Genomic DNA, 115,343 nt, shown 5'->3' on the forward strand with positions numbered 1-115,343 from the left:
TTGCGTCTGGAAGATCGGGCACAGTTGTTCTCGATTCTGTGGGGCGAGCAAGCCGAGCTAAGCGAGCTGTACATAGGCCTGGCTAAAGTGCTGCAAGCGCTGGGCCATCCCAGCAAGGTCTATGCACCGCTGACCGCCTTGATCCGTCGCGAAGGCGATGGTTTTGTGCAGCAAGACAGCATCATGAACGTGGATGTGCTCGAATCGCTGGGCAGCCCCACCGAGAAAAGCCTGAGCGTCTTGCCGGTGCGTGAGCAGGACGGCCAGCCAGTGATTGCCTCCCAGGCGGTGGAAGTGCCTTTGGCCCACCTGGCAGCGCTAACCGTTGAGCTGACCTTCCCCCTGATTGGCGAAACCCAAGCCGGTGGCGTAGACAAGGTGGATCTGCTGGACTTCCCCGGTTACCGCGGTCGTCTGAATATCCGTTCCGTGCAGGATGCCGGTGCGGCGTCGGAAAGCAGTGGTGGCAACCCCGCCTCGCAACTGATTCTGCGCGGCAAGGTGGCCTATCTGTTCGAGCGCTATACCGACCAGCAGGAAATGAATGGCCTGGTCATGTGTACCGCTTCGGACAAGCAAAGCGATGTGAAGGATGTTGAACCCGTGCTGACGCGCTGGGTCCATCGCACCCAAGGGGCCACGCCGCAGGAACGTCAGAGCCGTAAAGTGGGCCTGATGTGGGCCATCACCATGTTCGACAAGCGTATTGGTGCTTCCCTGATTCAGGATGATGCCCAGGTGCGCGATAGCTGGGACGGCTTGATGAAGATGAGCTTCAAAGAGCGTTTCGGCCATTGTGAATGGCTGCAGCAATGGCGTCCTGACGAGCCATTCTCCAACACCTTCCTGGTGCGCAAGCCGGGCATGCCTACCCCCTTTATCGATCTGGACACAGAAAGTCGGGAGCTGTCGATTACCGCATCCGTGGCCGAGAAAATGGGTCGCATGCGCGGCAGCTTTATTGAAAACCCCTCGCTGGCACAGCAATTGAGCGATCCGGCTCAAGCCTGGGATGCCATGCTGGCCCTGAATGACGGTGGCATGCAGCGCTTGCGCGCGTATGTGGCCCAGATCGGTGGCCTGGATTTCAAGCTGATGCGTCTGCAAGAGCAGTTCCGCAGCCTGCACGACACCTTGGTCAAGAAGTCCCTGCATTCCTGGTACAGCCAGGATGGCGATCAACAGTCTGTGGTCAAGGAAGCGCTGGCTAAACAGTTCCGTCAGGAATTGCCTGCTTACCGTGCCATTGTGGGCGAACTGCTGGCTGCCTTGCACATCCCGCAAGACACCTTGCGTGACTTGTTCCTGAGTCTGGGTTCCAGTAAGTCCGAGCCGGATGAGCCGGGCGTCTTGACCCAGGAGCAGCCATTCGAGCAGCAGTATGCCGATCTGGTCTACCGCAGTTGGGTCAGCCAGTTGCGCGAATTACCCGCCAGCCGTACCAACCAGAACGTATTGCGCATGCCGGTGGATCTGCTCTCCAGCCTGGTCGAGGAGCTGATTGTGGCGTCGGACCGCTGGGCCTTGCAGGACAAGTTGCTGGCCGTGCTGACCAAGCGCCGTCAAAGCGGCGTGCGCCGCGAGCGACTGGCTGACCGTCAGGTTTGCAATGTGGCCATGACGATCAGCGAGTTCGTGACCTGGTTCTACCTGAAAGGCGGCAGCGAGGATGTCTTCAAGAATCCTAAAGCCTTTGGGGCGGATGGCATGCCTGCTTTGCCTGCTCAGCCGCAAGACCACGGTTTGATCTTTTTTGAACAATGGCTGGCCGCTTTGGCCCATACCACCTTGAATAACGCTGGTTATGAAGGTGGCCGTGAACTGAGCCTGGAACAGAATCAGGCTTTGGGACGCATTTTGGAATGTTTTACCGATAAGAGCGTGGCATGAAATTAAGATTTAGTTTGCAGGCTTTGGAGCCCGCCGTTCCTGGCCGTGCTCGTCTGTATGTGCGTGATCTGGATGATGAACTGGACCTGGGCGAATACGCTATTGCCATTCAGCGCAGCCAGAACAGCTATTACCTGCACTCGGCTCAAAGCTGGGATGCGTCTTTGCGCTGGTTGCCGCAACAAGGCTGGACCGAGCACGAAGAGGGCATCGCCGTTCTGTTGAACGCGGATATTGTGGATTCGCTGCTGGCCAATGCCAGCGATGCGTATCAAATTACCTTGGCCGAGGCGAGCGGTGAAGAACTGGGCAGAAGCCCATTGAAGCTGGACAAGGCCATTCTGCCCTCCACGGCAGGGGGGAATGCCCAGGCCATGGAATTGACCATGCCTGTGGCTGCGGTTCCTGAACCGCCTGCTCCCGAGCCCGTTCCTGAAACGCCACCCGTGGTTGAAGTAGCAGAACCTGTGCCTGAGCCCGAACCCGTCAAGGTAGAAGCACCCGCCCCCAAAGTAGAGGCAATTGCTCCTGCCCCCGTGGCTCCTCCGGCCAAAAAGGGCGGCATGGGTAAATGGATTGTCTTGATCGTCCTCTTGCTGATTCTGGCCGGTGCCGCAGGCTATTGGTTCTACAGCCAATCCGCCAAGGACGATAGCCCGGCCGTGCCGGAGGCACCGGAGGTCAAGCCTGCTGTCGTGGAGACGGACAACTGCACGAGGGATAAGCTGGCAGACCGTCCCGGCCTGCAATTCGTGCAAGAGTGCGTCAAGGAAACCAAGACGTCCGAGCAATGGCTGGCCGTGATTGAAGAAGCCAAAAAGGCCGAGCAATGTGATGTGGCCCAGCGCTTGTACGTGAACAAGGCACAGTCCGGTGATGTGAAAATTGCCATGGCCTACGCCCGTGAATACGACCCTAAAGATCACCAGGCACAGGCTTGCTTTAGCAAACCTAACCCCGCGACAGCCGCGTACTGGTACGAAACGGTCTTGCTGTCTGAGCCAGACAATGCGCAAGCCAAGGCCCGCTTCCAGGAGTTGAGTCAATGATGATGCGTCCACTTGTTCGATTGAGTTTGCTGAGCGCGCTCCTTTTGGGCGCAAGTCAGGCCCAGGCGGCCGCTCCCTTGCTGCAAGAGGGCAAGAAGACGCTGTATCAGCGCGTGTTGACCACACCGTCCTGCCGTCTGTTTTCCTCGGAAACGGATCAGCAGGGCAAACCGGTTCCGGCCTTTAGCCGCTTTTATATTTATCAGCGTAATGGGCAGGGCGGGGCAGAGCGTGTGCAGGTAGGCCCGGATAGTCAGGGCAAGACTGTAGGCTGGCTGGACAAGGCCTGCACGGTGGACTGGAAAATGCAGTTGACCCTGGCCTTTACCAACCCGGCCAACCGTGACCGCATGCTGTTTTTCCAGGAACGCAGCTTGCTGGAAAAAGTGCTGGATACACCCGACCCCGCAACCCTGGTTGCTCCTATTCGCCAGTCCCTGCGTAAAGATTCGCAGGCAGAAGGCGTGCTGGCGCAAGAGCCGGAGTACTTTGTGGATGTGCAGGAGCAGTTTTACCTTTTGCCCGTCTTGAGCGGCGAAGAGGTCATGACTGAAAACGGCTTCCGTACCCGTTTGCTGAATGTGGCTTCGGTCACCAAACACACGGCGGACCAGAAAGAGCCAGAAGCCGCCAAAAAAGAAGCGGAACCCGCCCAGGATCAGGATGCCGCCCAACGCACATCCCAGATCAAAGGCTTTAGTGCGGCGGTCGTCTTTGTGATCGACTCCACCATTTCCATGGACCCGTATATCGACCGCACCCGCGAGGCTGTGCGCAAGGTCTATACCAAGGTGGAAGAGCAAGGCCTGTCCGATCAGGTCAAGTTTGGCTTGATCGCGTTCCGCTCCAATATGGAAGCTGCCCCCGGTATTGAGTACTTGACCCATGTGTATGCGGACCCCAACTCCGTGACCAGCAGCAAGGACTTTCTGGACAAAGTTGCTGACCTGAAACAGGCCAAAGTCTCGACCGTGGCGTATGACGAAGATGCTTACGCCGGTGTGCTGGAAGCGCTGGACAAGGTGAACTGGAATAATTTTGGTGCACGCTATGTCGTCCTGATCACCGATGCCGGTGCGCTGGAAGGCAGCAACAAGTATTCCTCCACCGGTCTGGACGCCCCGCAACTGCGTATCGAAGCGGCCAAGCCCGGTGTCGCTATCTACACACTGCATCTGAAAACCCCTTCGGGCAAAAACAACCACGCCAAGGCGGAAGATCAGTACCGCGAGCTGTCCACATACAGCGGCACGCAGACGTCCTTGTACTACCCCGTCAATGCGGGCGATGTGAATCAGTTTGGCAAGATGGTCGATAGCCTGGCGACCGCCATTACAGAGCAGGTCAAAGTCGCGTATCAAGGCGGTGATGCCATTGGCAGCGCCGCGCGTGCTACAGAAACGGGCGACACCACCACTGATCAGATGATGTCCGATGCCGAGTTGATCGGCCACGCCATGCGTCTGGCCTATCTGGGCAAAACCTCCGGCACCACTGCGCCTGAGGTGTTCCATGCCTGGATCAGCGACCGCGATCTGGTACGCCAGAACATCCCCACCACGGATGTACGTGTCTTGCTGACCAAAGCGCAACTGAGCGATTTGAGTGATGTGGTCAAACAGATTCTGGATGCTGCCAACGAAGGCATGATCTCGCCCACCGATATGTTCAACCGCTTGCGTTCCGTAGCGGCTGCGATGGGGGCGGACCCCAGCACCCTGAAGCAAGAAAAGGGCACCAAGCTGGCCGAACTGGGCTTGATGAGTGAGTACCTGGAAGACCTGCCTTACCAAAGCGCCGTGTTGACTCTGGACGAAGATACCTGGGCCAGTTGGGATGCCTTGAGCCAGGAAAAATTCATTCGAGACCTGAGCACCAAGCTGCGTCATTACGAGCGCTATAACGCCGACGCGGATCGTTGGGTGTCCCTGGCTGAAGGCGCGGATGCGCGTGATGACGTCTATCCCGTGCCTTTGGAGATGATGCCCTGACATGCTCCGCATCAAGCAGCTAGAGGTATCCCGGGGGCAAGGCCCCCACGCTTTTCGCGTGCAACTGCCCGAGCTTGCTCTGGATGCAGGCCAGATTGTGGCCGTCACGGGCGTCAGTGGCTGCGGCAAAAGCACGTTGCTGGAAACCTTGGGGCTGCTGCTGCGCCCTAGTCAGGCACAGGTTTTTAGCTTGGGTAAAGAGGCTCAGGATATCAATGCCTTGTACGCCAGCGGGCGCGAGTCCGAACTCGCACGCTGGCGGGCCAGAAACCTGGGCTTTGTGCTGCAAAATGGCGGCTTGCTGCCGTATTTGTCGGTATGGGAAAACATGGTTTTACCCCGCCGACTACTGGGCTTGCCTGTCAAGGCCGATCATCTGGATGCAGCTATTGCTAGCTTGAAGCTGGAGCGCTTGCTGAACCTGTATCCTGCCGCCTTATCCATTGGCGAGCGCCAGCGCGTGGCCTTTTCACGTGCCATTGCCCATGCTCCCGGTTTGGTGTTGGCAGATGAACCCACCGCCGCCCTGGACCCTGAAACCGCCCATAAGGTATTCCAGTTGTTTTTCAGTTTGGCCAAAGAATTGAATTTGGCGGTTTTGCTGGTCTCGCATGATTGGGACAGTTTGGGCGAATTTGCCATTCCCCGCCTGCAAGCCAAGTTGTCGCCGGGCTTGAGTATCTTTGTCCCCGAGGCCACGGCACCATGCTTGTAAACGTCTTTCGCCTGGCCTGGGCCGACCTGCGCTTTGACTGGCGTATTTCCTTTTGCATGGTCGCGGCCATGGTGGCGGTGGTCGCTCCCTTGCTGCTGCTGTTTGGCCTGAAGCACGGTGTGGTCACCCAGTTGCAGCAAGAACTGCTGCAGGACCCCCGTAATCTGGAAGTGAAGATGTTGAGTAGCGGCAGCTTCGACCAGGCTTGGTTGGATACGCTGCGCCAGACTCCTGGTGTGGGCTATGCCATTGGCATGACCCGCTCCCTGAATACCCAGGCGGATCTGCGCCTGGACCGTCGTCGTTTTCTGGAAAACGTAGAAGTGCTGGCCAGCGCACAGGGCGATCCTTTGCTGCAAAACCAGGCTCGCGACTTGGCACTTGACGAAATCATCGTCACCCAGGAAGCGGCCCGCAGGCTCGGCTGGACACTGGGCGAACCGCTGCATTTACGCCTTAGTCGTCGTTTGGATGGGCGGCTGGAGTATGGCGATAAAGCCATGAAGGTGGTCGATGTATTGGCGGAGCATCGCTATTCCCGCCCGGCTGTTTTTGTGGCCCCGGAAACCTTGCTGGCGCTGGAGTACGCGCGTGATGGTTTTCAGATCCCCGATTTCTCCCTGACGACAGGCACTCCGCTGGCGGCCGACATGCCCGTGCTCTACGCCCGCGCCCGTGTCTATGCCAGCTCGATTGAGCAGGTTGGACAAGTGGCCAAAGGGCTGGAGCAACAGAACATTCCTGTTGCCAGCCGCTATGCCGACATTGAAAACGTACGCGCCATTAACCGCGTGCTAAGCCTGATCTTTGGTGTGATCGCTTTGACGGCCATTGTGGGCTGCGCGGCCTCCCTGGGCGGCGCATTTCTGGCGAATGTGGACCGCAAGCGTAAAGATCTGGCCGTCCTTCGCTTGCTGGGTTTTGATGGCAGTGGCGTCGTGCGCTACGTGCTGATTCAGGCCGTCATGCTGAGCCTGATCGCCTACGCCTTGGGATTGGGCCTGTATGGCCTGGGCAGTACCTTATTCAATCAACTACTGGTGGGAGATGGTCTCCAGACTGACTTTGTGTGCCGTATCACCGTGGCCCATGCCTTGTACGCCTTATTGATGGTGGCAGGCCTGGCGTGCGTGGTGGCGGCCATCGGAGCCTGGCGGGCCGTTCGGGTTCAACCTGCGGAGAGTTTGCGTGAAATTTAAACCATTGTTCGGTGCAGCCAGTTTGCTGCTGGGTGTCAGTGCCGTGGCGCAGGCCGCGCCCTGGGACGAGAAGTACTACAACCCCAAGCCTGCCGAGGGCGATGTGGTCCTGCCCATGCCTTGCGAAGGCTCCATGGTGTTTCGTCGTGTGGCAGTGCCGGTAGCCGGCCCCCTGGACGATATGCGTGTGGTGGTTGGTCAGGAAGCGGAAGAATGGGGCTATATCGAACACAAGCGTCCCGAGTTCATCGCAGGCAGCTTTACCGATAGCAAAGCCGGTTCGTCACGCTATTACTTGATGGCCAAGTACGAACTGAACAAATTGCAGTATCAGGCCATGACCGAGGCTACCTGCCCGACGCCTAAAAACACCCTGGTCGTACCGCAAACCGACATCAGTTGGATGGATGCGGTGCATTTCTCTGACCTGTACAACCAATGGCTGCGCGAGAACGCCGCCGACAAGCTGCCCAAAGAAGACGGCTTGGCAGGCTTTGTGCGTTTGCCCACTGAAATTGAATGGGAATACGCGGCGCGTGGCGGCTCGGCCCTGTCCTCGGCGGAGTTCCGTGATGTGCGCTACCCCATGCCTGAAGGCATGAACGAATACGAGTGGTATGCCGGTTCGCAGTCCTCTAACGGGGCTGTGCAGTTGATGGGACGCCTGAAAGCCAACCCGCTGGGCCTGCATGACATGCTGGGCAATGTGGACGAGATCATTCTGGAGTCCTTCCGCCTGAACAAGCTGGATCGCCAACACGGTCAGGCCGGTGGCTTTGTGGTGCGGGGTGGCAACTTCCTGTCCAAGCCCGAAGCGCTGCGTTCCTCGGCTCGCAAGGAACTGCCTTACTACGGTCCCAAAGGCCCAACCCAATCCAAGACCACTGGCATGCGTCTGGCCCTGGTCTCGATTGCCTTGACCTCGCGCGAGCGTGTGCAGGCGATTGAAAAAAGCTGGCAGGCACTGGGGACCGAGCAAGGTGCCGTCAACCCCAATGCACCGACGGAAGAGTCGGCAGTGCAACGCTTGAACTCCTTGGCTAACACCCTGGAGGACGACACCCTGAAAGCTCAGTTGAAGCAATTGGAAGGGGACTTGCGGGCCGCCAATCTGCGTCAGGAAGAAATGCGCGATCAAGCCATTCGCGCCAACCTGGAGTTGGGTTCTTTCCTGTGCACCAAGCTGAAAGACGATGTCTTGTTTGTCGAGCTGCTGCACCGCAATTACGACGCCTTGTGCGAAGCCGGAACGGACGATAAACAGTGTGCCAGCCGCAAGCTGAAACTGGATGAACAAGAAGACCGTGTCACGAAACTGGCGCGCTATTATGCGAGTAATTTAATTGACGCCTCGTCTTTGTACGGGCTGACCTTGCTGGAAAAACAGGTGCCGATAGAGCGCCAGATGATGGAGCAAAACAAGAGCCTGAGCGCCCTGAAACCCTATTTGGAAGTGCATTGGAAAAATCAGAAGGATTATCTGAAAACAGATTCCATTGATATCAATGCCTGGAAAAATAGTTGTAAATCGACCCCCAACTCGTAAAGAGCGAGTCAATAAAAATAGACGTACTTCAAATGGAAGAGGAAGTTATGCAACACGTGCGCCGTTTTACCCCTAGAACTTTGCTGGGCAGCCTGATGCTGGGTGTCGCTTTGCTCTCGGGTTGTGCCAGTACGGGTAGTAGCTTGCTGGGCGGAGCCCAGGCCGATGACCGTCTGACCAGTGGTCAGGATGCGAAATTCTTCAGCCGTTCGGGCTTTCAGGCCTGCGCCGGTGCGGCAGCGGTGGGTGTGCTGGCGTGCATGCTGTCGAACTCCAGTAACAAGGCGGCTTGCGCCATTATTGCGGGTGTGGCTGCTTGCGGTGTGGCTATGGGTACGAACTACTACCTTGACCAGCGCCGTTCGGAATACGCCAACACCACGGATCGTCTGGCGGCCATGAAGGCGGATGTGGAAGCGGATACCGCCAATATCATTGAGCGTACCAATACGGCCCAGCAAGTGATTGCTGACGATAAGCGGCAGATTGCCGATATCGAAAAGCAGATGAAAGACAAGACGATGGAGAAAAAGCAGGCTGAGAAGCAATTGGCCCGTATCGATAAAAATATCGATGTTCTTAATCGTGATCTGAAAAACATGAACGAGAAGGTCGCGCTGTACCGTGACGTGGCTGATGCCGAGCGTAAAGACGGTGGCAAGAAATCCGAAGTCCAGCGCCTGGACCGCCAGATCGACCAGATGAATGTAAAAGTGGCCGTGCTGCAAAAAGAAGTAGACGACCTGTATTCCATGCGTTCCGCCGTAACTTTGGGTTAAAGAGCTTCTTATGCGAGTATTTCTGCGTTGGACCCCCTTGGCCGCCAGCCTCTTGCTGGCCGGTTGTGCCACCACCATGAGCGAGTGCGATCCGTCTGATCGGGACGCCGGTTTCTTCACCAAAATCAGTTGCGACACGTCCGGTGCGTATCGCCAGCATATTGATGCAGGCGAGCAGGGCTTGTTAAGTGCCCAGGAAGCAAATGCGCTGTTTCATCAGGTCTATAAAGATATTCAGACCCAGCAGAGCCTGAGCAAAGCCAGCCTGGCCCAACAGCGTCAGGCCCAGACGGCATTGAATCGCTCCATGGGGCAGTTGGTGCGCAGCTTGCAGGCCAGCAAAGGCAAAGAAGCCGGTTTGCAAAACCAGCTCAAGGACCTGGATAAAGGCCTGAAGGACGTGAACCGCTCCACGGAAGACAATAGCCCGGCTGCCGTCGCCCAGAAGCAGCAGCAATTGCAGAAGCTGCAAAAAGACGTCAGCCGCCTGCAATCCAGTTTGGGTTACGACGAGTAAGCCTATGCAGCGCGTCATTCTTGATTCGGTTGGACCATCCTCTGCCTATCAGCAGCACCAGCATGCGCTGAACCTGCTCAAACGCCAGGATGAACCTTTAACGCATCTGTTTTCCACCTATCAGGCTGATGGTTCGGACACCACAGCCTGGTGGACGGGCATGCAGGGTCAGGCGGTGCCCAAGAGCAGTTTGTCGGCGGCACAGCAACAGGCGCTGGATGCGCGTTACCAGCAATCGCTGGATCGGATCGAGGCCTTGAGCCGTCAGTTGGAGCAGCAGGGGGCGACGCAAGATGCGCAAGCCCTGCAAGCCTTGCTGAAAGACGTCTCGGCTCAAGGTGCTGTTTACAGTGTTAGCGGCAAGCCCTTGCTGGTGATGAGCGAGAATCCGGCTCTATCGCCCGAACCCTTGTTTGCCGCGTATCAGAAACGGGTGGCACCGCCCACCCCACCCCCAGTCGTACCGGCTGCGGCTGCGGTGGGAGCAGGGACTGCGGCGACGACCGTGGCCGCCTCCAAAGGTCGTACGTGGCTATGGTTCTTGTTGGCCGCTTTGCTGGCTTTATTGCTGGCGCTGCTCTTGTCCTGGTGGTTCAAGTGGCCTCCAGGTTGGTGGGACAAGGAGGTGGTGCCGGTAGAGCCGCCCGCCGTGGTCAAGCATGATCCTGTGGTGGAAGAGCCTGTTGTCCCTCCAGCGCCGCCCCCTGAAGAGCCGGTGGTGCCTGTTCCTGAACCGGAACCCGAGCCAGTCAAAGTAGAGCCTGTGCCCGAGCCCGTGGTGGAAGAGCCGCCTGCGCCACCTCCTGCCCCGGAGCCACCGCCCAAGCCCGAGCCACCACCGAAACCTAAACCCGAGCCCAAACCTGAACCCAAACCGGGCCCGAAGGTGTCGTCCGACCCTAACTTTGTGTGCGCTCAGGACGAAAAGGGCGAAGTGCTCAAGCCCGAGGTCTACATCATTTTTGATTCCTCCATGTCCATGTTGCTGAGCGTCAATGCCAAGATCGAGGACGAGGAGTGGTTCTTCAGCCAGGACCTGGACGATATGGGTTCCTGGAGTGATTACGCGACCCAACGTGCTCAAACCCTGTTCCAGGGCACGTCGCGCATCAATGCGGCACGCAGTGCTTTCTCCAGCATGGTCGACAGCTTGCCCTCCGGGCAGGATCTGCACTTGGTAACCTTCGCACAACAGTGTGCCGCGCCTAATTATCAGGGCCGCTTTACGACAGCACAGCGTGGGCGCTTGAAGAGCCTGATTCAGAATATCGAGGCTAAAGACAGTACTAACTTGGTGCAGTCCCTGAATCTGGCCGCTAGCCGGGTGGACGGCGTGAACCGGGATGCCTTGATCGTCTTGTTCGTGGATGGCAATGACGGTTGCGACCAGGATATTTGCGCTGTGTCGCGCAGTATTGCCCGCGCCAAGCCACGTCTGCGTATCAATGTGGTGGATATCACCGGCCAGGGTCTGTCGGCCTGCGCGGCGACGGCAACCGGCGGCGTCACATTGGCTCCGAAGCAGTCTGGTCAGATTGCCAAAGCGCTGCGCGACGCTACAACAGACTTTGTGAAGCGCGCCGAGCAGGCCTGCAAATAAACACTGTTTGATGGTGTGCCGTGATCAGCCTGGGTTCGCCCAGGCTGATTCGTTTCTGGACAGGCAGAAAAAGACAGGGCCACAATAAGGGCCTGGTGACTATGTGTGAACTTGCCAAGAGGGCTGAGGTTTGGAATTGTTTTCCCCGAGACTTGGCTCCGCACTATTCAATACCGCTTTTGCGCTGAACTACGCATAGACTGTGGAAATGTCTACATCATCCTCTCGCCCTGATTCGCCCGAACGCCGTCTGCGTCGCATGAAGCGCAGTGCATTGGCGTTACTGGTGCTGACTATCTGCCTGTTCCTGCTCAGCCACGCCATGATGCGGCAGGGCGAGGCTGCTCCCATCGCTGCATTCTGGCCCTGGCTGCGGGCCTTTAGTGAAGCAGCCACGGTGGGCGCTCTGGCCGACTGGTTTGCCGTGGTCGCCTTGTTCCGTCATCCATTGGGCCTGCCGTTTCCACATACTGCGATTATTCCCAACAAGAAAAACAGCCTGGGTGAAAGCCTGGGTGTCTTTGTGCGTGACCACTTTCTGGATTCGGCCATGTTGCTGGAAAAACTGCGTAGCCTGGACCCGGCGGCGCGCTTGGGGCAATGGTTGTCGAAGCCCGAGCAAAGCGAACGTGTCAGCCGCGCTTTGCAAACCGCCATGGGTGAAGCACTGCGTTTGCTGGACGAACGTAGCGTCAAACAAGCCTTGACGGACGGCGTGCGCGGCTACTTGATGCGGGTGGATATGGCCGGCTCCAGCTCCCAGATTCTGGGGCTGCTGACGCGCAATGCCCGACATCAGCGCCTGCTGGATGAGGTCTTGCAGCAACTGGGGGGCTATCTGTCCAACGAGGCGGTTAAACAGCGTGTGGCTGATGTGCTGGTGCGCTACGCCCAGCGCGAATGGCCCAAGCTTCTGGCCATGGTGGGTGTGGTCACTTCTGTGGATGAATTGTCGGGCAAGATGGCCGACCGTCTGGCACGCGCCTTGGTGGACGAGGTGCAAACCATTTTGAGTGAACCCGAGCACCCCTTGCGCAAGGACTACGAACAGTGGGTGCAAGACTATATACAGCGCCTGGGCCAGGACCCGGATTTGATGGAACAGGTAGAGGCCATCAAGCAGCGCTTCTTGCACCATAAAGATGTGGGCGAATACATAGACGGGATCTGGACGGATGTGATGCGCGTTGTGCGCAGTGATCTGGCCAAAGAGGATTCTTCTGTGGCGGCGCATCTGCGCCAAGTCGCGCAGGATCTGGCTACACGCTTGAATACAGATGCGACGCTGCGTGAAACCTTGAACGAACACATGCTGTCTGCCGCCGCAGGCCTAGCCGAGCAATTGCGCGAAGGGGCCAAGGAGCACATCTCCCGCACTGTACGCCAATGGGACGACAGGCAGTTGGTGCGCGAGCTGGAGTTGAGTGTAGGCACCGATTTGCAGTACATACGCTTTAACGGCACCGTGGTGGGCGGTCTGGTGGGGGTAGGCCTGCACGCCATCGTGTTATCAGGTCTGGTCTGAAAGGATAAGCAGACCGGAGTTTTGTGAGTGCCTTAGCTGTGCTTGGCAAACGTGGCATGGAGTCTCTGATCAGAATTAGCTGAATCCACTGCCTTGCCGAATGAGAAATATGAGAGGGCGGGGCAGCGAGACTTTCAGCTCTCTGCCCCCAATGCTTTTCTATCAGGCAACTTTCAGCAAGGGGACTGGCTCTTGGGTGGCGTTCGGATCAGGTACATAAGTAGAGCGGCCTGTCACCCCCGTATTCAGAAGCTGGATCGATAGTTTCAGCTCTTGGGCCTGACGGCTCAGTTCATGCACTGTCACGCCTAAGTTACGGGCCAGATCAGCATTGTCATTGGTATCGCTGTCCATGGTGGAGACGGCATCGTTGATCTGCGCCAAACCGCTGGCCTGTTCATTGGAGGCTGTGGAGATTTCGCTGATCAGATGTGTTACGTCCGAGACGGATTGCATGATCTCGTCCATGGTGGAACCGGCTCGCTTGGCGTGATGGGCGCCGGTTGCCATGCGTTTGAGGGAATCTTCCACCAGGTTCTTGATTTCCCCGGCGGCCTGCGCACTTTTCTGCGCCAGACTGCGGACTTCACCGGCCACCACCGCAAAACCCTTGCCAGCCTCACCCGCACGGGCTGATTCCACCGCAGCATTCAGCGCCAGAATATTTGTCTGAAAAGCCAGACCCTCAATAATCGACACAATATCGCCAATGCGCTCGGAGCTATTGTGGATGTCCTGCATGGTGCTGACCATGTCCTGCACCACCTCGCCGCCCCGGCGCGCTGTAGACAGGCTTTGGTCGGCCAGTTGATTCGCCAGCCTGGCGTTATCCGCGGTTTGCTGCACATTCATGGTCAATTGCTCCATATTGGCCGCGGTGCGTTGCAAGGAGCCGGACTGGGCGGCCGTGCGGTTGGACAATTGCCGGTTGCCGTCCTCAATCTGGGTGGACACATCCAAGGAGGCCTGAATGCCCTGATGGACGTCGCGGGCCAGGCTAAGCAGGCTCTTGCGCATCATGTCCATGTAGAAATACAGTTGCGCAATTTCCTGGCTGCGGGTGTGTTGCGGGTTCAGATCAATCAAGAGATTGCCAGTCGCAATTTGCTGGGCGATATGGGTGGCGCTGTGCAGCGGCTGCATCATGCGTTGGGTCACAATCCAGCCATAGGCCAAGGTGGCCAGGCTGACCACTCCCAAGGAGGCGAGCCCGGCGATCAGATAGGTGCCGGATGCGCCGCTGCCCAGTAGCAAACCTGCGCTTAAGGCGGCCAAAGAGCCAGTCAGGAAACCAAAGCGCAGCAGGCTGGCACGCAGGCTGCGGTTCAAGGGTTGGAGCAGGGTGCTCAGGGCAGAGCGCCAGCCCCGGGCTTGCAACTGGCCTTCATGCAGACGAAAGCCGCGTAAACCTTGTTGCTGAATGGAGTGGTACAGGTATTCTGCTTCTTTAATTTCTTTGGGCTGAGCGCGGACCCGTACGGAGGCATAGCCATTGACGCGGCCGTTTTCGATCAAGGGAATAACGCGGGCCTTGACCCAGTAAAAGCCGCCGTCTTTGCGGCGGTTCTTGATCAGCCCCGACCAGGATCGTTGTTGCTTGAGGGTCTGCCATAAATCCTGAAAAATGACCGCAGGCATATGGGGATGGCGCACGATATTGTGGGCGGCCCCGATCAGCTCATCATGGCTGTAGCCACTAACCTCGATAAAGACCGGATTGGCATAGATGATGCGTCCCTTCAGGTCTGTTTTGGAGATTAAATAGGTTTTTTCGGGTACCTGTGTTTCATGAGACGTAATGGCTTGATTTTCACGCATGATCTGGCCCTGTTAAAGACGTAGGCGGAAAAGGACAGATCATTATGTTGCATATCGACTCAATTTTGTTACTTAGTATTTGTATTAGAGTCTAAATGTGTCATTGAGATGACAGCCAAAACCTGGGATCTACACGCATGCTTCCTGTGATCTACTGGCTTGATTTTATTATTGATTATTTTTTTCAAGCGTTCCGGGTATCAAGAGCGACCCCAGATTTATTGTTTTGTCTAGCTGTCAGTTGTGTCAGGGTCAGCAGAGCGGCTGCCGACCCTGATTTTATGGTTTAGCGGCGAATCGCTTCCAGACGGGCGTTCGCTGTTTTGGCACTTTGAGCCTGAAAAGGCTGTGTGTTCTGGTAGGACAGCACCTGCATGGTGGGCGCCTTGCTAAGCTGTGCCAATGCGGGAGCGCTATGGGCTGCGTCGACAGAGCCTGTGTTCAGCGCCTTGATAGCATCAGCCAGCTCGGAGGCTTCCGAGGCCAGGTCACTCATCGTGTTGCCCAGATCCTGTACCAGTGCTGCGTTCTGCTGGGTGACGCCATCCATCTTGGCCATGGCTTCGTTAATCTGATCCAGGCCGCTGGCTTGCTCGATCGAAGCGGTCGAGATCTCACCAATAATATCCGTCACGCGTTTAACCGAATCCACGACTTCGCCCATGGTGTCGCCCGCGCGTGCGGCTTGCTCGGCACCCACCGCCATACGGCTCACCGACGCATCAATCAGGTTCTTGATCTCACCTGCGGCTTGCGAACTCTTTTGGGCCAGACTGCGCACTTCCCCAGCCACCACTGCAAAGCCACGGCCTGCTTCGCCCGCACGAGCCGATTCCACCGCCGCGTTCAGCGCCAGAATATTGGTCTGGAAGGCAATGCCTTCAATGACGGTGACGATATCGCCAATGCGACGTGAACTGTCGTGGATGCCTTGCATGGTCTGCACCACTTCATTCACCACGGCGCCGCCACGCTGGGCAATCTGCATGCTGGCATCGGCCAGTTGGCTGGCCTGGTTGGCGTTGTCAGCGTTCTGGCGCACGGTCACAGTCAACTCTTCCATGCTGGCCGCGGTTTCCTGCAAGGAGGCCGCCTGATCTTCGGTACGCGAAGCCAGATTGGTATTGTTCACCTCCAGAATACGGGCTGCGTGAATAGAGGCATCAATCCCGCTGCGGGCATCGCTGGCAATCCCCACCAGACTCTTGCGCATCAAATCCAGGCAGAAGTAGAGCTGGCCGATTTCCGAATTGCTCTCGCTGGAATTGGTATCAATATCCAGTTGCAGGTTCCCGGTGGCGATTTGCTGGGCAATCAGGGAGGCCTGATCCAGGGGGCGAATCACGCGTTGGGCAATTAACCAGCCATAGCCCATCATCACTGCGCTGGCCAGACACAAGGCACCTGTCAGCCACAGTCCAGAGCCTTGGGGGACACCGCCTGTCAGGGCGAAGTACAGGGCCGTGCCGGTCGTGGCCAGGGCCAGCGTACCCATGCGAAACAGGCTAGCGCGCAAGGAGTTGCTAAAGGGACGACGCAACTGGCTCAAGGCTTTGCGCCAGCCCGTGGGGACGGCACGGCCTTCATGCAGACGCACCCCTTTGGCGCGACCTTCATTAATCGCGTTGTACAGGCTCTCGGCCTCGTCGATCTGCTCCTGGCTGGGTTTGACGCGGACCGAGGCATACCCGGCTACGGTGCCATTTTCATAAATAGGTACCGCCATGGCATAGACCCAGTAAAAACCACCATCCTTGCGGCGGTTTTTGACCACACCCATCCAGGGGCGCTTGCTTTGCAAGGTGTCCCAAAAGTCCTGGAAAGCCTCGGGTGGCATGTCGGGGTGACGAACCAGGTTGTGAGCTTTACCGACCAGCTCTTCACGAGTAAAACCACTGATCGCAATAAAGGCCGCGTTCGCGTAGGTGATCCGGCCTTTCAAATCGGTTTTTGAAATAAGGTACTGATCGGCCCGGACACGAACCTCGTCCTGGGTAATGGGGAAATTCTTACGCATTCATCATCCTGGAGGAGAACAACAAAGGGGACGCGGGGGCCATCAAGCCCGCATGGGCCATGCAAAAAACGGCATTGGCTTCTGTCTGTCCGTGTTCGACCTGAATTGTCAGAAACCTTCTATTTTTGCGAATGGCGGAGCAGAACAAAGCGTGAAACTGTTGACTGATCCGGCCTCTGACTGAGCGCTTGCTTGTCATTTATGGCAAACACATACAGTTCAAACGCTTAACGGCAGCCGGAGGAATTTCTTTAGGCTTAGATGTTCATGGGTCATAATTTGATCATCTGAAAATAGTGATCCGACTGTATTTCCGCGTCGGGCTGTTCCAGCCAGCCGAAGCGGGCAGGGCCTCGCTTATAATCCGCCAGACGCGCGCTGGCGCGATTCAGAAGGAGAATATGTGATCGATACGCAGGAACCTGTAGTCAGTGCTGAACTGGTGGCCGTTTTGGTGGCCGTCAGCGATGGCGAACCCCGAGTCTTGACCACGGATGCGGGCCAAGCCTTGCCCGCCGGGCCGTTTCAGCACACGCACCGCTCTTTGCAAACGGGGCTGCGCGATTGGGTGGAAACCCAGACCCATCACCCGGTGGGCTATGTGGAGCAGCTCTATACCTTTGCGGATCGGGATCGGTTTGACGCGCAGGGAACGCGTATTGTGTCGGTCAGCTATGTGGGCCTGACGCGCGAAGTGGGCCAACCCGATGTGGCCCAGGTGATCTGGCAGGACTGCTACCGCTATTTCCCGTGGGAAGACAGGCGGGATGGCGCACCCCCTATTATTCAGGACACCATCGTGCCCGCGCTGCTGAACTGGTGCGAACAGGATGAATCCTTGCGCGCCTTGCGCCGTCAGCGTGTCAATTACAGCTTTGGTCTGGAAGGCGCGATCTGGAACGAGGATTTTGTCTTGCAGCGCTACGAGCTGCTGTACGAAGCGGGTTTGTTGCCCGAGTCCTGTCGCCGTCGTCAGCGAGAACAGCAAGAGCTGGGTAAACATTACGAGCTGGGTCTGGGCATGCGCCACGACCACCGCCGTATTCTGGCGACGGGCTTGGCGCGTCTGCGCGCCAAAATCAAATACCGCCCCGTGGTGTTTGAACTGATGCCGCCGGAGTTCACCTTGTTGCAATTGCAGCAGGCCGTCGAAGCCCTGGCAGGGCGGGGGCTGCATAAACAGAACTTTCGCCGTTTGATCGAACAGCAAGCCCTGGTTGAAGAAACCGGCGCCATGAGCGTAGGCGGATCAGGCCGACCCGCCAAGCTGTTTCGCTTCCGTGGTGATGTCTTGTTTGAACGGGCGATCTCGGGCAGTAAATTACCGCTGGCGAAACAAGCACGCTAAAAACCGGGCCTATGGCTTGACAGTGCTTATGCTCAGGAATAGCATAAATGCACCGTGCCATTAGGCCTTATTTTTAGCGATTTAAATACTCATAATGAGCATAATTAATGCCCCCGAGCCGACAGCGCAAGCTGCAGAGACAACGGCCCACCGTATTCCTTCCTTGCCCGACGTCATTCTTGAACCCCTGGTGCGCGCCACCTTGCAAGAAGACCTGGGCCGTGCCGGTGATTTGACGACGGACTCCATCGTTCCCGCCGCAGCGCGCACACAAATGCGTCTGGTGGCCCGAGAAGCAGGGGTGTTGGCGGGTCTGGATCTGGCTCGTCTGGCCTTTACCTTGCTGGACCCCACGCTGCGCTTTGAAGCGCAACTGCAAGATGGCGATGACCTGATTCCCGGTGCGCAGATCGCGGTCATTAGTGGTTCGGCTCGTTCCATGCTGACGGCAGAGCGCTGTGCCTTGAACTTCCTGGGGCATTTAAGCGGCGTGGCATCGGCAACCGCTTCCATCGCCCGTGCGATCGCACCTTATGGCACTAAAGTTACCTGCACCCGTAAAACCATGCCCGGTCTGCGCGCCGTGCAGAAATACGCGGTTCGAGTCGGGGGCGGCAGCAATCATCGTTTTGGTCTGGATGACGCGGTACTGATCAAAGATAACCACATCGCTGTTGCCGGGGGCGTTAAAGCCGCGGTAGAAGCAGCCCGTGCCTATATCGGCCATCTGGTTTGCATCGAGGTGGAAGTCGATACCCTGGAGCAACTGGATGAAGTGCTGGAACTGGGTGTGGACAGCATTCTTCTGGACAATATGGACACCGCTACCTTGACCGAGGCCGTGGCCCGTGTCGCAGGCCGTGCCAAAACAGAAGCCTCTGGCCGTATCACGCCCGAAACGGCCGTCGCCATTGCTCGTTGCGGCGTAGACCGGATCGCAGTGGGCTGGATTACGCACAGCGCCCGTGTGCTGGATATTGGTCTGGATGCTTGAGTAGATAAACGTGTTTGCTGTGATGGCGGGTTTTCAGGTGGGTAAGCGGGCGGCAGCCGCCGCCTTGCTGGGCATGGTAGCGCTGGGCCTGAGCAGTCAGGCGGCGCAGGCAAGGGACGAGGTGGCCGATCAGGCCGTCAAGTACCCAGTCAAACCCATTACCGTGATCGTTACCTTTCCGCCAGGCGGCGGAACAGACTTGCTGGCCCGCAAACTGGGCCCAAGACTGGAAAAAGCCTTGGGCCAGCCCGTCATCATCGACAACCGTCCTGGCGCCAGCGGCAATATCGGCGCCCGCGCCGTAGCCTATGCCCGCGCCGATGGCTATACCTTGCTGATGGCCAATAGCTCCTTTGCCATCAACCCCGGTGTGTTCCGTAACTTGGGTTTCAACCCCAAAGAAGACTTTGCACCCATCGCTAATATCGGATTTGTGCCTTCAGTCATCGTGACTGGGCATGGCTCGGATATTCAGAATCTGGAACAAGTGCTGGAGCAGCAATCAGAACCAGCTTTGGCTTATGCATCCTGCGGGAACGGTACGCCCCAGCATCTGGCCGGAGAAATGCTGTACGACTTGCGGGGTACGGCTTTGCTGCATATCCCGTATCGTGGCTGCGGTCCGGCATTGAATGATGTGGTGGCGGGGCAGGTGCCTATCGGCATCGTGACCTTGTCCAGTGCTGCAACCCTGATTGAGTCCGGGCACTTGCGCGCCCTGGCCGTCACCTCCGCTCAGCGCAGTCCCGTTCTGCCCCATGTGCCCACCGTGGCCGAAGTCAGCAATACCAGTTTCGAGCTGGATCAATGGCATGGATTGCTGGCACCGTCTCATACCCCTGAACACATCATCGATGCCTTGAACCGCGTCGTGCAAAAAGCGCTGACAGACCCGGCCATGCAATCGCAATTGCTGGCATTGGGCTATACACCGCAAGCAGCGGATGAGTCCGCACAGGCGAGTGGCTTCAAGGCCATGATCTGGAACGATATCGACCGGTTTGGTGCTTTGGCTTACAAGATTGGTTTGCAGGTGGATTAGGGCGGGGAGGGGCTTTGCTTTGGTACAGAGCCTAATCGTGGATAGTTGTTGTTGCGGCTGTGTTTTTTGGAGCTAAACCGCTCATGGCGGACTTGCTGATTGCTAGAACGCAAACGACAGGTTTTCGTTTGATAGTGGACCAACACCCAAGTGCATCAGGTCCTGCTGAAATATGCCCAGTTTCTACATATAGAGTCTTGTTGGCCTTTCAGATAGTTTCAGGCCCAGACAGCCGTTTTAGCTTGCCTGGGCCAATGTCTATAGAGAGGGGCATATAGCTGAGCTTGTGTCTGTCTAACAGTCAGTCAGTCAGTCAGTCAGTCAATTGTGAACTCACAGACAAACCTGCTTCTATTTAGAAGAAGCTGTCCTCACTGGGCGCCTCAGGAACCGGCTGGGTCGCAAACCAGTGTTTTTCCAGCAGCAGAGTATGAGTCAAACCATCCTTGCTGCAATTGGAGTCGATCTCGATCTGGCCGCGCTGGCTGCCATCCGCATTGAAATTATCAGCCTCCACCTCGGCAGCGGCGATATAAGCCTGCAGGTTCAGATCAGGCTGACCACGATCCAGAACAAACTGACGAATCGCTTCAGTGCCTAACTCATTAAGGGTGTAGGTGTAGTTCATGGTGTGCTCCTGATTATTGACCTTGATAATACGGGACCATATGCCTGAATCCTAGCACGCCGAGGGGCTATGTCGGATAGCAAGACGTTACGGGTTTTCGCGATAGAAAACGAAACGCGCTAGCGACCGATGTGAGACCAATAAAAAAGCAGCTATGCGCGGATCCGCACATAGCTGCTTATATAGAGCCTATGTCCTAAACCTGCTTAGAAGCTGCCAAAAATCGTACCTAGCGTAATCACGGTGATCAGCGCAAAGATAGGAGCGGCCATCGTCACCATGGCGATATTGCCGTAGGACTGACGGTGGTTCAGCTTGCAGATGGACAGCAAGGTAATAATCGCGCCGCAATGGGGCAGAGTATCCAGACCACCCGCCGCCATCACCGCCACACGGTGCAGCAATTCAGGACTGATGCCAGCTTGCTGGGCCATTGCCAAATAGTCCGAACCCAGCGTCTGCAGAGCAATACTCAAACCACCCGAAGACGAACCAGTAATCCCGGCCAGTGTCGTCATGGCCACCGCTTCCGAGATCAGCGGATTGCCCGGAGCCACGTTCAGCACAAAGTCCCGAATAATCGCAAAGCCTGCCAGACTGGCAATCACCGCACCGTAACCGACTTCAGACGCGGTATTGAACAAAGGCAGCATAAAACCAAACACACCTTTGTTAATGCTCTCGCGCAGACTCTTCCAGTGGCCCAAGCGGCTGATGATCAACACCAGATTCGCCGTAATCAAGGCAATAATCAGTGCCCACAGACCCGTAATCTTGGCAGGATCAACCTGAGGGAAACGCTCGGCCATGAACGCAAAGTTCGTGCCGGGGAAAATCCCATAGGTGAACAAGGCATTGACGCCAATCACCAGAATCAAGGGCAGGATAGCCAGGAAGATAGGCATGGGTTTCTGACCATGCGTGCTGTCCTCAGCGCTAGCATCAAAATGATCCTGACCGTGATCGCCATAGGTTTCACCCTTGGCCGCGGCTTTGCGAGCACGCGACTGCAGCCACCACAGACCACCCAAAGCCATGATCAAACCACCAATAATCCCCAGCCCAGGCGCCGCAAACACGTTAGTGCCGTAGTAAGGAATAGGAATCGCGTTCTGAATGGCAGGAGTGCCCGGCAAAGCCGTCATGGTGAAGGTGAATGAACCCAAAGCAATCGAAGCGGGAATCAGGCGCTTGGGAATGCCCGCTGCGCGAAACAGATCCTTGGCAATCGGGTAGATGGCAAAAGCCACCACAAACAAGGACACACCACCATAAGTCAGTACGCCGCACACCATCACAATGGTGGCAATAGCATGACGATGCCCCAGCTTGCGCGTAATCCACTGAGCAATCGCCTGAGCCGCTCCGGAATCCGCCATCAACTGACCAAACAAGGCACCTAACAAGAAGATGGGCAAGAACTGAAGCACATAGCCGCTAAGTGCGCTCATGAAAGTGGAGGTGTAGATGGGCAACAAAAACCCGGAGTCCCCCGAGAGCAGCACAGCCAGGGCGGCCATCAAGGGAGCCAGCAACAGAACCGTCACCCCCCGATAGGCGAAGAACATCAGCAGCAAAAGCGAGACAACAATAGCAAGCGTACTGGCCATAAACAAAGTTCCTGTGGAAAGTCCGGATCACGGACGTCAGTCAATAAACAAAGACGGATCTAGCGCCGAGCAGGCAGTGTAGCAATAGGGGATGACAAAGAGACTTGATAGGGCGCAAGAGGGGGATTCGCCGGAGCGGCAAGGAGGAACTCTGGTTTTACTTACGTTTTGTATCATTTGTTGAGAAAGGGGGAAAGGTGAGGAAAGAGGAAAACCTAATGAATACGAGGGTTTAGCGTTTTCATAGGAGAAAACTGCGAAAAAGAAGAAAAAAGATGGCGCGAAACGCTTGCCAAAAGATGAATCCTTGCTATAATTCTTTCTTCGGCGCATTAGCTCAGCAGGTTAGAGCGACGGAATCATAATCCGCAGGTCCCCTGTTCGAATCAGGGATGCGCCACCAAGATAAAGAAAACGGCCCACAGAAATGTGGGCCGTTTTTTATTGTTTTGTAGATGAAGAAGCCAGCCACCCACAAAGGGTGGCTTTTTTCTGTTGCGGCAGATTACTTTGGGGCGTGCTCGTCAGCCCATCGTGATAGCGCACTATCAAGCATGAATCGGTTCTACTGTTAGTTTTACCCCAGCAGCTCGCGCTAATTTCAACACGGTGTCATATCGTGGTTTGGCGCCAGGAGCAAGGGCCTTGTACAGGCTTTCCCGGCCTACACCGGCATCTTTTGCCATCTTTGTCATGCCTCTGGCTTTAACCACATCAGCAAGCGCAGAAAGGAACAAGGCTGGGTCGTCTTCTTCCAAAGCAGCCGAGAGGTACTCGGCGATAGCTTCCTCGCTATCAAGATATTCAGCGGCGTGGAAAGGGGCGGTTTTGAGGGTGGTCATGACTGATCCTTCTGAATTTGTTTCCACATGGCGATTGCAGTTTTTATGTCTTGTTTTTGAGAGGACTTGTCGCCACCGCTGAGTAGTAGATAGACCGCATTGTATCCAGCCGGATGCTTTCGTGTGTTGAGGTAGATCGGATTTACTTGGGGCATCTTCACACCTCATAAATTCGCGCACTAACAATAAGCGAAATCGGTCTTTTGCCTGCCGCCTCGCTTTGTCTATCCTGATTCCTCGACCTAACGGCTTATCCGGCCGCAAAAATAATCGAGGAATGCTCCATGTCGTTGACGAGAACTCTGCAGCATCTGGGCCTGGCCTTGGCGGCCAGCGTCGTATCTTTGACAGCCCAGGCCACCAGCCTGACGGTCGCCTATCAGACCATTCCCACTCCATCGAATGTGCCTCAGGCAGACGGTGTTTATGAAAAAGAAACCGGCGCGAAAATCGATTGGCGCAAGTTTGACGGTGGCGCCGAAGTCATCAATGCCGTCGCTTCCGGCGACGTGCAGATTGCTTATCTAGGCTCCAGCCCCTTGGCTGCTGCAGCCAGTCGTAAATTACCCATCGAGACCTTCCTGATCGCTGCCGAGCTGGGCACTAGCGAAGAGCTGGTTGTGCGTAATGGTTCCGGCATTGCATCTCCGCAAGATCTCGTTGGCAAGACGATTGCCACGCCTTTTGTGTCGACCAGTCATTACAGTCTGCTGGCCGCGCTCAAGCATTGGAAGATCGATCCCAAGCAGGTGAACATCATCAACCTGACCCCAGCCAATATCGTAGCGGCCTGGGCTCGCGGTGACATTGATGGTGCTTACACGTGGGACCCGGCTTTGAGCAAGGCCAAGGAAAGCGGCAAGGTGCTGATCAGTTCTGGCGAGCTGGCCAAACTGGGTGCGCCGACGTTTGATGTGTGGTTGGTGCGCAAGGATTTTGCTCAGAAACACCCGGATGTTGTGTCAGCTTTTGCTCGTATCACCTTGGCTTCTTATCAGAGCTATACGCGTGATCCTGCTGCCTGGGTGGCTAATGCCGACAACATCGACAAGCTGTCTCGCCTGACTGGGGCGACGCCTCAAGAAATCCCCAATGTGTTGGCAGGTAGTGGCTTTTTATCTGCATCTGATCAGGTGAAAACGCTGGCCCAGCCTACTGTTCAGGCCCTGGCTGATACCTCCGCTTTTCTAAAAGAGCAGGGTCGTATCGACGAGGTATTGCCTAGCTACGCGGATTACAGCACGGCCAAGTATGTTGAGGCGGCTGCCTCGCAGGCCAAGTAATTCTGATGGCGCAGTTAACACTGAGTCACGTCAGCGCACGTTATCCCGGTGCCGATCATTTGGCGCTGCGAGACGTGTCGCTGCAATTGGGGCCGGGGCAGTTGGTCGTAGTGTTGGGGCCTTCGGGCAGCGGCAAGACGACCTTGTTGAATCTGATTGCGGGCTTCACCTCGCCTAGTGCAGGAACAATTACGCTTGATGGCGAGCCCGTGCGCGGCCCAGGAGCAGATCGTGGTGTGGTGTTCCAGGATGACGCTTTGCTGCCTTGGCGGACGGTTTTGGAGAACGTAGCTTTTGGTTTGACGCTGCGTGGGGAGTCCAAGGAGCAGCGTCAGGCTGTGGCCCGTCATCAGTTGGCTTTGGTGGGGCTGGAGGGGGTTGAGCAGCGCCGTATCTGGCAATTGTCTGGTGGTCAGAAGCAGCGGGTGGGGATTGCTCGTGCTCTGGCGGCTGACCCGCGTGTGCTCTTGCTGGATGAGCCTTTTGGGGCACTTGACGCCTTCACCCGCGAGCAGGCTCAGACGCTGTTGTTGAATGTTTGGCAGCGCAGCGCCAAGCCTGTTTTTCTGATTACTCACGATATTGAAGAAGCCGTGTTTCTGGCCACTGACCTGATTATTTTGGGCGGTACACCTGGGCATGTGGTGGAGCGTTTGACGCTGGATTTTGGTCGACGTTACACCGATGGGCTGCCGGTGCGTCAGGTGAAGTCCTCACCGGAGTTCATCGCGGCGAGAGAGCGTGTGCTGGAGCATGTGTTCTCGGCGCATCCCGTTGCGGCTTCGGCCTGAATTTAGGAGACTTTTCATGAAATCCTCTGCTGCCGGTGACGTGTTGCAGCCTGGTGATGTTGCTGGCTTATCGGGTGCTCCTTCGGTGCAGGTGGGGAGTACGTCCAAGTCTCAGCAGTCGGTGAGTCCCAAGCCCAGGCAAGTGTCTATTGCTGTGATTAGTTTGCTGACTTTGGGCGGGGTGCTGTTCTTGTGGTGGGCAGTCACCGAGTTGGCTTATATTGATCCGCTGTTTTTGCCTTCGCCGCAGGCTGTGTTGAGTCGTATTTTTCGTCTGTTCACGGTGGGTTATATGGATGCCACGGTGCAGCAGCATTTGGCGGCCAGTTTATGGCGGATCAGTTTGGCGCTGGTGGCAGCGGTACTGTTGGCGATTCCTACGGGTATCGCGATTGGTCGTAATCGCATTGCCCAAGGAATATTGGATCCCTTGATTGAGTTCTATCGTCCGATCCCGCCGCTGGCGTATTTGCCGCTGATTGTGATCTGGTTTGGGATTGGCGAGCTGTCAAAAGTACTGCTGATTTATCTGGCGATCTTCGCGCCGATTACGATTGCGACTGCAGGCGGGGTGCGGAATGTGGACCCGGTGAAGTTGCGTGCGGCGCAGTCTTTAGGAGCGACGCGCGGCCAGTTGCTGCGTTACGTCATCATCCCCAGCGCCTTGCCTGATATTTTGACGGGCTTGCGTATAGGTCTGGGAGTAGGGTGGTCGACTCTTGTGGCTTCGGAACTGGTTGCTGCCACGCGTGGACTGGGATTCATGGTGCAGTCAGCGGGGCAGTTTCTGGCAACTGATGTGGTGATGGCGGGGATTCTGCTTATTGCCTTGGTGGCGTTTGTGCTTGAAATCGGTTTGCGTAGATTGCAGGCCAAACTTGTTCCGTGGCACGGGCAAGCGCGTTAACCCCCTTACTGAGTGTGAACATCGCAGCCCAAGCAGATTTAGCCAGTTCACACCGACCGAGTCAGCCCGCCATCCACCTTGATGTTCTGGCCGGTAATATACCCAGCGCCATCCGACAGCAAAAACGCAATCGTCGCGGCAATTTCCTCGGCTTTACCATAGCGGCCCATGGGCACGCTTCCTCGCCGTTCTTCCGTCGCAGGCAAGCTATCAATCCAGCCGGGCAGCACGTTGTTCATGCGTACATTTTTGGCCGCATAGCTGTCTGCAAAAATCTTGGTGAAACTGGCCAGCCCAGCGCGGAATACGGCGGAAGTAGGGAACATCTCCGCAGGCTCAAAAGCCCACGCTGTAGAAATATTCACAATAGCTCCGCCACCTTGTGCAGCCATGATGGGGGCGACCAATCGTGCCGGACGCACGGCATTCAGAAAGTAGACGTCCATGCCTGTATGCCAGTCTTCGTCGCTGATCTCCAGAACCGGGCCGCGTGGACCGTGTCCGGCGGAGCTGACCAGGGCGTCGATACGTCCCCAGCGCTGCATGGCCAGGTCAACCAGGCCTTGTAGATCTTCGTTGGATTGATTCGAGCCAGTCAGGCCCACACCGCCAAGTTCTTTGGCCAGTGCCTCGCCTTTGCCCGACGAGGACAGGATGGCAATGTGGTAGCCATCCTGAGCCAGTTTGCGGGCAGCCGCAGCCCCCATGCCCGAGCCGCCTGCGCTAATAAGTGCTACTTTTTCTACAGCCATGAGAGCCTCCATATATTGAGATTGATATTATTATTTCAGCCTGAAGCAGAAAAATCATGTGATAAATAAACCTTCAAGGGTGTAGAAAAACTACTGACAGAAATATGAGCAAATCCCGCCGCTCCTTGCCCCCGCTAAATGCCTTGCGTGCCTTTGAAGTGTCTGGCCGTCGCTTAAGTTTCCGTGCTGCCGCCGACGAGTTGGGTGTGACTCAAGGCGCTGTGGCCCAACAAGTCCGGGCCTTGGAAGAGCATTTGGGGTTGGTGCTGTTTCAGCGTCATCCTCGTGGGCTGCAACTGACTTTATCGGGGGCAGCGTACCTTGCCGACCTTACCCGTGCTTTTGACACCTTGGCAGAGGCGACAGGACGTTTGTTGGTGCGTCCCGATACGGTGACGATCAGTGTGACGCCTACCGTGGCTGCCAACTTATTGATTCCTCGCCTGGGGGATTTGCAGGCGATGTTGCCTGATGTGGAGTTGCGCACGGTAGCAAGCGAAGCCTTGTCGGACTTCGAACGTGATCAAGTCGATATCGCTGTACGCCTTACTCGTCCACCGTTTGCGGCGGACCTGGAGGCACAGTTGCTGTTTCGTCAGGATTTAGTGGCGGTGGCCAGCCCCCAATTAGTGGGTAATGCCGCTCTTCCTTTGTCGTTGGAGCAGTTACGCTCTCTGCCCTTATTGCATGATGCGCAAGGTCATTGGGCTACGTTTCTGAAAACCAGTGGCAAGTTACCGGGCGCGGTATTTAATCAGACAACATTGGCTTTGGATGCGGCGGTAGCGGGTCAAGGTGTGGCCTTGGCGTGCAAGGCTTTTGTGGCGACAGATCTGGCAACAGGCCGCTTGGTGCAGGTGGCGGAGGCCGGGACTTTAGGGGCCGATTTCTACCTGGTGCGCAAGCGCTCGGTATCGGCCCGAGCGTCTGTCGAGGCTGTTTGGAATTGGTGTCTGCATAGACTGTTGTTGCCTCAAGATCTGGCTACTCGGGCGAATTGAAGTCGGAGGCTCTTGAGACTGCCGGTTTACCGCTGATCGTAGTAGTGAACCTAGGCACATAAAGAAGGCGTTCAGTAAAAAACACTTACAATCGTTCTTCCCCTGTTGATGCTTCACTGGCTTGATGACGGTGGCCAGGCGCAGGATTTCCGTTTTCTTTTTCTACGTCTTTCTATGGTCGCTTCCGTTCTTGTTGGCATGCTGTGCGCACATCTTTTGTGCTTCTCAGTCATGTTCTTGTTGATCAGCCGACGCTTGCCTGGCAACCGGATGGGGATGGATTTCTTTGCGGCAGGTAATCTTTTGCTGGCCTTGGCCTACATCCTGCAACTTCTGGAGGGAGGCCCGGCCTGGAGCCTGCTGAGTGTCATCAATCACAACCTGACGCTGGCCTCACCCATTGCCTATTGGCTGGGTGCCATGCGGTTTTTTGGGCGGCCGGTTCCGTTGTGGCGCCCCTTGATTCTGTTTTTTGTGGCCTATGGTTTGCTGCAATGGCTAGTGCAGTGGGGCCCGGGGCCGACAGCCCGTTATGCCATGTTGGCGGCAATGGCGTCTTTGCTTTTCCTGGTGATGACGATCACGGTTGTTTATGGGGTACGCACGTTTGCCAAGGACCTGCACGGGGAGATGATTTTCTTCGCCTTGCTGATTGGTGGGATCTGCATTCTTAACGCGCTCAAGTTTCTGAAAATCCTGGACGGCGGTTTGGATGCGCTGCAAATGGATAGCCGTTTCCAACTGGTTTTCTATATCTATATGTCTACGCTGGCGACGATTGTGCCGCCTTCGATTGTCTGGTTGGTGCTGCGACGGCTGACGGATGATCTGCGTAATCGGGCTGCGCGCGATCCTATGACGAATCTGTTCAATCGCCGGGGTTTGATGGAGGCGCTGCATCTGTACTTCAATACGCGCAACGCGGTCCCTGCTTATCTTCTGCTGATCGATATCGACCATTTCAAGAAAATTAACGACAGTTATGGGCATCAGGCAGGGGATGGGGTGATTTGCCATGTTGCAGACCTCTTGTCTTCCACAGTGCGTCGCGGGGATTTGACCGGGCGTATCGGGGGCGAGGAGTTCGTGGCTATTTGCCTGGAGACCGATGAAGTCGGTGTCTGGCGTTTGGCCGAGCGTTTGCGCACCAGGCTGAAAAATGAAGTGATCAGGCTGCCAGGTCTGGAGCAGCCGCTGCATTGCACTATTACGATTGGGATTTCACCGGCGTTGCATGGTGCGCAAGGCTTGGAGGACGCATTGCGGCAAGCGGATGTGGCGCTATACAAGGGTAAGGCGGCGGGGCGGGATCGAGTCGAAGGGGCCCCCAGCGTGGGTAGTAGGGATTTGGCGCCTATACCTCAATCTGCCCTGGTGAAATAACAGCCGGACGAGGGGGCGTAACACTCTGGCAAGAGAGCAGGCCGCATCCCCCGGATGTGGCCTGCATGGAATTCAAGGCACGGCGCTGTGTATGCGTTTCAAGGAAGCGCCCAAGTGCGCACAGAGCTCCTGCCTGTAATCATCTTCTTGAAACCTTGTCCGTGTCCCCGACAGCCCCAACGCCCCCAACAGCTTCCCGTCCCCACTGAACACCGGCACAGCCAAGGCAGCCAGTTCTGCCACTCGTTCTCCTAATGACTGCAAGACCTTGAATTCATAATCTTTGGGGCGGCCATCACTAAACTCCGTCAGCACATGCCCGCTGGCGCCTGTCATTGGCAAGGTGTCTCCTGTACACAAACGGTGGCCCACGTCCCGCCAACCCATGGCGACCGCCACGCATAAGCGCTGTTCGCCACTGCAATTGAAAAACGACGCTGTCTCGCCTGTTTGCTTGGCCAGCAAATCCAGCTCCGGCTGCATGCTGCTGGCCAGCCAGTTGTCCATGCTCAGATTACGGGTGATCACGGCCAGCGCGTAGCCAAAGTAGTAAAGCTGCCGACCATCTCGCCACACAAAGCCTTGTTGCTCCAGGGTTCGCAGCAATCGCAGGGCGGTGGCCTTGTTCAAATCACTGCGCTGGGCGATTTCCGTCAGGCTCAATCCTTCTTGCTGCCCCAGGGTGCGCAAGATTGATAGACCTCGTTCCAACGCCGCGACACCAGCCGGTGCAGACTGTTTTTGTACGGCTTGTTCAGGACTGTCCTTTCTTGACATCACCCAACTCCTCTGATAGATTTTTATGAAAATAATACACGAGTTTCATCTGATGAAACTACGGCAAAATATGCCCAGGGGACAAAATAATGGCCAGCACTACGCAGGCGGACCTACGCTATACATTTGAGCAGTACGCAGGCTGGATTCAACAGCCTTTAAGCAAGCCTTCCACCGCCGAGCAATGGGTACAGCGTTTAGTCATTAACGAAGCGGAAATCCAACATTTTCTAAGCTTGCCTGTCGCGACGGCACAGCCTTTTCAGGCTCGTTCTGTGCAGATCAAAGCGGCACAAGGAACGGTGCCGCGAACACAGTTTACGTTGCCTGCTATTCCTGCTGTACCGGATCAGGCTTTGCAGCGTGCCAAAGCACTGAATCCCGACCTGCATTTGTTTACAGCTTTGGCTGACACAACGCCCAGCGGGCAGGCGGGCTATTTGCAGAACCTTCCGATTGCTATCAAAGACATGACGGCCGTTGCCGGTTTCCCGCTGACGGCTGGCAGTGCGTCTGGCAATTCTGAGCCTGTCAGTCAGGACGCCTTGAGCGTGGCTCGCCTGCTTTCCAAGGGCGCGGTGGTGATTGGCATGGCCAATCAGCATGAGATGGCTTTTGGGGCTAGCAGCAATAATCCTCGTTATGGTCGGGTGATCAATCCCGCTTCGCCCGAGCACATTCCCGGCGGTTCCAGTGGTGGTTCTGCCGCGATTGTGGCGGCGGATGTCTGCCGCGTTACATTGGGTACTGATACGGGTGGGTCTATCCGTTTACCCGCTGCCTGCTGTGGTGTGGTGGGTTTCAAGCCCACTTACGATAGCGTGCCGCGTGATGGGTCGATTGATGTCGCTCCCAGCCTGGATCATCTGGGTCCAATAGCCAAGTATGTGCAAGACTGCGCCTTGGTGTACGCCGGGCTGCTGGACTTGCCGCAAGAGCCGGATTGGGCCATGAAGGATCTGGACGGTATTCGCATTGGCCGCCTGGGCGGTTATTTTGCAGACCCGCTGGAATCTCAAGTGCAGCAAGCCTTGGAACAGGCTTGTCATGCTCTGGAGCAGGACAAGGCCGCGTTGCAACCCATGCATTTACCCGAAGCTCATATGGCGGCGGCTTTGCAGTTCATGATCATCACGTCTGAGGCGACCGCGTCCTACACCGACCGCCTGCAGGAAAAAGCAGACCTGATCAGCGAAGAAATCCGTATCCGGTTGGAAATCGGGCACTTTTTGCCTGCGCCCTGGTACATACGGGCGCAAAAGCTGCGTACGGAATTCAATGCCCGCATTGATGCCTTGTTTGAGCAAGTCGACATTCTGATTTGCCCCACCATGCGTTGTCCGGCCCCCAAAGTCGGGGCGACAGAGGTTCAGATCGCTCAGAAAACCTACCCTCTGCATACCGCCGTTACGCAACTGACCATGCCCTTTAGCCTGTCCGGTTCGCCCGCTATCTCCATCCCGTGGGGCAAGGCGAAAGACGGTGCACCTATTGGCTTGCAATTGATTGCCAAGCATGGCGACGACTGGCGTTTGCTGGCTGTCGCCCAACGCCTGGAAGCCGCAGGGCATGCCTTGTTCGGCAAAAACTAAAACTATTCGCTGCAGAAACCACCTCTACCACCAGGAAAAAAACCATGTCGCTACATCGCATATCTCCACTGCGTTGCGCGGGGCTATTCGCCCTTGCCCTAACACTGGCTCCTGCTGCCCATGCAGCGGATAAATTCCGGATCTCACTGGATACCAACCCCAACCACGTACGCAATAAGGGCGTGGAAGTTTTTGTGGCCGAGCTGCAAAAAAGAGTAGGGGACCAATTGGCTATCGAGGTCTACCCTAGCGCCCAATTGTTCCGTGACCGTGATGTTCCCAAAGCCTTGCGTCAGGGCGCCATTGAAATGGGCTTGCCCGGAACCTGGCAACTGGAAGGCAGCGAGCCTAGTGCTGCCGTTACCGCTTTGCCCATGTTTTACGGTGTCGACCCCGAGATTACGCACCGCCTGATGGATGGCAAGCTGGGTGCCTTGGTCAACCAGAAAATTGAAGACCGTTTGAAGGTGAAAGTCTTGGGTAACTGGGCGGATGCCGGTTCCATTCACTTTTACAGCACGGGTAAAGACGTACGTTCTTATGACCAGCTTCAGGGCATGAAGATTCAGTACTCGGGCGGCACGACTTTCTCGGCCCGTATTGAAGCTCTGGGTGGTGTGCCGGTGATGATTCCTTTCTCCGACTTGCCTATGGCCATGAGCCAAGGCGCTATTGATGCCATTGCCAGCAGTCGCGAGGGTGTGCGCACCGCCAAGCTCTGGGATTCAGGCTTGAAATACAGCTTTGACGACTATCAGATGATGGCGCAGTACGTGCCCCTGGTCAGCGAGCGCTTCTGGAAAAAGCAAAGCCCTGAGGTTCAGGCAGCTATTATCGAAGCCTGGCAGGTCGCGGTGAAAGAGCAGCGCGATATGGTCAAGCAGGTAGAGCTGGACGCGGCCAAGACCTTGCAAGAAAACGGTATTCAGGCCTTCAGCCCCGATGATGCTGCCCGTACTGAAGCCCGCAAGAAATTGAGCCAGTCCCAGGATGCCTTGGTCAAAGCCATGAAGATTGACGCCGAGGCCGAGCAACTGGCCAAGCAAGAACTCCAAGCGGCCAACGTGGATTTCTAAATAATAAAAGGCGTGAGCATGTCCAATACCTGTACCAATAAGGACACGCCAGCCTTGGGGGAGGCCACGCCTCCCTCCGCGCTGCAGCGAGTCGAAGATGTGATCGTGGGTTTACTGGGACTACTGGCTGTACTGGTCTGTTTGTATAACGTCATCCTGCGCAACACCAGCAGCAGTCACGCCATTACGGCCAGTGATGAAATCCAGGTTTACCTGATTGTCTGGGCCGTCTTTTTGTCCTTGGGCGTCATTACCGCGCAAGGGCGGCACATCAAGGCCGATATTGTTCTGAACTACTTGTCGCCCGGCCTCAAGCACAAGGCGTTCTTGTTTAGCTACTTGCTGGGCCTGCTGTTCTCCATGCTGATGAGTTATCTGGGCGTGCAGATCACCATGGAAGCCTACGAGTTTGGTGATGTGTCTTCGACCAGCCTGCGCTTTCCCTTGTGGATTTACACCGCTGCCTTGCCAGTCGGCATGAGCCTGATGAGCCTGCGCTACCTGCTCTTGCTGTTCCGCTGTTTGCGCAGTCCAGTTGGCCAGGAGCAGCAATCATGATCGGGATTGTTTTTCTGGGTTTTCTGGCCCTGCTGGCCATAGGCGCGCCTATCTTTTTGGCACTGGGTACGACGGGTGTGGTGCTGTTCTATCAGGACGATGCCTTGCTGTCCTTGGCACAGCGTCTGATTGATGAACTGAACTCTGTCCCCTTGCTGGCGGTTCCGTACTTTGTGATTGCAGCCACCTTTATGGAGCGTGGCGGTATTGCACGAGCTCTGGTCGATGCGGCTCAGGCCTGGGTAGGGCAGATTCGAGGGGGTGTGGGCCTGGTCGGGATTACCGCATGTGCCTTGTTTGCCACCATGTGCGGTTCATCTGTGGCGACGGCCATTGCCATGGGCACCATCCTGATTCCCGCCATGCTGCGTAGCGGCTATTCTGGTGGTTTTGCTTCGGGTGTGGTGGCCTCGGCAGGGACATTGGGCATCCTGATTCCCCCATCTCTGGCCTTTGTGATTTACGGTGTTTTGGCCGATGTCTCCATTCCCCGGCTTTTCCTGGCAGGGGTCATCCCGGCCATTTTGCAGATTCTGATGATCTCGGGCTACATCATCTGGTTCAGCCGCAAAAACAATTACGCCATTGATAGCAACGCCATTCCACGAAGCGAAAAGCTGCATAAAACCATGCTGGCCTTGCCGACCCTGTTAATCCCTTTGATTGTTCTGGGTGGTTTGTACGGCGGTTTCATGACCTTGTCCGAGTCCGCCGCAGTGTCAGCCGTGGTGGCCTATATCCTGGCGCTGTTTGTCTACAAAGGCATCACAGTGAAAGAGACCTTGTCGGTCCTGGCTGTGGGGGTGCGCAACGCGGCTGTCATCATGATCATTGTGGCCGTGGCGCTGCCCTTTGGTCACTGGATTACGGAAAGTGGTTTGGGTGCCAAGCTGGTCAGCCAGTTGCAGGACTGGGATATCAAAGGTTGGCAGTTCCTGTTGTTCCTGAACCTGGTTCTGCTGTTCCTGGGCATGTTCCTGGAAGTGCTGTCGGTGCTGATGATCATGATGCCGCTGGTACTGCCTTTGCTGGAGCCTTTGAATATTGACCCCATCCATTTTGGTGTGCTGGTGGTGGTGAATATGGAAATTGCGCTCTTGAGTCCGCCATTGGGTTTGAACTTGTTTGTGGTGTCGGACATAGGCAAGGTGCCTCTGTCTCAGGTGATACGCGGCACCACACCGTTCTTTCTGATCCTGTTGGTACTGCTGGGCATGGTCACTTACATCCCCATTCTGTCCACCTGGTTGCCTGAATTGCTCATGCCTACGATGTAATTCAACCCACCTTGCAGGCCCTGCCTAATCAGCAGGGCCTGTGTGCTTTTGGTCTTCCTGAAGCAAAGGGCTAAACTGGCCGCACTTCTGGTGCAGCAGCACCCAGCTTTTTTCAGGAAAAAAATATGAGCACACCGCTTCCCTGTCCCCAGTGCACCTTGGAAAATACCTACCATGACACGGAGCAATGGGTCTGTGCCGATTGTGGCTATGAATGGCAAGACGCAGACTCGAGCACCGAGGCTGAAACCGATGGTGATGAGCTGATCGTCAAAGATAGCAACGGCAATTTGCTGGCGGCGGGTGATGATGTCATTCTGATCCGTGACTTGAAAGTCAAAGGTTCCAGCACCTTGAAGAAGGGCGCCAAAGCCAAGGGCATACGTCTGGTTCGTGGTGACCATGAAGTCGATTGCAAGATCGATGGCATCAGCTACTTGCTGAAGGCCATGTATTTGAAGAAAGCCTAAGCGATCACACTTGGGTTTTGCAGGCGCAGCGTTGATACGCTGCGCTTTTTTATGATGCCTCTTGGGACTTGAGGTAGCGATGCCGTAGGGATACGGCATGCATGATTCAGGGCGGTATCAGGCGTATGTTCAAGTATGGCTTCATCTTTTTGCTGAGTTTGCTGGCTGGCTGCTCGACGACGTACTCGCCAGAGAAAACCGACAACACAACCATTACGGCTATCGCAGAAGATCAAAGCGGGCTTTACGTGCTGACGGCGGATCAGCCCTCCTATTTGTTTCCCAAGGCAGAATTGGACCCCTTTGTTCAGTTCTGGCAGTCCTCTTTAGGGGCGAAGCTTGCGCATCTTTCCAGTGGGATTCAAGTCTTTCCCAACAAGGAAGTGCGGGTGACTTTTTATATCTACATTGCTGCGCATCAGCTTAGTGATTCTGAGAAAACAGCCTTGCTGGAAGGCTACAAATTCCAGGTATTCAAACCTGATAGCGCCAGTTTCGTGCGCCATATCCCGGCCCTGGCTAAGGCGCTGGAGCACACCGATACGCTCTATATCAGGCAGGCAAGGATGGGGCAGGGAAGTGTGGTGGAGCATCTGCCAGCAACGCACCCGGTGATTACGTTTCCTGCTCCGGTGCAGGCCAAAGTAGAGCAAATGAAAGGCAGCCTGAGCACGACGCCCAATCTGATCGAGTCAATCATCTGGGCGCCTTTCGTGATTCCTGCCTTGCCGCTGGGAGCCATCAGTAACTAGGGATGTAAGCACCCTGTTTGAACTATCCGTCCCCTGATTACAGTGTGGCAGTAGCAGAGTAGGGGCAATCGGTGTATATAATAATGAGAATGATTATTAATTAGATATTCACCTGATTGTCTCTCTATGTCCAAGTTGACGGCGGCGTTCCTGACCCATTACCCGGATTTGATCCGCTATCTGCGCAGGCGTACTCATTGCTCTGAACTGGCGCAGGATTGCGCACACGACACTTGGCTGCGCCTGTTGGAAAAGGGCAAGCAAGTCACGGCAGACAACCACAGAGCCTATGTATTCAGGGTAGCAGCCAATATTGCAGCGGACTGGTATCGGCGTCAGACGCGCGAGCAAGCCGCTTTCGATGGCTATGCCTTGAGTGTCGCGCATCACCACGCCCCCGATGCGTACGAAGAGGCGCTGGCCAGAGAAACCTTGCAGCGGCTGGAACAGGCTTTGCTGGCTCAATCACAACGTAGTGTGCGGATTTTCATGATGCATCGCTGTGAGGAGATGAGCTATACGCAGATCGCGCAGAAGCTGGCTGTGTCCGAAAGCACCATTGAAAAACACATGATGCGCATTTTGCTGGTGGCTCATCAAGTCTTTAACTCCGCCCCATGAGCGCGATGCCAGATCCGGCCTGGGGCCGTGTGGATGAAGACGCCGCCAGATGGGTGGTGCGTAAAGAAGGCGCTAATTTGGAGCCAGATGCACTGGCCCAATTCGATGCCTGGTACGAGGCCGATCCTCTGCATGCGCAAACCTATGACGCCTTGGCCGCCAGTTGGCGGCGTCTGGACCAATTGTCCGTCTTGCCCATCGCCCGTAAGAAGAGAAGATCCCGAGTCAAAGCCTTGGCCAGCGCCTGTGTGCTGATGGGGGCTTCCTTGTACGCCTGGAGCATGTTTGATCAGCAGGGCGCAATTCGCAGCGGAGTCGCTATTACGCAGCTCAGTTTGCCCGATGGCTCCATCGCGATTCTGGACGCACAGACCCGTGTCCGACTGCATTTTGAGAACGGTCAGCGGCAAGTGCAGGTGGAGTCCGGGCGAGCCTTCTTTCAGGTTGTTCCGGCTGATAGCCAGACGGGCCCCTTTACGGTGCAAGCTGGCCCGGCGCAGGCGACGGCCTTGGGTACGCGTTATGAGGTCAGCCTGAAGGACCGGATCAGCGGCGTTTCTGTCTATGAACACGCGGTGCAAGTGCAATGTTATTCCTGCGAATCCCCGCAGCAGGCGATTTTGCAGCCGGGAGACAGTGCCACGGTAGTGGGCGGACGCCTGGGTGTTCAACAGGCCAAGCAGGCGGATTCCGGACAAACGGAAGCAGCGCCTTCCTGGACTAATGGTTTGCTCAGTTTTGATGATGTCAGCCTGAGCGAAGTGGCCCGACAGCTAGGCGAATACACACACCGTGTCATCTGGATTGGCAGTGATCAGGCCGGTTCCACCCGCGTTTCTGGCGTGGTGCAAGCCGCCAAACCAGCCGCTGCCTTGAACTTGTTGACCCTGGGCCAAGGCCTGCAAATTCGGGAGCTGCCGGGGCTTATAGTCATTTACTAATGATAATTATTATCAATTAAAAAATACGATGGCAATCAGGGGTGAGGGGAGAGGGGGAGCAGAGCGTCCTGAGGGTAGTTGTTTACATAGGATGCTCAATCATGAAGTGCGCTTTGCAGTACACACCGTCCCTTTTTGCCTTGCGCAGGCAAGCCCGTCCCGGCGTGACGACCGATCATAAAACTCCTTATCACGGTTTGCGCCTGAAGCAGGCGCAGTTGGCTTTGTTGATGGCCAGTCTGCTGTTGGTGATGCAGCCCTTGTCTGTGCAAGCGGCCGGGCCTGTCGTGCTGGATATGGCGTCTCAGCCGCTGGCCGATGCCTTGTTGCAGATAGGCCGTCAGGCCCAAGTGGAGATTGCATTTTCACCGGGGCAAGTCAGGGAGAAAAGGGCGCTTGCCTTGCAAGGCGAGCTAACGGTAGAGCAAGCCCTGGAAACCTTGCTGGCCCCTTGGGGCTTGGCCGCACAAGCGCAGGGAGAGGGGCGCTACATGATTGTGACGGCAAGGGTAGCCAAAGGCCTGTCCGTGCTGGAGCCGGTGCGTGTTCAGGGTCAGCAAGTGGGGGAGCGCATTTACTCCCGTGATGACATGGATCAGCGTGCCGCTGGTAATCGCGACTTGTCTGGCCTGTTGGCGGATAACCCGGCTGTTCGGCAGAATGAGGCTGCAAAAAGCGGCGCGAACCGGGGTTCTATGGCGCTGGAGGACATCAGTTTTTATGGGGCCAGCCCTTTCCAGAATCAGTTCCAGATCGACGGCATCAGCGCAACCAATCAGATCGACCCCGCCAGCCGCAATCTGAATCTGCAAGCAGGTAATGTGCCTGCCTATGCCCAGGCTTACAACCTGGACACCAATATGCTGGAAAGCGTGACGGTGCTTGATAGCAGCATCCCCGTGGAATACGGCCGCTTCACCGGAGGCGTGGTGGATGCCAAGGTGCGCGATCCCAAAGGGGACAATAGCTTCAGGGCGGACTTCAGCTATAACTCCTCCGGGCTGACCTCGCAGAAAATTGCACCCGAGCAGCAGAAAAAGTTCGAGGCGGGCGAGCCGGGTTTTACCCCTGCCTGGACCAAGCGATTTTCTTCAGCAATGGTGGATGTCCGGATCACAGAAGATACCGCTGCCTTGATCAATGTGTCGCGGCGCGAATCCACCATTGATCGAACCATGCGGGTGCTGCACTACAAAGAGCTTAAGGACGTCAGCACGAATTCCAAAGACCGTGTCGACAATGTGTTCGCCAAAGTCCATACCCGTTGGAGTGCCAGCACGGATTCCGCCTTGACCTTCAAGTACGCAGATCGACGCGAAGATCTGGTGGACTCCAGCATGATGGCCAACGGTATTCAGTGGCAGCATCAACAAAAAGCCTACGGTTTAGGCTTCGACCTGAATCATGACTTCGTCTGGGGGCAGGGGCGTGTGCAGTTGGGTTACGACCAGATGAACAGCTATCGCAATTCTGACGATACGGCCTATATGGTTCATATGGTGTATCAGCCCAATGGTCGACTGGACTACAACTATATGAGTGGCGGCTTTGGGCAGGAGTCCACAGAGCAGCTCAACCTGACTTTGAAGTCCCGGCTGGAGTTCAAACCGTTCCAGACCGGGGCGATTGAACATGCTCCCTATGTGGGTCTGGATCTGGCTCATACCAAGGGAGAGTTTGTCCGTCATCAGGATGCTTATGGGGGTCAAACACGCCACTTCAGCAATGGGCAGCCCAGCAAGGTGCAAACCTTGAACTTTTACCGCGCTGGAGAGGTGGGTGTCAGCTACACCAATGCTTCTGTGTACGTGTCTGACCGACTGTCCTGGCAGCGTCTGGCCTTGACGACCGGCTTGCGCGTCGATAGAGACAATTACTTCGGCAACACCAATGTGGCACCACGCACTTTGCTGGAATGGGACGTGTTGGGCACCGGTGAAACCCGCCTGTCAGGTGGCTGGTCACGCTATTACGGCATGGACATTCTTGGAATCGCCATGCGCGAGCGCAAGAGCCAACTGCATACCTTGCTGATTACAGGCGGCAATCCGGTGGATCGTCCTTCTCATACTGTGTATACGCTGGATGGCCTGAAAACCCCTTATGACGATGAATGGGCCCTGCGCCTGAACCAGCAATTAAGCAGCAATGTGGCCGCCGAGCTGGCGTATGTGCGTCGTTATGGTCGCCAACAAGTGTCTATCGAAGGGCTGGCCAAGACGGGCCACACCTACACCAATAACGGCAGCTCCAAAACCGATGCTGTCACCTTGAGCTTGATGAACACGGCCCCTTGGACTCTGGGCGAGAGCTTGTGGACCGCGCGTCTGGATGTGACCTATCAGCACAGCAAACGTAATACCAAGCTGGCCGATGGTTACGACGGCGAGGCCGAGGAGCTGGATGACGAAATCTACTATAACGGCGACTTGATACGCCGAGGTGATCGTCCGGTGGGGGATTACAACTTGCCCTGGCGAGTCAGCGCGGGTGTGACTGGTATGTGGGCGCGTTACGGCTTGCAGATGAACAACCGGGTCAATTGGAACGGTGCTCGTACCGATGTGCACTATGTGGGCCTGAATCGGGGGGATGGGCTGGAGAAGTACGAGTCTGGTCGAGTGGGTTCGTACTGGACCTGGGATATGCGCCTGGATTGGGAACCCGCCATGTTCAAGGGGCTGGGCGTGGGGCTGGATGTGCTTAACGTCCTGGATAAACAAGCGCCTGTGGTGGTCGCTACTCCCACATCGGTGCTGAACCAGAACCTTTATCGCACAGGACGAGAGCTGTGGCTGCGTGCTTCTTATCAATATTAAGAGGGAGGCGAGTCGGCGCAAGCCTGCTGGTGGTGGCACTGGGAACAGGGCTGTCAGGGGCGGCTTGCGCGGCTGAAGGGGCTGGTGCAATGGCAAGCCAGAGCTTCGGCTCTGGTTCTGCTTCGGCCCAAACTTGTTGGGTCAAGAAAGAGCTTGATGCGGCTTGCCTACGTATTCTCTATCAGCAGGTTCCGAGACTATGGCCTTTACCTACTGTTGATCCGGGGCAGGCCTGGCAGGAATGGGGGCCAGTGCCTGGACCTGGCTCCAGCGCACAGCCCGAGGCCGCGGAAGATGCCCAAAACAAGCAGATTGTTTCGCTGGGTTCGCGCTTGTTTTTCGACAAGCAGCTTTCCCGTAAAAAGCTGATCTCCTGTGCATCCTGTCACCAGCCCGACAAGTCCTTTACCGATGGCAAGGCATCAGCCGTAGGGGAGGATGGCTTGATGGGTAAACGCCGTACGCCTCCTTTATTTGCCGCGCCTTTTGCCAAGGATTTATTCTGGGATGGCCGTGCACAAACCTTGCAGGAGCAAGTCGTCGGCCCTATAGAAAACCCGGTAGAAATGAACCATGCCTTGAGCGATTTAATCCCGCGTTTGCAGGAGTCAGAAGACTATCGACATGCGTTTCAACAAGCTTTTGGCGCTTCATCATCCAATCCCGTCGACGCCGAGCGACTGGCCCGTGCCTTGGCCGCCTATGTGGTCACCATCCGTCCGGCAGCAACGCGTTTTGACGACTTTCTCGCGGGGGAGACGGCGGCCTTGAATGATCAGGAGTTGATTGGCTTGCACCTGTTCCGTACCAAGGCGCGCTGCATGAATTGCCATAACGGCCCCATGCTGACGGACAACGGTTTTCATAACATTGGTCTATCTTTTTACGGACGTCGTTTGCAGGATCTGGGACGATTCGAGTGGACCCGAAACCCTTCTGATCTGGGGCTGTTCCGAACACCCAGCCTGCGCAATGTCTCCAAGGCTGGCCCCTGGATGCATAACGGTTTGTTCCCCAGTCTGGATGGTTTGCTGCGTATGTATGACGTGGCAATGGGCCCGGACCCTAAAGAAACCGGCCCTTTGGTGCCGCGCAAATCGGAACGGATTCGGGAACTGAGTTTGAGTGATGAGGAAATCCAGGCTTTGCTGGCTTTCTTGCAGGCCTTGTAGTGATCAAGGCGGTTCAAACCTGAGCTGTTGGCGTACAAAAAAACGATAGTGGTGAACCACTATCGTTTTTAAGTTCACCGTAATGAGTACCGCTTTATTTCAGGCAAGCCTTGATTTTTTCCAGATCAGGGCCGTCAATCGGACGTCCCAGGTTGAAGGGCATGGAGGTCTCGCGCCAGTCCTTGTAGTCATGCAAATATTCCATCTGGCTGGCATACACCTTGGCGGCATCGGGATTGCTGCAGGCCATGGAAATCATCACCTCATTGGTCACTTGCTGAATGGTCTTCAGGCTTTCATCATCCATGCGGTGGATTTCTACCCCGGCTTTCTGGAATGTACGCAGACCTTCCGTCGCTTTTTTCTCGGAGAAGGCGATGGACCACATCATGGTGGCGTCTGCGGCAATTTTCAGTTTCTCCTTGGCCGAATCACTGAGCGCATCCCAGGCGGTTTTATTGATCATGACGCCAAACACGGAAGCAGATTGGTGCCAGCCTGGTGTGGTCCAGTGCTTGGTGACCTGATGCAGCCCGGCAGAAACGTCGACGTTTGGAGTGGAGAACTCGGCTCCCTCGATCACGCCACGCTCAAGCGATTGATACAGTTCTTGACCAGCCATGGACACTTGCGTGCCACCAATCTTCTCAAGCACTTTGCCTTGCTCCAGACCAGAGAGCCGCAGGCGCTTGCCCTTGATTTCTTCCAGATTGCGGATCGGCACATTGGTATGAAAACCGGATTCGTTATTGGTGATGGCATAGGGGATGTACACCATGCCGTACTTGCCGTAGATCTCGTTATAAAGTTCGGCGCCACCCCATTCCTTGATCCAGTTTGCATAGTCAACCGCATTGAACAAGCTGGAATGGGTGCCTAGAGGAGAGAACGCCGGGTTGCGGCCCGCCCAATAGCCCGGCCAGTCTGCCCCGGCCTGGATGGTGCCGGATTCGACAGCACTGAACACTTCGCCAGTCGGCACCAGAGCACCACCTTCGTAGAATTCAATTTTCAGCTCGTCACCGACCAGTTTGTTGGCTAGTTCCACCCACTTCTTGTCCAGTTCAACCAGCTCGATCGAGGCGGGCCAAGTACTGGTCATGGTCCACTTTTGAGCAGCCTGGCTCAGGCCTGTCATGCCCAGCAGGGCAAAGCCAGTCAAGGCGCAGAGTGCTTTTTTTGTGAGTTTCATTGTGTCTCCTTGTTTTATTTAAGTTCCGTACAGGACGGTGGGTAGCCAAGTGGCCAGGCCAGGGAAGATGGCCAGCAAGATGCACATCAAAATAATCAGGCCAATGAATGGAACAACCCCGCTGATGATCTCCATGGTCTTCACAGATTTAGGAGTGATGGCCCGCAAATAGAAAAGTGCGTAACCAAAGGGCGGAGTGAGGAAAGAGGTTTGTAAAACAACGGCAACCAGAATTACGAACCAGAGCAGGCTGATGCCCATTTCCTGCACAATCGGCAAGAGAATCGGGAAGGACAGCAGGACAATACCGGTCCAGTCCAGAAAGCAGCCCAGCACAAAAATAATCAGCAGCATCACCACAATAAGCAGCCAGGGCTCCATATCCAAGCCACGCATCAGGTCTTGCGCAGCGCCCAAACCGCCGGTGATGTTAAAGACGCCGGTAAAGGCGGTTGCGCCTACCACGATAAATAAAATCATGGAGGAAGTACGGCCCGTTTCGTAAAGCGCATTCAGGAAAATGGACCACTTGAATTTGCCCCGGAAAATAACGATCAGCAGGGACAGCAATACCCCAAGAGCCGAGGCCTCTGTCGCCGTCGCAATACCGGCCAGCATGGAACCCAGAATGCCCAGAATCAGAAAGATAGGGGGCACGGCCTCCACCAGCAGCATGCGAATCAAGGCGGGCCTGGAGATCTTTTCATCCGGCTCCACGGACGGGGCGCGTTCCGGGTGACGCCAGGCAACGAACACGACCCACACGGCATAGAGCAGGCCCAGCAGCACGCCGGGAATCAGCGCGCCTGCAAACAGCTCGCCAATAGACAGCGGGGAGTAGCTGGCCATCAGAATCAGCATGATGGACGGTGGGATCAGAATACCCAGACACCCCGAGGCCGCAATCACCCCTGTAGTGAGCTTGGGGCAGTAGCCGTATCGCAACATGGGGCGCAAGGCCATCATGCCGGTTACGGTAATGGAGGCACCGATAATGCCGGTGGTGGCGGCCAGCAGAATGGAGATGAACACCACAGCCAGTGCCAGCCCGCCACGAACGCGGGACATCAGCAGCCGCAAGGCCTCGAACATTTTGTCGGTCACTTCGGAGTCAGACAAAAAGCGCGCCATCAGGATGAACAAAGGGATGGCGATCAGTGTGTAGTTGTCCAGGACATCGCCGTAAATACGGTTGACCACAATGCCCAGCACCATGGGTTTGCCCGCTACCAGCGCACCGATAACGGCGGTGCTGCCCAGAACAAAGGCCAAAGGATGGCCCATGAATAGCCCCAACAACAGAAAGCCACCCATGACAAGAGCAATCAATTCAGGCGTCATGATGGGCGGCTTCCTTCTGGCTCAACAAACGAACAACTTCAGCAATACCCTGAAGCAGCAAAAGCGCGGCGGCGACCACCATGGAGATCTTGAGCGGGTAAACAGGCAGTTGAACCGCGCCGTAGGTGGTTTCACCCTGAGCTAACGAGCGCATGGCGAAATCGTAGCTGCGAGTCAGAAATACCCAGGCAAAGGGGAAGAAGAAAATCAGATAGCCCGCAATTTCGGTCCATTTACGGACGGTGGGGGAAAAGCGGTTGATCAGCAAATCTACCCTGACATGGGCCTGGTGTTTAAGTGCGTAGGCACCCAGCATCAGAAAGTAAAACCCATATAGCTGCTTGGTGACGTCAAAAGTCCAGCGAGTGGGCTGATTCATCACGTAGCGCATGAACACTTCATAAATAATAATGGTGGAAAAAATAATGGCGATAAAGGAAATGAGCTTTCCTATCCATTCATTGATTGAGTCGATTAGACGCAAAACCATGCTTGTCCCTTATGTTCGTTTTTATGGGCGACATCTCTGTTTTAGTCTATGAGTAAGATCGGTGCAGTCACAACTTGGGTTTACCCTTACGTCAACCTGAATTGAATAATTAAGGGTAATAAGGCGTAAATAGAGATGATTTACTCATCTGATCATGCTTGGTTTGATGCCTGAAAAAAAGCGTAGCGCAGGGAATTGAGAATAGCGGTTGAATACTGTTCTTGCTTGTGTGTGAAGAGTAGGGGAGTGGCCCTGGGTTTGGCAGATATTTCATAGCATCTATCTGATAATGAGAATTATTGCTAATATCATGCACCTCCCGCGTTTCTCTAATTTGCTCCATGGCCCGCTCCCCTACGTCCAAAAAACCTTGGCTCGCCTACTATGGCGAGCTGATCGGCGTGTGGGCGCGGCGCTCGGGCAATCGGGCCGAGGTGGAGGATGCCACTCATGATGTCATGGTGCGTGCCCTGGAAACTGACTGGCCCTGCCTGCCCAACCCCAATCCGCGCGCCTATTTCCATCGCAGCGTGCGCAATCGCCTGATTGATGTGCATCGTCATTCCAACTTTTTGGAGACCGTGCCTTTGCATCAGTTGGGGGAGGACGAGCACCCCTTGGAGTGCGACCCTGACAGTTCCATACGCACCGTGCAGTTACTGTCTTCCTTGAAAGAGGCCCTGAGCGAGTTGTCCCCCAAATGTCGGCAAGTCTTCTTGTGGCATCGGCTGGAGGGATATACTCAAGCGGAAATTGCAGACAAGCTGAACATTTCCGTGAACATGGTGGAGAAATACATGATCCAGGCCATGCGCCATCTGCGCGAGCGCCTGAAAAATCATGCTCCCCATTAAGAGAACAAAGGGCACTTGGCCCGCGTAGGCAAGACTAACAATCCCGGCTGTCTGCTCTTTGTATTTTGCTGCTTTCCATGACTTCAGAATCTCCCTTACTTCCTGACAATCCCCACGATGCCGCTGCTTACTGGTTTGCGCGTGTGCACTCGGGCGATTTCAGCGTTGCAGAGGAAAAGCGTTTTCTGGAGTGGAGACAGGCAGATAGCCAGAACGAGTTTGAGTACCGGGCTTTGGAGAGTATCTGGCAAAGCAGCTTGATGATTCCGGATGAGGAGTTGCGGGAGATGTTGGATGAGGATGCTGAGGCTGGTTTGGCCTCGGCTGATGGCTTGGCTGAGGTTTCAAGCGAGCACGCATCCAAGACATCACCCAGGGCCTCCTTCGCAATACCTCCCAACGCAGCACGCCGTCGTTTTCTCTGGCAAGGTGCAACGCTTGGCGCCGTCGCAATACTAGGTGCAGGCGGTGTTTACATCGCGCAACAAGATACCGTCAGCCATGCCCTGAGCTACATCACCGCCTTCGGTGAACAAAAAACCGTGACGTTGCCCGATGGCTCCGAAGTCCATATGAATGTCTCCACGGAGCTGGTACTGCATTATCAGGCCGACCGGCGTCAGCTCACCTTGCTGAAAGGGGAGGCGATGTTTGCGGTTCAAAGCGACAAGAATCGTCCCTTTATCGTAGATGCCGGGCAAGTTCAGGTTGAAGTCACAGGCACTGTATTCAATGTGCGTCGTCATGCCCAAGGCAATGTGGAAGTAGCCGTAACCGAAGGCTCCGTTCAAGTCTCGTCCGGGCCCTGGTGGAATCGCCAACAAGCATCGCTGACACCGGGCATGCTGGCGCAGGGTAGTGAAGAGCAGGCCTGGTCGGTGCAGCGAACGGATGTTGCGGCACGTACCGCCTGGCGACAAGGTAAAGTGGTGTTTCGGGATCAGACCCTGGACGAAGTGGTTCAGGAAATGAATCGTTATTTGCCTGAACCGATTGAGCTGATGGACGAAAAGTTAAAGCGTCTTCGTATGGCAGGGGTTTTCAATATCGAAGATGCGCAGGGCTTTTTGATGGCGCTGCAGGAGCAGTTGCCGGTGACGATAGTGAGCCGTTCGGATGGGCGGGTGGGGGTGGCTGTAGAGCGGTGATGTAAATGGAGTTTTGCAATGGAAGCGTTATGGCTGCTTTCGGCCAGTTCCGGCCGTTCGCCATCGTCGGTGCGTGGTCATTCGAGCGGCGGTTCACCTCAAACAGCGGCCCTCCACAGTCGGACGGCATTAGGTCGGTTGCCGCGCCGAGTTCTCCCTCCGCCCTCGCGTGCATGGCCGAGTGGCTTGACGCCGCGTGCGATGACGTTAAGCTTCGGGAGCTGCGTAGGCTTGAGGAAACATTCGCCTTGTGGCGTTAGCTACGCGATGCCGACGCAAGAGTAATACCTCATTGCCCTGTTGCGGCTCGAAAAAGATGCAAATGTGCATAGCTCAACGGGCCGATGGTTTTAAATTGCCCATCAGCCAATGCGTCATTCAAAATTCGCAGCAGGTTGAAATGTCGCTCATGCACCAGATCGTTGTTGCATGGACATTCATCAATGTGCTTCGCCTTCTTCCAGACGTCGCCCTCCAAGCTATAAAACCAACCAGCGCTTACGCCACCGCCAGAGGGAACGTTAGTAGGGTGCCCAATCAACAGCGCTGTAACCTCGACAAGCCCATCGCCCGTTCGTCGTACGAAAACGCCCTTGTCGCAAACATATGAGTCAGAGCGCTCAGGTGGGCGTATAGGGGCATCGAGTTCGATCACAAATGCTCCATGTCCATTGAGTAGCTTTGTCACCTCAGGCAACGAAAAGGTCGCTGGAGGCGAACTGTAGTATGCCGTCTCCTGCATCCGATAAAAACGAAAATCGGTAAGATCGGAGATAACTTGTCGCTGCTCGTCGATCCAGAACTCATCGTACAGGATGGTTTGGGGCGGCAGGTGTTTCGTAAATTCGACTCGATACTCGGGTAGGTCAAGTCCTCGATGGAATACCGGGATTGTCATCTCGTCCTTAAAGACACGTTGCCACGGAATATCGAGCAACGCATGCAGTAAGAAGTCGGTTTTCGCCGATGGGAAAAGATCGTTCGTGTTGTTAAGTCCAGCCTCCGCACACCGCTGTAGCAGCACGCCGTTTTCAACAGTCAGATGCGCTACGACTGCATCGGAAGGCAAGCGGCTCACGATTCCAGCAAGGCAGGCGTGTTGCGCGTGAAATCGCAACGGTCCGCCTTCCACGCTTATCTCGTCCAAGTCGTGCAGTCCGACCTCTCGCGCCTTTAGTGCAGCGATGTCAATCACATACAGGTGTCCCTTCCCAGTCGTAACCTCGGCATAGCTCGCCTGCGTGTGTACAAGCCAAACGGGGTCTTCCTCGTGGTTTTCACACATGTTGATCGTTCGCTTTTCGGAATACTGATGTGACGCGAACCAGCAAGCGACCGTCAGTGATTTTGTCAGGTCGATGTAGAAAGAACGCCAACCATAGTGCTGAAGTATCGCCTGCACAAATTCATCACTAATATCTTCGTACTTAGCCCCGCTAACCGCCCTGATGAGTGCTCTAGCAAAGTAGAGCCATTTCTGCATCAACGGAGGAACGCAGCCCTTCCGTTCAAACGATGTCGGAAAGCTCGGAGCACCTGTCTCGTCAAAATAGTGTTTTGCTTGTCCGCGAAAAAGGAATCCGTTCACGAATCGCTGCTCCACCATCCTCAGTTCTTCGATAGTCGTTATGGATAGGGTTTCCAATCTAATTCCTTTTTTTAGGCTCGAACTGGCGAACAAAACGATAGCCCGTTTCTCTGCTCGTGTCTCGGTTCGTCGGGTCGGGCTTTGCTTTTAGATCGTCGCCATCACGCCCGGTCATTGGTCGCACCTTGTACAACACGCCATAGTGGCGCAAGCCGTCCGCTTCACTTTGAGAGCGGTCGTTGGCATACCAGCGAATCTAATGACGGCAACGGGTCGGAAGCAGGCATATGAATATGCCTTTTTATCGAACAAATTGTATAAGCACAGTTAGTTCAAATGTACACAGAGGTTAATCGGCTCCTAATTCGGCTGCTGCACTGGTTTGTTGCTTGTTAGTGATAAGTTCCTTCAAACCCCATTCAGGGTTTTCCGCCCCCCGTCCGTTGTACCTATGAAGGCAGGTTTTCCGCACTCCCCGTGCGGCCTGCCCCCATCCTTTGGCCAAAGGGATCCCCCATTCGTACATCTACAGGACCTCTGTCTGTTAGGAAGACCTCTGTGACTCTCCGTTCCTCTCGTTCTCACTCCCTGACTGGGCGTGCGGCTCGTTTCCCTTTGGCTGCGCCTGCCTTGAAGCTGGCGCTTTCCCTGGCTTTGTCGGCTACGTTTGTACCTGCTGTTTCCTTTGCCCAGCAAGCGGATGTGACGGTTTCGATTCCGTCCTCGTCCTTGGGTGATGCCTTGCTGCAATTAGGCCAGCAAACCTCTTTCCAGTTTATTTACACCTCCGACCTGGTGCGCGGTATCCAGGCTCAGTCCGTGTCTGGTCGCATGGCGCCGGAAGCGGCTTTGGACAAGTTGTTGCAGGGCACGGGCATTGCTTACACCCGTACTGGCAACACGATCCATCTGCGCAAGAAGGTGGATGTGGAGGAGCTGGCAGCGATCAAGGTGCGTGCTGCCAGCCCTGTCACGGAAGGCTCTGGCTCTTATACCGCCGCTGGGCCTAGCCGCACAGCGACGGGGTTTGATTTGTCTTTGCGCGAGACGCCACAGTCCATCACTGTCATGACGCGCGAGCGTCTGGATGACTTTAATTTGTACAAATTGTCTGATGTATTGGAGCAAACGCCCGGTGTATCAGTAGACCGGCAGGGAGATGCTGTTAACTTTGCGATTCGTGGCTCGGCGGTGAATATGCAGACCGACGGGATGCGTCAGAAGGCCAGTGGCTGGCTGGTCAATACGCAAACCCAGTACTCCATGGACGATATGGCCGAAATTGACCGTATTGAGGTATTGAAAGGGTCGTCCGGGCTGATGAGCGGAGATGGGGCTTATGGGGGCACGGTCAATATGATCCGCAAGCGCCCAACCGATGACTTCCAGGCCAGCATTGGCACGGCCGCCGGTAGCTGGGATAACTATCGAATTGATGCCGATGTTAGTTCGCCCTTGAATAAAAGCGGTTCCGTGCGAGGTCGTCTGGTTGCAGCCGCCTCGGATGGCAAGAGTTTCCAGAATTATGTGAAAACCAGTAGCAAGACGTTCTACGGGATTGTGGAGGCTGATCTGACGGATCGCACCTTGTTGACGCTTAGCTTTACTCAAAAAAACCGTACGATTAAAGGTGCCGCAGGCACATCGATGATTCAGGCTTATGCGGCAGATGGCCAGTTCCTGGGGATCAAGCCACGGGAATTCAATGTGGCTGCTCCATGGTCCGGCTACGAGCAGCAAAGTAATACCTTGTTTCTTGATTTAACGCATCGCTTTAGCAATGATTGGTCCGCGACGCTGAAAGGAAGCCTGGATAAGACAGTTAACCCGGGTGAGCAGGAAGGAGTTTGGTTTGCCGGCCAACCCGCGATGATCGATGTGGCTTGGTCACGCGATTATGAAACCCGTAATCGCAATCTGGCTTTAGCGGTGCAAGGCCCATTCTCGTTGTTGGGACGTCAGCACGAGTTGCGTTTCGGGGCGGATACCTACAGAACGACGACAGAGTCCTATGCAGCGGCGGGTCGACTTAGCAATCTGGGTTTGGACTATGCGGACGGTGGAGCAGTGATTGAAATCCCCGATTTCACTACTATGCCCATTAGTAATCATAGCTATTTCAGCTCGCAGCGAAACTCGCTGTATGCAGCAGGCTTATTCAGTCTGGCGGACCCTGTCAAACTGATTGGTGGCGTGCGTTACACCGATTTCAAGCAGTTTGATGAAACTCCGTACTCGTACAGCAATAATGACTTCAAGCAACATGGGGTAGTGACGCCTTACGCGGGTCTGGTGGTGGATCTGAACGATCAGATTTCTGTTTATGGTAGTTATGCCAGCATTTTTAAGCCGCAAGGCGCCAAGGATATGGATGGCAAGACCTTAGATCCAGAGCGTGGTGTGACTTATGAGCTGGGTGTGAAAGGCGAGTTTTTTGATGGTGCCTTAAATGCCAGCGTGTCTCGTTTCTGGATGAAGACTAACAATACGGCGGAGTCCACGGGCGAGGTTCGCCCAACCGGGGAGACGATTTACCGTGCAGTTAATGGCGCGATGCGTCGCGGTTACGAGCTGGAACTGTCGGGTGAAGTGGCTCCCGGCTGGCAATTGCAGGGAAGCTACGTTCAAAATAGCAGCAGTTTGAAAACGACTGACACTGTGCCTAAACACCAGTTTAAATTGGCCAGTAGCTATCGTTTTGCTCAGTCCTTGCCAGGCTTGTCTGTGGGCGTCGCAGCACGTTGGCAAAGTAAAGCATCGACTCGACTTATGGATCAGCCCTCTTATTGGTTGTTTGATGTGATGGCTCGTTATCAGGTCAACAAACATCTAAGCCTGGGGGCCAATGTGAATAATGTGTTTGATAAGAAATACATGGCAGGTTTGCGAGAGGCCGGGCGTATTCAGTATTCCTGGGGTGCGCCAAGAAACTTCACGGTGAATATGCGTTACCAGTTCTAAGCTAATTGGGAATCAAGGCTGTGAACGAAGCTACATGTACTTGAATCCCCCTTATGCAATCTGCATTAAAAAAGCCACCCGTTTGGGTGGCTTTTCGCATCCGGGCTCCAGCCTCGTTCCAGTTCTGCTGCCCAAGGGCAGCGAGTTGGAGTGTTGCCAGTGTGTGCCAGCCAAGTTTTGTAGAACGAGGCCAGACCCGACTGCGGCAACACGGTTCTTGGTAGAACCGTGTTGTTTACATCACAACTTAGCTGACGCTTTGCGCCGCCAGGCCCAATGCCAAGTCTTTCTTCATGCGTTTCTTGTAGAAAGGCAGGCAGATGAACAAGGCCAGGAACCAGAATGGCGTGGCAATCAGGCCGATCAGGGTTTCTTCTTCCTGGCTGAACAAGTACAGCGCAAAGGCAAAGAACACCAGCGTCAGATAGCACATGGGAATCGCAAAGGGCATTTTGTAGCTCGATGCGGCATGGGCTTCAGGACGAACGCGACGGTACTTCAGGTAGGTGATCAGGATCACGGCCCAGACAAAGATAAAGCAGATGCTGGCCACGGTGGTCACGATGGTGAACACGCGCATCACGTCGCCTTCTGCGTAAAGCAGGAACAGGCTGGACAGCAAGAGGGCGCAAGAGTAGATCAGACCATTACGGGGGGTGCCGTTACGCGACAACTGGCTGAATGCTTCGGGAGCCAGCTTGTTTTTGGACAGACCGTACAACATGCGGCCTGTCGAGAACATGCCGCTATTGGCGGACGACAGGGCCGAGGTCAGCACCACAAAGTTGATGATGGCTGCTGCGGCACCCACGCCAATCAGCAAGAACATATTTACAAACGGGCTCTTGTTGGGAGCAACAATATCCCAAGGGGTGACGGTCATGATGGCGGTCAGGGCCAGCACGTAAAACACAATCACGCGAACGGGAATCTTGTTGATGGCTTTGGGCAGGTTCTTGGCAGGGTCAGCCGTTTCAGCAGAAGCCGTACCCACCAGCTCAATACCCACGAAGGCAAAGATGGCGATCTGGAAGGCGGCAAAGAAGCCATGCAATCCATTGGGGAACATGCCGCCGCGGTCCCACAAGTGGGTCAGGCTGGCTTTTTCGCCGGTCGGGCCGACAAAGCCGGTGAACAGCAGGTAAGCACCCACGCCAATCAGCGCAACAATGGCAATGATCTTGACCAAAGCAAACCAGAACTCCAGCTCGCCAAACAATTTGGCCGACAGCAGGTTAAAGATCAGCAAGAAGGCGATACACGCCAGGCCGGGAAGCCAGAGCGGAATGTCCGGCCACCAGAATTGGGTGTAGCCGGTAATGGCGACAATATCCGCAATACCAATAACCACCCAGCAGAACCAATAGCTCCAGCCCAGAAAATAGCCCATGGTCGGGCCCAGAATATCGGCGGAGAAATCCACGAAAGATTTGTATTCCAGGTTATGCAGGAGCAATTCCCCCATTGCCCGCATAACAAAAAACAAAAAGAACCCGATGATCATGTATGTGAACAAGACCGAAGGTCCGGCCAGGCTAATGGTGCGGCCTGATCCCATAAATAGCCCTGTACCGATAGCGCCTCCAATTGCTATCAGTTGCAGGTGCCGGTTTTTCAACGAGCGCTGCAGTCCAGATGAATGTTGCTGAGACACACTGTTCTCCTAGTTTTTTTTCGTTCAAATGCGTAATTATGACTGTGCTGCGAGAAAACAAAGGGCACAACCCGTCCTCAAGGACGGTTTTCTTGATGCCGATCTAAATAGGGTATGGAGCGCACAGCAGTCCTCCTTGTTCTGACGACATGAAATGTCAAAACAGACCTGTGTGCGAATAAAAATGGGAATAGGGATGTGGCGTGTCAGGCGGCCAGAAAATGGCACCCGACTATCTGCTCATAGATAGGCTCCGGACGAATAGGTGAACACAGGCCATATGGCCTCTGTACCCCCTCTGTCCGTTTACCTGAGAGCTTATCCATCGGTTCGCGATGGTCCCCTTCGGTGGGCACTGATGTGCCTCTCTCCAGAACGTCAAGGGTTCAAGATTCTTTTGCCTGAGAGATTCCGGGGTCGTTGCTCCGTCGGCGCTTCATCAAAGTGAAGACTCTCACCTGAACCGTTATTGACGCCGCTATTGTATAGACAGGTAAAAAGCGATGACTACTATCGTTAACCTGTAGGTCTTTAATGAGAATAATTCTTGTTTATTGATCTATTTTGTGGCTGGAAGGTCAACACTTGGAAGGGGAAATCGGGTGGCAAAAGAGGCGGAATGGCTCTTTATCAGGCGTCTGCACAGGGACCGCAGTTTTTGCATGGTAGCTATTCTTGAATGCTTTTAAGCTGAAACAGAAATTGGCAGGCGCCAGCCTACAATACGCGCTATCTGGCAAATTCTGTGCGTCGTTCTATGGTCGAATCCATTCTGCAACTTATCGAGCAACACGGTCTGTTGATCGTGTTTTTTAACGTGCTGGTTGAACAGGCCGGTGCGCCTGTGCCTGCGTATCCCGTGCTGGTGGTGACGGGGGCTTTGCATGAGTCTGGCGGCTACAGCTTGTGGGGCTTGCTGGGCGTGGCGGTTCTGGGGGCCATGATTGCGGACTACGGCTGGTATCTGGCTGGAAGGCGTTATGGCGGCAGATTGCTGGCCTTGTTGTGCAAGATTTCCTTATCCCCTGACTCCTGTATCCGGCAGACCGAATCCATTTATATGCGTTGGGGTGCGCCGTCTTTGATGGTGGCTAAATTCATTCCGGGCTTTGCTTCGATTGCCAGTGTTTTGGCCGGTACGGTTGGCACGCCTAAACGCAGCTTCCTGTTTTACGACATTATCGGGGCGGCCGTGTGGGCGGGCTCTGCGGTGTTTCTGGGTTCTTTGTTCAGCTCTGCTGTAGACGAACTCTTGAATGTCCTGGTCAGCCTGGGTGTGTTGGGCGGAATCCTGCTGGCGCTGGCCTTGGCGGTGTTTATTGCCAAGAAATGGTGGCAGCGTCATCGCTTCATCAAATCTTTGTGCATGGAGCGTGTCAGCGTGCAGGAGCTGCATCAGATGCTGTCTTCAGAAACTCCGCCCGTTATTGTGGATGTGCGTTCGACCTTTGTTCAGGCTCAAGGGCGCATTCCGGGAGCAATCAGTCTGGCCCTGGGCGAGGCGACGTTGAACCTGATTACCGACGGGGAAATCATTGTGTATTGCGATTGCCCCAACGAGGTGTCGGCGGCCTTGGTGTCCAAGCGTTTGCTGCAAAGTGGTTACAGCCGGGTGCGGCCTTTGGAAGGCGGTCTGGAGGCGTGGCGGGCTGCTGGTTTTGATGTACAGCGCGATCCTAATCTGCCTGAGGCAGCTTTATAAAAAAAGGCAGACAGGCTGTCTGTCTGCCGGAGTGGTGCTTGCTGGATCTGCGTTTGTGTTCAGGGTCGTGTCTGGCGACGGGCATGAGCTAAGGCAGCAGCTACAGCCAGCCCCCCGATCAGGGTTTGTGTACGGATGCTTCCAGCGTGGAGCGCGCCACGGCCAGGGTTTTTTGGCTCATCACCAGCCCACCCATGACCAGCGCAACACCCACCAGTTGCAGCGTGGTCGGCCAGACCCCTTTGATCAGCGCATCCAGAATGAACGCGGTGACTGGCACCAGCAGCATGAAGGGGGCCACGGTTACTGCACCAAGCTGTTTGATGGCGCTGAACCACAGCGCGAAGGGGCCAGCCGTCAGGACCGTCGCCAGCAGGAACAGGCCCAGCCAATGAACAGGAATAATCTGCGTTGGAATATCCTGGGTCAGCAGGGCGATCAGGCTCAGCTCAACCCCGGCAATCAGTAACTGCCAACCGGTAAAACCCAAGAGCGGGATGGGTGGTGCACCCCACTTGTTCATCAGAACCCCACCCGTTGCAATAGACAGCATGCTACCCAGCGCGGCGACAATGCCGACCATATCCAGGTGTGCCTGACTGGACATGACGACCAAGGACACACCCAGCGCACCCAAGAGGACAGCGCCAATCCGCATCAAGGCAGGGCGAGCACCCAGAATGCCCCAGGCAATAAAAATGGTGGCCAGCGGGGTCAGGGCCTGGAATATGGCGGCTACACCACCAGGAAGGCGAGTCGCAGCAATAAAGAACAGGCCAAAGAACAAGCCGGTGTTCAACGTGCCCAGCACCGCGAGTCGTCCCCACCAGGCGCGGGGAGGCAGGCTGCGGACCAGCATCAGCAAAACGATGGCGCCCCCCAAGGCCCGGACTGCTGCCAGAAACAAGGGGTTAGGCGGCAGCCAGGTGGTGGTCAGAATGTAAGTAAAGCCCCAGAGAATCGCGGCGGTGGCCGCAGCCAGTTTGGCGTTCATGTCGATGTACTCCCCATGATGAATTTTGGATGAGGAGACTATAGAAGTGCAACGATGACTTGGATAGATGGGAATATGGTCATCAGCGTTCCATAAACAGAACGACTGTGTATTTGCTGGATTTAGCCAGGTAGCCGTGCGGACTCAGGGCGAGGGAGTATGCAGAATCGTCACGAATTCCTGCCCCAGAAAATCCAGAAGGGCACGGACAGCAGGCACCAGACCCCGGCGCGAGGGGAATACTGCATGCACAACACCAGGGCGGGGATTCCAGCCTGGGGCCACATCCACCAACCTGCCATCCTGCATATAGGGGGCGACCAGCATGGCGGGCATTTGTACCAGTCCAATGCCTTGCAGCGCGGATTGCAACAAGGTCATGCGGTCGTCACAGACCAGTCGGGGCTGATACGGGATTTCTTTCAAGGTGTTTTCAGCAGTTTGCAGTTGCCAGACGGGATTGCGTAGCAGATGCTCGTCGCTGAGGGCGGGCCAGCTCCCCAACAGGTCCAGCGTTGGCAGCCCGCCCATGCGCTCAATTAAAGCGGGGCTGGCAACCAGATACTGAATACTTTCACCTAATACTTTCATGACCAGACCGCTGTCTTCCAGAGGAGGGAAGCGGACGCGCAAGGCCACATCAAAGCCTTCCCGAATCACGTCCACACGGCGATTGGTACTTTCGATTTCCAGTTTGACGTGGGGGTACTTGGCCAGATACCGAGCCAGCAATTCATTGACGCCGTAGTCGAGCAAAGCCAGCGGGCAGCTCAGACGCACCGAGCCTTGTGGTTCACTGCGATGGCGCTCGATAATTTCCTGGGCGGAGTCTGCCTCCACCAGCATGGCCAGACAGCGCTGGTAATACATCTGACCAATCTCCGTCACACTGAAGTGACGGCTGGAGCGTTGGATCAGGCGCACGCCCAGAGTTTCTTCCAGGGAGGTGATGCGTCGGCTTAGTTTGGATTTGGGGATGCCCAAAGCCCGTCCGGCGGGGGCAAAACCGCCGTGGTCCACGACCTGGACAAAGTAGTAGAGGTCATTCAGGTCGCGTGTGGACGGATGTTTGGTATCAGGCATGTCGGTAGGGTATGGCTGGGTTCAAGCGGGGGCGAAGTCCTGGCCACCAGGGCTGTCCGCTAGAGAGGGTGCGGCTTGGCGAATGCTCAAGGCCCCGTGCTCGTGGACGGAATTTACATAGCCGGTGGAACCGGGCAGCTCATGTCTCCCTCTTGGCAAGACAGGTAATTGTTGAAGTCCTTGATACGGGCTTGAGTCAGTTCATTGCGGCAACTGGCGATCAGCATGGCATGAATGCTGCCACCTTGTGTGTTGATGGCAGCAAAGTCGCACTCCGCGTCCCGAAAACCGATCCAGGCTCGTTGAGAGGTACGCAAGGCTTTGAGGGTGTCGGCATCGTCTTTCAGGCGCGTGCTGATTTCTTTGTAGAGCTTGTTCAGCTCGGCATCCGAGCTTTTGTACTCGTTGCTGATGCACTGGTTGATGGCGTTCTGATTCGTCAGGCTGTCGCAGTCGGCTGCCTGCACCAAAGCGGTGTTTGCCATCAGACTGAATCCTAAAGCGATCAGGCCGGTATTCAATATTTTTTTCATGAGGTTCTCCGCTTGTTGGGGCTTTGGTGAGCGTATGAGTCTGGGGCTAACAGTCAGGTGCTGGGTGTAAATCCTACTACATAAGGGAGACGAGCTTCGCGCCTTGCGATCTTCCTGCTGATCACACCGCTGCAGATGACATGAGCTTTCCGTAAATAGCATTGAGCCGCATCGGTTTGAACAGGCAGTGTGCCTAATTCAAACTGATGCGGCTCAATAGTGTCCTGCGATCAGGAGCTAGTGCTGCTTAATCGTCGTTGGCGTGCAGCAAGCGATACACCAGGGCACCGATGACGCCCCCTATCAAAGGAGCCACCCAGAACAACCAGAGCTGTTCCATCGCCCAGGTGCCCTGGAACAAGGCCACGCCGGTAGAGCGGGCAGGGTTAACCGAGGTGTTGGTGATGGGAATGCTGATCAGGTGAATCAAGGTCAGGGACAGACCAATCGCTACACCGGCCAGGCCTGCATGGCCGCGCTTGTGCGTGGCGCCCATGATGATGAACAGGAAGAAGGCTGTCAGCACAATTTCTGCGATCAGGGCAGCGTTGAGGCTGTAATTGTCGGGCGAGTGCTCACCAAACCCGTTGGAGGCAAAGCCAGCAACTGGATCAAAGCCGGTTTTGCCGCTGGCGATCAGGTACAACACACCCCCGGCCAGAATGCCGCCAATTACCTGCGCGACGATGTAAGGAAGCGCTTCGCGGGCAGGGAAGCGCCCGCCTGCAACCAGCCCCAGCGTGACAGCGGGGTTAATGTGGCAACCGGAGATATTGCCGATGGCGTAGCACATGGTCAGCAAAGTCAGACCAAAGGCCAGGGCAACACCGGCAAAACCAATACCCAACTCCGGATACGCAGCGGCAAAGATCGCACTTCCGCAGCCCCCAAATACCAACCAGAAAGTGCCCAAGGTTTCCGCCGTGCACCGTTTTAGTAAAGACATGATATTGCCCTGTGAGTGATTTAACACGGCAGAGTCTATCTATAAGTGAGATTCATTAATGACTTGAAAGGAAAACAACTGTTAAAAGTTTTCCTTTGTTGAGGGTGGTGTTTTTTTTATTTTATTTGTTAGAAATATCGTTTAAATCGCGGCTTGTGTCAGATGTAGGATTCTGTCGGGTTTGTGAAGACAAAGCATTTTTACCCTGACTGCCGACCCGACCCGACCCGTGTCCGTAGATAGAGTCGTTTTAGTTTTTGGAAAAAAATAGGTTTTCAAGATGCTCTTGCTTTTTAAAGCTCCTTCTAGCTCACTTAATTAGAGGTTTTGCATCCTTTAAGCTACTTCGTTTGCTCGCGTATAGTTAAGGTGTGTTCTAAAATTTTCTACAAACCCACGAGCCATCAGCACAAGCATGATTCATTCCCTGAAAGCCCTGATTCTGTCTCTTGAAGAGCGCCTGCTCGATCGCTCCACCCGTCAGGATGTGGCCGAGCTAAGTGAGTTGCTGGCTGATGAGTTCGTTGAGTTCGGTGCCAGAGGTGCCGCGTGGGACAAGGCGGAGGTTCTGGAGTCGTTGCCGGAGCAGCTATTTGAGCAGCGGCGCTTGAGTGATTTCAAGCTGACGGTATTGGCCGAGGACGTTGTCCTGGTGACTTATATTTGTGCAGTCTCGGCCAAAGAGGGTCTGCAGCGTTCTTTGCGCAGTTCAATCTGGCGGCAAAGACAGGGCCGTTGGCAGATGGTGTTTCATCAAGGGACCCGGATCGTGAACGAGTAGAAAGCGGCATACTTGTGCCGCTCTGCTTCAAGGTAATAGTGGTTTTTGGGATTTAGAGAGGCTTGCACGCTTGGCTTTTTTCTCTCGCCAGGGCCACCAAGGAAGGTAGAAACTCAGCCCTGCACTGGCGACGGTCAGCCAGCCCAGCCACACTACCGTTCCAATACTCCAGCCCCAGCCCTGCCAACACAGCGCTAAAGCTATGGCCAGTAAAGGCCAGCCAATCAGGCGGAATGCCAGCCTTTCCTTTTTGCTGGGAGGGCGATGCAAGAGTAAGGCACTTTGACGATCATTGGCTAAAGCCAGGCAGACAAAGCCTGTCAGGCTACTTATAAAAATGGCCAAGTTCAGTAATACAGTAGGGTGACTCATGACATGGCTCCTTGAGGGGCCAAGAACAGACACAGTAGTGCGATCAAGGCAGAGGTCAAGAGTAAGCCTGCCCATGCACGAAGCGCGCTGCCGGCGCTAAATACCCATATGACCGCGACGGTGTACCAGATAAAGGACAGCATGTTCGCGCTTAGTACCGCTTCGCTTCGAGGTAGTGGCCAAATGAGCGTAAGCAGTACGGTGATGGCGGATGTTAAGACATATCCTCCAATAATCGCGGCGACAATGCGTGACAGAACCTGTAAACGATAGCGAAGGCCAAGCTGGCTCATGGCGTGTCTCCCGTTAAAGGAAGTTTGCTTTGTGTAGTGGGTATATTTAGCTGCTCGGTAATCAGCCATTTTCTTTTTACTTTGATAGCCATATAGGCAAAGCCTGCAGCCAGCCCGAGCATGCTGAGGTCAAACCCGGCCAAGACCCAGTCACCATAGGGCAGGGTGACGCCCAGATGGCGGTCAGTGGTGAGGGCATTGAGAACAGGGAGCAAGGCATAGGAGCCGCAGGTCAACCAGAGAAGCTCTAACCAGGCTTGTTTCAGAGGTCGTACGGCTGCCAGCAAAAATGCGGCACCCCAGACGAGAAATAGCGCATGTATTTCCCATTGGGCACGCTCAAGCATTTGTACAGGCAGCAAGCGGTTAGCCCAGAAATAGGCAGCTAATCCAAGCGGCAAACCGATCAGGGTCCCAAGGTTCAACACGTCAACCAGTCGTAGTCCAGCCGCATCAATGTGCTCTGACAAGCTAAGGTCAGGCTTGTTAGCCAGTTTCTTTTGGTATTTGGTGCGCCGTTTGGTGGTCCACAGAATCAGACCGGTGCCGATAACAGCGCAGCCAAGCAGGCCCGAAATAAGATATAGCCAACGTAGCCACCAATCTGCAAAAGTCCCTTCATGCAATCCGAGCAGGATGTATTGGGTATTCAGGGCGGTTTTGTTGAGGGCATCGACGGTCAGTATCTGCCCATCCAGAGCACTGAAGCGCAGGGTCTCACCGCGTCTCCAATGTATGCCGCTAGCACCCGTACGGCGTAGCTCTATATAGGGTGTGCCACCTTGTGGATGCATGATGGTGACGGAGGCAATATTGTTCTTTCCCCATTGTTGTTCTGCCTGTTGCGTGATCACACTCATGGGGATTTTTGGGGGAGTGACGGGCTGATAGTCAACTTTCTGGAAGTACAGCTCATCAATAAATGCGTGTCGCCCTGCGTCAGAAGATCCGTACATCACCGTATGTCCGGCAGGAACGTACAAGGACATGAAAAACACCAGGCCCGTGTACGTAATCATCAGGAAGAAAGGCAGAGTCATGACACTGACGATATTGTGCGCGTCTAGCCAGGAGCGTTGCCCTTTCCCCGGTCTGAAGGTAAAGAAATCGGTGAAGATTTTTTTATGTATCACGACGCCAGTGACAACAGCGACCAACATCAACATGGTGCATATTCCGACTAACCAAATAGCGAGTTCCTCAGGAAGATAATGCAGGGCGTAGTGCATACGGAGCAATCCTGTGCCACCCTCTGTTGCGCGCGGCGTGATGCCAGTTTGTACTTGGCCTGTGACCGGATCCAGGGTTGCTTCACCACGGCGAGCTTCGTGTTGGAAGGGTTGCTCTTCCCAGCTAATGGATAACGGATGCTCGATACGAGGTTTAAGGTCGTGATGCGGCAAGGTAATGGTCCAGGCTTTGAAGTCCGGGGGGGATTTTGCGCGGAGTTGCTTTAAGGCGAGCTCTAGCATGGCACTGGATTGCACGGGTACAACTTGTGAAGGTAGGGGATGTTCGGGCTCCATCCATCGTGTGATCTCGTCTTTTACATAACTGGCTGTGCCGGTCAAAAATACAAAAAACAGGACCCAGGCGACGACAAGTCCTACCCACGTGTGCAGCCATGCCATCGATTGGCGAAAAGTGGCTTTCACTTTGATGTACTCCCTGTTTTAACGGCGAGTTCAGGTATAGCGCTATTCACACAAAAATCCGGAAAAATGGTGGGCTGATAGTGGGTATGCAGTGAGGGCGACATGGTTAGTAGGCCGCTCGTATGGACAGAAGCACGTTTCTCGGCGCTCCGTAATAGTTGTTTTTGCCGTTTTCCCCCAGCCCCGCGTAATACCGTTTGTCGAATAGGTTGTTGACATTGAGGGTTGCACTAAGTGATTTGCTAAGGTCATAGCGCACACTGGCATTGACAACGGTATAGCCACCTTGGCGGGAGTTATAGGGGGCTGAGGCGAAGTTGCCATTGCCCACATCGACGAATGCTTCTCCACTGACTGAGCTGCGGCTTTGTACGATTAGGCCAGCACCTAGCGTCCATCTCTCGTTTACCTGAGGCAAACGATAAGTCGTCCAAATTTTGAACAGATGGCTTGGAGTGTTTTTGGCGTATCTCTGCCCGGTTTGCTTGTTTCTATTATGGTTATAGGTATAGCCGGCATATATTTGCCAGTTCGGGTAGAGTTCGCCATTCAATTCAAGATCTATCCCTTCGCTGAGGACGTTGCCTTGTTCCACATAGCAGCAGGAGCTGCCATTGTCGGGGTTGGCGTTGTTCGGATAGCGTCCATCTGCGGCGGCCTCGCCCTTGCGTTGGGTGTAGTAGAGTGCAGCGGCGGAGTTTAGTTTGCCATCAAGATGTGTACCCTTTAAGCCCCATTCATAGGTGCGCCCTGTGATAGGGTTTAACGGCTTGCCCGGTAATGGGCCTGCAAGAAATCCTGCCTGGGGCTTGTAGATTTCTGCGTAGCTCAGGTAGGTGCTCCAGTCCGGATTGAGGTCATATATCAGAGATCCAAACAAGGTCACGACGCCATTGTCGACAAAGCGCCGTTGATCAACCCAGTTGGTGCTGCCATTTTCGGTAATACCTGAGCGGTTCAGAAAGTATTTGTAGTTGCTGTAGCGAACCCCTCCGATTACATGGAGTGGATCCGATACCGATATCTTCAGGCGTGCATAAGCGCCACTGCGCTCCTCGCCGTATTCCGGGAAATTGGTGTAGGCCGTTCCGGGGCCAAAAGTGGGTGTATTGGGCTCGGGCCAGTAGGCCTGGGCCAGACGGGCCAGATTAACGGTGCCTCCCCCGGTCAAAGGAGCGCTTTTAGCCTGGGCTTGGTGCTTGCTGTAATCTGCCCCGATGAGCCAGTCATGCGATCTTTCCAGCAGAGTGAAGTTTCCTGACAGATTGGCATCAAGCTGGTTTTGGTAGCCCTCAGTACGAAAGTACGCGCCTGTATATGTCAGGCCGTCCAGGGTAAGTGGATCGATCGCCCCATTTAAATAGCCAGTCTTGCTGTTGTAGTGCTGTGCTGAATGGGTGGCGCTCAGTACAAACTTCCAGTCGTTCTCGAAGCGGTGGGTCAAATCCCCAAACACCTCCCAGCTTTCATGGTTTTTTCGACTCCAATCGGTTGCCAGGCTCGTGCTGCGCGGTAAGCCAATATCTTCGCCCGTGTTGTAGCGTGGCAAGCCGAAATACCACGGTACTTCCTGACGTTTCTCGTGGCTGCCTCCCAGCATAAGTGTGGTGCGTGAGCTCAGATCGGTCTCCAGGACGCCGTAGATGGTATGCCCCGAGGCTTTGCTCGTATCAAAAAAGTAGTCGCGAGTATCCGTGGCAGCCACAAGGCGAGCTCGGATTTTGCCGGTCTGGTCGATAGGGGTGCTGATGTCTGCCATCAGGCGGGCCGTATTCCAGCTTCCTGCAGAGGCGTTTGCTTGCAGACGAAGGTAGTCCGTGGGGCGCTTGCGGGCCAGGCTAATGGTTCCGCCTGGCTCACCTGCACCGGTGTACAGACCGTCGGCACCGCGTAGTATCTCGATACGCTCGTATTTGACCAGGTCGGGGTCGGCGATGAAGTCGTTCCTGCCCAAAGCGGCGATCGCTCCTCCATCGATCCGAATATCGCTTATCTGAAAGCCGCGCGAATAATACTTTCCGCCTATGGAGTCTTCATGTTGCACCACAGTGACACCGACCGCATTATTCATTGCATCGGACAGGTTACTCATTCCGCGGTCCTCAATTTGCTGGGCGGTAATGACTGTGACCGATTGCGGTATTTCTTTTAGGGATTGTTTATCTTTGTACAGACTGGTCCCTGTTGCGGCGTAGGAACCCGAGTCTTCCGTCACAAGGTCCCGGTGCCCAGTTACTTGAACGGGGTCCAGTTGTCTGGTCTCAAGGTTTTTCCACAGATCTACGTTATTACCGCGGCGTGTGTATTGAATCCCTGTGCCCCTCAGTAGGTGACGAAGTGCATCCTCGGCTGTCAGGGTATCGTTGAGGGGTTGGGTATGTAAGTCCCGCACCAAGTCTGAGGTATAGATAAACCGTAATGTGGTTTGTTGTCCCAGTTGCAGTAGCGCGTTATCGAGCGAGCTGGCAGGGATCGTGATGTGTATTGCGGTGCTCTGGGCCTGTGCGGTGAGGGGGGGAACAAACGAAATAACGCTAGTAAGTAAAACGAGACTTCTTGCGTTGGTAATCGAAAAACATTGAGCTATATAGCGCCGGGCAGCTTGTACCCGGTACGGCAAAGAAGTCTTGTGCTTCACGAAATGTCCTCAGGCATGAAGAGTAGAGCGCGTGATGCGCTAACTGTTTGGCGAAAGGAACATTGCAGTCTTGCTATTGAATGTGAGCCCTTCAATTAGTAAGACGGGCTGTGCAGATAAAAACCTGACTGGCTAACTCAGATTAAATTGTAAAAAAGAATTATTCGTATTTTTGTGTCTGTGCTGGGGATGGATCCGATGAGTGCGTGAAAGCCGTTCAGTTTCGATTCCCGTTTGATCCAGATGCTTGGATTATCAGGCTTAGCGCTGTAGTCCCAGGTTCGTGCCACCATCCGCGCGTGGGGATAGGGTTATTGCCACCTGTTTTTGCAAGGACTGAAGAAAGCCATCGGCATCTTCGATACTGAAAACGCCGCTTATCGGTATGCGTTTCAGAGCTTTGTCTTGAAGGTGCAAGGGATGCGTTAAGTAGCGGTTCATTTCCTGTACCACCTGCTCCAAGGCTTGCCCCTGAAAGACAAGCCGTCCGTGTTGCCATGCTGTCAGTGCTGTAACGGAGGCTGCCTGAACATTGAACGGGGCGCCCGGAGAGAAGCGGGCCAACATCCCCGAAGCGAGATCAGCTTGTTGTCTGTTCCACCAGGGCCCTGACTGCAGATGGACGGAGCCGGATTCGACTGCGACGGCGGTATGCTGGCTTTCGTGACGCACCGAGAATACTGTACCTGTAACGCGCACATCTACTGTGCCAGCGTGAACCAGAAATGGGCGGGCGGAATTCTTGGTCACCGTGAAGAGGGCCTCACCAGTCAGCAGCTCAACTTCACGGCGGGTTGCGTAATACCGTATCCGTACTTCGGTATCGACATTCAGCAGAATGCTTGAGCCATCAGGTAGGTCTGCCTGCCTTTGCTCACCGCGAGTGGTGAGATAGTGTAGTTCCTGCTCAGGTTGCTCTGAGTCCTTTGCGTAAAGTAGAGCTGTGCTGACTGCTGCCACAGCACACAAGGCGCTGGTGCCAAGCAGAAAACGGCGTTTTGAGTCTGAAGGGGAGGTTTTCTTGAAAGGATGGGGTTCGGTCATCAATGCTTGCAGGTCCGTATTGGACAGCATGCTGGTGGCTTGCCAGATCTCACTAAGTGCTTGATATTCCTTTTCATTATTTGGGCTGGCTTGACGCCAGTGCTGAAATGCTTCGTGCTCGGCCCTGGTCAAATTACCGGAATGAATGCGTGCAAACCAGTACGAGGCGGCTGCGCGTGGCTGGTTCGGGAACGTCAGATATTCAGTCTTCATAATGGGGCCTGGGCCGATGGAGGAAGGGCGATCAAATTTTTTCTCCTCCATCTGAGAGGGCGTACTAGGTGGAAAAACACGGGCCTATTGTGATGCATATTTTTGCATGCGCTCGCGCAAATGCCGCGCGGCACGGATCATGTGTTTTTCCACCATATTGACGGAAATACCCAATTGTTGCGCAATCTCTTGTTGGCTATAGCCTTCCAGCTTATGTAACAGGAAGACTTGCCTGCCTCGTAAGGGAAGTTCGGCCAGTGCCGTCTTGAGCGATTCGAGTAATTGTGTGGTGCGTACCTGAGAATCCGGATCGGTCAGGGCGGGGTGTAATTCTTCCTTTAACTCGTGCAAAGGAACGATGTCCATGAGACGGGTTCGCCTGTGTTGATCAATCAGGCGGTTACGCACGCTTTGGTGCAGATAAGCCTTGGGGTTCAACATCGTGCTGGCATTGCTCTCGAGCAGATGGAGCATGGCATCGTGGGTGGCATCTTCGGCGTCTTGCCGACTATCCGCCCGGCGTGCCCATGAGCCAATGAGCTCGCTGTAAAAAGTGAGCCATGGTTTCTTTGGAGCAGACCGGTCAGACATGTGGGGGGCGAGGACAGGAGGGATAGAGTAACTCTGCAATAATAGCAATGATTCTTATTTGCAGTTTTTGTTTTCTATGCTGGTGTTGCTTTTCAGATTGTTTTGCATGTTTGCAATAGCCGTCGGCTTAATTTGGATTTTGGGATACCCAAAGCCCGTCCGGCAGGCGCGACGTCCTGATCACTCAAGGCCGCAGAGCGCTTTTCTTAAAGGTTTTTCTGAATAAAAGCCGCTGTTGCAGGCGACACCTGGTGGAAGTCAAAAGCCTGGTGATAGAGTTCGCCGTTCTTGGCCTCTACCGTTAACCACAACTGATGCTCCAATTCACTGTCATGCGGGATGGTAATGTCGACTGCGCGTGTCCAACGTACGCCGCCAAAGGCCTGCCGGGGTGAGGGCTTGCTGTCCGGTTTGCGAATTTGCAGGTAGGCGCTGCGTATGGCGGTATCGCAGCTTTCACAAAACCGAATCTGGAAGCTCTTGGTGTGGTGAGGGCCGGTGCCGGAGAGGACGGGGGCGTGCTCATTGGTTTCGGCCAGGACAAAGGGCCACGGGCCAATCTGGCCTTGCAGGGCATCCGCCCGAAAGATGGGGGCGGGTCCCAGTTGGGCCAGGTAAATGGCAAAGGCGGCAGGGATTGCCAGCAAGCTGCTAGCAAAAATCAGATTGCGTGGGGCGAGGCTGAATGGTGCTTTGGCTGCTGAGGGGACCGTTTCCTGGGGAGTGGGGCTTGGCTCTGCTGCTCCCGCTTTGGCAACAGGAGCAGGGCGAGCCCGTACCGGCTTTTTCTCTTGCCAAGGCCACCAAGGTAGATAGAAGGTCAAGCCTGCGCCTGCCACGGTGAGCCAGCCCAACCAGGACACCACGCCCATGCTGGCGCCCCAGCCTTGTATGCACAGTACGAGCGCCAGCACCAGCAAAGGCCAGCCCAGGACACGAAAGAGCAGGCGTTCGCGTTGGGAGGGTGTGTGGTGCAGCAGAAACTCGCCTTGTCGATCACTGGCCAGCGCCAGGCAGATAAAGCCCGCCAGGCTGTTGATAAAAACGGCCAGATTCAGCCATAAACTGGTGTTGATCATGACACGGCTCCCGCAGGGATCAGCAAGAAGCTCAGCAAGGCGATCAAGGCGGTCGGTAATACCATGCCCACCCAGGCCCGGGTGGCGCTTCTGGTGCTGAACACCCACATCACTGCGATGGTGTACCAGACAAAGCTCAGCATATTGGTGGCTAGCACGGCCTGACCTTTAGGCAGGGGCCAGAGCAAGGTCAGCAAGACTGTCGCGGCAGAAGCCAGGGCGTAGCCGCCGATCGTGGCCGCCACAATGCGCGACAGCACTTGAAGGCGATAGTTTGCAGTCAGTCTACTCACGAGTTCACTCCTGCGGTTTGCAAACGGGCTGGTGCAGTGGCTTTTTGCTGCAGGCTGGCAATGTGCCATTTGCGTTTCATTTTGATGGCGATGTAGGCAAAGGTGGCGGCCAGTCCCAGCATGGTCAGGTCAAAGCCTGCCAAACCCCAGTCGCCGTAGGGCAAGGTGATGCCCAGGTGACGATCGGTAGTCAGCATGTTCAGAACGGGGATCAGGGCATAGGCGGCGGTCGTTAGCCACAGCAGTTCCAGCCAGGCACGTTTCAAAGGACGCCAGCTTGCGAACAGGAAGGACCAGCCCCAGACCAGAAAGAGTGCATGAAACTCCCAGGCAGCGCGGTCGGCCATGGTGACGGGCAAGAGGCGGTTGGCCCAGAAGTAGGCGGCCAGACCCAGCGGTAAACCTGCCAGTGTTCCGGCATTCAGGATCTCGATCAGACGCAGGCCAGCCGCATCAAAGCGCTCGGCTACGCTTAGCGTGCTGGCCTTGGCCATACGTTTTTGATGCTGGGTACGTCGTTTGACAGTCCAGAGCACCAGGCCCGTTCCGATCACGGCGCAGCCTAACAGGCCAGAAATAAAGTACAGCCAGCGCATCCACCATTCGGCAAACACGCCTTCATGCAAAGCCAGTAAAACGCGGTGGGTATCCCCGGTCAGATTGCTCGTGTCTTCCGGTTCCATGGCGCTACCGTCGATAGCGTTAAAGCGCAGCGTTTCAGCACGGGTCCAGTACACGCCTGTGACGCCGGTGCGGCGCAGCTCGACATAGGCCTGGCTGTCTTGCGGATGCGTAATCTGGATCGAGGCAATGCTGTTCTTGCCCCATTGCTGCTCGGCGCTTTGCATCATCTCGCTCAGTGAGGCTTGGGGCAGGAACACCGGCAGGAAAGCGCGGTTCTGAAAGCGAATATCCTGGAAGTAGGCTTGTCGGCCCGCTTCTGTGGCGCCATACATCACGTCCCGCCCGGCAGGCATATAGATGGACATGAAAAAGATCAGGCCCGTGTAGGTAATCATCAGGAAAAAGGGCAGGGACATCACGCTGACAATATTGTGTGCGTCCAGCCAGGAACGCTGCCCCTTGCCGGGTCTGAAGGTAAAGAAATCGGTAAAGATTTTCTTGTGCGTGACGACCCCTGTGATCACGGCCAGCAGCATCAGCATGGTGCAGATCCCGACCAGCCAGATGGCAACGGGATAAGGCATGTAATGCAAGGCATAGTGCATGCGATACAGACCGGTGCCGCCAGCGGTCGTGCGAGGTTCGACCTCGGGCAGAATCTGGCCGGTGGTCGGGTCGAGGTTTTCACCCCCGCGACGTCCGCGTTGACCCGGTTGAGGCAGTTCTTCCCAGGCAATCGACAGACCCTGTGTAGCTCGTGGATTCAGGGCTTGATGGGGCAGGGTGATCGTCCAGGCCTTAGCTTCGGGCGCATGCGCTTGAAGCTGCGTCAGGGCCTGATCCAGCATGTGGCTGGACTGCTCGGGCAAGACTTGCGCGGGCAAAGGGCGCTCGGGCTCCATCCAGCGGGTGATCTCATCATCCACATAACCGGCTGTGCCAGTGACAAAGACAAAAAACAGGATCCAGCCCACCACCAGACCGACCCAAGTATGCAGCCATGCCATACATTGGCGAAATGACTCTTTCACGCTGACGCGCCTCCTACTTCAACACCGTCTCCGGGTGCTGGATTGATGACCATAAAACCGAGAAAAGCCGTGCTTGTCTGGCAGCGATGGGTGGCAGATTGAGTCCGCCATTCTTGTAAGCTGCACTCATCACGCAACTCTCGCTTTTCAGGAAACGAGTAGCGGGTGATAGAGAGGAAAAGAGGGCATCAGGCTTGAACGACCGCGGAATAATAGCAATCATTCTCATTTCGGTGTGGAAATATTCTCGGTTTCAAGGCTTTCTACAGAATTTAATGCGGCGCCATAGCTGTTTTGGCGTTTTGCATAGGGGGGCCAGGCATTCCTCAGCAAACCGGCCCCGGATACTGAGGCATCCGGGGCCGGTTTATACGCTGCTCGATCAGGTGCGTTTAGAGCACTACAAACAGCAGCCAGACGACGACCGGAGCAATAACGGTGACAGCAGCGCCGTACAACAGAAGTTGACGGAAGAAGGCATCACGCGAGACACCTTGCGCGTTAGCCAGCACCAATGCGCCATTGGTGGAGAAGGGGCTGACGTCCACAATGGTGGAGGACACCGCCATGGCTGCAATAAAGCCCACGGGACCCACGCCGCCATCGCCTTGCAAAAAGGGCACAGCCAGCGGAATCAGCGACCCCAGCACTGCCGTGGAAGACGCAAAGGCGGAGACCACAGCACCGACAAAGAGCAGAAGCAAGGCCGCCATCAAGGGAGAGGTCAACTGGGCAACGCTATGACCGACAAAATCAATTGTGCCCATGGATTCCATCACCCCGACATAGGTGCTGACACCCACAATCAGCATGATCTCGGGCCAGGATACTTGTCCGAGGGCACGCTTTTGCAGATTGGGAGCCATCAGGGTCAGGATCAGACCAATGGTGATGGACGTAAAGCCAATGTCCTGTTTGAAGAACAAGGTCAAAACGGCCAGCACGAACAGCCCTATCAAGGTGACAACCCGATACCAGTGCGGAGCTTCGCTTCCGCCATTACCGGCTTCCACCAGGGCATCAGGGCTTTTCTGGGCGGTTTTGCGTTCTTCGCCGAAGGCTTCGGCTTCTGCATCGCCAAACACTTGTGGGCCGCCTGAACCGTGGGCCACGCGAGCGACCTTGACGTCCGCGGAGCTTAAATCCACTTTCTGACGCATCAGCTTCAAGCCGCCCATCCAGATGAACAGCAAGATGGACACCGCCAGGTTGATGCTCAGGCTGGCCATCATGGTGGCCATTTCATTCAAGGGCAAACCGGCGGCGCTGACCACGCGGTTGGTAATGCCGCCATAAATGCTGATCGGGGAAAAGCCGCCGCCTTGTGCGCCATGAATCACCAGCAAGCCCATCAACAGGGGGTTGATGCCGTACTGGCGGGCAAAGCCCAAGGCGATGGGAGCAATAATGGCGACAGCGGCCGGGCTGACGGCACCGACAGAGGTCAGAGCAGCCGTGATGAAAAACATGATCCAGGGAATAGCGGCAATGCGTCCGCGTACTGCCCGTACGGACATGCTGACCAGCCAGTTGATGGTGCCGTTGTTCTGGGCCAGGGCGAACAAGTAGGTGATACCGGCCAATGTCAGAAACAGGTCAGCCGGAAAGCCGCCCATGATTTCTTTGGCGCCCATGCCTGCAACCAGTGTCCCTACTAAAAAAGCGCCTACGAAGGCAATCAGCCCCATATTGATGGGCAGGGCGGTTGCCAGCACAAACATGCCTCCTAATACGGCAATGGATAGCCAATGCATATGTCTCGTCTCCTTGTAGTTGAACCTTTTGCAGGTTTCTGGAGACGACCATATCAGCGGCGACATAGGGCTATCAATAAAGCTTATGGCTGAATGATTACGTTAAACGTAATGATTAGTCAGGGACGGTATGGTTGAATTTTCAACTAGCACGCTCTTGTACCTGCATGGAGAAGGCGCGGCTTTTAGAAAGTGGGATAGCAGGAGTCGGGAATCGGGTGAGGGGCGTTGTGGCTGGGGTAGACAGAAGGGGCTGAGCAGGTGGGTGCGAGGGACACAGGCTATAAAAGCGAGCTGTTTATGACTGGTTCAGTTCCGCAATCAGTTCGCTGCTGTGGATCGTGCGCCCGAAGTGATGTTTCCAGAGCTTGATGCCCAACTCGCCGGAGCGATCCAGAGACGAGCCCACGGTCAGGTCCGTAATCAAGGTGGGGTGTAGCCCTGCATCAAACAAGGCAAAGCCTGCAGCCAGCACGCAGGTGTCAGTTTGAATGCCGCAGACCAGAATGCGATCAGCCTGGCATTGCTGCAGATACTCCATCGCAGCCGGGCTGGGCGCGTAGCCGTGTTTGATGAAGATTTGTTTGGCATTCACCAGACAGCGATCGCTGCGCGGCGGGTTCCAGCCTAGCTGGCTGGAAAAGGGCGTTTGAGACTCATCGTGCAGTTCGATCAGGGCCGCGCAGGGCAGGCGGGTGCTCAAGGCGTTAATGCCTTCAATCAGCCACGGGGGCGGTGAAAAGCAGCTTTGCACATCGACAACTAGCAGGATCTGTCGCATCGCGAGGGTCTCGATAAGCACGTCTCAGGACTGCCGAACAGAGCTTGTTTGAGCAGCCTGAGGAGTGAAAATTCAAGCCCTTATTGAAACACGGAGTCAGGCTGTTGGGCGGGTCCAGGTCAGACGGGAGCCGACGATAATACCCAGCACCGCCAGCAAGGAGGTCGCCGAGAGTGTAGACAAACCGCTTAAGCCCTGGCCTATGGTGCAGCCCAGAGCCAGCACGCCGCCCACTCCCATCAAGATTCCACCTGCGATAGAACGCAGCATCTGGCGGGGAGATTCAAAGCCTTCCAGCTTCCAGCGACGGCGCAGCAGAGCGCTGAGCAAAGAACCCAGTAACACACCAGCCACAATCAGGATGGTGAAACGGGGGCTCATGCCAGTGGAGATCATGGCGTATTGAATGCTTTCGCCAATGGGCGCGACAAAGCTGAGGGAACTGACGGGCAAAGGCTCGAAAGGATCATCGCCCAGCCAGCCGGTGGTCAGCCAGCCTGCCACAATCAGCAGTCCTACAAATGCTCCAGCCAGCAGATCATTCAGGCGCTGGCCGTCTTGTCGGCGCAGCAAGGCAAAAGCGATCAAGGCGGCCACGATCACGGCAATGACGATAGAACGGATAGTGCCTGCAGCCAGCGTGACGGCGGGCACAGTCACGCTGCTGGCTTGGGCGATGCTCATGCGCAGCGGGGCCAGCAGGCCCGTCAAGGTGATATAGGCTGCAATCCCCAAGCAAAGCAGGACGACAAAGGAGCGCAAATTGCCTTGCCCCAACAAGACCAGGGCGCGTGCGCCGCAGCCGTTTGCCAGGGTCATGCCTGCCCCAAACAGCACACCGCCCACAGGCACCCATAGCCAGGAGAAAGTGGGGTTCAGGTACAGGACGTGATCCAGGCTGATCAGGCCATAGCCTGCCGCCAGTTGTGTCCCGGCCAAGGCCACGGCCAGCGCCAGGGCAAAACCCTGGAGCTTGTAGCCGCTGCGCCCGGACCAGCGCTCGGTCAAACCACGATAAAAGCAAAAACCACTGAGCTGGCCGCAGATGCCAAAGAGCAGGCCAATGGCCAAGCTGACCCACAGTACAAGTTCTGTATTCATCATGTGCGCTGGATGTTAGGACCGGGTTATGAACACTTAGCCTTTGGTGCCCCAGATGTCGCGGCTGATCGCGGCATACCAGGCTTCGCCGTACTGGGCTTCCTGCTTGCGGAAGGCCGGGCTGGCTTCTTTGGGGCTGACCCCGCCGGATGCTTCTGCCAGCTTGTCGTCTGCAAAGGCATACAAATGCCCCACAGAAATCCCGTAGTCGGGGGCGATCAGACTGTAGCAGGTATTGCTCAAGGTGGCTTGTGGCGAGGGCTTGCCGCTGAGCGCATTGATAATGGACGCTGCGGCCAGCTTGGCCTGCGTGTTGGCCGAGAAACCCGACTTGGGCATGGGCGAGGCAATCGTGGCATCGCCCACCACGTAGATGTCCTTGACCTGCTCGGACTCGAAGGTGTGCGGGTCAATAGGCACCCAGCCGCTGGCGTTGGTGACACCTGCCTGTTCGGCAATCGCCCCGGCTTTTTGTGGCGGGATCACGTTCAGTACATCGGCCTTGTGGATTTCGCCAAACTCGGTTTCCACGCTCAGTTTGGCCGCATCCACGCGGGTGACTTTGCCGTCTTTCGAGAAGGGCACCCATTCGATCATGTCGCCATAGACTTGCTTCCAGCCGTCCTGGAACAGGCCTTGTTTGGAGAAGTTGTCCTTGGCATCCAGAATCAGAATCTTGGATTTAGGTTTGTTTTGCTTGAAGTAGTGGGCCACCATGCTGGCGCGCTCGTAGGGGCCGGGCGGGCAGCGGAAGGGGTTTTCAGGAGCCACCATAATGAAGGTGCCGCCATTGGGCATGGCGTCCAACTGGCTTTTCAACAAGCGGGTTTGGTCGCCCGCTTTCCAGGCATGCGGAGCCAGCAAGGAGGCCGCCTCATCGTAGCCTTCCAGTGTGTTCCAACGAAAATCAATACCGGGCGAGAGCAGCAGCTTGTCGTAAGACAGCTTCTGGCCCTTGGCCAAAGTCAGGGTTTTGGCCTGGGAATCAACAGCGGAGGCCAGATCGTGAATCACATCAATACCGGCTGCGCGCAAATCCTCGAAACCGTGGCCTTGCTGCTCAAAGCGGCGCAAACCAGCCAGATACAAATTGGTGAAGGGGCAGGTGTAGAAGGTAGTGGCCGGTTCGATCAAAGTCACTTTCAGGGACGGATCGCCACGCTTCAGATAGCGAGCGGCGGTGGCGCCACCAAAGCCGCCACCGACCACAATCACATGGGCAGAACTGCTGCGTGCATAGACGGGCAGGGTGCTCAAGGCCAAACCGGCGACACCGGTTTTACCGACACGGCTCAGCCATTGGCGACGGGAGGAGTTTAAGGGTGTGCTCATTCTTAACGTCCTTCCGCAGCGCTGCGAGGGGTGGAGGAAACTTCAGAGAAATAACGGGCCAGGGCTTCCAGATCCGCGTCCTGGTAGCCTTTGACCAGGCGATTCATGATGGTGGTGCCAGCCGGTGGCTTGTCGGATGCAAAAGCACGCAGTTGTTCCAGCAAGGTGGCTTCAGGGCGGCCAGCCAGGGAGGGGATCAGGGTCGTGGAACGCCCATCGGGGCCGTGACAGTTCGCACAGGAGCTGGCCACCGTTTTGATATCCAGTGTGCTGGAACTGGCCCAGACCGGGGCAGCGGCACTGCTGGCCGCCAACAGGGCAGGGGCAATAAGGAGACGACCTACCAGAGAGAGGGACATGGGCATTCTTCTTGTCAATGTGCATCGTTGTAGGAAAGGACGCCAAGCGTAGCATTCCCCTTACGCCCCCCCTGTATGACTATATAGAACGCTGTTATGAACTCAGCGCCCGGGGTGGGCGCTGAAGAGGGGGGAATGGGCGATGATGGCAGGCGGCGTGAATCAGCCGCTGATCGTCAGCTCCGTCTGGCCCTGGATGACGCTGCCCTGATCGTCTGTCCAGCTCATTTCCAGAGCCCCGGATTGCCGCGCGACAAAGGTGAATTCGATGTAGGGGTTTTGGGAAATCGCGGTTTCCGGCTGCCAGTTGAACAAGGGCTCGCCGTTAAAGGTGGCTTTAAAGTCGTTGATGATGTTGCGCGGAACCGCCTGGCCTTCTTTATTCAAGCGCAGGCCGCTTTCCATGCGGTGCTCGATCAGGGCGCGCACGCGCACAATATCGCCTGCTTTGGGTTTGGCATTGCTGATCCAGATACGTGGTTTGCTCATGAGTGCCCCTTGTTTACATGCCGCAGCCGCCAGCGGTCACGGTAATGTGATGCTGGGCGCTCAGGACGCGGCCATCGCTCAAGCGAGCCAGGGCGCGGATGGTTTGGGTTTCGATCAGACGCAGGCGTACGGCTACTTCCGTGGTGCCTGCCAGCGCGGTGAAGCTGAAGCGGCAAGCCAGCGGGTGTGGGTTGCCCTGGGCCAGAATGATCAGCTCCTGGCAATAGACATCGTTGCTTAGCGGGGTATCCAGTACTACTTTCACCGGCACGGCAGCAGGGTTGTCGCCTAATGCGGGCATATCCAGTTTCAGGCCTTTTTCTTGTGGTGTGGCTCCTTTCAGGAACTCGTCCACAATGGCCTGCACCTGGGCCGCGGTGGCCGGTTTCAGAAGCTGGTCAAAGGCCACTTGCGCATGCAGATTGATGGGTAGCCAAGCGGCACCAAGTCCCGCTGCACTGCCCAGCAAAAGCTGGCGGCGGCGGACAAAGCGAGAGGGAAGTTTAGAGGAAGTCATTGAAACGGCTCTGGATCCACTGGAAGTCTTCTTGAACAAGGTCGGGGGTGCGTACATCCATATCAATCTGCGTTTGCAGAACTTTGCCGCTTGCATCCAGCTCGTATTCAAACTTGACCGAGATTTCTTCTTGCGGATCCCCGTTGACCATCATGTAGCACAGGTTGTCGGGCAGCACGGGCACCACTTCCTTGCCCGCGATGCGTTCGGCCAGATTCTGGGAAACAATCTTGGCAACGGCGTGCGCCACGTGGGCGCTCTTGGGGTAGTGGCCGAACTGGTCGGAAATAAAGCCCATGGAGTCCCCCACCACATAGACATTGTCGTCGTCGCGGGCGGTGAACAGACGCGGATCAATATTGGCCCAGCCGGTCGGTTTGCCGTCGGGGCCGGTGCCGACCAAACCGGCATTCCAGACCATATCGGCTGCTTGATGGGGCGGCATCAGCACGGCGTCGTCAAAATCAAAGTCGCCTGCGGTGGTCTTGATGTGTTTCTTGAATGGATCAACTTCGCGTACACGGGCATTGGGCACGTGGGTGATGATGTCCGGGTACAGCTCCTGGAAGGCGGCCCGGTAGCCTTCGCCAATGGGGGCGATGGTGGGCTTGGGATCCAGAATAATAATCTTGCCTGGAATCTTGTTGGACTTGATATGCCAGGCCATCAGACAGGCGCGCTCATAGGGCGAGGGCGGGCAACGATGAGGCGGTGGCGGCAGTGTCATGACAATCGTGCCGCCCTTGAAGGCTTTGAGCTTGTTCTTCAGAGCGAACATCTCGGCATTCGGGATGTAGGCATTGGGGAAGTGCTGGCGGGTGTATTCAGCCGCGTACGTGTCATTCCCGAACCAGGCGTCGTAGGCGTTACGTATGCCGCCTGACAGGATCAGGTAGTCGTAGCTCAAGGTGCCCTGGGTTGTGCGTACGGTTTTTTTGTCTCGCTCGATGGCCGTGACTTCGGCGTGCACCAGGTTGTAGCCATACTTGATGGCGGGTGCCAGCATGTCGTGGTTCAGGAAATCGGTGTTGACGATATCAATCAGCCACTTGTTGCTCATGGGCCCGGACCAGAACGTGGGATTGCGCTCGATCAGGACCACTTGTGCTTGCGGGACCAGCTTGGACAGATATTTGGCGGCTGTCATCCCGCCCCAGCCGCCACCGCAAATCACAATGCGCGGCCCCTTGGTGTGGGGCGGCAGGATCTGGCTGGTATTGGTGATGATGGCAGGGGCAGAAAGGCTGGCGGAGGGGAGAACCAGGGTTCCCAGTGCGGCGGCTGGCGTGGCCAGCATGAAGCTTCTACGATTCATTTTTATGCTCCTCGTGATCATGACATGACACACGTCAATCAGGATTAGTAGCCCGCTTAGTGCGAGCCAGTATAGCCAAGAGTGCTTGAACTGCGTGGGGATTTTTATATTCGACTGGGGGTTCAAGAATAGCGCGGGGCGCCAGTGCGGGCTGCCCGCTGAAGGGAATGTGAGCTAGCCAGGAAGTGAACCAGCACCGAGATTCTTGTATGCAGGTGCAAAGGTCTTGATGGTGCGATGAAAAGTGGAAAAAGCCCCAAAGTGGTTCAGGAAACAACAGAAATGCCTTATTTTCGGGATTAAAAAGTAACGAAGCTATCTTTGTAGGCCTAATCAGAGGATAGTGCTGAAAGGGGAAATTATTTCCCTGATTATTATTACATTTAGGACTTATTTTGAAGACAGAAATTGGTATTGTGAAGTGGTTCAACAGCGAAAAAGGCTTCGGATTCATCGTGCCGGAGAACGGCGGCAAGGATCTCTTCGCACACCACAGTGAAATTCAAGGAACCGGGTTCAAAACTCTGGAAGAGAACCAACGTGTTTCCTTCGTGGAAGGTGCGGGTCAAAAAGGCCCATGCGCAACCAAGATTCAAATTCTTTGATGATTGGCTTGCCTGATTAGGCAAGCGCAGCGTCAAACTGAAAAGGCCGGACCCTTTATGGGATCTGGCCTTTTTTTATGGCTTTTTTCAGCGTGAATATGCCTGGATCTGATAGGAGGCAGGTTACGCAGCGCGGAGGCGTTTCGTCTTTGGACTGATTGGCAATCCGCAATCCGCAATCAGTGCACTGTGTACAAGGCACTGTGCTGACGGTGGGGCAATTAGTTGTACGGCGGTGTGGCTGTACCGATAGGAACAGTCAGACGTGCTTCCAGCCCCCCGCTTTGGCGATTGAGTAGTTCCAGTGTCCCGCCATGCTGGGTCGCGATGGCGTTCACAATAGACAAGCCCAGCCCATAACCCGCCTGCTGCTGCGAGCCGCGCCAAAAGCGGTTCATGGCCAGATCGCGCTCGCGTTCACTTAAGCCGGGGCCGTGGTCCAGCACGCTGATACGTAAAAAGCCCGGTTCATCCGCCTCAATACGCAGGCTGATCGGTTGTACGGCCTGGGTGTAGCGCAAGGCATTATCAATCAGGTTTTGCACGGCGACAGTCAGCAGGGATTTCTCGATCCGCACTGGGCCGGGCTTGCTGCGTATATCCAGAGTGATCTGGTCGATGGTGTCGCCGTAGATGGCTTTGAGCGCATGCAGGGCGGCGTACACGGCCTCATCGGCCTGGCTGCTTTCCATACTGGCGCTTTGGCCGTCCAGACGGGCCAGTTCCAGCAGTCGTTGCAGAATATTTTGCAGTTGCTGCACACCTTGATCTGCCTGGCTCAAGGCGGTATCCAGCGTATTGCGCTCGCCGGGTCGCTTTGCGGCCAGATGGGCGACTTGAATATGGGTTTTGATCCCCGTAAGCGGGGTGCGTAGCTCGTGGGCTGCACTATCGGTAAAGCGGCGCTCGCGCATGATGGCGGCTTGCTGGCGCTCCAGCAGTTCCTCTATGGTGCGCAGCAAGGGCTGCAGTTCAACCGGCGCTTTGACTTTGGGCAGGGGGCTATCGTCACCGGGGCGGCGGCGGGACAGCAAATCCCGAATCCGTTCCAGCGGGGCCAGACCGTGCGTAATCCCTACCCATAGCAGCAGCAAGCTGCCAAACAGGGCCACCACAAAGGGCAGGCCTGCCGAGATCATGATTCCCCGCACCAGCGATTCGCGGATTTCGATGCTGTCCGCAGCGGCAATTTGAATATGACCTTCGCGCAAGACAAAGGTGCGCCAGCGCTTGCCACCATGCATATGAGTGCCAAAGCCCAGGGCCACTTGTGACATATCCGGGCTGCCAGCCGTCCGGCTGACGGCCTGAATTTCTACTTCACTGCGTACCACGCTGATTTCGCAGGCCACCCCATCACGGGCAATGATGTCCAAAGGCCGCTCGGCCGATTGGGCCAGCTCCTGCAAATTCGGAAATTGGGCCACCAGCCCGGCCACCATACGGGCTGACGCCGCCAAGCGGCTGTCCAGCGCTTCACGTAAGGACTGGCGTGCATCCATCAGCATCCAGGTAGCGACTGCGCTCCACAGCACAGTCAGGGAAATGCCGATAATCAGCAGCAGTCTAAGGCGTAAGCTCATGGTGTGGCGGACCTAACCGGCAGGCCCCAGCTTGTAACCCAGGCCGCGCACGGTCTCGACAATATGGCTGCCCAGCTTGCGGCGCAAATGGTAGATATGAACATTGATGGCGTTACTTTCCAGGTCCTGGTCGTAACCGTAGACGCTGTCACAAAGTTGTTCTGCACTCAAAATCGAATTGGGTTTATTAAGCAGGGCGCGCAGCAAGGACAGCTCGCGGCGCGCCAGATTGACCGGTTTGCCATCCAAAGTGACCTGGCCGGTGGACGCACAGAAACTCAGCCGCCCATATTCAATGCAGTCCGTGTCATGCCCGGCTAGACGTCGGGTCAGCACATGCAGGCGCGCCAGCAGCTCGTCCAGGTCAAAGGGCTTGATGACGTAATCATCGCCCCCGCCCAATAGCCCCTCGACCCGGTGATGCAGGGCGTCGCGGGCCGTCAAAATCAGAATAGGCAGTTTGCGGCCTTGTTCACGCCAACGACGCAGCAGTGTCAGGCCGTCCTGATCGGGCAAGCCCAGATCCAGAATACAGACATCAAAGTGGGAAGACAGCAAGGCGGTATCAGCCAGGCTGGCCGTGCCGACGTGGTCCACCGTCAGCCCATGCAGTCGCAAGCCCGCCACAATTCCGCTGGCGACAAGCGCATCATCTTCAACAAGTAAAACGTGCATTCTCCCCCCTGTAGCGAATGCGGCTTGTGCAGGCAAAGCCTGATGTTTATTACGTTTCGGCGTTCATGTTAGCAGCCTTGAGGGCAGGGGCGAGAGGGAAAATTCTCTTAATTTGGCCTTAATCCTGATCCTCTACTGTGATGTAGATTGCATTGCATTTGTATCTCGGTACTTACTTTTTTAATAAAACCGGCTTGGGCAATGACGTTTCTTTAGGCTTAGCCGCATGACAGATATCGGGCATTTACTCACATGACTCCTATATTAGGAATATTACTGGCGACCAGTTTTGTCGCCTCTTTGGTGGCACTGGGCATTCTTGTCTGGGCCGTGGCAAACAAGCTGATCTTCGTTGGGAAGAACGAAGCTGAGACCATCTTCATGAAAGGTGAGCTTGGGCAGCCTGATGATAGTGCTTCCTTTGGGGGGGAGAACGAAGCACATACTCATCGTTTTGACGTTTTGCGTGCGGGCATTGACCGCAGTGGTCGGGGGCCGGTTCTGCTCCTGGTCACGGTCGGGATTACCTGGCTGCTGATTGGTTCGGTATTTGGCGTGATGGCCTCGCTGAAGCTGCACTGGCCGGATTGGCTGGCCGATGTGGCACAAGTGACCTTTGGTCGCGCACGTACCTTGCACCTGAACATCGTGGCCTATGGCTGGCTGTCAGTAACCGGGATCGGCGTGGCTTTATGGTTATTACCCCGTATTTTCCATACCCCGCTACGACGCCCGAATATGGTTTATGTGGGTGCGGCGCTGTGGACACTGGGCGTATTGGGCGGCACGATTGCCGTGGCTAGTGGCTGGTCCGATGGTATCGAGTGGCTGGAATTCCCCTGGCAGATCGATATTCTGCTGGCGGTAGGGGGCTTTTTCCTGGCCTGGCCTGCGATTGAAACCGCAGCCAACCGCAAGTCGCGCCATATCTATGTGTCGGGCTGGTACTTCCTGGCCGGGATGGTCTGGTTTCCCTTCCTGTTCCTGGTCTCCAACATCCCTGGCCTGCATATCGGTGCTCAACAAGCGACGGTGAACTGGTGGTTTGCCCACAACGTGCTGGGCCTGTGGCTGACACCGATGGGTGTGGGCGCTGCCTACTACATCATCCCCAAAATCATCGGCAAACCCGTGTATTCCTACAACGTGTCCTTGCTGGGTTTCTGGAGTCTGGCGCTGTTCTACAGCCAGGTCGGTATTCACCACTTGATGGGTGGTCCGGTGCCAACCTGGGCCGTCACCTTGTCTGTGGTGCACAGCATCATGATGTTTGTGCCGGTGATTGCCGTGGCGATTAACCAGCACGTGACGGTTGCGCAGAACTTGTGGGCCTTCAAGCAATCCATGGCCCTGCGTTTCGTCTGGATTGGCGCGCTAATGTATACCTTGTCGTCCTTCCAGGGTTCGCTGGAAGCGATCCGCTCGGTGAACTCGGTCACGCACTTTACGCATTACACCGTGGGTCACGCTCACCTGGGTGCGTATGGCTTTGTATCCATGGTGATGTTCGGCACGTTGTATTACATGATGCCGCACATTCTGGGACGCCGCTGGCCCTTCCCGGCCCTGATCAAGACCCACTTCTGGCTGGTGACTGCAGGCTTCACGATTTACGTGCTGGCCCTGAGCATTGCCGGTGTGGTGCAGGGCATGGGCTTGATGGACCCTGGTTCAAGTTTTGGTGAGATCACTCGCAAGATGGTTCCCTATCTGGAAGCCCGCTCCATTGGCGGCACCATGATGACCCTGGGCCATTTCATCTTTGCCGCTCACTTTGCCTTGCTTTTGCTGCGTAAAAATCCCGCAACGACAGCGACTCCAACACTTGCTCAGGCAGATGCGTCATGAATCGACTCTTACCATTACTAATCGGGGCTATCGGCGTACTGCTGCTGGCTACCTTGATGCTGGTGATTCTGCCAGCCTGGCAATTGCGCACGTCCGAGCCGCCGGAGCAATTGAAGCCCTATACCGCCCAGCAATTGCTGGGGCGTGACGAGTACGTGGCCAATGGCTGTTTGTACTGTCACAGCCAGCAGCCGCGTTCCACCGGTCAAACCCTGTTTGATACGGCACGTGGCTGGGGCCGTGCGTCCACACCGGGCGATTACTTTTACGACTCGCCCCACCTGCTGGGCACCATGCGTACCGGTCCCGACCTGTTCAACGTCGGTGCGCGTATGAAAAGCCGTGACTGGCATTTGACCCATCTGTATCAGCCCCGTGCGATTTTTGACTGGAGCCTGATGCCGTCCTACCCCTATATGTTCGAGCTGAAAGACCAAGTTGCCGAAGGCGATGTGGTGGTGCGTTTGCCGGAATCCTTGCAGCCTGCGGGCAAGCATGTGGTCGCCCGCAAGGAGGCCCTGGATTTGGTGGAGTACCTGCTGGCTTTGGACCGCACGTATGCGACCAGTGCTCAGGAGCTTGATAAACGTGACCGTGGTTACGACCGTCGCGCCGCAGAGGCCTCGACCGAGTCGGGCGCTAAATAGGACAAGTCATGACAATGGAAAAAGTTTCTAGTTCGCCCCAGGTCGAGAACATCGACCCCACCTTCGAGCCGTGGGAACCGCCGCGTCCCATCCCGATTTTTCTGCTCGCCGTTCTGGTGGCCTTGGCCCTGGCCGGTGTGGGCCTGTACCTGCACGATCTGGCGCCGCATGCGGCACCGGATGAGCCTACGGCTCCCATCATCCACTCCAATGCGGGTGGCACGCCTGTGGTGCCTGCCATTCCTGCCCTGAAAGATGCGCCGGTGCTGGTGCATTCCGGGCAGGGCAGTGTCTGGAGCTGTGCGTCCTGCCACGGCGAGGCCGGTGAAGGTGCGGGCATCACGCCACGCCTGGCCGGTATGCCCGAGGCGTATCTGCTCAAGCAGTTGGAAGACTTTGCTCAAGGTACGCGTTTGAACGAGTCCATGCAGTACGTGGCTCGCGGCCTGAAGCCGGACGATATGAAAGAGCTGGCTACCTACTACGCCAAGCTGCCTGCCCCTGCCATCAATGTGCCCAGTTCGGAAGCGAATCTGGCGCGTGGCGAGGCCCTGTTTCACAAAGGCGATTGGAAGCAGAACGTGCCTGCATGTATCAGTTGCCACGGCAGTCAGGGTGAGGGCGTTGGCACCTCCTTCCCACCCTTGGCCGCGCAACAGGCGGACTACCTGTTCAGTCAGTTGTCGGCCTGGAAAGGTGGGCATCGTCATAACTCGCCGCAAAGCCTGATGGATGACATCGCCTCGCGCTTGTCCTACGAGGACTTGTATGCGGTTTCCTATTACGCCGCCTCGCTGCCTGCTAATGGCAAGCAGGCGAAATAAGATCAAAACAGAGAGCTTCTTATGAAAGACACTCAAAACAATGGTCGCAGCAAGCCCGCCATGTCGGGCGGACGCAGACTGGCCTGGGGGGCCGGTATTGGTGTGCTGCTTTTTGCAATTGGCTATGGTCTGAATGCCAAGGGCTGGTTGTCGTTTTCGTTTGGGTCGCCCGATCAGGCGACGACTCAGATTGGCAATGCAGGCTATAGCCGCGAGGCGATGGAAGCGGACCGCAAAGTTCAGAGCAAGGACAAGCATGCGGTGACGGCGGGTATGCCGGTGGGGGCGGATGGTTACTACGTGCCGCCACCAGAAAGCAGCATTCCCGCTACGCCTTATGGCGAGGCGATTCGTCGTGGTCAGAAGATTTTTATGGAAACGTCGACCACGGTGTCTGATCACGTGGGCAATACTTTGGCGTGTGTGAACTGTCACTTGGACGGTGGTCGTCGTGAACACTCCGCCCCGATGTGGGGAGCGTATGTCAGCTATCCGGCTTATCGCGCCAAGACCAAGGCCATCAGCACGCTGGAAGATCGCATTATTGGCTGTTTTACGTTTTCCATGAATGCGCAGGCGTCGCCCTCGGGCATTGCGCCTCCGGCTGGCAGCGATGTGTATCGCGATTTGATGACGTATATGTACTGGATGTCCGATGGTGCGCCGACAGGGCAGAAGTTACCCGGTGCCGGTTTCCCCAAGGTCAAAAAGACCGAGCTGGGTTATGACGTAGCCCGTGGGAAAGAGGTCTACACCAATAACTGTGTGCTCTGTCATGCGGTGGATGGTCAGGGGCAGAAGGATGCTGAAAGCGGAGTTGTGTTCCCGCCTTTGTGGGGGGCTAACTCCTACAACTGGGGTGCAGGTATGGCGCGTATTGATACGGCGGCCGGTTTTATCAAGGCCAATATGCCTTTGGGTAAGCCGTTCTCTTTGTCTGATCAAGATGCGTGGGACGTAGCGGCGTATATCAATAGCCATGAGCGTCCCAAGGATGCGCGTCAGAAAGGCACTGTTGAGGAGGCTCGTGTCGAGTTCCACGATGGTGAGGAAAGCTATTACGGTAAAGATGTGAACGGTGTGATTGTGGGTGGGGGCGTGGAGAAGTAAGCCTTTGGCCTATCCGCTGTTTGTTTGAAGATGAAATCGCCTCAGTTTCTTTTGGGAACTGGGGCGGTTTTGTTTTGGTTCTCTTCTTCTTCGTTTTGCGCCGTTGCTGTGTACGGAGCAGAAGGTTTGCTGAGTATGGGGACAAGGAGCGGAGAGGCTGCATGTTTAGATAGTGCCTCGTGAAAACGCCGGTCTGGGCCGGGGGGCCGTCCTCTGGGCTTGGCTCCTTGCCGGTGCTGCGCACCGGTGCCCTGGTCAGGCTTGCTATTCGGGCGCGCCCTGAACTCGCACGATAGTTTGTCCCCCGGACAAACTATAAGCGTCGTGCTCAAACAGCAGGGCGCTTGCACCCCGAATAGCAAGCCCGCCTGCGGCAAGAAGCCTGAATCGCCCAGAGGACGGCCCCCCGGCCCAGACCGGCTCACAATGACTATAAATATGCGGCCTTCTTCCTTTTGTGGACTGGCTGTGTGTGGTTCTCTTATTTGCTGTAGTTGCGTAGGGGCGATTGAGGGGGCGAGGGTTGCTTGTTTATCCTCACTTTCAATAGTTGGCGGTGGGGGAGTGGCGGATAGAAAAATCGGTGCCAATTATTAACTGTCGGGTGCCAGGTGCTTTATGGGAGCATGAAGCTTGCTGAGGATACCCAGGCTTAACAAGCAGTCGTGTGTAATTTTGAGCTTGTGGTTTGTTTTTGAAGCTAAAGTCACAGCGCTTGTCATGATAATTGTTGTTCAGGTAGCCATAGATAGCGCGAGAGATCTGTGCCGGGATTGATGAAGATAGGCTTGTACGTGATCAGAGGGGGTGTCATTAATTCCGTGTTCAGGGCAAGTTGAATATCAGCCATCAGCACTCAGTAATCAACAATTAGCTGCGGCAGAAGGATTGTTTTTGCAAATAATCGCTGAGAGCTGTTTCGGTCCTGCTGGGGTGTCGGGGCGATTCAGAGTACTGGCCGCAGGCGAGGGCTCGATCGGGGGTGCAAGCATCCTGCTGTTTGAGCACGACGCTTATGGTTTGTCCGGGGGACAAACCATCGTGCGAGTTCAGGATGCGCCCCGATTGAGCCTTCGACAAGGGGACCGGTGCGTAGCGCCGGCCAGTGCTCAGCCCCGACACCCCAGCAGGACCGAAACAGCGTCTTCCCAGAGACTAATCCTGCAATCACAACCCGTAATCGAAAACAAAGCACACCTACAAAGCCACCAATCGCTTCAAATCCAGCAAGGTGAAATGCCCATGATCCAGCCACCCGCCGGTATCAATGAAAAACACATTCCCCAGTTGCCGCATTTGATGAGTCGTCTGATGCCCATGCACCAAGGCCCGAACCCCACCCACCATGCCATCGTAGCCAGTGACATATCGATCTCTGGACCACATACAGACATAGCGGTCATTCGCATCAAAACTCTCGGTATGGATGTGCTGCCAATCGTCGTAAGGAAAGTCGGCATGCACCACACCAACCATCCCTAAAGGCGTTTCAATTTCCATCGCCAAAGGCAGGGCCTGCAAACGTCGGGCGATAAGAGCTTGTTCGTCCTGCGGGCAGTCATCCAGCCACAGCCCACCGTGAACACGATGGTCTACCTCTTGAATCGGCTGCCCAATCGCCCGCCGCCAGGTTAGCTGCTCGTGATTGCCACAAATCGCATGAAACCAGGGCAGATCCAACCACTGCAACACATGGTGCGATTCCGGCCCACGATCCACCAGATCACCCACTGAAAAAAGCCTGTCCTTGGACGGATCAAAGCGAATCCGCTTCAAAGCCGCGTTCAATTTGGTGAAGCAACCGTGAATATCGCCCACGGCAATATCGCGCCCCAAGGTGTTCTGGCTGAAGTGTGCTACCTGCATGATGATGAAACCCAGACGAGGTGAAACGTGCCCATCACGGTACTCAGAGCAGCAGGTCGAGTCAAGAAAGACGCGGCCTGCCGCTGCACTCAGTCAGAGAAAGCCGTACTTGCCCGGCAAGACAGCCTCATGTCCAGCAACATGATTACCAATACAAATTCATGTTCAGCATCACTTCTCGCTCCATGCCACGGAACTGACCGGTGTAATACTTCTTGTTGAATACATTGTTGACGTTCAAGGCCACCCGGTAGCGGGAGGTCTCATAGGCAATTGCCATGTCTGCCAGTGTGAATGACGGGTTGTAGTTCAGGCTGCCATCAGGTCTTACATCATTAGGCGATTTGCCCCGGTAACGAACACCCGCCCCCAACATCAAGCCCTGAATCTGTTGTGGACGATAGTCCAGCCACAGACTGGCCGTCTGACGGGCTGTTTGTAGTGTTTGCCGATCAATCTCCGCCGGACGTTCGCTTTGTGTGGTCCGTGGGTCCAGATAGGTATAGCCTGCCATCACATTCAATTGGGAGGTAATGGGCAGCTTGGCTTCCAGCTCAATCCCGGTAGAGCGCACTTCGCCTGTCTGCACGCTGAAACGGGGAAAGTTGGGGTCGGGCGTTGTGACATTGGTCTGGCGCAAATCAAACACGGCGGCCGTAATCAGGGCGTCGGTGCCTGGTGGCTGATACTTCACCCCGGCTTCGTATTGCTTGCCTTCGCGTGGTTTGAACGCCGTGCCATCGGCGGCTCGGCCTGTCGTCGGATCAAAGGCCGTGGAGTAGCTGATGTAAGGGGCCACGCCATTGTCAAACAGATACAGTAAACCGGCACTACCAGTGGTGGCACGATCAGTCATGCGGGGTTGGGTCGCACTGCTCTGTACGGTTCGAGCGGTATCGTGACGCAAGCTGACATTAGCAACCCACTTATCCCATTTGAGCTGGTTCAGCATATAGATACCTGTCTGCTTCAGATCGCGCTCGGAGTAGTCCAGTTCGGGAGGGGCAATGGAAAGCCCGTAAACCGGGTCCAGCATATCCAGATCGGGCACGTTCCAACCAAAGCCCAAACCGTCGTTTTCTTTGTAGCGCAGATAGTCCACCCCGAATTCCAAGGTGTGTTCGATGGGGCCCCAGTTGAAATCTTTGCCAGCACGGCTGTCTACCGTGAAGGTTCGACCTTTGGTTTCTTGAGCCAGACTGGCCCGCGAGACGCTGCGCTGGTCGGCCAGAACTGCCATGGCGTAGATGTGCCGGTAATCAATTTCTATTTCTGAATAGCGCAGGTTTTGACGCAAACGCCAGCCGTTTTCAGTGTCATGTTCCAAGGCGTAGCCGATGGCTTTGGTATCGCGATTGAAGTAGTCAAAGGCGGGGTCCCCGGCTGTGCGCTTGAGCGGCAAGTCGGTGACTTCGGGGTAATAAAACAGATTGGGCCACCAGGATTTTGGGGTGCCGCGTTCGCGCGAGTAAGAGCCCAACAGCGTCAGGCTAGTGCGATCAGACAGCTTCCAAAGCAGGGAAGGGGAAACAGAGACGCGATCGTCGCGCGAGTCTATGGTGCGTCCATGGCTTTTACGGCCAGAAAAATTCAGGCGATACAGCAAGGATTGATCGTCGTTCAAAGCGCCGCCGATATCAGCCGTTAATTGACGGCGCTGGTAGCTGCCATAGCCCAGGCCCAGACTATTGACGTGGTCGGCGGTGGGGCGTTTTGACACTACATTGACCACTCCGCCGGGGCGGCCCTGGCCATAGAGGACCGAGGCGGGGCCTTTCAGTACTTCGATGCTGTCCAGGCTGTCCATATCGTCGTTCCAGGAACCGTAGGTTCCGGCCGAGAGCTGCTTCAAGCCGTCTTTGTAATAGGCGCTGCCGTCACTGAAACCACGGATGACCGCACCGCTCATGCGCAGATCGCCCGAGCCGGAAACATCGGTTTGTACACCGGGGGTATAGGCCAGGGCACGCTCAATACTTTGCGGAGCCAGAACTTTGAGCTGCTTTTGCGTAACGATGGAGATTGAGCGAGGGGTTTCGATCAAGGGGGTGTCCAGCTTGCCACTGCGGCTGTTCAGGGCGGTGTAGCTGTCCGAGGTGTCTGTCGGGGCGCGTCGGATGGTGACGGGGGTAAGTTGAGTGACGCCCGCCGACAAGGTAATGGTATTGCCATCCCTGGCATAGTTGATGCCGCTGCCGTCCAGCAGTTTACGCAGCGCCTGCTCGGGAGATAGACGGCCTGAGACTGCTGGAGCCTGGCGGCCAGCAACCACATCCTGAGAGAAAAATATCTGCAGAGAGGTTTGTTCGCCCAATTGCAGCAAAGCATCGCCCAAGGGCTGGGCCTGGATTTGAATAGAAGTGGTTTGTTGGGCCAATGCAGCCGAAGGAGCCAGGCTGAAAGCTAGACTCAAGCTGAAGGTCAGGGCACTCAGGTTCACCCGCAAAAGGGGCAAGCTGCGGCGACGTTGGGTAAAAGGGCTCACGATCCTGCGTTTTCCAATGAAAATATGTCTCGCGCGATGGGCGCGCCAAGCCTTTGGCCAAAGGGACTCAAGAGGCTGACGCGTAGTGCGTAGCCCCCTTCACCTACCTAGACGCGCAAGGTGGCAGATCACCGGAATGAGAATCATGATTATTTTGTAACAGGCACAAAGGCCGTGTTTTAGCGCGCAACGATGTGCAGCACCCCGGCCGCATCGGCTTGAATGCGGATCGGAGCAATAGCGGGCAGAGCCTTGATGACGGTCTCGGGCTGATCAATGTCGAAGATCCCGGAAATACGGTGCTGGCGCAGCGTTGGGGCGTCCAGACTTAAGGTCTGCGGCAGATAGCGGGCCATTTCCAGCACGACCGTCTCCAGAGGCGTATTTCTGAAAATAATCTTGCCGCGTTGCCAGGCCGTCAGGCTTTCTACATCGGCGCTTTGCACGGGGCTGGGTTCGGTGCCCTGACGCAACAGAACTTGTTGTTGAGCACCTAACAGGCGTTCTTGTCGACGCCACCACGGCCCGGACTGCACTTTTACCGAGCCGGATTGAACGCTGACCAGAACGCTGTCTGCTTCGCGTCGCACGTTAAAACGGGTGCCTGTAACGGTAATGGTCCCCAAATCGGTATGCACGATAAAGGGGAGGGTTTGGAAGTGCTCGACGGAAAAAAAGACTTCACCTTGAATCAGTTCAACTTCTCGTCGGTCTACAGACAGGCGGGCTTGGGCGATGGTGTCGGTATTCAGGTCCACGATGGAGCCATCCGGCAACTTGATTTGTTTACGCTCGCCTTTGGCGGTGACGAGCTGCACGGTTTCGTGAGCGGAGTCCATCCATCCAGACTGATACAAGATTCCGGCGGTCAGGGCCAGGACGCCCAACGTGCCCAGAACCAAAGTCAGGTAACGGCGTTTTGCGGATGGAATGCTCACTGGGGAAGTGTGTAGCAGGCTACGCAGACGCTCATCCGGTACGGCTTGGGTGGCGCGCCAAAGATACTCGACTTCCCGGTAGCGGCGCTCGTTTTCAGGGTCAGCGTCTCGCCAGGCTTGGAAGGCCTGATGATCCTGCTCGCTGGCTTGCCCCGATTGCATACGGGCGAACCAGTGAGCGGCATCGCTAGGGTGATCCAGATCGTCGGAGGAAGGAGGGCAGGTCATTGCGCGGGCTTTGAGTACGGCATGGCGTCAGTCAGGTACGTAATGGTGCAGTCGTTCGTGGATGTGACGCAAGGCGCGAGTCATATATTTTTCCACCATGCTGCGGGAAAGAGCCATGTCTTGGGCAATTTCGGTATGTGTCCACCCTTCCAGACGGTGCTTGATGTAAACCTCTCGGCATTTCGGCGGCAGGTCGGCCAAGGCAGTGACGAGTGCATCGGCCAGTTGTTCAAATTGCGCGTCGCTGTCGGCACCGGCCAGACGAGGGTGGTCGGTATCGCTTAGCTCGTCCAGGGGCAGCACCGTTAAAACGGTTTGATGCCGATGGCGGCTGACCAGACGATTGCTGGTGCCTCTGGCCAGATAGGCCCGTGGGTTGTCGATGATGCCAGTGTTGTTTTCCAGCATGCCGACTACGGTGTCATGCATGGCATCTTCTGCGTCTTCCCGGCTTTCGGCTTTACGTCGCCATACGCCAAACAGCTCGCTGTACGAGGCGAGCCAGGCTTTTCTGGGACGGGAAGGGTGAGACATGGGGCGGGCAGGCGAAGCAGGCTGAAAAATAATACAGCATAATAACAATAATTCTCATTAAGTTTTGCGTTGATGGGTTTACGCCTCAAAATTACGCAGACCGGAGTGGTCCTGGGGTCAAGCTGCCCCTACCGAGCAGCTTGGTCTAAAATCCCCCGATCTTTATATCTTTTCTATCTGAATCCTGAGGTTTTCATGTCTCACACCAGCACTCCCGTTGATCCGGACGGCCTGCTTGAATACTCGGTGGTTTACACCGACCGCGCCTTGAACCATATGTCCAAGACCTTCCAGGAGGTGATGCGCGAAATCTCCCGTACCTTGAAGCAGGTGTATCAGGCACACTCGGCGATTGTGGTGCCCGGTAGCGGTTCGTTTGGGATGGAAGCAGTGGCCCGTCAGTTTGCAACGGACCGCAAGTGCATGGTGATTCGCAATGGCTGGTTCAGCTACCGCTGGTCCCAGATTTTTGACATGGGCTCCATCCCCGCCAGTACCACGGTGCTGAAGGCTCGCCCGATCGAAGAGGGCAAGCAGGCGGCGTATGCTCCCGCTCCTATCGACGAAGTGGTCGCTGCCATTCAGGCTGAAAAACCCGCCTTGGTGTTTGCTCCGCACGTGGAAACCGCGTCCGGCATCATGTTGCCCGATGACTATATGCGTCAGGTAGCAGATGCAGTGCACGCGGTGGGCGGTCTGTTTGTGCTCGATTGCATTGCCTCGGGCACGGTGTGGGTGGACATGAAGAGTGTGGGCGTGGATGTGCTGATCAGCGCCCCGCAAAAGGGTTGGACGGGTTCGGCGTGTTGCGGTCTGGTGATGTTGAGCGAGCGTGCTCGCCAGCACATTGAAACCACGACCAGCACCAGCTTTGCTTGCGATCTGCGCAAGTGGCTGCAGATTATGGAAACCTACGAGAATGGTGCACATGCTTACCACGCGACATTGCCTACGGATTCCTTGAAGGTGCTGCAGGAAGCAATGGCAGAGACGGAAGCCTTGGGCTTTGACTGGATTCGCAATCGTCAACTCGAATTGGGCCGCAAGGTGCGTGCCTTGTTAAGCGAGCACGGTTTCCGCAGCGTGGCGGCGCCAGGTTTTGAAGCACCAGGTGTGGTGGTTTGTTACACAACGGATGACGGCATCCATTCGGCAGCGAAGTTTGCCAAAGCAGGCTTGCAAGCTGCGTCCGGCGTGCCTTTGCAGTGTGATGAACCGGCAGATTTCAAGACCTTCCGAATTGGTTTGTTTGGCTTGGACAAGCTGAATAATCTGGAACGCTCGGTGGAGCGTTTGGCCAATGCCTTGAATGCGATTGAACAGCAGTAAAGTGTTTTAGTGCTTGTTGCGAAATGAGAAGGGAGCCCGGAGTGGCTCCCTTTTTTGTGTTGCAGTCACTTGTCTCTCTATGCCATTAAACGCGTTGCTAAACCCTTGCTTGTTGTAATCCGAGCCTTACTTTGAGCAAGGGCAGGAACAATGAAGAAGTTTGTAGCGACGCTAGTGGTAATGAGTTTGTTGGCTGGCTGTGCAGGGCGCTCGGCTAATCCGGTGCCGATTCAGCAATATGGCGATGACTCCAAGTCGTGTGCAGCCCTGGAGCATGATCTGCGTTTTGTTGAGGGCGAGATTCGGCGTTTGATTCCCGATACGCACAAGGCGGGCAAGAATGTGGCTTTGGGCGTGACCGGAATCTTCTTTTTGGTGCCCTTGTTTTTTATGGATTTGAGTCAGGCCGAGCAGGTGGAGGTGAACGCCTTGCGTCAGCGGCATAATCATTTGTTGGTGCTGGCCAAGGACAGGGGATGTGAGATCAAGGAGCAAGCTATCGAGCCTTTTGAAAAGAGCTCGCCCCCTGCCGCTGAGTTTGTTGCACCGTGATCGTGTTGGCCTGAGGCTATTTGCCGACTGTCGAAAAAGCTTAAGGCTGTTTAGGCGCCTGGTTGAGTTCACCCATTGCAAAGGCCAAATTAACCGAGCCGACCAAGCCTGCTGTATGGGCCATGGTTTGCGCTTCTTGCGCTCCCAATAAACCGCTGTGGGCTTCGGTCAGCAAGGTCATGCCCGTCAGGCCTTCTTTATAAGATTCCAGCGCGCCTTGATAGGTAATCTGGGCGGCTTCGACCAGGCTGCTGGCAGCGTGGTGGGATTCCAGCGCCGCCCGCAGTGCGTCGGCAGCGATGATCATTTGCTTGTAGGCGTCTTGCTCGGTTTTAGCGACGCGTTCGCGGGCCGTGTCGGCACGCAATTGGGCTTCTCGCACTTGCTTGTTGCGCAGTCCGGCATCGTAGAGCGGGATGCTCAAGGCCAGTACGGCTCCTCGGGAAGAGGATTGTGGGCTGATTTCTGGCATGCTCCCCACGCTGAGTGATCCCAGTCGTTTAGACATGAAACCCATTAGCGCCAGTTTGGGCATGAAGCTGGCTTCGGCTGAGTCGATTCCGGCCAGGCTGGCCTGATGGGCTGCTTGCAGAGCTTGTACGTCGGCTCGTTGGGCGATGGCTTTTTTCAGCGTGTCATTGCCGGGGATATTCAGGTCTTCGGGCAGGGGGCGGTTGGCACTATCCGCAACTTTTAGTTGGGTGTCCGGCGACAGGCCGATGGCTCCCAGCAAGGTTTGATAGGATTGACGCGCCAAGGTGCGGGCGTTGACGTGATGCAGGCGGGCCTGGGCTTTCAGTTGCCGTGCCTGGGCCACCTCAATATTCGTACCTAATCCGTTGCGTTGGCGCTCCAGGGCGATGTCTTCAATCAAGGTGGCGTTTTTCAGGCCCTGAGCCGAGATTTTTTCTCGCTGGCTGGCCGAGTTGTAGTTGAAGTAGCTGATGGACACTTCGGCAATGACGGCTTGATGCACACCACTGAAAGTAATGCGGCTGGCCATGGCCAGCTTGTCGGCCGCTTCTTGCAAGGCAGCCCGTTTACCAAAGTCGAACAGCAGCCATTTCAGGGTCAGGGAGGGGACGGCTCCGCTTAAGTGGGTGTCGTAGTCCACATCGACGTCTCTGCCCAGAATATGCACGCTATCGTCCCGGTCGCTGCGCATATAACCGCCTACCACGCTGGCGGAGATCAAGGGCAGGTAGGCGCTTTGTACCATTCCGGCAGCTTCAGCAGCCTGTTGCGCTTCACCCCAGGCGATGCGGGTGCTGGGGTTCAGGCGTTGCGCCAGGTCGATCAGCTCTGGCAGGCTGTATTCGTGATTGGCCTGAACACTGGGGGCGGGCTGGGTTTGGTCTGGGCCTTGGTAGTCTGCCAGCGTCAAGCGAGGAGGTTCGGGGGTATCTTGCTCGGGCATGGCGTGGGTCACAGCTTGGTGACCGGGAGTGGCGCACGCAGCCAGAGCAAGGGCGGCCGTCACGGCCAGGGTGAGACGCAAAGCAGGCAAACAAGACATAGACATAAATTCAGGACGCGGCAGGATGAGTCAGCAGCGTAGCAGCATACTGCTGTCCGCCTTCCAGGACGAGCTGTACGGCCATGCAGACCAATAAAAATCCCATGATGCGGGAGATCGCATCGACTCCGTTATGGCCGATCACGCGCACGATGCTGAGCGATGAGCGCAGGCAGATAAAGAAAATCAAACCGATCAGAATGGCCAGAATGACGGGGGTCGCCATCAGCACCCATTCGGCATAGTGCCCACGCATGGTGGTCATTTTGGACGAGGCGCTGATCACCAGAGCCATGGTGCCGGGGCCTACGGTGGAGGGCAGGGTCAGCGGTACAAAGGCGATGTTGTTATGGGCGGCTGTGTTTTGATTCGCCGCTTTGGAGACGACTTCGCTGACATCAGGCGGGAACAGCATGCGAAAGCCGATGTAGGCCACGATCAGCCCGCCAGCAATACGCATGTCCACCATGGAAATGCCCAGTGCCGAGGTAATCCACAAGCCTGCGTAGTAGGTGATCAGCAAGGCGGCGATCACATACAAGGTAGCTTGACGCAGTTGCTGCTTTTTCTCCTGAGCGCTCAGGGACTCGCCCAAAGACAGATACATCACCATCGAGGTCAGTGGGTTAGCCAGGGGCAGCAAAAATGCCAGCCCCAGGCCGACTAACTTGAATAACTGCATCAATTCGTTGGGCATGGGCACTCCTTGATGATGAGGTTTTAAGCGGGCAGGGCGTTCTTGTAGATTTTGCCGTCTTTAATGATCAAGAGCAGGTTCTGGGCAGGCTGTTCCAGAAAGTCCAGGCTTTGTTCTGGCTCGCCATCTACCAGCAACAGGTCGGCCAGGGCGCCTGGACGAATCACGCCCAGTTCGCCTTCATAAGGCTGGCGCATGCCAGACAGTTGCAGCAGTCGACCATTGTCGCCCGTTGCCATTTTCAGCACTTTGAGCGGATCGTAAAAACGCGTCAGTTTGGACAGCATGCGGCCGTGGTGTTGCAGGTGCGCGGGGGTAAACAGAATGTCTGTGCCCCAGGCGGTCTGGATTTGATATTTCTCTGCCAGCTCGTAGGCGCGCACCGTTCCGATAGCCACTTGTTGCTGCTTGGCTTTGCTGCGTGGGTCGTGCTGGACGTTGGCGTCTTCATCGGCCAGAAAGGGCTGCAAGCTCCACCACACGCCTTCGCCTGCCATCATGCGGGCGGTTTCTTCGTCGGCAAGCTGCCCGTGCTCGATGGATTTCACGCCTGCCTTGATGGCACGCTGAATGCCACGGGCGCAGTAAACGTGCACCATCACGTAAGTGCCCCAGTCGCTGGCGGCACCGACGGCGGCGCGCAGTTCAGCATCGCTAAATTGCAGTCCTTCCAGCGGGTCGTACAAGGACGTGACACCGCCCCCGGCCATTAGCTTGATCTGGCTGGCGCCTAGCATCAGTTGCTCACGAACACGGCGCAGCACTTGGTCGGCGCCATCGGCAATGCAGGTGACGCCTGCCCGTTCGGTGTGGCTGAGTTCGCCCTCGGTACGCGGGACTTCGTAGCGCATCCGAAAGTCTGCATGGCCGCCGGTTTGCGCAATCATGGCTCCGCTGGGGTAGATGCGTGGGCCGTGCAGCAGGCCCATATCAATACCCCGTTTTAAAGAGAAGCTGGGGCCTCCGGCATCACGCACCGTTGTAAAGCCGCGCAGCAAGGTGCGCTCGGCTTCTTTGCTGGCAATTAAATGCAGATCGGCGGGGTCGGCCATCATGGCGGTCATCTGATCCACAGCACACAGCAGGCTATGCCAATGGGCGTCGATCAAGCCGGGCATCAGGACTTTGTTTTGGCAGTCCATCACGGTGGCGTCGGCCGGAATCTCGGCAACCGGCATCACGGCGGTGATGCGACCTTGATCAATTTGGACAGCCAGGCCTTTTTTCAGCTCGGTGGTTTCGCCATCAAACAGGCGCAGATTGCTCAGAATCAGTTTGGGTGCTAATGCCAGCGGTTTTTGATCCAGAGCATTGTCGGACTGAAAGGCGGCCCCGGCTGGCGCGGTAGTGGAGGCCAGGCTGGCCGCGGCGCTTAGGCGTTTGTGGATATAGGGAATAGAAGGATGGGCACAGACGCAGGCGGGGAGACCGTGGCGGTAGGCTTGGCGTTGCTGGCGCAGGGCAGGGGACTGGCCCAGGTAAGAATGTGTCTGCATGACGTCCTTAAAAAGTCTGGGTCAAAAAAAGGGGGATTCAGGCGACTGCCCGGCACGCCAAGCGGCGGCGCTGCGTGCCGTGTGCTTGATGCGTCAAACGCTGCCTGACAACGGCTCTTACTATAGCTGCAATAAGGCCAAGTACCTACGGTGATGTGCACAGGAATAAACCGGGGATTGCTTGAGGGCTCAGGTACAATGGCCCGCATCGATTTAGTGCTGGATTCAGGCCCCAAGCAGGGCCTTATTGTGAACAAGAAATCGGGGAGATGCCACGCATGCGTGCGCCTATAGTCTGTCTGTCAGGTTTGCCCTTATTGGGGGGCTGTTCTCTTGCACCTTCGGTCTATATGGCGGGTTCGTATTTCCCCGCCTGGCTGGTCTGCGTGCTGGGAGCCTTGCTGCTGACATTATTGATACGTTGGGGGCTGATTCGTGCCGGTGTGGACGATGCCCTGCCCATGCGCCTGCCTGTCTATGCCTGCCTGACGCTGGCATTGACCTTCGCCGCACTTCTTCTTTTCTTCGAGTAACTGAGCCATGACACAGGCACAGAAATCCTCCCCCCGTAAAGGCGCTGCCCGCCTGCTGACTGTGGTGATTGTTGTCGCTGCGATTGGCTTGGCCTGGTGGTACTTGCAACGCTCTGCCAATAATCCCTTGTCTGAAGATGCCGTGATTGGCGCGGATGTGGTGCACATTTCCAGTTCCCTGCCGGGGCAAATTGAGCGCATGGTGGTAAGGGACGGCCAGTTCGTTAGCCGTGACGAGCTGCTCTTTACCGTGGACCCGGTGTTTTATCAGTTGCGTCTGGAACAGGCTCAGGCTGAGCTGGCCTTGGCCCAGGCCACGCTGGATATGAAGCAACGTGCGGTACGGGCAGAAGGGCATAACGCCGTTATTGCCGATGATCAGATTACCCGTGCCAAAACCAATTTGACGATGGCTGCACAAAGCCAGCGCCGTTTGGCGAACCTGGCGGCTAAAGGCTATGTGTCCCAGCAGCAACTGGATGAAGCCAATACCTTGTTGCGCGATGCCCAAGTCACGCTGAAACAGGCGACCGAGCAATCGGGCGCTGCCCAGGCTTTGGTGGGCAATACACAGGCTGAAGAAGCCATGGTGCAGGCGCGTCAGGCCGGTTTGGCAATGGCCCAGCGCGATCTGGAACACACCCAGGTGAAGGCACCGCACAATGGCCGTATCGTGGGTTTGCGCACCGGTTCGGGCGAGCACTTGATGCCCGGCACGTCCGTCTTTACCTTGCTGGATACCGACTCCTGGTATGTCACGGGCATGTATCGTGAAACCGATCTGAAAGACATCAAGCCGGGGACATGCGCCACGGTTTATGTTCTGTCGGACCCGTCCCGCAGGCTCTCGGGCAAGGTGGAGGAAATTGGTTGGGGCGTCAGCAGCCAGGAGCAGATCAATTTGCCCCGCAGCTTGCCGTATATCCAGAAGTCTCTGAACTGGGTTCGGGTCGCGCAACGCTTCCCGGTGCGTATCCGTGTGGATGCCCCGCCCGAGGACTTGATGCGTATGGGTGCATCGGCTACCACCATTATTCACCGCGATGGCAACTGCTAAGACCGGCTTGTCGGGCTTGGCGCGGCTGGTCTGGCAAGACTTGCAGCCCACTCCCGGTCGTCTGGCGCAAAGCTGGCGTGTTGCTGCGCTGTGCGCCTTGATGGTCTTGCTGGCCATGAACTACGGTATTCCCGAATCCGCCGTTAGCTGCTTTGTGATCTTCTTTGTGATGAAGTCCGACGCGGGTGAAAGCTCGGTACTGGCATTGGCCTTGGTGGTGTTGGTCTCGATCGTGGTGCTGTTGATGGTGCCACTGATTCAAGTCACGATTCAGTACCCGGCCTGGCGTCTGCTGGCCATGGTGCTCACTTCTTTTGTGCTGCTATTTTTAGGGGTTGCCAGCAAGCTGGGGCCGTTGGGCGGCATTATTGCCTTGGTCATCGCCTTCGTGCTGACTTTGCTGGGCTATGTGCCCTTTGGTGAAATCGCCACCCGTGCGGTGCTCTATGCCTGGCTGATGACCTGCGCTCCCATGGGGCTGGTACTGATCTTCAATCTCTGTTTCGGCCTGTATCCGCACAAGGTTTTGCGCCGTGAACTGGCGGCGCGTTTGCGTCTGGCCGCTCAGGGTTTGATGGGGCAGGCCGATACTCAGGACTTGTGGGATGAGCTGGCTTTAGGCGTAAGTGCACAGCAAAAGCGCTTGGGCTGGATACGGCTATTTCATTTATTGCCCACACAAAGTCAGACCGAATTGGATCAAGCTATTTTGAATAGCTATCGCGTCCTGTTAGCGGTAGCGGTTTTGCGCGATCAGCATCTGGATAATGAACAGACCGCGGCCTTTGCGCAGCGATGCGAATGCAGCGCACAGGCGATCGAACAAGCTCGCTTGCCGACGATGGATGACCTGCCCGAGCTGCCGCCTTCCAGCTCCTTGGCCGTGCAGGATTTGTGCGATGCCTTGCTGGCTTTGTCGGGCGCGGTGTCCATAGGCAAGGCGGACCCGGAGCATGGTTCCTTCATGGTGCCTGATGCCTGGCGTAACCCTGTTTATCAACACCATGCCTTGAAGGCCACAGCGGCCGCGGTGCTGTGCTACTTGATCTACAGCGCAGCCGATTGGCAAGGCATTCATACCGCCATGATTACCTGCTATGTTGCCGCCCTGGGCTCGACCGGGGAGACAGTACACAAGCTGGCCTTGCGGATTGTGGGTTGTCTGTTGGGGGCAGCGCTAGGCTTTATCACCATCCTGTTCGTGATGCCGCATTTGCTGGATATTGGTGGTTTGATGGCCGTGGTGTTTCTGGTTTCCTTGTTAGGTGCCTGGGTGTTTTATGGCCCCGAGCGTATCTCTTACGCTGGTATTCAAATTGCCTTTGCCTTTTATCTGGTGACCTTGCAGGGCTTCGGCCCCAGCTTCGATCTGGACTCGGCCCGCGATCGCGTGCTGGGTATCTTGCTGGGCAATGCTGTCATGTATGTGATGTTTACCCAAGTTTGGCCTGTCAGTATTGCGGGCTCGGTGCGTCAGCGTTTGAGCAAGGCTTCAGAAAGCCTGATGGGCCTGGGTGCCTTGTGGCAGGAGCGTCCGGCCCAAGCCGTGCAACAGTCGGCCAGCGTGGCGCAGGAGTTGTCGGCGGCCAAATATGGTTTGGCCCTGATGCACCTGGAACCAGAGCGGCTACGCCCTGATGATGAGCAGACCCAGGCCATGCAAACGCAGTGGAACGCATTGCGCCAGCAATTTATTGCTCAGGCCTACCGGCCTGTCTCCAGCCACAAAAGCGATTGATAACCCTCATTACCCAGAGGTGATTTTCCCGGCTTTGACGGCTCGTAGAATGGGCCTCATTTCCCACTATTGGGATCAAAAGAAGCGCCGCAAAGGCCTCGGTTCGGTCGGAGACACCCCCGTATACCTTCTTCTTGCTGCTTATGCCTGTCATGTCTTGTGGGCAGGGAAAGGCACGTCTTTGCCCAGCGCAAACTTTTGATTCAGCGTGTGAGAGATCGCTTGCCCCTTGTGGGGCTGGACCTGTCCATTACTGATTCCTGATGACGGCAACGCACCGTTTCAGACATCACAATACTGATAAAGGAGCATGAAGTATGGCTGAGCAAGAATCCGCATTGCGGCCAGGGCAGGAGGCCCTGGTCCCTCCGGTTGCTGGCGGCTGGTTGCAACGACATTTTGCCTATACGGAGCGCGGCAGTTCCCTGCGTCAGGAAGTCCTGGCCGGGCTGACGACGTTTCTGGCAATGGTGTATTCCGTCTTTGTGGTGCCGTCCATGTTGGGCAAGGCGGGCTTTGATACTTCGTCGGTCTTTGTGGCCGTGTGTCTGACCAGCGCCTTTGGCTCCTTGTTGATGGGGCTGTGGGCGAATCTGCCCATTGCGGTGGGCTGTGCCTTGTCCTTGACCGCCTTTTTGGCCTTTGACCTGGTGCTGGGGCAGCAATTAAGCCCGGCCGTTGCCCTGGGTGCCGTGTTCCTGATGGGCCTGATCTTTACCCTGATTTCCGCCACCGGGATTCGTACCTGGATTCTGCGCAATCTGCCCTTGGGCATCGCGCATGGCACAGGCATCGGGATTGGCCTGTTCTTGCTGATGATTGCGTCCAACGAAGTGGGCCTGGTCACTCGCAATACCGGTGCTGGTCTGCCGGTTGCGCTGGGTGATGTCACCTCCATGCCGGTGTGGCTGAGTGTGCTGGGTCTGGCAGCGATCTTTGGCTTGGAGCGCCGTCGTGTCACGGGCGGTATCTTGCTGGTGATTCTGGGGCTGTCGGCGGTGGGTCTGATTTTTGATCCCAATGTGCGCTTTACTGGCTTGTTTGCCATGCCTAGCTTGCTGGGCGAGAACTCCTTGATCGGGGCAATGGATATAGGCGGGGCGCTGAATGCCGTTGTCTTGCCCAGTGTGCTGGCTTTGGTGATGACGGCGGTGTTTGATGCCACTGGCACCATTCGTGCGGTGGCGGGCAATGCCGGGCAGTTGGACAAGGATGGCCAGATCATCAACGGCAGCCGGGCCCTGACAACAGACTCGCTCAGCTCTTTGGTATCCGCTAGCTTGGGCGCGTCGCCTGCAGCCGCCTACATTGAATCCGCAGCCGGAACAGCAGCCGGGGGCCGTACCGGTCTGACCGCCGTGGTGGTTGGCCTGGGCTTCCTGATGCTGATCTTCCTGTCGCCTTTGGCCGGTCTGGTGCCTTCCTACGCGACAGCTCCTGCCTTGATGTACGTGGGCTTGCTGATGCTGGGTGGTGTGCGTCATCTGAATACCGAAGATACGGTCGACACCATGTCCGGTCTGGTCTGCGCTGTGTTCATCGTGCTGACCGTCAATATCGTGACGGGCATCATGCTGGGCTTCTGCACGCTGGTACTGGGCCGTTTGTTCTCTGGTGAGCTGCGTCGCCTGAATGTAGGCACGGTTCTGATTGCCCTGGCCCTGGCCGTTTTCTACCTGGGTGGTTGGGCTTTGTAAAGCCGGACTTTGGAAGGGCTGGTGTTCCCCTTTACACTAGCCCTTTTTCTAAAACCGAAAGGGGCGCGTGTGCTGGTCGCATTTGATTTTGATGGCACGATTACAGACCGGGATAGCTTGCAGGACTTTATACGTCGCATGCGAGGCTGGCCGGTCTGTATTCGTGCCTATTTAGCGTGTGTGCCTCGTGTTTTGTATTGGGACCGTGGGCCGCAGCGTCGTCAGGCGATCAAGCATCGTTTTTTGCGTAGTGCTTTAGGTGGCTTGAGTCGTGCTCAGGTTCAGGCTTTGGCTGATCGCTATGTGCAGGATTACGTGCCGCAGATTGTGCGCCCGGACATGATGGAGCGAGTTCGCGCACATCGAGAGCGGGGCGATACGGTGGTGCTGGTCAGCGCCTCGCCATCTATCTATTTGCAACCCTGGGCCAAGGCTCAGGGCATGGTGCAGGTACTGGCAACAGAGCTGGCCTTTGATGAACAAAAAGGCTGTGTGGGGATGGCCAGTGCCAATTGCTGGGGGCAGGAGAAAGTGAATCGTCTTCAGACCTGGCTGGGGGATAAGCCCGTTGCACTGGATATGGCCTATGGCGATAGCCCTGGTGATGCGCAGATGCTGGCGCATACGCGTCAGCCCTGGTTGCGGGGACGTGATGCCGCATTGCCGGAACTGGACGTCTAGTACGCGATTTTACGGCTTGTCCTGTTCAGCTTGAGTATCAGACTCAGAAGCCTGGGAGCAGTTCTAAAGCCGATAGTCAGAGATAAAAATGGCAAAATGCCCGAGCAGAATCAGCGTCTGGTCGGGCATTTTTTTGGAGTCATTGTTAATGACTCAGCAAGCAGAGATCAAACCAGACAGTGGTTTGATCCTTGCCTAAGGTTTAGTTCTGATTGCGCTTGATCGCCATGCCAATCAACAAGCTGGCCCAGCCTTGGGTCAGCAGATCAATGCCCAGAATCAGGCCCAGAATCCACACGCTATTGCCAGGCCAGCCAGCGGCAATAATCAAACCGGCTGCCAGGGTAATCAGGCCGGAAAAAGCGATCCAGCCGCCACCTGCCTGGGCCCGGTTCTGGAACCAGATCCAGAGTCGGAAGGCACCGGAGGCAATCAGGAATGCGCCAAAAACCAAGGTCAGTATGGTGGCGCCCACCAAGGGGTTGCTAATGGCAATCAGACCGGCGACCAGATACAAGACACCGCTCAGGCTCCAGAACAGAAAACCGCGCCAGCCTTTGGCACTCCAGGCATGGGCCAGATGCAGTACACCGCCTATGCTCATCAAGATACCGACGTACACCACGCTGACGACTGTGGCACCAACGACATAAGTCAAAGCAATCAGACCCAAAATGATCAGGCCTATGCCCAGACCAATAAACCATCCTGGTTTCAAGGGCAGTTGGCGTAGCAACTCAGAGCGATTGTTGTCATGTGGACTTAAGGCCATCTATGTACTCCTTGCAAGGTTAAACCGACGCTACGGTCTTAACTGTACTCCAGACCCGTGCAAGGGCCTAGTGATACGCAGGGGCAATGATGCTTTTTTCGGGTGGCCCAGAAACGCGAAGGCCCTACCGTTGCGGTAGGGCCCATGGCCGCTCTGGCGGCGATGAACTGCCATGATGGCAGTTTGGGAAAGCTGCGTTTCAGACAGCTTACTGACACTATGTCAGTGGTTTCACTGTACGTTAGCTAATCAAAATCAGCCAATTATGGAAAACCCGCAAACCTGAAACAAACCCCTTCAAACCGAGTACCTCTGCGGTTCTCCGGGGTGGGGCTGTCCTTTTTAGTGGCCGTGAGAACCTTGATGGCCTTGGGCCGCCTTGGTATTCAAGGCACGCACTGGCGCGTTGACTTTCAGGGCTTCTTTCTGGCCTGCCGCGTTCTGGATTTCCAGGGTGATCTCTACCGAGCTGCCTGCTTCAACCTGTTTGTCCAGGCCCAGCAACATGATGTGATAGCCACCGGGTTTCAGTTCCACCGCCTTGCCAGCAGGCAGTTCGATCTGCTGGACCTGACGCATGCGCATGACGTCATTTTCCATGGCCATTTCGTGCACTTCGACTTGCTTGGTCAAGGGGCTGCTGGCACCCAGCAATTGGGCGTTTTCACTGGATTGCAGCACCATGAAGGCGCCGGTAGCCTGTTGGCCGGGGACCGTGGCGCGAACCCAGGGTTCTGTTACGGTGACTTCGGCCTGGGCCAGGGTGGGCAGGCTCAACAAAGCGGCCAGGGAAAAAAGCGAGCTAGCAATAGTACGTTTCATGTCGGTAATCCTGTTGGGGTTCACTTGCTCAAAGCCAGTACTTGGCGGATATCAGCCACGGCTTCTTCAGCCGTTTGCGTGTGACGCAGGGCGATCTGCAACTTGCCTTGTGTGTCGTACACATAGGTCAAGGCGCTGTGGTCCATGGTGTAGCTGGAGCCGGTTGGAACCTTTTGGTAGAAGACTTTGAAGTCGCTGGCGGTTTTGGCCAGCTCTTCTTCGGTAGGGCGCAGGGCCACAAAATTCGGGTCAAAGGCCTGCATATAGGCACGCAGCAGTTCCGGTGTGTCGCGCTCCGGGTCAATAGAGATAAACAGGACTTGGAGCTTGTCGCCGTCCTCGCCCAACTGCTCCTTGATGTCGACAGCACGGGTCAGGGCGGTCGGGCAGACGTCGGGGCATTGGGTAAAACCAAAAAAGATCAGCACGATCTTGCCGCGATAGTCGGCCATGGTGCGACGCTGGCCTTCGGTATCCAGCAAGCTGAAATCCTTGGCAAAGTCGGCGCTGCTCATGTCCACGCCTTCCAGGTTACGGAAGGCAGGCTGCTTGGGGGCCTTGTCGCCGCAGGCGCTCAGGACCAAAGGAGTCGCCAGCAGGGCAAGCAAGAGCTGGCGGCGTGAGAAGGAGGCGTTCATAGAAATATCCCGCTAATTGACAACATGAAGTGGCAGCGCTGGGCGGCCGGAACTGGTCAGGAAAGCAGGGCAGAGGGTGGCCCGCGCGCACTCAGGGGCGGGCCCGTCAGGGGAAGAACGGGAGCCGCCGCCTGTTGGGCAGTGTCCCAGGTATGTTGTGGGATAGACACCGAGTCCCAGGCGGGACCGGGTTCATCATTCAGGGCCTTGTTGGCCTGGGCCTGGGCGAAGATACAGGCCGCATGCAGGCTGTGCTGGTCTTCATGTTCGGGGCCGGGAAGCTGACCGCTCCACTGTGCCAGGAAGGGGTCGCCCTGCACGCACAGGCTCAGGGCGGCGGCATTGGCAGGGTTGGTGCTGGGCATGTAGCCATTGGGGATCAGGCCACGGATCAGCAGGGCGCATAGCGCCAGCACCAGTAAAAACCGGCTGCGTGTACCTGAGGAGGGGGATGCGCAGTGCCTGAACATGATCAGAGCATTCTAGTACAGATGGAAATCTGTTTGCCTGGATTCTGTGGCACAGTGAACACCTATCATCAAGGAGCTTGATATGCGACAGATTGTTGGGGTGCTCAGCGCCTTGCTCATGCTGGTGGGACTGGCGGCGTGTTCGACACCGGACCGCTCTGCTGACAGCAGTTGGAGTCGGCCTTCCGGCGTTGAAATTTATGGGGAAATGGATGCAGGGGTAGGGACGGTGCGGCAGTCTCGCTAGGGAAACTGCCGCCTTGCAGCGTTCAGGCCAGCGCTTGGCCTGCGCTGTCAGCAACGTCCTGTTTTTTCATGAGGTCTTCCGGATCCGCTTCATCATTCAAGTGCGACAAGGCTTTGCTCAGGCTGTAGGCCGGTTCAAAGGAGTCGGGGTTGGCCATGGGCCAGCCCACGCGGAAAATCGTTTGACGATAGTGACCGCGCAGCAGCTCGCCTTTTTTCAAATCCGGGAATAGTGCCGACATCACACGCACCTCGCCATTGCTGATACGACGGGCTATATGGTGAGGACGTAGCTGGTCCGGGTGCTCCAGACCTGCAGCACCCAGCAACTCAGCCAGTGCTTTTAACGTATTGCCGTGGAAACTGGCCACGCGCAGGGATTTGTCATCAACCACCAGGGCTTTTTGACGTTGCGGATCTTGTGTTGCCACGCCGGTCGGGCATTTGTCGGTGTGACAGGCTTGAGCCTGAATGCAGCCAACGGCAAACATGAAGCCGCGTGCGCTATTGCACCAGTCGGCACCCAGGGCCATGATGCGAGCCATATCAAAAGCGCTGATGATCTTGCCCGAGGCGCCTAGACGGATCTGCTCGCGCAAACCGATACCCACCAGCGTGTTATGAACCAGGCGCAGAGCCTCGCGCAAGGGGGTGCCGACGTGATCAATGAATTCCACGGGAGAGGCACCTGTACCGCCTTCAGCACCATCGACCACAATAAAGTCCGGTGTAATGCCTGTTTTCAGCATGGCTTTGGCAATGGCAAACCATTCCCAGGGGTGCCCGATACAGAGCTTGAAGCCCACGGGTTTGCCACCGGACAAGGTGCGCAGCTTGGCCACGAATTCCAGTAGTTCTACGGGCGAGTGGAAGGCGCCGTGGCTCGCTGGCGAGTTGCAGTCCACGCCTTCTGGCACACCGCGCGCCAAGGCAATTTCAGGTGAGACTTTGGTGCCAGGCAAGATGCCGCCGTGGCCGGGTTTGGCCCCTTGCGACAGCTTGATTTCAATCATCTTGACGTGATCCTGAGTGGCGCGCTCGGCAAAGCGTTCGGGCGAGAAATTGCCGTGTTCATCCCGGCACCCAAAATAACCCGAGCCAATATTCCAGATCAGATCGCCACCGTGGCGCAGGTGATAGGTGCTGATGCCGCCTTCGCCCGTGTCATGAGCAAAATTGCCCATCTTGGCACCTTTATTCAAGGCCAGAATGGCATTGGCCGACAGGGCCCCGAAACTCATGGCTGAAATATTCAGCACTGACAGCGAATAAGGCTTGGTACAGTCCGGCCCGCCAACATCAATGCGGAACTGCGAGTCCTTGATGTGCTTTGGGGTCATGGAGTGGTTGATCCACTCGTAGCCATTGTTATAGACCTCCTGATGGGTACCAAAAGGCTGCTTGTCGATTTCTTGTTTGGCGCGCTGGTACACCAGGGAGCGGTCAGCACGCGAGAAGGGCAGTTGCTGTTCATCGCCTTCCAGGAAGTATTGGCGAATTTCCGGGCGAATGGCCTCAAAAATGAAGCGCAGATTGCCAATAACCGGGTAGTTGCGACGAATGGCGTGACGAGTTTGAGTGATGTCCACCAAGCCCTGGATGCACAGGGCCAGCCCTGGTATCGCCAGCCATAGCCAGCTTGCGCTTCTGAACAAGGAAAGCAGCAAGAAAAGGGCGGTCAGGCCAATGATGATGTAGAAGGCGGTGTAGCGTGTCAGCCACTTTTGCATAAAGACTCCTGCCAAGAAAACGGGGTGACAGGCAGGATTTTGGGTACCTGCCCATCAGGCTGCCAACATCATAGAACGCTGCCGTACGGTTTGACCATGCCTGGACAGCGATAGTTTATGAAAACTAACAATGAAAAATTTTGTGACCTGAAAAGGCTTAATCAGGCCTGGAATGTTTAGCCATAAAAGGCCTGGTGCAAAGCAGAAAAGCTGCTGCGGTGCAGCATTGAACAGGATTTATCGCTCTAGGGCTCACCTTGTATGCTTTGGGCGAAGACCCGCAACTGCACGGAATTAAGCTTCTTGTAATTGAATAGGTAGGTAAGCTATCTATATAATCATGCTTTAGCCTTTGTTCTGTCTCGTGCCCTTTATGTTTCCCTCTCTTTCCTGGATCCAGTTGGATCGACCTGCGCTCCTGCACGGCCTGAATTTGGCCTTGGCAGCGTGGCTGTCGTTCACCATCGCTGTTCTGCTGTCCGTTGATAATCCCTTCTGGGCCGCCATGCCGGTGTGGGTCTTGTCTCAAGCCTACCGTGGACTGGTGTACGAACGGGCCTTGTGGCGGATTCTGGGAACCTTGGTGGGTGCAGGGCTGGGGCTGGCGTTTTTGCATCTGCCCAATCCTTATTTGCAATTGCTGGGCATGGCGCTGGTGGTGGGTGTGGCGTCGGCCTTGACCCATGTGTTCCGGGGCGCCTTTTCCTACTTGCCCATGCTGGCGGGGATTACGATTGGCGTGGTGGTTTTGCCTTCTGTGCTGGCTCCGGATGCTTCATTGGATCTGGCCTTGTCGCGGGTAGAGTGCACCTTGATCGGGGTGCTGGTCACGACCTTGCTCTGTTCCCGGACCACGCCGCGCAGCCAGCGCAAGACCTATTACCAGCGGGTGCGCGTCCTGGCGGCGGATGCCTTGCGCATCGCTGCTCATGCTTTGGGTCCGTCTTATCAGCAGCCGGATCAGAGCTCGTGGAGTCGTGTTCGCCAGGAGATTGTGGATCTGGATGCGCAAGCTCGTATTTTGGCGGCGGGTTCTCTGGATGCTTATCGACGCCTGCCTTATGTGGATGCGTTCCTGTACGCCGTGATCGAGCTTCTGGCCGCCAGCGCGCTGATTGCCCAGCAACGGGAGCGGGGCCTGTCGCCAGCCGCGGATTATGTACAGGACTTGCAGGAACAGGCGCAGCGTTTGCAGGATGGTCTGAGCTTGCGGGTGCTGGGCAAGACAGCCTTGCGGCAAGAAGGGCAGATCAGTCTGGCGCGTTTGCGCCGTGCAATGGGACAAATACAAAGAGCGGAGCAGGGCTTGTTCGCTGAACGGGTGCAGCCTAGACGGCACCGTTTTCTGACAACGCCCGCCATCTCGGTGGATTGGCCCCTGGCAATCCGTACTGGCCTGATCAGTGGCTTGGCTGCTTTCACGGCAGGTGGCGTGGCTTACGCTTTGGCCAGTCCCGCGCTGGAGTTGATGGCGATTGGCGTGTGTACCTTCTCCATTATTCTGGGTTCCATGCCGCGCCCCCAATTGATGAGCCGAACCATGTTTACCGGGATTGCGGTGGGCGTTCTGGTAGCCAGCTTTTATCGCTACTTTGTCCAGGCGCACCTGGTGGCAGACTGGCAGGTCATTCTGTCCGTGCTTCCTTTTTTGGTGATTGGCGGTTTGTTACGTGCCAACCGTCCTACCTCGACCTGGGCATTGGACGCGAATATGTGTTTCCAGTTGGCCAGTCAGGCCGGGATGGCCGCGGTCAGTTGGCCCATCATCATGAAGGAGTCCCTGCCTTTGCTGGCGGGCTCCGCGGTGGTGTGCAGTGCCTTCTTCCTTTTGCCTCGCCGTACTCATCCTCGTGGGCAAGCCTTGGTAAGGCGTGTGGTGCGTGAACTGTATCCCCTGATCAAGCGTTCGCGCCCACGCCTGTTCCGGGTCTGGCGTGCGCGAGTGGCGCGGCAATGGGTGCGCCTCTGGCACTGGATGGGAGAGCAGACCCCCCATGGCTTGCTGTCCTTGATCAACCTGGGTCATGGAGTGGTTGAGCTGAAACGGCTGGCCAAACGCGGACCGGAGCAGCAGGCCTGTGTGGTGCTGGTCTGTGAATTGCTGGAAGGGTTCGAGCATCAGCCCGAGGAGCTGGCCCAGCAACTGCTGCGTATCAGCCAGTCGTGTACCGATACGGTATTGATGCAGGCGATTATGGATGTCGCCCAGTCCTTGCAAGGGGCGCAAGCGGTTTTGGTTTATGCTTACCCGCCTGATGCTACGCCGCGTGCTGTGGAGACCTTCTGATGAATCACCAACTTTATGAACGATTTGGCCTGTCCATGATTGTGCTGGCGCGCCTGTATCGTCGTGAATTGGATCAGACGCTGGTGCGTTACGGTGTGTCCGAGGCCACCATCCTGCCGATTCGCTATCTGGCCCAGTTGGGTGAGCCCATACGACAAGGACAACTGGCCCGCATGATGCGTCTGGAAGGGCCAACGCTGGTTCGCCTGATCGATCAACTGGAGTCCGGCGGATTGCTGGAGCGCTTGCCCGACGAGCAGGACAAGCGCGCCCGCCTATTGTGTCTGACTGAAAAAGGGCGCGACTTTCACGAACGCCTACTGGAATTGCTGCGCCAATCCCGTGCACCCTTGTTTGAAGGGATCCCGGACGAAGACATAGAAGCGGCCTTGCGTTGCTTTGATGCGCTGGCCAGCAATCTGGGCTTGGAAGCCACGGACATGTCCAGCTTGTTCGGGGATTGAGCCAGCGTTGCTGATCTGATCATAGTGAATCTGGCACGGTGGATCAGCGGATCAAGTCACGAGACAAATTCAATTCTTTGCTGTCAAGGCGACAGTAAACAAAAACGCCAAGGGATTAACCTTGGCGTTTTTATTGAACCTGCAAAACAGGCCGCTACAGGTCTAGCGACTTAGCTCTCCAGGTACTTGCGCCAGACGCGTGGCAGGATGCCGCCATGACGCCAGTACTCCATGTCCTCGACTGTATCCAGACGCACGATCACCGGTACGGATTGAGTGCTGCCATCCAGACGCTGGATGATCAGCTCGGCTTGCGAGCGTACGCCCAGGTTTTCTTCCAGACCGTTCACACCAAAGATTTCTGTCCCATCCAGCCCCAGGGTGTCGGCATTGGTACCTTCCTGGAACTGCAGGGGCAGCACACCCATACCGACCAGATTGGTGCGGTGAATACGCTCGAAGCCTTCTGCCACCACTGCCTTCACACCCAGCAGAGCGGGGCCTTTGGCGGCGGAGTCGCGGGAGGAGCCGCAACCGTAGTTCTTGCCTGCAATCACCAGCAGAGGAACCTGACGCTCCTGGTAGGTTTGAGCAGCTTCAAAAATACGCATCACTTCGCCTTCAGGCATCACTTTGGTGACACCGCCTTCCACGCCGGGAACAATCTTGTTGCGCAGACGGATGTTGGCGAAGGTCGCACGTTTGACCACTTCGTGGTTGGCACGACGCGTGGTGTAGTTGTTGAAGTCTTTTTGCTCCACACCCTTGGACAGCAGGAAGTCGGCTGCAGGTGTACCCAGGCTGATCGAACCCGATGGCGAGATGTGGTCTGTGGTGATGGAGTCACCCAAAATGGCCAGCGGCCGCATGCCGTGCAAGTTCGCCACGGGGGCGGGTTCGCGCTGCAAACCATCAAAGTAAGGTGGTTTGCGGATGTAGGTACTGTCGGCTTCCCAAGGGTAATGACCACCGTTGCTTTCGCGGGCCAGTGCATCCCAAGGTTCGCCGCCGTCGTACAGCTCGGCGTAGCGTTCGATGAACAGGTCGCGCTCGTAAGCACCGTGGATGGCTTCTTGCACTTCGGCGGATTTGGGCCAGATGTCGCTCAGGTAGACATCCTTGCCGTCCTGATCCTTGCCCAGCGAGTCGCGCGTCAGGTCCACATTCAGGTTGCCTGCCAGGGCGTAAGCCACGACCAGAGCCGGGGAGGCCAGGTAGGCGGCGCGCACGTTCGCGTGAATACGGCCTTCAAAGTTGCGGTTGCCCGATAGCACGGCGGTGGCAATCAGCTTTTCCGATTCAATCGCGTTGACGATATTGGCAGGCAAGGGGCCCGAGCCACCGTTACACGTGGTGCAGCCAAAACCGGCAATGTTGAAACCCAGTACGTCCAGATCGTCTTGCAGTTGAGCACGTTCCAGCACATCGGCAGTGACCTGGCTACCGGGAACCAGCGAGGTCTTGACCCAGGGCTTGCTACGCAGGCCACGAGCCACGGCATTACGGGCCAGCAGACCGGCGGCCATCATATTGGCGGGGTTCGCGGTATTGGTACAGGAGGTAATGGCGGCAATGACGACATCGCCATCATTCAGAACAAAGTCTTCGCCTTCTACGGGCACAGCACGTTGCGGGTCGTAAGGACGGCCAGCAATTTTCTGGTGATGAGCGGGGAAGGATTGGGCAGCGGTATCCAGATCCAGGTGATCTTCCGGGTTGCTGGGGCCAGCCAGGCTAGGTTTGATGCTGCTCAGATCCAGTTTCAACACGGTGTCGTAAACAGGAGCGGGAGCGGCCGGGTCACGCCACAGCTTTTGAACCTTGCTGTATTGCTCGACCAGATCAATCTGTTCTTGTGGACGGCCTGTCATGTGCATGTAGTGCAGGGCGGCATCGTCGATAGGGAAGAACACAGCGGTTGCGCCGTACTCAGGGGCCATATTGGCGATCATGCCGCGGTCGCCCAGGGACAGCTCGTCCACGCTGGGGCCGAAGAACTCTACAAATTTGCCGACCACGCCCAGTTCACGCAGTTTCTGGGTAATGACCAAGACCAGATCGGTAGGCAGGACACCGTCATTCATCTTGCCGGTCAGTTCGATACCGACCACGGCAGGCAGTGCAATCGCCACTGGCAAGCCCACCATTACGGCTTCAGCTTCAATACCACCCACGCCCCAACCCAGAATGCCCAGGCCGTTCACCATGGGCGTGTGGCTATCGGTGCCCACACAGCTATCGGGATAGACCAGATCTACATCCTTGCCTTCTTCGGTCCAGACCACCTGACCAATGTGCTCAATGTGCAATTGGTGCATGATGCCTTTGCCGGGCGGCACGACTTTTACGCCATCAAAATTGCTGGAACACCAGCGCAGGAAGGCAAAGCGTTCGCCGTTACGTTGGTATTCGCGGGCCAGGTTGACGTCGGCCGCTTTCGGGTTGGCCCAGCTATCCACTTGCAGGGAGTGGTCAATGATGACGTCGATAGGCACTTGTGGACGCACACGGCTGGCATCACCGCCGGCCGCTTGTACGCCTTCGCGCAAGGCAGCCATGTCCAGCAGCATCACCAGACCCAGAATGTCCTGGCCAAACACGCGGGCAGGATAAAAAGTAATGCCGTCGCCCACTTTGCGCTGGAGCAGGGAATCAATTTCCTGGTCTACATCAGCGTGGCGCACGGCCTTTTGACGACAGAGGTTTTCCAGCAGAACGCGCAGCGAATACGGCAGTTTTTCAATGCCGGGTATGTTGGCGATAGGAACGTAACGTACGGAACGCCCGTTCAGGGACAGCGTATCTAGGGCAAGAGACTGAGACATGGCAAACGATTCATCCGTAATGAGAAGGTTGGAGGGGGCCGACCTGATGGCCCTCTGACTACGTCACCGCTTTATGAACCCTTGCGGATTCGCGCGATGTCAGCGGGCTTTCGACAAGAATAATCCCAACAAAATTATGCGTCTGGAGCCTTTGTAAAACAATTAAATTGTATTTTGTTTGTATATAATACAATAAAACGATCCAAGATCGCTTCGATTTTTAGGAATGTCGGCATGAACAGCCAATCTAATTCTTTGCATGTCACCCTGGCACATCGCCTGCTGGACTACGTGCGAGCAGGGCATTTGCAGGCCGGGCATCATTTGACGGAACAGTCGCTGGCCCAAGCGCTGGGCGCTTCGCGCTCGCCTGTTCGGGGAGCGCTGGCCTATCTGGCAGAAAAAGGCATTGTGGGTGCGCAGCCACCCCGGCGCGGTTTGTTCTTGTTGAAAGGGGCGGATCAGTTAGGCGTTATTGAAGAAGAACTGGGCACCAGCCAGGACGACCAGATTTATCTGCAACTGGCCCGTGACAAGCTCTCTGGCATTTGGGGCGACACCTTGTCGGAAAACGACGCCATGCGTCGTTACGGCCTGACGCGTGAGCGCGTGCGCCGTATTCTGGCCCGTGCCGCCAATGAAGGCTGGATGGAGCAACGCGCCAGCAAAGGCTGGTCCTTCCTGCCCATGATTGATGGCCCCCAGGCCTGCGAAGAAAGCTATACCTTGCGTCAGATGCTGGAACCGGCTGCCATGTTGCTGCCTGATTTCGCAATTGATTCCACCGTGTTGCGCCGTGTGCGCTTGCAACAGCAGGCCTTGGCCGATGGTGGCTGGCGTCACGCCGGGCACGCCGAGATGTATCAGGCCAATGCCACGTTTCATGAGGCCTTGGCCTCTTTGTCGGGCAACCGCTTTATTGCCCAGACAGTCACGCGCCAGAACCAATTGCGGCGCTTGCTGGAATATCAGGAAACCCTGGATCGGGAACGTATCCGTCGCCAATGTCTGGAGCATCTGGCGATTCTGGACTTGCTGGAAAAGGGCGAACGTGCCCAGGCTTCCGCACTGCTGGCCCGCCATCTGGGTAATGCCAGCGAGGAAAAAGTGCAGCAACTGGAGCGGCAACAGCAAAGCAAGACCCGATCTGCCTCTTTGAGTGAACCGATTGTCTCTCACGCCGACCCCATGGAGGAGACGGCGCAATTTTCTTTAATGGCGCAAGCCAAGAACCAGGAATGATGCGATGAAACAAAAATCCCTTCCCGCCGTGTTCATGCGTGGTGGTACCAGCAAAGCCTTGATGCTCAATATTGCGGACCTGCCTGCCGAGCGCGACGATTGGACGCCTTTGTTTTCGGCCGCCATGGGCACGCCGGACCCTTATGGCCGTCAATTGGACGGCATGGGTGGTGGTGTCTCCTCCCTGTCCAAGGTTTGTATCATGGGTCCGTCCAGCCATCCGGACGCGGATGTGGACTACACCTTTGCACAGGTTGCGATTAAAGAAGAGAAGGTGGATTACCGTGGTAACTGCGGCAATATGAGTTCTGCCGTGGGCCCTTATGCGGTTGAGCAAGGCTTGGTCAAGGTAGAGGATGGCGAGGCTTGTGTGCGCATCCTGAACACCAATACCAACAAGATTATTCATGCCCATTTCACGGTAGAGGACGGCCAGCCTCGTTACGACGGCGATCTGTCCATTCCCGGCGTGGGTGGCACGGGTTCACCTATCCGTCTGGACTTTGTGGAACCCGGTGGTGCATCAACCGGCTCCTTGCTGCCCAGCGGTGAATTGACTGAATGGTTGGACGTACCCGGCGTGGGCCGTATCGAAGTCTCGCTGGTGGATGCGGCCAATGCGGCCGTGTTTGTCCGTGCTGCAGATGTGGGCCTGACCGGTCTGGAACTGCCTGATTGGTTGGAATCCCATCCCGACGTGCTGGAGCGTCTGGATGCGATCCGTGTGCAGGCTTCGGTGCGTATGGGCATTGCCCCGGATGTGGAAGCGGCGCGTCAGATTCGTATCGTGCCCTTTGTCTGCATCGTGTCCCCGGCTCAGGACAATCCCACTTTGTCGGGGGATGTTGTGCCCGCCAAGGATATTGATCTGGTCGCCCGTGTGATCTCCAACGGCCAGCCGCACCGCGCTTTGCCATTGACCATTTCCTTGTGTACTGCCGTGGCTGCGCGTTTGACGGGCAGCTTGCCATCCCAGTGCCTGTCCGACTCCGTCGCCCCTCAGGGCCCGCTGCGTCTGGGCATGCCTTCAGGCGTTCTGACGGTAGGCGCGGAAGTAGAAAAGAAAGACGGGCAGTGGTTTGCCAAAGCCGGTTCTTTCTACCGCACCGCCCGTCGCCTGTTTGATGGTCGCTTGTGGGTTCCTGGCAAGGCCTTGAAAGACTAATCCACGATACGCAAGTCCTGCGAGGGCGAACGCCCAAAGCGGGACTTGTAGTCGGCACAGAAGCGGCCGAAATGGTTAAATCCGCAGCGCAAGGCAATCTCGCTGACCTGGGTGCCCGGTACAGCATGACGAATGGCCTGCTGGGCCGCTTCCAAACGAATCTGCTTCAAGAACTGCATGGGACTCAGCCCCCGTTCAGTACGAAACGCCAAAGTCAGGCTGCGCACACTGGCACAGGCGGCAGTAGCGATTTGCTCCAGCGTCAAGGCCTCGTCCAGGCTGGCCCGCATGAAATCCTCGGCTCTTTGTACTCGGCGTGAACTGGCCGGGCGCACGCTTTGCTGCAATTGCTGGCTGTAGTTACCCGGTTGGGTATGAAACAGATGCAGCAAGAGATTGTCTTCGGCCTGACGCGACCACTGATCCATTTCAGGCGGCAAATGCCCGCCATAGGCCAGCAAGCTACCAATCTGGTGCTGCCAGGCACAGCCATGTGGCGAATCCAGGGACATGCCTGCGGCAAACTCAATCGGCCGGTCCAGGCTCAAGCCCAGCGTCTGGCGGGCTACTTCTTCCAGCCTGTGGCGTGGAATCTTCACTAAAAACTGCTCACAGCCCTGTTCCCAATCCAGTTCAACCTGGAGGGAGGGGGAGATGACGCTGGCAATTTTAGGGTTGGCCTGGACGTACTCCCGACCAACCCGAATACAGGATCGCCCTTGTATGGGGACTTGAAACAGCAAGAAGTCTTCCAGAATGCCGGGCGATACTTGCACCGCCGCGCCATATTTCAGCAAGACAAAGGAAAAGCTGTGGCTGCTGGCGTAGCGCAGGGACGCGTCGACCGGGCCGTCATTCCAGGTCAGGCGGTGCTCGGTTAGAAAACCGGCGGTCTCGCTGCGAGTCTGGTCGGGGCAGCGCGATTCAAAGCGCGGCGCGCTGTGCTGCAAGGGGGCCAGCCCTGACATAAACCACGCTTGCATGATGTGTCTCCAAATTTTTGCCGGTTAGGGATAAGGCTTGCCGTATCTGGATAGCCGCCCGTTCCGAGCCGGTCTAATGTATTTCAAACCTAAAACAGTAGTCCTGTCCCCGGCACCTTAGCAGATTGGGATACGACTGGGAATTGATGTATTCACGTAGTCCCCCAGGCCCCGTCTTCTCTGGCCTGCAGGACAAGTGCCCATTTAGAGGCGGGCACCCGTGATTGACAGCTTCCAGCGTAGTGGGGGTGGTCCGGTACAGGCTGACAAGTCCAGTTTTTTAAAACACAGAGGACGGAGACAAACATGAAAAAACAAGTGGCGTTTTGTATGACTGCGCTGGCTTTGGCCCTGGCCTGTAGCCCTGCGTCCAGTCAGGAAGTATTCAAGGTTGGTTTGTTGACCACCTTGTCCGGCCCGGGCGCGGCGATTGGCACAGAAATCCGTGATGGTTTCGAGCTGGGTCTGAACCACGCGGGCGGCAAGCTGGGCGGCGTGGATGTGGCCCTGACGGTGCTGGACGATCAGCAAAAACCGATGGAAGGCCGTCAGGCTGTAGAGCGTCTGGTCAAGCGCGATCAGGTTGATGTGATTACAGGCATGGCCTTCTCTAATGTGCTGCTGCCCGTGATGCCTACGATCTTGAACAGCGACACGGTCTATATTTCGGCCAATAGTGGCCCTGCCGATTACGCGGGCGAGCGTTGTCATCCCAATTTTTTTAACGTGTCCTGGCAAACCGAGGACATCCCGGCCGTCATGGGCAAGTACGTGACCGATCAGGCACACAAGAAAGTCTATTTGATCGCCCCCAACTACCCCGGTGGCCGTGAGTCCATTGAAGGCTTCAAGCGCCTGTTCAAGGGCGAGATTGCCGATGAAGTGTATGTAAAAGTCGGCCAGATGGACTACGCCGCCGAGCTGGCTCAAATGCGGGCTTCCGGTGCCGATGCCGTGTTCTTCTTCCTGCCGGGTGGCATGGGCGTGTCCTTTATCAAGCAGTTGATCAATTCGGGCCTGTCCTCGCAGT

At 56.1% G+C, this 115,343-nt stretch carries 100 protein-coding genes, 1 tRNA gene and 1 riboswitch (2 of these 102 cut by a window edge); of the genes, 52 read left to right on the forward strand and 49 right to left on the reverse strand.

What is annotated here, in order from left to right:
• The 10 genes from OSH09_RS00520 to OSH09_RS00565 form a co-directional block, all read left to right on the forward strand.
• Positions 1-1,890: the 3' portion of a virulence factor SrfC family protein gene (locus tag OSH09_RS00520; RefSeq protein WP_266119787.1), read on the forward strand. It extends 681 nt beyond the left edge of the window; the window shows 1,890 of its 2,571 coding nt (coding positions 682-2,571); its start codon lies beyond the left edge, outside the window; it ends in the stop codon at positions 1,888-1,890.
• Complete coding sequence (locus OSH09_RS00525; RefSeq protein WP_266119788.1) at positions 1,887-2,939, forward strand: hypothetical protein; 1,053 nt, start codon at positions 1,887-1,889, stop codon at positions 2,937-2,939. The genes OSH09_RS00520 and OSH09_RS00525 overlap by 4 nt, the downstream gene beginning before the upstream one ends.
• Positions 2,936-4,930, forward strand: coding sequence for a vWA domain-containing protein (locus OSH09_RS00530; protein WP_266119789.1), 1,995 nt, complete (start codon positions 2,936-2,938; stop codon positions 4,928-4,930). Before OSH09_RS00525 ends, OSH09_RS00530 begins: the two co-directional genes overlap by 4 nt.
• 1 nt (position 4,931) lies before the next feature.
• Positions 4,932-5,645 (forward strand): ABC transporter ATP-binding protein, encoded by a 714-nt coding sequence (locus OSH09_RS00535; protein WP_207873805.1) that lies wholly within the window; start codon positions 4,932-4,934, stop codon positions 5,643-5,645.
• Positions 5,636-6,844, forward strand: a complete 1,209-nt coding sequence (locus tag OSH09_RS00540) for an ABC transporter permease (protein ID WP_266119790.1) — start codon at positions 5,636-5,638, stop codon at positions 6,842-6,844. The genes OSH09_RS00535 and OSH09_RS00540 overlap by 10 nt, the downstream gene beginning before the upstream one ends.
• Positions 6,834-8,390 carry a formylglycine-generating enzyme family protein gene (locus tag OSH09_RS00545; RefSeq protein ID WP_266119791.1) on the forward strand — a complete coding sequence of 519 codons (1,557 nt, stop codon included), beginning with the start codon at positions 6,834-6,836 and terminating at the stop codon, positions 8,388-8,390. The genes OSH09_RS00540 and OSH09_RS00545 overlap by 11 nt, the downstream gene beginning before the upstream one ends.
• Positions 8,391-8,437: 47 nt before the next feature.
• Positions 8,438-9,169, forward strand: a complete 732-nt coding sequence (locus OSH09_RS00550) for a hypothetical protein (protein ID WP_207873808.1) — start codon at positions 8,438-8,440, stop codon at positions 9,167-9,169.
• 10 nt (positions 9,170-9,179) lie between these two features.
• On the forward strand, positions 9,180-9,686 hold the full coding sequence (locus OSH09_RS00555) for a hypothetical protein (protein WP_222668555.1): 507 nt from the start codon (positions 9,180-9,182) through the stop codon (positions 9,684-9,686).
• A 4-nt stretch (positions 9,687-9,690) separates the two neighbouring features.
• Positions 9,691-11,286: a vWA domain-containing protein gene (locus OSH09_RS00560; RefSeq protein ID WP_266119792.1), complete on the forward strand. Its 1,596-nt coding sequence runs from the start codon at positions 9,691-9,693 to the stop codon at positions 11,284-11,286.
• Positions 11,287-11,494: 208 nt separating this feature from the next.
• On the forward strand, positions 11,495-12,811 hold the full coding sequence (locus OSH09_RS00565) for a DUF445 domain-containing protein (protein ID WP_266119793.1): 1,317 nt from the start codon (positions 11,495-11,497) through the stop codon (positions 12,809-12,811).
• Positions 12,812-12,973: 162 nt separating this feature from the next.
• Here OSH09_RS00565 and OSH09_RS00570 read toward each other — a convergent pair whose 3' ends face one another.
• On the reverse strand, positions 12,974-14,629 hold the full coding sequence (locus OSH09_RS00570; RefSeq protein WP_207873812.1) for a methyl-accepting chemotaxis protein: 1,656 nt from the start codon (positions 14,627-14,629) through the stop codon (positions 12,974-12,976).
• A gap of 286 nt (positions 14,630-14,915) precedes the next feature.
• Positions 14,916-16,646 carry a methyl-accepting chemotaxis protein gene (locus OSH09_RS00575; protein WP_207873813.1) on the reverse strand — a complete coding sequence of 577 codons (1,731 nt, stop codon included), beginning with the start codon at positions 16,644-16,646 and terminating at the stop codon, positions 14,916-14,918.
• 403 nt (positions 16,647-17,049) lie between these two features.
• Here OSH09_RS00575 and OSH09_RS00580 point away from each other — a divergent pair, with 403 nt between their 5' ends.
• The 3 genes from OSH09_RS00580 (at position 17,050) to OSH09_RS00590 (ending at position 20,030) form a co-directional block, all read left to right on the forward strand.
• A complete protein-coding gene (locus OSH09_RS00580) occupies positions 17,050-17,994 on the forward strand; it encodes an NUDIX hydrolase (protein ID WP_266119794.1) in 945 nt (314 codons plus the stop codon).
• A gap of 94 nt (positions 17,995-18,088) precedes the next feature.
• The gene (gene nadC / locus OSH09_RS00585; protein WP_266119795.1) at positions 18,089-18,988 is read left to right on the forward strand and encodes a carboxylating nicotinate-nucleotide diphosphorylase; all 900 of its coding nucleotides are present in this window, start codon (positions 18,089-18,091) and stop codon (positions 18,986-18,988) included.
• 22 nt (positions 18,989-19,010) lie between these two features.
• Positions 19,011-20,030, forward strand: coding sequence for a tripartite tricarboxylate transporter substrate binding protein (locus OSH09_RS00590; protein WP_207875691.1), 1,020 nt, complete (start codon positions 19,011-19,013; stop codon positions 20,028-20,030).
• Between the two features lie 355 nt (positions 20,031-20,385).
• Here the strand turns inward: OSH09_RS00590 and OSH09_RS00595 are convergent, their stop codons facing one another.
• Together OSH09_RS00595 and OSH09_RS00600 are read right to left on the reverse strand one after the other, a co-directional pair.
• Positions 20,386-20,658, reverse strand: a complete 273-nt coding sequence (locus tag OSH09_RS00595) for a hypothetical protein (protein ID WP_060186879.1) — start codon at positions 20,656-20,658, stop codon at positions 20,386-20,388.
• 206 nt (positions 20,659-20,864) lie between these two features.
• Positions 20,865-22,268, reverse strand: a complete 1,404-nt coding sequence (locus OSH09_RS00600; protein ID WP_207873816.1) for a GntP family permease — start codon at positions 22,266-22,268, stop codon at positions 20,865-20,867.
• Between the two features lie 326 nt (positions 22,269-22,594).
• Here OSH09_RS00600 and OSH09_RS00605 point away from each other — a divergent pair.
• A tRNA-Met gene (locus OSH09_RS00605) sits at positions 22,595-22,671 on the forward strand.
• Between the two features lie 145 nt (positions 22,672-22,816).
• Here the strand turns inward: OSH09_RS00605 and OSH09_RS00610 are convergent.
• Positions 22,817-23,110, reverse strand: coding sequence for an addiction module antidote protein (locus OSH09_RS00610; protein WP_266119796.1), 294 nt, complete (start codon positions 23,108-23,110; stop codon positions 22,817-22,819).
• Between the two features lie 284 nt (positions 23,111-23,394).
• On the opposite strand from OSH09_RS00610, the gene tauA reads away from it, so the two are divergent.
• Genes tauA through tauC form a run of 3 tightly spaced genes read left to right on the forward strand, consistent with a single transcriptional unit; the run spans position 23,395 to position 26,091 of the window.
• Positions 23,395-24,393, forward strand: coding sequence for a taurine ABC transporter substrate-binding protein (gene tauA, locus OSH09_RS00615; RefSeq protein ID WP_266119797.1), 999 nt, complete (start codon positions 23,395-23,397; stop codon positions 24,391-24,393).
• 5 nt (positions 24,394-24,398) lie between these two features.
• The gene (gene tauB, locus OSH09_RS00620) at positions 24,399-25,184 is read left to right on the forward strand and encodes a taurine ABC transporter ATP-binding subunit (protein ID WP_266119798.1); all 786 of its coding nucleotides are present in this window, start codon (positions 24,399-24,401) and stop codon (positions 25,182-25,184) included.
• Positions 25,185-25,200: 16 nt separating this feature from the next.
• Positions 25,201-26,091 carry a taurine ABC transporter permease TauC gene (gene tauC, locus OSH09_RS00625; protein ID WP_266119799.1) on the forward strand — a complete coding sequence of 297 codons (891 nt, stop codon included), beginning with the start codon at positions 25,201-25,203 and terminating at the stop codon, positions 26,089-26,091.
• A 47-nt stretch (positions 26,092-26,138) separates the two neighbouring features.
• On the opposite strand, the gene OSH09_RS00630 is transcribed toward tauC, so the two are convergent.
• Positions 26,139-26,843 (reverse strand): SDR family oxidoreductase, encoded by a 705-nt coding sequence (locus tag OSH09_RS00630; protein ID WP_266119800.1) that lies wholly within the window; start codon positions 26,841-26,843, stop codon positions 26,139-26,141.
• Between the two features lie 104 nt (positions 26,844-26,947).
• Between OSH09_RS00630 and OSH09_RS00635 the strand changes: the two genes are divergently transcribed.
• On the forward strand, positions 26,948-27,844 hold the full coding sequence (locus OSH09_RS00635) for a LysR substrate-binding domain-containing protein (protein WP_266119801.1): 897 nt from the start codon (positions 26,948-26,950) through the stop codon (positions 27,842-27,844).
• Positions 27,845-28,018: 174 nt separating this feature from the next.
• Entirely contained in the window at positions 28,019-29,227 is a 1,209-nt protein-coding gene (locus tag OSH09_RS00640) for a GGDEF domain-containing protein (RefSeq protein WP_266119802.1), read from the forward strand.
• A gap of 72 nt (positions 29,228-29,299) precedes the next feature.
• On the opposite strand, the gene OSH09_RS00645 is transcribed toward OSH09_RS00640, so the two are convergent.
• A complete protein-coding gene (locus OSH09_RS00645) occupies positions 29,300-30,004 on the reverse strand; it encodes an IclR family transcriptional regulator (RefSeq protein ID WP_266119803.1) in 705 nt (234 codons plus the stop codon).
• 89 nt (positions 30,005-30,093) lie between these two features.
• Here OSH09_RS00645 and OSH09_RS00650 point away from each other — a divergent pair, with 89 nt between their 5' ends.
• From OSH09_RS00650 to OSH09_RS00695, 10 genes are all read left to right on the forward strand, one after another.
• Positions 30,094-31,596: an amidase gene (locus tag OSH09_RS00650; protein WP_266119804.1), complete on the forward strand. Its 1,503-nt coding sequence runs from the start codon at positions 30,094-30,096 to the stop codon at positions 31,594-31,596.
• A gap of 44 nt (positions 31,597-31,640) precedes the next feature.
• Complete coding sequence (dctP, locus tag OSH09_RS00655) at positions 31,641-32,672, forward strand: TRAP transporter substrate-binding protein DctP (RefSeq protein ID WP_266119805.1); 1,032 nt, start codon at positions 31,641-31,643, stop codon at positions 32,670-32,672.
• Between the two features lie 18 nt (positions 32,673-32,690).
• Positions 32,691-33,230: a TRAP transporter small permease gene (locus tag OSH09_RS00660; protein WP_222668536.1), complete on the forward strand. Its 540-nt coding sequence runs from the start codon at positions 32,691-32,693 to the stop codon at positions 33,228-33,230.
• Complete coding sequence (locus OSH09_RS00665) at positions 33,227-34,507, forward strand: TRAP transporter large permease (RefSeq protein WP_266119806.1); 1,281 nt, start codon at positions 33,227-33,229, stop codon at positions 34,505-34,507. Before OSH09_RS00660 ends, OSH09_RS00665 begins: the two co-directional genes overlap by 4 nt.
• Positions 34,508-34,632: 125 nt before the next feature.
• A complete protein-coding gene (locus OSH09_RS00670; RefSeq protein WP_207873827.1) occupies positions 34,633-34,977 on the forward strand; it encodes a zinc ribbon domain-containing protein YjdM in 345 nt (114 codons plus the stop codon).
• Between the two features lie 125 nt (positions 34,978-35,102).
• The gene (locus OSH09_RS00675) at positions 35,103-35,729 is read left to right on the forward strand and encodes a hypothetical protein (protein ID WP_266119807.1); all 627 of its coding nucleotides are present in this window, start codon (positions 35,103-35,105) and stop codon (positions 35,727-35,729) included.
• 126 nt (positions 35,730-35,855) lie between these two features.
• Positions 35,856-36,350, forward strand: coding sequence for an RNA polymerase sigma factor (locus OSH09_RS00680; protein ID WP_266119808.1), 495 nt, complete (start codon positions 35,856-35,858; stop codon positions 36,348-36,350).
• Positions 36,347-37,291 carry a FecR family protein gene (locus OSH09_RS00685; protein WP_266119809.1) on the forward strand — a complete coding sequence of 315 codons (945 nt, stop codon included), beginning with the start codon at positions 36,347-36,349 and terminating at the stop codon, positions 37,289-37,291. Before OSH09_RS00680 ends, OSH09_RS00685 begins: the two co-directional genes overlap by 4 nt.
• A 101-nt stretch (positions 37,292-37,392) precedes the next feature.
• On the forward strand, positions 37,393-40,110 hold the full coding sequence (locus OSH09_RS00690; protein WP_266119810.1) for a TonB-dependent receptor: 2,718 nt from the start codon (positions 37,393-37,395) through the stop codon (positions 40,108-40,110).
• Positions 40,111-40,199: 89 nt separating this feature from the next.
• Positions 40,200-41,282: a cytochrome-c peroxidase gene (locus OSH09_RS00695; RefSeq protein ID WP_266119811.1), complete on the forward strand. Its 1,083-nt coding sequence runs from the start codon at positions 40,200-40,202 to the stop codon at positions 41,280-41,282.
• A gap of 94 nt (positions 41,283-41,376) precedes the next feature.
• Here the strand turns inward: OSH09_RS00695 and dctP (OSH09_RS00700) are convergent, their stop codons facing one another.
• Genes dctP (OSH09_RS00700) through OSH09_RS00710 form a run of 3 tightly spaced genes read right to left on the reverse strand, consistent with a single transcriptional unit; the run spans position 41,377 to position 44,305 of the window.
• Positions 41,377-42,474 carry a TRAP transporter substrate-binding protein DctP gene (dctP, locus tag OSH09_RS00700; RefSeq protein WP_266119812.1) on the reverse strand — a complete coding sequence of 366 codons (1,098 nt, stop codon included), beginning with the start codon at positions 42,472-42,474 and terminating at the stop codon, positions 41,377-41,379.
• Positions 42,475-42,492: 18 nt separating this feature from the next.
• Positions 42,493-43,815, reverse strand: coding sequence for a TRAP transporter large permease (locus tag OSH09_RS00705; protein ID WP_266119813.1), 1,323 nt, complete (start codon positions 43,813-43,815; stop codon positions 42,493-42,495).
• The gene (locus tag OSH09_RS00710; RefSeq protein ID WP_266119814.1) at positions 43,805-44,305 is read right to left on the reverse strand and encodes a TRAP transporter small permease subunit; all 501 of its coding nucleotides are present in this window, start codon (positions 44,303-44,305) and stop codon (positions 43,805-43,807) included. The genes OSH09_RS00705 and OSH09_RS00710 overlap by 11 nt, the downstream gene beginning before the upstream one ends.
• Before the next feature lie 341 nt (positions 44,306-44,646).
• Between OSH09_RS00710 and OSH09_RS00715 the strand changes: the two genes are divergently transcribed.
• Together OSH09_RS00715 and OSH09_RS00720 are read left to right on the forward strand one after the other, a co-directional pair.
• On the forward strand, positions 44,647-45,159 hold the full coding sequence (locus OSH09_RS00715; protein ID WP_266119815.1) for an RNA polymerase sigma factor: 513 nt from the start codon (positions 44,647-44,649) through the stop codon (positions 45,157-45,159).
• Positions 45,160-45,236: 77 nt separating this feature from the next.
• Positions 45,237-46,307 carry a FecR family protein gene (locus OSH09_RS00720; protein ID WP_266119816.1) on the forward strand — a complete coding sequence of 357 codons (1,071 nt, stop codon included), beginning with the start codon at positions 45,237-45,239 and terminating at the stop codon, positions 46,305-46,307.
• Between the two features lie 289 nt (positions 46,308-46,596).
• On the opposite strand, the gene OSH09_RS00725 is transcribed toward OSH09_RS00720, so the two are convergent.
• The gene (locus OSH09_RS00725) at positions 46,597-47,952 is read right to left on the reverse strand and encodes an FRG domain-containing protein (protein WP_266119817.1); all 1,356 of its coding nucleotides are present in this window, start codon (positions 47,950-47,952) and stop codon (positions 46,597-46,599) included.
• A 501-nt stretch (positions 47,953-48,453) separates the two neighbouring features.
• Between OSH09_RS00725 and OSH09_RS00730 the strand changes: the two genes are divergently transcribed.
• Positions 48,454-50,856: a TonB-dependent siderophore receptor gene (locus OSH09_RS00730; RefSeq protein ID WP_266119818.1), complete on the forward strand. Its 2,403-nt coding sequence runs from the start codon at positions 48,454-48,456 to the stop codon at positions 50,854-50,856.
• 247 nt (positions 50,857-51,103) lie between these two features.
• Here the strand turns inward: OSH09_RS00730 and OSH09_RS00735 are convergent, their stop codons facing one another.
• Positions 51,104-52,510, reverse strand: coding sequence for an amino acid permease (locus OSH09_RS00735; protein WP_266119819.1), 1,407 nt, complete (start codon positions 52,508-52,510; stop codon positions 51,104-51,106).
• Positions 52,511-52,889: 379 nt separating this feature from the next.
• Positions 52,890-52,979: riboswitch (glycine riboswitch) on the reverse strand.
• Positions 52,980-53,267: 288 nt separating this feature from the next.
• Here OSH09_RS00735 and OSH09_RS00740 point away from each other — a divergent pair.
• Complete coding sequence (locus OSH09_RS00740; RefSeq protein ID WP_266120524.1) at positions 53,268-54,212, forward strand: DedA family protein/thiosulfate sulfurtransferase GlpE; 945 nt, start codon at positions 53,268-53,270, stop codon at positions 54,210-54,212.
• Positions 54,213-54,330: 118 nt separating this feature from the next.
• On the opposite strand, the gene OSH09_RS00745 is transcribed toward OSH09_RS00740, so the two are convergent.
• From OSH09_RS00745 to aqpZ, 4 genes are all read right to left on the reverse strand, one after another.
• Positions 54,331-55,206 carry a DMT family transporter gene (locus tag OSH09_RS00745; RefSeq protein ID WP_207873843.1) on the reverse strand — a complete coding sequence of 292 codons (876 nt, stop codon included), beginning with the start codon at positions 55,204-55,206 and terminating at the stop codon, positions 54,331-54,333.
• A gap of 144 nt (positions 55,207-55,350) precedes the next feature.
• Entirely contained in the window at positions 55,351-56,289 is a 939-nt protein-coding gene (locus OSH09_RS00750) for a LysR substrate-binding domain-containing protein (RefSeq protein ID WP_266119820.1), read from the reverse strand.
• A gap of 113 nt (positions 56,290-56,402) precedes the next feature.
• On the reverse strand, positions 56,403-56,822 hold the full coding sequence (locus OSH09_RS00755; RefSeq protein ID WP_266119821.1) for a lysozyme inhibitor LprI family protein: 420 nt from the start codon (positions 56,820-56,822) through the stop codon (positions 56,403-56,405).
• Positions 56,823-57,069: 247 nt separating this feature from the next.
• Positions 57,070-57,768, reverse strand: coding sequence for an aquaporin Z (aqpZ, locus tag OSH09_RS00760; RefSeq protein ID WP_266119822.1), 699 nt, complete (start codon positions 57,766-57,768; stop codon positions 57,070-57,072).
• A gap of 415 nt (positions 57,769-58,183) precedes the next feature.
• Between aqpZ and OSH09_RS00765 the strand changes: the two genes are divergently transcribed.
• Positions 58,184-58,549: a nuclear transport factor 2 family protein gene (locus tag OSH09_RS00765; RefSeq protein ID WP_266119823.1), complete on the forward strand. Its 366-nt coding sequence runs from the start codon at positions 58,184-58,186 to the stop codon at positions 58,547-58,549.
• Positions 58,550-58,576: 27 nt separating this feature from the next.
• On the opposite strand, the gene OSH09_RS18325 is transcribed toward OSH09_RS00765, so the two are convergent.
• The 17 genes from OSH09_RS18325 to OSH09_RS00845 all read right to left on the reverse strand — a co-directional run bounded on the left by OSH09_RS18325 (position 58,577) and on the right by OSH09_RS00845 (position 76,030).
• Entirely contained in the window at positions 58,577-58,996 is a 420-nt protein-coding gene (locus OSH09_RS18325) for a DUF3325 domain-containing protein (protein WP_407653270.1), read from the reverse strand.
• On the reverse strand, positions 58,918-59,283 hold the full coding sequence (locus tag OSH09_RS00770; RefSeq protein ID WP_323178689.1) for a DUF3649 domain-containing protein: 366 nt from the start codon (positions 59,281-59,283) through the stop codon (positions 58,918-58,920). The genes OSH09_RS18325 and OSH09_RS00770 overlap by 79 nt, the downstream gene beginning before the upstream one ends.
• Positions 59,211-60,869 (reverse strand): PepSY-associated TM helix domain-containing protein, encoded by a 1,659-nt coding sequence (locus tag OSH09_RS00775; RefSeq protein WP_266119825.1) that lies wholly within the window; start codon positions 60,867-60,869, stop codon positions 59,211-59,213. The genes OSH09_RS00770 and OSH09_RS00775 overlap by 73 nt, the downstream gene beginning before the upstream one ends.
• Positions 60,870-60,975: 106 nt before the next feature.
• A complete protein-coding gene (locus OSH09_RS00780) occupies positions 60,976-63,507 on the reverse strand; it encodes a TonB-dependent siderophore receptor (RefSeq protein ID WP_266119826.1) in 2,532 nt (843 codons plus the stop codon).
• Between the two features lie 261 nt (positions 63,508-63,768).
• Positions 63,769-64,764, reverse strand: coding sequence for a FecR family protein (locus OSH09_RS00785; RefSeq protein ID WP_266119827.1), 996 nt, complete (start codon positions 64,762-64,764; stop codon positions 63,769-63,771).
• Positions 64,765-64,848: 84 nt separating this feature from the next.
• Positions 64,849-65,355, reverse strand: coding sequence for a sigma-70 family RNA polymerase sigma factor (locus OSH09_RS00790; RefSeq protein WP_266119828.1), 507 nt, complete (start codon positions 65,353-65,355; stop codon positions 64,849-64,851).
• A gap of 206 nt (positions 65,356-65,561) precedes the next feature.
• On the reverse strand, positions 65,562-66,434 hold the full coding sequence (locus tag OSH09_RS00795; protein ID WP_266119829.1) for a DUF3325 domain-containing protein: 873 nt from the start codon (positions 66,432-66,434) through the stop codon (positions 65,562-65,564).
• Positions 66,431-66,727, reverse strand: coding sequence for a DUF3649 domain-containing protein (locus tag OSH09_RS00800; RefSeq protein WP_266119830.1), 297 nt, complete (start codon positions 66,725-66,727; stop codon positions 66,431-66,433). The genes OSH09_RS00795 and OSH09_RS00800 overlap by 4 nt, the downstream gene beginning before the upstream one ends.
• Complete coding sequence (locus OSH09_RS00805; protein ID WP_266119831.1) at positions 66,724-68,382, reverse strand: PepSY-associated TM helix domain-containing protein; 1,659 nt, start codon at positions 68,380-68,382, stop codon at positions 66,724-66,726. Before OSH09_RS00805 ends, OSH09_RS00800 begins: the two co-directional genes overlap by 4 nt.
• 392 nt (positions 68,383-68,774) lie before the next feature.
• The gene (locus OSH09_RS00810) at positions 68,775-70,136 is read right to left on the reverse strand and encodes an SLC13 family permease (protein WP_207873850.1); all 1,362 of its coding nucleotides are present in this window, start codon (positions 70,134-70,136) and stop codon (positions 68,775-68,777) included.
• A 298-nt stretch (positions 70,137-70,434) separates the two neighbouring features.
• The gene (locus tag OSH09_RS00815; RefSeq protein ID WP_266119832.1) at positions 70,435-70,917 is read right to left on the reverse strand and encodes a cysteine hydrolase family protein; all 483 of its coding nucleotides are present in this window, start codon (positions 70,915-70,917) and stop codon (positions 70,435-70,437) included.
• A 96-nt stretch (positions 70,918-71,013) separates the two neighbouring features.
• Positions 71,014-72,018 carry a YeeE/YedE family protein gene (locus OSH09_RS00820; RefSeq protein WP_266119833.1) on the reverse strand — a complete coding sequence of 335 codons (1,005 nt, stop codon included), beginning with the start codon at positions 72,016-72,018 and terminating at the stop codon, positions 71,014-71,016.
• A 36-nt stretch (positions 72,019-72,054) separates the two neighbouring features.
• Complete coding sequence (locus OSH09_RS00825; RefSeq protein ID WP_266119834.1) at positions 72,055-73,350, reverse strand: NAD(P)/FAD-dependent oxidoreductase; 1,296 nt, start codon at positions 73,348-73,350, stop codon at positions 72,055-72,057.
• A gap of 2 nt (positions 73,351-73,352) precedes the next feature.
• Positions 73,353-73,709 (reverse strand): c-type cytochrome, encoded by a 357-nt coding sequence (locus tag OSH09_RS00830; RefSeq protein ID WP_207873853.1) that lies wholly within the window; start codon positions 73,707-73,709, stop codon positions 73,353-73,355.
• A gap of 162 nt (positions 73,710-73,871) precedes the next feature.
• Complete coding sequence (gene soxZ / locus OSH09_RS00835; protein WP_266119835.1) at positions 73,872-74,198, reverse strand: thiosulfate oxidation carrier complex protein SoxZ; 327 nt, start codon at positions 74,196-74,198, stop codon at positions 73,872-73,874.
• A gap of 13 nt (positions 74,199-74,211) precedes the next feature.
• Positions 74,212-74,715, reverse strand: a complete 504-nt coding sequence (locus OSH09_RS00840; protein ID WP_266119836.1) for a thiosulfate oxidation carrier protein SoxY — start codon at positions 74,713-74,715, stop codon at positions 74,212-74,214.
• Positions 74,702-76,030 carry an FAD-dependent oxidoreductase gene (locus OSH09_RS00845; RefSeq protein ID WP_266119837.1) on the reverse strand — a complete coding sequence of 443 codons (1,329 nt, stop codon included), beginning with the start codon at positions 76,028-76,030 and terminating at the stop codon, positions 74,702-74,704. Before OSH09_RS00845 ends, OSH09_RS00840 begins: the two co-directional genes overlap by 14 nt.
• Positions 76,031-76,425: 395 nt before the next feature.
• Here OSH09_RS00845 and OSH09_RS00850 point away from each other — a divergent pair, with 395 nt between their 5' ends.
• Positions 76,426-76,635 (forward strand): cold-shock protein, encoded by a 210-nt coding sequence (locus OSH09_RS00850; RefSeq protein WP_109089477.1) that lies wholly within the window; start codon positions 76,426-76,428, stop codon positions 76,633-76,635.
• Positions 76,636-76,856: 221 nt separating this feature from the next.
• Here OSH09_RS00850 and OSH09_RS00855 read toward each other — a convergent pair whose 3' ends face one another.
• Positions 76,857-78,218: an ATP-binding protein gene (locus OSH09_RS00855; protein WP_266119838.1), complete on the reverse strand. Its 1,362-nt coding sequence runs from the start codon at positions 78,216-78,218 to the stop codon at positions 76,857-76,859.
• A 12-nt stretch (positions 78,219-78,230) separates the two neighbouring features.
• Positions 78,231-78,893 carry a response regulator gene (locus tag OSH09_RS00860; RefSeq protein ID WP_207873858.1) on the reverse strand — a complete coding sequence of 221 codons (663 nt, stop codon included), beginning with the start codon at positions 78,891-78,893 and terminating at the stop codon, positions 78,231-78,233.
• A gap of 252 nt (positions 78,894-79,145) precedes the next feature.
• On the opposite strand from OSH09_RS00860, the gene OSH09_RS00865 reads away from it, so the two are divergent.
• The 4 genes from OSH09_RS00865 to OSH09_RS00880 are packed head-to-tail and all read left to right on the forward strand — an operon-like array spanning position 79,146 to position 83,322.
• A complete protein-coding gene (locus OSH09_RS00865; RefSeq protein ID WP_266119839.1) occupies positions 79,146-80,741 on the forward strand; it encodes a cbb3-type cytochrome c oxidase subunit I in 1,596 nt (531 codons plus the stop codon).
• On the forward strand, positions 80,738-81,388 hold the full coding sequence (locus tag OSH09_RS00870; RefSeq protein ID WP_207873861.1) for a cbb3-type cytochrome c oxidase subunit II: 651 nt from the start codon (positions 80,738-80,740) through the stop codon (positions 81,386-81,388). The genes OSH09_RS00865 and OSH09_RS00870 overlap by 4 nt, the downstream gene beginning before the upstream one ends.
• Before the next feature lie 14 nt (positions 81,389-81,402).
• Positions 81,403-82,212 carry a c-type cytochrome gene (locus OSH09_RS00875; RefSeq protein ID WP_243430242.1) on the forward strand — a complete coding sequence of 270 codons (810 nt, stop codon included), beginning with the start codon at positions 81,403-81,405 and terminating at the stop codon, positions 82,210-82,212.
• Between the two features lie 21 nt (positions 82,213-82,233).
• Positions 82,234-83,322, forward strand: a complete 1,089-nt coding sequence (locus OSH09_RS00880; RefSeq protein ID WP_207873863.1) for a c-type cytochrome — start codon at positions 82,234-82,236, stop codon at positions 83,320-83,322.
• Between the two features lie 1,197 nt (positions 83,323-84,519).
• On the opposite strand, the gene OSH09_RS00885 is transcribed toward OSH09_RS00880, so the two are convergent.
• From OSH09_RS00885 to OSH09_RS00900, 4 genes are all read right to left on the reverse strand, one after another.
• Positions 84,520-85,188, reverse strand: a complete 669-nt coding sequence (locus OSH09_RS00885) for a metallophosphoesterase (protein ID WP_266119840.1) — start codon at positions 85,186-85,188, stop codon at positions 84,520-84,522.
• 145 nt (positions 85,189-85,333) lie between these two features.
• Positions 85,334-87,673, reverse strand: a complete 2,340-nt coding sequence (locus tag OSH09_RS00890; RefSeq protein WP_266119841.1) for a TonB-dependent siderophore receptor — start codon at positions 87,671-87,673, stop codon at positions 85,334-85,336.
• 179 nt (positions 87,674-87,852) lie between these two features.
• Positions 87,853-88,839 (reverse strand): FecR family protein, encoded by a 987-nt coding sequence (locus OSH09_RS00895; RefSeq protein WP_266119842.1) that lies wholly within the window; start codon positions 88,837-88,839, stop codon positions 87,853-87,855.
• 27 nt (positions 88,840-88,866) lie between these two features.
• The gene (locus OSH09_RS00900; RefSeq protein WP_207873866.1) at positions 88,867-89,373 is read right to left on the reverse strand and encodes an RNA polymerase sigma factor; all 507 of its coding nucleotides are present in this window, start codon (positions 89,371-89,373) and stop codon (positions 88,867-88,869) included.
• A gap of 195 nt (positions 89,374-89,568) precedes the next feature.
• Here OSH09_RS00900 and OSH09_RS00905 point away from each other — a divergent pair, with 195 nt between their 5' ends.
• On the forward strand, positions 89,569-90,702 hold the full coding sequence (locus tag OSH09_RS00905) for an aminotransferase class V-fold PLP-dependent enzyme (protein WP_207873867.1): 1,134 nt from the start codon (positions 89,569-89,571) through the stop codon (positions 90,700-90,702).
• Positions 90,703-90,852: 150 nt separating this feature from the next.
• Entirely contained in the window at positions 90,853-91,254 is a 402-nt protein-coding gene (locus tag OSH09_RS00910; protein ID WP_207873868.1) for a putative periplasmic lipoprotein, read from the forward strand.
• Positions 91,255-91,294: 40 nt separating this feature from the next.
• On the opposite strand, the gene OSH09_RS00915 is transcribed toward OSH09_RS00910, so the two are convergent.
• The 3 genes from OSH09_RS00915 to OSH09_RS00925 are packed head-to-tail and all read right to left on the reverse strand — an operon-like array spanning position 91,295 to position 94,963.
• Complete coding sequence (locus OSH09_RS00915) at positions 91,295-92,776, reverse strand: TolC family protein (protein WP_266119843.1); 1,482 nt, start codon at positions 92,774-92,776, stop codon at positions 91,295-91,297.
• A gap of 4 nt (positions 92,777-92,780) precedes the next feature.
• Positions 92,781-93,467 carry a MarC family NAAT transporter gene (locus OSH09_RS00920; protein ID WP_266119844.1) on the reverse strand — a complete coding sequence of 229 codons (687 nt, stop codon included), beginning with the start codon at positions 93,465-93,467 and terminating at the stop codon, positions 92,781-92,783.
• A gap of 23 nt (positions 93,468-93,490) precedes the next feature.
• Positions 93,491-94,963, reverse strand: a complete 1,473-nt coding sequence (locus OSH09_RS00925) for a metal-dependent hydrolase family protein (protein WP_266119845.1) — start codon at positions 94,961-94,963, stop codon at positions 93,491-93,493.
• Positions 94,964-95,241: 278 nt separating this feature from the next.
• Between OSH09_RS00925 and OSH09_RS00930 the strand changes: the two genes are divergently transcribed.
• The 5 genes from OSH09_RS00930 (at position 95,242) to OSH09_RS00950 (ending at position 100,669) form a co-directional block, all read left to right on the forward strand.
• Complete coding sequence (locus OSH09_RS00930) at positions 95,242-95,496, forward strand: YtcA family lipoprotein (protein ID WP_266119846.1); 255 nt, start codon at positions 95,242-95,244, stop codon at positions 95,494-95,496.
• Positions 95,497-95,503: 7 nt separating this feature from the next.
• On the forward strand, positions 95,504-96,553 hold the full coding sequence (gene mdtN / locus OSH09_RS00935) for a multidrug transporter subunit MdtN (RefSeq protein ID WP_266119847.1): 1,050 nt from the start codon (positions 95,504-95,506) through the stop codon (positions 96,551-96,553).
• Entirely contained in the window at positions 96,540-98,291 is a 1,752-nt protein-coding gene (locus OSH09_RS00940; protein ID WP_266119848.1) for an FUSC family protein, read from the forward strand. Before mdtN ends, OSH09_RS00940 begins: the two co-directional genes overlap by 14 nt.
• 317 nt (positions 98,292-98,608) lie before the next feature.
• A complete protein-coding gene (locus OSH09_RS00945; protein ID WP_266119849.1) occupies positions 98,609-99,988 on the forward strand; it encodes an NCS2 family permease in 1,380 nt (459 codons plus the stop codon).
• A 69-nt stretch (positions 99,989-100,057) separates the two neighbouring features.
• Positions 100,058-100,669: an HAD-IB family hydrolase gene (locus OSH09_RS00950; protein WP_266119850.1), complete on the forward strand. Its 612-nt coding sequence runs from the start codon at positions 100,058-100,060 to the stop codon at positions 100,667-100,669.
• Positions 100,670-100,871: 202 nt separating this feature from the next.
• On the opposite strand, the gene OSH09_RS00955 is transcribed toward OSH09_RS00950, so the two are convergent.
• From OSH09_RS00955 to OSH09_RS00970, 4 genes are all read right to left on the reverse strand, one after another.
• Complete coding sequence (locus OSH09_RS00955) at positions 100,872-101,441, reverse strand: HdeD family acid-resistance protein (RefSeq protein WP_266119851.1); 570 nt, start codon at positions 101,439-101,441, stop codon at positions 100,872-100,874.
• A gap of 342 nt (positions 101,442-101,783) precedes the next feature.
• The gene (locus OSH09_RS00960; protein WP_266119852.1) at positions 101,784-102,263 is read right to left on the reverse strand and encodes a copper chaperone PCu(A)C; all 480 of its coding nucleotides are present in this window, start codon (positions 102,261-102,263) and stop codon (positions 101,784-101,786) included.
• Between the two features lie 20 nt (positions 102,264-102,283).
• Complete coding sequence (locus OSH09_RS00965; protein ID WP_222668487.1) at positions 102,284-102,901, reverse strand: SCO family protein; 618 nt, start codon at positions 102,899-102,901, stop codon at positions 102,284-102,286.
• A 56-nt stretch (positions 102,902-102,957) separates the two neighbouring features.
• Entirely contained in the window at positions 102,958-103,371 is a 414-nt protein-coding gene (locus tag OSH09_RS00970; protein ID WP_266119853.1) for a hypothetical protein, read from the reverse strand.
• A gap of 82 nt (positions 103,372-103,453) precedes the next feature.
• Here OSH09_RS00970 and OSH09_RS00975 point away from each other — a divergent pair, with 82 nt between their 5' ends.
• Positions 103,454-103,618: a hypothetical protein gene (locus OSH09_RS00975; RefSeq protein ID WP_266119854.1), complete on the forward strand. Its 165-nt coding sequence runs from the start codon at positions 103,454-103,456 to the stop codon at positions 103,616-103,618.
• A gap of 22 nt (positions 103,619-103,640) precedes the next feature.
• Here OSH09_RS00975 and OSH09_RS00980 read toward each other — a convergent pair whose 3' ends face one another.
• The gene (locus tag OSH09_RS00980) at positions 103,641-105,347 is read right to left on the reverse strand and encodes an FMN-binding glutamate synthase family protein (protein ID WP_207873879.1); all 1,707 of its coding nucleotides are present in this window, start codon (positions 105,345-105,347) and stop codon (positions 103,641-103,643) included.
• A 373-nt stretch (positions 105,348-105,720) separates the two neighbouring features.
• On the opposite strand from OSH09_RS00980, the gene OSH09_RS00985 reads away from it, so the two are divergent.
• Both OSH09_RS00985 and OSH09_RS00990 read left to right on the forward strand, forming a co-directional pair.
• Complete coding sequence (locus tag OSH09_RS00985) at positions 105,721-107,634, forward strand: FUSC family protein (protein WP_266119855.1); 1,914 nt, start codon at positions 105,721-105,723, stop codon at positions 107,632-107,634.
• Entirely contained in the window at positions 107,634-108,098 is a 465-nt protein-coding gene (locus tag OSH09_RS00990; RefSeq protein ID WP_153231566.1) for a MarR family winged helix-turn-helix transcriptional regulator, read from the forward strand. The genes OSH09_RS00985 and OSH09_RS00990 overlap by 1 nt, the downstream gene beginning before the upstream one ends.
• A gap of 170 nt (positions 108,099-108,268) precedes the next feature.
• Here OSH09_RS00990 and acnA read toward each other — a convergent pair whose 3' ends face one another.
• Positions 108,269-110,923 carry an aconitate hydratase AcnA gene (gene acnA / locus OSH09_RS00995; RefSeq protein WP_266119856.1) on the reverse strand — a complete coding sequence of 885 codons (2,655 nt, stop codon included), beginning with the start codon at positions 110,921-110,923 and terminating at the stop codon, positions 108,269-108,271.
• Between the two features lie 234 nt (positions 110,924-111,157).
• Between acnA and OSH09_RS01000 the strand changes: the two genes are divergently transcribed.
• Positions 111,158-112,165: a GntR family transcriptional regulator gene (locus OSH09_RS01000; protein WP_207873883.1), complete on the forward strand. Its 1,008-nt coding sequence runs from the start codon at positions 111,158-111,160 to the stop codon at positions 112,163-112,165.
• A 4-nt stretch (positions 112,166-112,169) separates the two neighbouring features.
• On the forward strand, positions 112,170-113,330 hold the full coding sequence (locus OSH09_RS01005; protein WP_266119857.1) for a 2-methylaconitate cis-trans isomerase PrpF family protein: 1,161 nt from the start codon (positions 112,170-112,172) through the stop codon (positions 113,328-113,330).
• On the opposite strand, the gene OSH09_RS01010 is transcribed toward OSH09_RS01005, so the two are convergent.
• Positions 113,327-114,313: an AraC-like ligand-binding domain-containing protein gene (locus tag OSH09_RS01010; protein WP_009460948.1), complete on the reverse strand. Its 987-nt coding sequence runs from the start codon at positions 114,311-114,313 to the stop codon at positions 113,327-113,329. The two genes, OSH09_RS01005 and OSH09_RS01010, sit on opposite strands and share 4 nt — an antisense overlap.
• A gap of 306 nt (positions 114,314-114,619) precedes the next feature.
• Between OSH09_RS01010 and OSH09_RS01015 the strand changes: the two genes are divergently transcribed.
• Positions 114,620-115,343 carry the 5' portion of an ABC transporter substrate-binding protein gene (locus tag OSH09_RS01015; protein WP_207873886.1) on the forward strand. It continues 458 nt past the right edge of the window, so only the first 724 of its 1,182 coding nucleotides appear in the window; its start codon is at positions 114,620-114,622; its stop codon lies off the right edge, out of view.

The organism is Alcaligenes parafaecalis (genome assembly GCF_026344135.1).
GTDB classification, from domain to species: domain Bacteria; phylum Pseudomonadota; class Gammaproteobacteria; order Burkholderiales; family Burkholderiaceae_B; genus Alcaligenes; species Alcaligenes parafaecalis.

What these genes read in the sequence shown, in the direction of transcription:
- OSH09_RS00930 (WP_266119846.1), top strand. Translation starts at nt 95,242, where the DNA reads ATGCGTGCGCCTATAGTCTGTCTGTCAGGTTTGCCCTTATTGGGGGGC.
- OSH09_RS00705 (WP_266119813.1), bottom strand. Translation starts at nt 43,815, where the DNA reads ATGACGCCTGAATTGATTGCTCTTGTCATGGGTGGCTTTCTGTTGTTG.
- tauB (WP_266119798.1), top strand. Translation starts at nt 24,399, where the DNA reads ATGGCGCAGTTAACACTGAGTCACGTCAGCGCACGTTATCCCGGTGCC.
- OSH09_RS00955 (WP_266119851.1), bottom strand. Translation starts at nt 101,441, where the DNA reads ATGGCCTTAAGTCCACATGACAACAATCGCTCTGAGTTGCTACGCCAA.
- OSH09_RS00870 (WP_207873861.1), top strand. Translation starts at nt 80,738, where the DNA reads ATGAATCGACTCTTACCATTACTAATCGGGGCTATCGGCGTACTGCTG.
- tauA (WP_266119797.1), top strand. Translation starts at nt 23,395, where the DNA reads ATGTCGTTGACGAGAACTCTGCAGCATCTGGGCCTGGCCTTGGCGGCC.
- OSH09_RS00875 (WP_243430242.1), top strand. Translation starts at nt 81,403, where the DNA reads ATGGAAAAAGTTTCTAGTTCGCCCCAGGTCGAGAACATCGACCCCACC.
- OSH09_RS00610 (WP_266119796.1), bottom strand. Translation starts at nt 23,110, where the DNA reads ATGACCACCCTCAAAACCGCCCCTTTCCACGCCGCTGAATATCTTGAT.
- soxZ (WP_266119835.1), bottom strand. Translation starts at nt 74,198, where the DNA reads ATGAGCAAACCACGTATCTGGATCAGCAATGCCAAACCCAAAGCAGGC.
- OSH09_RS00885 (WP_266119840.1), bottom strand. Translation starts at nt 85,188, where the DNA reads ATGCAGGTAGCACACTTCAGCCAGAACACCTTGGGGCGCGATATTGCC.
- OSH09_RS00785 (WP_266119827.1), bottom strand. Translation starts at nt 64,764, where the DNA reads ATGAAGACTGAATATCTGACGTTCCCGAACCAGCCACGCGCAGCCGCC.
- OSH09_RS00860 (WP_207873858.1), bottom strand. Translation starts at nt 78,893, where the DNA reads ATGCACGTTTTACTTGTTGAAGATGATGCGCTTGTCGCCAGCGGAATT.
- OSH09_RS00720 (WP_266119816.1), top strand. Translation starts at nt 45,237, where the DNA reads ATGACTTCAGAATCTCCCTTACTTCCTGACAATCCCCACGATGCCGCT.
- OSH09_RS00535 (WP_207873805.1), top strand. Translation starts at nt 4,932, where the DNA reads ATGCTCCGCATCAAGCAGCTAGAGGTATCCCGGGGGCAAGGCCCCCAC.
- OSH09_RS00915 (WP_266119843.1), bottom strand. Translation starts at nt 92,776, where the DNA reads ATGTCTATGTCTTGTTTGCCTGCTTTGCGTCTCACCCTGGCCGTGACG.
- OSH09_RS00855 (WP_266119838.1), bottom strand. Translation starts at nt 78,218, where the DNA reads ATGAGCTTACGCCTTAGACTGCTGCTGATTATCGGCATTTCCCTGACT.
- OSH09_RS00900 (WP_207873866.1), bottom strand. Translation starts at nt 89,373, where the DNA reads ATGTCTCACCCTTCCCGTCCCAGAAAAGCCTGGCTCGCCTCGTACAGC.
- OSH09_RS00660 (WP_222668536.1), top strand. Translation starts at nt 32,691, where the DNA reads ATGTCCAATACCTGTACCAATAAGGACACGCCAGCCTTGGGGGAGGCC.
- OSH09_RS00690 (WP_266119810.1), top strand. Translation starts at nt 37,393, where the DNA reads ATGAAGTGCGCTTTGCAGTACACACCGTCCCTTTTTGCCTTGCGCAGG.
- OSH09_RS00990 (WP_153231566.1), top strand. Translation starts at nt 107,634, where the DNA reads ATGAATCACCAACTTTATGAACGATTTGGCCTGTCCATGATTGTGCTG.
- OSH09_RS00895 (WP_266119842.1), bottom strand. Translation starts at nt 88,839, where the DNA reads ATGACCTGCCCTCCTTCCTCCGACGATCTGGATCACCCTAGCGATGCC.
- OSH09_RS00960 (WP_266119852.1), bottom strand. Translation starts at nt 102,263, where the DNA reads ATGAAACGTACTATTGCTAGCTCGCTTTTTTCCCTGGCCGCTTTGTTG.
- OSH09_RS00845 (WP_266119837.1), bottom strand. Translation starts at nt 76,030, where the DNA reads ATGAATCGTAGAAGCTTCATGCTGGCCACGCCAGCCGCCGCACTGGGA.
- OSH09_RS00675 (WP_266119807.1), top strand. Translation starts at nt 35,103, where the DNA reads ATGTTCAAGTATGGCTTCATCTTTTTGCTGAGTTTGCTGGCTGGCTGC.
- OSH09_RS00685 (WP_266119809.1), top strand. Translation starts at nt 36,347, where the DNA reads ATGAGCGCGATGCCAGATCCGGCCTGGGGCCGTGTGGATGAAGACGCC.
- OSH09_RS00945 (WP_266119849.1), top strand. Translation starts at nt 98,609, where the DNA reads ATGGCTGAGCAAGAATCCGCATTGCGGCCAGGGCAGGAGGCCCTGGTC.
- OSH09_RS00740 (WP_266120524.1), top strand. Translation starts at nt 53,268, where the DNA reads ATGGTCGAATCCATTCTGCAACTTATCGAGCAACACGGTCTGTTGATC.
- OSH09_RS00755 (WP_266119821.1), bottom strand. Translation starts at nt 56,822, where the DNA reads ATGAAAAAAATATTGAATACCGGCCTGATCGCTTTAGGATTCAGTCTG.
- OSH09_RS00770 (WP_323178689.1), bottom strand. Translation starts at nt 59,283, where the DNA reads ATGGCTGATTACCGAGCAGCTAAATATACCCACTACACAAAGCAAACT.
- OSH09_RS01005 (WP_266119857.1), top strand. Translation starts at nt 112,170, where the DNA reads ATGAAACAAAAATCCCTTCCCGCCGTGTTCATGCGTGGTGGTACCAGC.
- aqpZ (WP_266119822.1), bottom strand. Translation starts at nt 57,768, where the DNA reads ATGTCTTTACTAAAACGGTGCACGGCGGAAACCTTGGGCACTTTCTGG.
- OSH09_RS00745 (WP_207873843.1), bottom strand. Translation starts at nt 55,206, where the DNA reads ATGAACGCCAAACTGGCTGCGGCCACCGCCGCGATTCTCTGGGGCTTT.
- OSH09_RS00570 (WP_207873812.1), bottom strand. Translation starts at nt 14,629, where the DNA reads ATGCGTGAAAATCAAGCCATTACGTCTCATGAAACACAGGTACCCGAA.
- OSH09_RS00925 (WP_266119845.1), bottom strand. Translation starts at nt 94,963, where the DNA reads ATGCAGACACATTCTTACCTGGGCCAGTCCCCTGCCCTGCGCCAGCAA.
- OSH09_RS00970 (WP_266119853.1), bottom strand. Translation starts at nt 103,371, where the DNA reads ATGTTCAGGCACTGCGCATCCCCCTCCTCAGGTACACGCAGCCGGTTT.
- OSH09_RS00750 (WP_266119820.1), bottom strand. Translation starts at nt 56,289, where the DNA reads ATGCCTGATACCAAACATCCGTCCACACGCGACCTGAATGACCTCTAC.
- OSH09_RS00650 (WP_266119804.1), top strand. Translation starts at nt 30,094, where the DNA reads ATGGCCAGCACTACGCAGGCGGACCTACGCTATACATTTGAGCAGTAC.
- dctP (WP_266119812.1), bottom strand. Translation starts at nt 42,474, where the DNA reads ATGAAACTCACAAAAAAAGCACTCTGCGCCTTGACTGGCTTTGCCCTG.
- OSH09_RS00595 (WP_060186879.1), bottom strand. Translation starts at nt 20,658, where the DNA reads ATGAACTACACCTACACCCTTAATGAGTTAGGCACTGAAGCGATTCGT.
- OSH09_RS00565 (WP_266119793.1), top strand. Translation starts at nt 11,495, where the DNA reads ATGTCTACATCATCCTCTCGCCCTGATTCGCCCGAACGCCGTCTGCGT.
- acnA (WP_266119856.1), bottom strand. Translation starts at nt 110,923, where the DNA reads ATGTCTCAGTCTCTTGCCCTAGATACGCTGTCCCTGAACGGGCGTTCC.
- OSH09_RS00980 (WP_207873879.1), bottom strand. Translation starts at nt 105,347, where the DNA reads ATGCAAAAGTGGCTGACACGCTACACCGCCTTCTACATCATCATTGGC.
- OSH09_RS00910 (WP_207873868.1), top strand. Translation starts at nt 90,853, where the DNA reads ATGAAGAAGTTTGTAGCGACGCTAGTGGTAATGAGTTTGTTGGCTGGC.
- OSH09_RS00525 (WP_266119788.1), top strand. Translation starts at nt 1,887, where the DNA reads ATGAAATTAAGATTTAGTTTGCAGGCTTTGGAGCCCGCCGTTCCTGGC.
- OSH09_RS00815 (WP_266119832.1), bottom strand. Translation starts at nt 70,917, where the DNA reads ATGCGACAGATCCTGCTAGTTGTCGATGTGCAAAGCTGCTTTTCACCG.
- mdtN (WP_266119847.1), top strand. Translation starts at nt 95,504, where the DNA reads ATGACACAGGCACAGAAATCCTCCCCCCGTAAAGGCGCTGCCCGCCTG.
- OSH09_RS18325 (WP_407653270.1), bottom strand. Translation starts at nt 58,996, where the DNA reads ATGGGCAGGCTTACTCTTGACCTCTGCCTTGATCGCACTACTGTGTCT.
- OSH09_RS00830 (WP_207873853.1), bottom strand. Translation starts at nt 73,709, where the DNA reads ATGTCCCTCTCTCTGGTAGGTCGTCTCCTTATTGCCCCTGCCCTGTTG.
- OSH09_RS00965 (WP_222668487.1), bottom strand. Translation starts at nt 102,901, where the DNA reads ATGAACGCCTCCTTCTCACGCCGCCAGCTCTTGCTTGCCCTGCTGGCG.
- OSH09_RS00560 (WP_266119792.1), top strand. Translation starts at nt 9,691, where the DNA reads ATGCAGCGCGTCATTCTTGATTCGGTTGGACCATCCTCTGCCTATCAG.
- OSH09_RS00710 (WP_266119814.1), bottom strand. Translation starts at nt 44,305, where the DNA reads ATGGTTTTGCGTCTAATCGACTCAATCAATGAATGGATAGGAAAGCTC.
- OSH09_RS00600 (WP_207873816.1), bottom strand. Translation starts at nt 22,268, where the DNA reads ATGGCCAGTACGCTTGCTATTGTTGTCTCGCTTTTGCTGCTGATGTTC.
- OSH09_RS00790 (WP_266119828.1), bottom strand. Translation starts at nt 65,355, where the DNA reads ATGTCTGACCGGTCTGCTCCAAAGAAACCATGGCTCACTTTTTACAGC.
- OSH09_RS00695 (WP_266119811.1), top strand. Translation starts at nt 40,200, where the DNA reads ATGGCAAGCCAGAGCTTCGGCTCTGGTTCTGCTTCGGCCCAAACTTGT.
- OSH09_RS00905 (WP_207873867.1), top strand. Translation starts at nt 89,569, where the DNA reads ATGTCTCACACCAGCACTCCCGTTGATCCGGACGGCCTGCTTGAATAC.
- OSH09_RS00795 (WP_266119829.1), bottom strand. Translation starts at nt 66,434, where the DNA reads ATGATCAACACCAGTTTATGGCTGAATCTGGCCGTTTTTATCAACAGC.
- nadC (WP_266119795.1), top strand. Translation starts at nt 18,089, where the DNA reads ATGAGCATAATTAATGCCCCCGAGCCGACAGCGCAAGCTGCAGAGACA.
- OSH09_RS00975 (WP_266119854.1), top strand. Translation starts at nt 103,454, where the DNA reads ATGCGACAGATTGTTGGGGTGCTCAGCGCCTTGCTCATGCTGGTGGGA.
- OSH09_RS00665 (WP_266119806.1), top strand. Translation starts at nt 33,227, where the DNA reads ATGATCGGGATTGTTTTTCTGGGTTTTCTGGCCCTGCTGGCCATAGGC.
- OSH09_RS00550 (WP_207873808.1), top strand. Translation starts at nt 8,438, where the DNA reads ATGCAACACGTGCGCCGTTTTACCCCTAGAACTTTGCTGGGCAGCCTG.
- OSH09_RS00810 (WP_207873850.1), bottom strand. Translation starts at nt 70,136, where the DNA reads ATGCATTGGCTATCCATTGCCGTATTAGGAGGCATGTTTGTGCTGGCA.
- OSH09_RS00555 (WP_222668555.1), top strand. Translation starts at nt 9,180, where the DNA reads ATGCGAGTATTTCTGCGTTGGACCCCCTTGGCCGCCAGCCTCTTGCTG.
- OSH09_RS00670 (WP_207873827.1), top strand. Translation starts at nt 34,633, where the DNA reads ATGAGCACACCGCTTCCCTGTCCCCAGTGCACCTTGGAAAATACCTAC.
- OSH09_RS00985 (WP_266119855.1), top strand. Translation starts at nt 105,721, where the DNA reads ATGTTTCCCTCTCTTTCCTGGATCCAGTTGGATCGACCTGCGCTCCTG.
- OSH09_RS00680 (WP_266119808.1), top strand. Translation starts at nt 35,856, where the DNA reads ATGTCCAAGTTGACGGCGGCGTTCCTGACCCATTACCCGGATTTGATC.
- OSH09_RS00880 (WP_207873863.1), top strand. Translation starts at nt 82,234, where the DNA reads ATGAAAGACACTCAAAACAATGGTCGCAGCAAGCCCGCCATGTCGGGC.
- OSH09_RS00635 (WP_266119801.1), top strand. Translation starts at nt 26,948, where the DNA reads ATGAGCAAATCCCGCCGCTCCTTGCCCCCGCTAAATGCCTTGCGTGCC.
- tauC (WP_266119799.1), top strand. Translation starts at nt 25,201, where the DNA reads ATGAAATCCTCTGCTGCCGGTGACGTGTTGCAGCCTGGTGATGTTGCT.
- OSH09_RS00765 (WP_266119823.1), top strand. Translation starts at nt 58,184, where the DNA reads ATGATTCATTCCCTGAAAGCCCTGATTCTGTCTCTTGAAGAGCGCCTG.
- OSH09_RS00590 (WP_207875691.1), top strand. Translation starts at nt 19,011, where the DNA reads ATGGCGGGTTTTCAGGTGGGTAAGCGGGCGGCAGCCGCCGCCTTGCTG.
- OSH09_RS00865 (WP_266119839.1), top strand. Translation starts at nt 79,146, where the DNA reads ATGACTCCTATATTAGGAATATTACTGGCGACCAGTTTTGTCGCCTCT.
- OSH09_RS00575 (WP_207873813.1), bottom strand. Translation starts at nt 16,646, where the DNA reads ATGCGTAAGAATTTCCCCATTACCCAGGACGAGGTTCGTGTCCGGGCC.
- OSH09_RS00820 (WP_266119833.1), bottom strand. Translation starts at nt 72,018, where the DNA reads ATGAATACAGAACTTGTACTGTGGGTCAGCTTGGCCATTGGCCTGCTC.
- OSH09_RS01000 (WP_207873883.1), top strand. Translation starts at nt 111,158, where the DNA reads ATGAACAGCCAATCTAATTCTTTGCATGTCACCCTGGCACATCGCCTG.
- OSH09_RS00825 (WP_266119834.1), bottom strand. Translation starts at nt 73,350, where the DNA reads ATGAGCACACCCTTAAACTCCTCCCGTCGCCAATGGCTGAGCCGTGTC.
- OSH09_RS01010 (WP_009460948.1), bottom strand. Translation starts at nt 114,313, where the DNA reads ATGCAAGCGTGGTTTATGTCAGGGCTGGCCCCCTTGCAGCACAGCGCG.
- OSH09_RS00920 (WP_266119844.1), bottom strand. Translation starts at nt 93,467, where the DNA reads ATGCCCAACGAATTGATGCAGTTATTCAAGTTAGTCGGCCTGGGGCTG.
- dctP (WP_266119805.1), top strand. Translation starts at nt 31,641, where the DNA reads ATGTCGCTACATCGCATATCTCCACTGCGTTGCGCGGGGCTATTCGCC.
- OSH09_RS00640 (WP_266119802.1), top strand. Translation starts at nt 28,019, where the DNA reads ATGGTCGCTTCCGTTCTTGTTGGCATGCTGTGCGCACATCTTTTGTGC.
- OSH09_RS00540 (WP_266119790.1), top strand. Translation starts at nt 5,636, where the DNA reads ATGCTTGTAAACGTCTTTCGCCTGGCCTGGGCCGACCTGCGCTTTGAC.
- OSH09_RS00715 (WP_266119815.1), top strand. Translation starts at nt 44,647, where the DNA reads ATGGCCCGCTCCCCTACGTCCAAAAAACCTTGGCTCGCCTACTATGGC.
- OSH09_RS00840 (WP_266119836.1), bottom strand. Translation starts at nt 74,715, where the DNA reads ATGACTTCCTCTAAACTTCCCTCTCGCTTTGTCCGCCGCCGCCAGCTT.
- OSH09_RS00940 (WP_266119848.1), top strand. Translation starts at nt 96,540, where the DNA reads ATGGCAACTGCTAAGACCGGCTTGTCGGGCTTGGCGCGGCTGGTCTGG.
- OSH09_RS00645 (WP_266119803.1), bottom strand. Translation starts at nt 30,004, where the DNA reads ATGTCAAGAAAGGACAGTCCTGAACAAGCCGTACAAAAACAGTCTGCA.
- OSH09_RS00630 (WP_266119800.1), bottom strand. Translation starts at nt 26,843, where the DNA reads ATGGCTGTAGAAAAAGTAGCACTTATTAGCGCAGGCGGCTCGGGCATG.
- OSH09_RS00530 (WP_266119789.1), top strand. Translation starts at nt 2,936, where the DNA reads ATGATGATGCGTCCACTTGTTCGATTGAGTTTGCTGAGCGCGCTCCTT.